This is a genomic window from Turicimonas muris (assembly GCF_002221595.1).
GTDB classification, from domain to species: domain Bacteria; phylum Pseudomonadota; class Gammaproteobacteria; order Burkholderiales; family Burkholderiaceae_F; genus Turicimonas; species Turicimonas muris.
The window spans coordinates 1-86772 of record NZ_NHMP01000010.1 but is presented as its reverse complement, the minus strand read 5'-3'; the positions used below and the strand labels follow the sequence as shown (position 1 = coordinate 86772).

The following is an 86772-nucleotide window of genomic DNA, read 5'->3' as shown; positions in this document are numbered from 1 at the left end:
TTTTGCTATCTGCTTCTTTCAGCCTGTACATCACTGCACACACCTTGCAGATTCGCTAGCTCTTCCCACTAGCGGGCGAGCTCGGGACTTTCACCCTTTAGATTGCACTCATGCCGAGCACACAAAAGAGGGGTTCCGGCTGATAGCTGGAACCCGAAGTTTTATCTTACAGGAGGAATTTGATAGAGAATCATCTCTCTTCACGCTTTCATCATATAGGCAAGACACTTCAATGTGTTTTTCGAACTATTAAAAGTACGAACTAATGTAAAGGAGAGAAGGAAAAATAATTGCCGGTTACAAACCTCTCATTCCAATCAGCAAGACATTGAAAATTTCTTTCCTAATTGCTAATGTTTCCAAAGTCAAAAAATCTCTAAAGAATCAGCGAAATGCAAGATAATTTATTCGAGTTTGAAAGTGCAGGATCTTCTTCCGAACCGACAAAAACAAAGAAAAACAATGTAGAAGATAAAGCCTCTCCTTTGGCTGAACGCATGCGGCCTAAAACAATTAATGAGGTAGTCGGTCAAAAACAAATTCTTGGGGAGGGCAAAGCTCTGAGAAGTGCTTTTGAAAGCGGGCATCCCCACTCGATGATTCTTTGGGGTCCTCCGGGAGTTGGCAAAACCACACTTGCCAGATTAATGGCCGATGCTTTTCATTTGCCGTTTATCTCTATCTCCGCAGTGCTCGGAGGAGTAAAAGATATCAGAGACGCCGTTGAAAAGGCTACAAAATACAGAGAAGCCACCGGCAAATCTACCGTGGTTTTTGTCGATGAAGTACATAGATTCTCTAAGAGCCAGCAGGACGCCTTTCTTCCTCATGTGGAAAGCGGTCTTTTTACTTTTATCGGCGCCACCACTGAAAATCCGAGCTTTGAAGTTATCTCAGCATTGCTTTCACGCTCAAATGTCTATGTTCTTGAATCCCTTTCTAAAGCAGATTTGAATGAACTGTTAGAGAGAGCAAACAAACAAGAATTTCCTGATATTTCCTTTGAAGAAAAATCCAAAGACATCCTATTTAATCTCGCGGACGGTGATGCGAGACGCTTCCTAAATGCCGTTGATGTTATTACGACCGTGGCCCGTGATAATGGCATTCATGTCATCACTGAAGATTTCGTTAGAAAGACACTTCCTTCAACTATTCGCCGGTTCGACAAAGGAGGAGAGAATTTTTACGACCAGATTTCCGCTCTCCATAAATCCGTCAGAGGCTCTGATCCGGATGCAGCGCTTTACTGGATGTGCAGAATGCTTGACGGCGGTGTTGACCCTCTTTATCTCGGCAGAAGATTGGTACGGATGTCTATTGAGGACATCAGTCTCGCCGACCCAAGAGCCATTACCTTAGCTAGTGAAGCCGTCCGGATCTACGAGCGCCTTGGCTCTCCTGAAGGTGAGTTGGCTTTGGCAAACGCCGTGATTTATTTAGCGATGGCTCCGAAATCTAATGCTGTCTACAAGGCATATAACCAAATGAAGGCTTTTGTTAAAAAGGACTCCACAAGAGCTGTCCCCTTAAAGCTGAGGAACGCGCCGACTAAACTGATGGGGGATTTAGGCTACGGAACTCATTATCGCTACGCCCACGATGAAGAGGGCGCGTTTGCAGCAGGAGAAAAGTATTTCCCGGATGATTTGGAAGAACTTCGCTTTTATCATCCTGTTCCAAGAGGGTTAGAAATCAAAATTGGAGAAAGACTGAAAGAACTCCAACGTCTTAATCAAGAAGCAAGAGTGGCACAATCGGCTCCGGAAGGTTTGAAAACCGGGAATAAATATAACGAGCCTGAACACGTCAATCCTAAATAACAGAACCTAGAGAATTGCAGCCTTAAGTATTACTATCTTATGGCGTACAATCATTACTTATGTTTATAAAAATTGTGAGACATTAATAAAAATGCTTGACCAGAACCTCCTTCGCAAAAACTTAGATGAAGTTGTCGCCAGATTGGCAACGAGAAAGTTTGAATTTCCAGTTGAAAAATACAACGCTCTTGAGTCCGAAAGAAAGGCTGTTCAATCTGAAACAGAACAGCTACAGGCCCAAAGAAACGCTGTAGCCAAACAGATTGGCGCAGCTAAAAAGTCCGGTCAAGACGCCACTGAGCTTTTGAAGAAAGGAAGTGAAATTGCTTCCAAATTAAGCGACTTAGAAAAGAGAACCGAAGAGCTTAAGACAGCTTTGACAGATCTTCTTTTAACTATTCCAAATCTTCCGCACGAATCCGTTCCAGTCGGTAAAGACGAAACTGAAAACGTTGAAGTCCGCCGCTGGGGTACACCGCGTAATTTTGATTTTGAAATCAAAGACCACGTTGATGTCGGTGCTCCTTTAGGTTTGGATTTTGAAACCGGGACAAAACTTGCTGGCACACGCTTTGCTTTCATGAAAGGACCCGTTGCACGTCTTCATCGCGCCCTAGCTCAGTTCATGCTGGACACTCACACAACAGAACACGGCTACACAGAATGCTATACACCTTATATCGCTAACCAAGAAACCTTAATCGGTACCGGTCAGCTTCCTAAGTTTGAAGAAGACTTGTTTGCCGCCAAGAAGGGCGGTCAAGAAGGTGAGGGTGAGATTTTCTATTTGATTCCGACTTCTGAAGTTACTTTAACTAACTCCGTCAGAGGCCTGATGCTCAAAGAATCTGACTTACCAATTAAGATTACCGCTCAGACTCCTTGCTTCCGTTCCGAAGCCGGTTCTTATGGCAAAGACACACGCGGTATGATTCGCCAGCACCAGTTCGAAAAAGTCGAAATGGTCCGCATTACTAAACCGGAAGACAGTTACCAGCATCTTGAAGAAATGGTTGTATGCGCCGAGAAGATTCTTCAGAAACTCGGTTTACCGTATCGTGTTATTACACTCTGCACAGGCGACATGGGTTTCGGTTCAGCTAAGACATACGACTTGGAAGTTTGGATTCCTGCCCAGAACACTTATCGCGAAATCAGCTCTGTTTCTAACTGCGAAGCTTTCCAAGCCCGCAGAATGCAGACTCGCTTTAAGAATGCACAAAACAAACCGGAATATGTACATACATTGAACGGCTCCGGATTGGCGGTCGGAAGAACTTTAGTTGCTGTTCTGGAAAACTATCAGAATGCAGACGGCAGTGTTACCGTTCCTGAAGTTTTAAGACCTTACATGGGTGGTCTTGAAGTTTTAAAGCCATAACAGTTTAATTATTCTCTTGAAGGCGTTGTTTTCCTAGCAACGCCTTTTTAGTATCACGTTTTAAAAACTTTTTCACGGAGTTGAAAGTGACGAATCCGAAACTACCTAAAGTTGCAATTCTTGCCACCGGCGGAACCATTGCAGGAAAAGCTGCTTCTTCCACTGCAACAACAGGATATGTTCCTGGTTCTGCAACTGTCGCGGACATTGTAGATTCTGTTCCTGCATTAGCAGAGATTGCTGAGATTGTTACAGAGCAGGTAAGCAATATCGGCAGCGAAGACATGACTGATGATATCTGGGAAAAACTTACCGAGATTTCTCAAAAATATTTAGATGACGACTCAATTGCAGGCGTTGTCATCACTCACGGTACCGACACTCTGGAAGAAACAGGCTTCTTATTGAATTTAGTATTGTCTTCCGATAAACCCGTTATCTTGGTTGGTTCAATGAGACCGGCAACTGCAATCAGTGCGGACGGCCCCATGAATATTATTGAAGCAGTCAAAGTTGCGGTTTGTCCTGAAGCAAAAGGAAAAGGAGTTCTCGCCGTCATGAATGATGAGATTCATGGACTTAGAGATGTCACCAAAACAAATACCACCAATGTGGACACTTTTCAGTCCAGACTGTTCGGTGCTTTGGGGATGATTACGGGAGGCACTCCTTATTTCTTCAAACAAAGCGTTAAGCCCCATACTACTCAAACAGAGTTTTCTCTCCAAGATGTTAAAGATTTACCGCGAGTCGACATCATCTATGCACATGCTAATCAGGATTCCACACTTATCGATGCAGCAGTGGCAGCCGGAGCAAAAGGTATTGTCTATGCAGGGATGGGCAATGGGAGCATTCACAAAAATGCATTCTCCGGACTTGAGAGTGCTGCAAACAAAGGTGTTTTAGTAGTACGTTCCAGCAGAACAGGAAGCGGTCTGGTAGTTGACTCAAACTCTGAATGGCAAAACTTTATTAATGCTGGTTCTTTAAATCCGCAAAAGGCCCGTGTTCTTCTCCAGCTGGCTTTAAAGAAAACTTCAGATCTAGAAGAAGCAAGAAGAATTTTCGAAACTTACTAGGATTTTGGGAAGAAGAACATCTTTCTAATATCAAGACGGAATAGTCCGATAGTTTCCTTTAGAACTTCAGGCTATACCGTCTTTTTTCTGCGACTTCTTCGGAAATCAAGAAAAGCATACTTTGATGCTGCTGTTTTTGTATGAAATGGCTGAAGGCATTTTTCGTTCCAAAAGTGCCTTTTTTCGTTCCAATTTGGAACGAAAAAAACGTTAAAATGAAACGAAAAAGAGATAAAAAACGATGAAGGAAAAACACTCAGCTCTTCTAAATTTACTTTTGACCGGAGACCTTAGCTTTAAGCAAAATTGCAGAAAAACTGGGCTCTAACATTTCAAAGACGTCTGCGTACCGCCTCGTCAAAGAGCTCGTTCAGAAACAACGAATTGAATTAAAAGGAGCAGGACGGAACTCGGTTTATTCCTTGTCTGATTATGGACGCTTGTTCGGACGATTTGATGTAGAGAGCTATTTTGAAAATGAAAACAGAAAAGTTCTCAACACCTTTAATTTCAGAATCTTTGAACTCTTGGAACAAAATCAGGTCTTTCGCGATGAAGAAATAAGAAAATTGTATGACCGAGAAAGAGAATTTGAACTTAGAATGAAGTCTCTTCCAAAGATTGCCAGACAAAAAGAGATGGAAAGGCTCGTCATTGACCTTTCTTGGAAGTCCTCTCAAATCGAAGGAAATACTTACAGTTTGTTAGAAACAGAAGCACTTCTCAAAGACGCCAGAGAAGCAAAAGGAAAATCCAAAACCGAAGCTTTAATGATTTTGAATCATAAAAAGGCTTTGTCTTACATCCTTGAAAATCCTGACTTTTTCGATAAATTAACCGTCTCTAAGATTGAAGATATTCACTATCTTCTAACCAAAAATATGGGAGTAACAAGAAATGTACGCTCTTTCAGGGTTGGAATTACAGGTACTTCTTACACTCCGTTAGATAATTCTTTTCAAATTTCTGAGGCCTTAGAGCAAACTTGCCGATTAATTAACGATAAGAAGAATATCTTGGAAAAGGCATTTTTGGCTCTAGTTTTAATCTCCTACATCCAACCATTTGAGGATGGAAATAAAAGAACTTCACGCATTATTTCCAACGCTGTATTATTGGCAAATAGTTACTGTCCCATTTCCTTTCGAACAGTTGAGCCCATAGATTACAGGTACGCAACTCTTCTGTTTTATGAACAGAACAATCTATCCGAACTTAAACAAATGTTCATCGAGCAATTTGAGTTCTCAACTTCCAATTATTTTTAACCGAAGCGATGACCATAAAGGCCTCAGTCTTCGACTAACTTCTTGAACTTAGTTGACAGCATTGTCCAATAGGCACAAATTCGCCAATGCCTTTCTTCCATTGTGCACGAATAAATTCGGCTAACAGTTCCACCCTCAAAGGCATTGAAGACCTATAAGGCGTGACCATCCAAAAACGAAGAGACATAGTCTCTTTGGGAGCATAAAGTCTGACAAGATTCCCTCTTTTCTCTTCTGGATCAAACAAATATTTAGGCAGCCCTAGCACTATTCCGACCTCTCCAATGGCAGCATCTCTGAGTGCTTCCATTTCATCGACACGAAAGCGTAAACCCGTTGGATGAGCTTGCGCTTCAAGAGTATTTGGGTCATAAATCAAAGAAGGACACATCCAAGCAGAATTGATTACTATTCTGTGCATACTCAAGTCTTCAATTTTTTTCGGCGTTCCGAATTTCTTAAGATATTTTGGCGAGGCACAGATATAAGTAGGAACACGTCCCAGCTCTTTTGCACCGTAGCAGACAGATTCTGTATCACTGACTAATATAGCGAGATCATCACTTGTAGTAATTCTTTCGCTAGGATCGGATGGAGTGGAGTGAAGCTCTATAGTGACCTCAGGATAGAGCTCTTGAAATTGAGATGTCCACGATACAACCATAGGCGCCAAACCTGCCGTGACACCAAAAGTGATTTTTCCTTGAATCGAGTTTTGTTTCTCAGTGAGACCCTGTATTGTTGTCGAAAATTGCAAAAGTAAGGGTGCAATTGCTTTTAAGGCAATCTGACCTTCAGCCGTTAAAACGCAACACTTAGATTTTCTGATTAACAGGGAGTAACCAAGTGCATTTTCTAATGCTTCAATCCTTCTGCTAATAGTTGATACGTCCGAACCTAATTCTACAGACGCTTTATTCATCGATCCTTCCATGGCTGCATGGTAAAAAGCTTTCCAGCTCTCAAGATTAAAAAGTTTTCCAGTGCGAGACATTCAGCTTCCCTTGAATTAAAGATTCAACAAGTATATTACCAAGTATTTTCTAATTTGCTTTGCAATAATACAATGAACAATTGCTGAATTGCATTGCACAAATCCGCCAATAATCGGAAGATGTATCCATAAAACCTCATAACCTTAGGAGAGCTTTTATGGAAGTTTTAATGATTTTACTTTTCTTGGCCTGCTTAGCGGTTTTGTACTTCAAACCTCAAAAAGAAGGCTTGGCATTTTTACTGTTCTGGTGCGCCACAGGCCTCTGCTTCTTTATGTACATGGTAGGAAGCATCAATGCGATCCTGCCGAATATGACTTACTAAAGGAGCGATCATGAAATTGAATATCAGATGTTTAGGAGAAAAAGAATTTAATGTGGCAATGTTGATTGCCGTCTTATTAATTTTGGTTGTTCCTGTAGGACTTGCCAATTTTTATCTGGGCTATTACAAGGGTGAAAGCCCATGCACTCTATGTTGGTTTGAAAGATTCGGAATGATTTCCGTTGGTTTCCTCGGGCTATTTATGGTGGCCTATGGTCCCAAACTTCGCTACATTTCTTCAGTCTTCATCTGTGCCGCATATGGAATCTACATGACTTTGCGTCATTTCTTTCTCTACGTTCCGGGGGACATCGGCAGCGGGCAGGCAGGAGCAATGTTTGGGGCTCATACCTATACTTGGGGCATTTTCGTATACTGGGCAGTAGTGGTGGTGATGGCTTGCTTACTCTTATTTGTAAGAAAAGACAGTCCCATTATGGCCGATATTGCTGAAACTAGAAACGTAATTAAACCTTTCACTCCATTTGGCAAAATCGTTGTTCTTCTAACCTTTATTGTTACTTTCTCTAACGGCGTGCAGGCTCTGTTTACCAACGGTCTTCCTCCAAATGCTGGCAAACATTTTCCGGATCGCTGGACAATGGATCTGACACATGCCAAACAAAGAATGCAAGCAAATATTTGGGGACGTTTAGCAAAACCTTGGAGCCTGACCGGCAACAACAAAGTAACTGATCCTTTACTTCCGGGAGCTTTAGAACCGAAAGAAGAGAAGTTTGATATGAATAGCGAAAACGGTGCCTTCAAAGAACTCAAAGACGGCCCGGTTCTGAAGAACAAGAAAGTATTGCCTTTTGAAGCTAAAGGAATTTATGGTGAAGGAAACGCGGCAGGCATTGCCTATAACCCAAATCTTAAAGAATTTGGAGTTTGCAATAACCGCGGCGGTATGTACTTCACTGACGACAATCTGCACAAAGTTAAATCCTTTGCGGTCCTTGACGTTGTCAATGGCAACGACATCACCTGGACAGCAGACTGCTCATATGTTGGAGATAAACTTTTCAATACGGCTTGGAACAAACAGTTATACAGCATTGAACATTCTGCTCCAGCTAAAACCGATGAAGAAAAATATCGCGAGTGGTCAACTTTCCGCAAAACCTCCGGTGATCTTAAGATGACCTGGTTCTGGGATTATCCATATATCCTTACAGATCGTGCGCGCTCAGCCTTTGTTACGAATATGGCTGCCTCAGCCAAAGCTGACGGCTACTACATGGTTTCTGTTCCGAATAAAGTTGCCAAACGCCCGGTTCTAATTAAAGTAGATGCTAAGGATAGGAAACTTTCTGAAGAAGGCTATCTGAGAGCAGCTCCTGAGCTTCTTAAAGACGGCAGAAACATCAACGATTACTACGTTACAGGATTAGTTTCTCTGCCGAATGGAAAACTTCTTGGCTATTCGATTCGTTACAACACATTGTTGTTAATCAATCCGGATACGAAAACGGTCGAAGCCGCTTATAGGATGCCGAAAGATCTGAAATTGGCTCATTCAATGACCATAAAAGGCGATTCGATTTTCATGCTCGGCAGAGAAAATGGAAAAGATATGGTTTATGAACTTTCTATGCCTCCTCTCAGTAATCAAAAATAATTAATAATATAGCTAAAAGGAAATCTTTGCCTGTCCTGCCTAATCGGGACGGGCTTTTTTACGATATTGTAGTAACGTAAGTCCATCGACCTCTCTTCTGTTTTACGCGAAGCAAAGCTGGTTCGAGGCCAAACAAATATTCATTGAGTAATTTGACTACTCAACATCCAATTATTTTTAACAAAAGAAAGGACTGGACCCTCTGTGTCACAGTCCTAACTTTAATCTATCTCAGGAAAGTTACAGGAACTGGTCCTCGAGCAGGAACATGATGGGCTTGTACCGTCTTATGTCCAAAGAAGAGGCCGATGTAAATACTTTCGTTCTCCTGAAGCTCCAGAAGTTGACGAAGAGCAGGGGAAGCCTGAGCAATATTAGTTCCTCTGCCGGCAAAACAGCAGCCAATATTTCTGGCCTCAGCAGCTAAATTAAAGTACGTGGCAGCAATGGCGCAATCAATTTCTCCCCAACGCTGATTCTTATCTCCAACTAAAAATATTGCAGCCGGAGCCCCACAGAAGAAGGGGTCTTTGCCATTTTTCAGAAGCTCAATCATCGATTCAGGGTTGTAGCGCTTAATAAAAGCAGAATCTTCGACAGCTTCATTAGCAAGCCAATTTAAAGCTGTTTGATTAAACTCTCTAATTTTTGCCGGTGTGGGTAAAACGATCCATCTTAAAAATCTGGCATTTCTACCGGACGGAGCCAAGTTAGCAACTTCAAGAATTTCTTCTATTAAACCCAGAGAGACGGGCCTTTTGGCAAATGTCCGATAGGAACGGCGGCTTTTAAGAGCTCCGTCAATGATGGCTTTATTTTTAATGTCGTAAGCCAGACTAGGTCCTAAAGTTTTGCCTTCTGAAATCTCTTGTTCAGCAGCACCCTCAGGACAAAAGGCAACACATTGACCGCACTCCGTGCATTTGTCAGCATTCTCTTCTAACATTACCGGGTGCCTATCTTCCAAGGTCAATAAATGTTTTGGGCAGACAAAAACGCATGTTCCGCATCCGGAACAAAGGTCTTCATTACAAGAAAAGGTACTCAAGATTTTCTCCAGGGGATTAGAAAGGAGGCCGAAGCCTCCCTTAGTTACTTTAGATTTTATGACAGAACAGCGCCTGAAGTTCCGGAACTGACAAGTTTGGAATATCTCGCCAAATAGCCGGTTGTAATCTTAGGCTGTCTTGGCTTCCATTTGACTTTTCTCTTTTCCAACTCTTCGTCTGAGAGTTCAACTTCAATTTTGTGTTCCGGGATATTGATGGAAATGATGTCTCCTTCTTCCAACAATCCAATCGGACCGCCGATGGCAGCTTCGGGAGAGACATGACCAATCGCCGCGCCGCGAGTAGCACCGGAGAATCTTCCGTCGGTAATAAGAGCTACGGAAGAGCCTAAGCCGCTGCCAATAATGGCAGATGTCGGAGAAAGCATTTCACGCATACCGGGGCCTCCTTTAGGACCTTCATAGCGGATGACAACAACGTCTCCGGCCTTAATCTTTTGATCCCAAATGGCTTTAATGGCATCTTCTTCAGAGTCAAATACTCTGGCCGGACCTTTATGAACCAGCATTTCAGGAGCCACTGCAGCTCTTTTTACGACACAGCCGTCCGGGGCTAAATTGCCGAACAAGGCAGCAATTCCACCGGTTTCACTGTATGGATTGTCGATAGAACGAATAATTTCAGGATCTTTAATCTCGGCATCTGCCAAATTCTCTTCAATAGTCTTGCCTGTCACGGTCATTAAATCTGTCTTCAGAAGACCTTTCTTGGCAATTTCCTTCATAACAGCAGGAATGCCTCCGGCTTCGTTGAGTTCTTCAATAAAGTGTGAGCCGACAGGAGAGAGGTGGCAAAGGTTTGGAGTTCTTTCGGAAATCTCATTGGCCAAATGCATATCCAATTTAATGCCGCATTCGTGAGCGATGGCCGGCAAATGAAGCATGGAGTTGGTGGAACAGCCGAGAGCCATATCCATTGTCATAGCATTCATGAAAGCATCTTCTTTCATGATGTCGCGGGGAAGGATATTCTTCTCAAGCAGCTCCATGATCTTCATACCGGTTTGTTTAGCCAAACGGATACGAGCACTCATGACTGCAGGGATTGTTCCGTTGCCGGGAAGTGCCATTCCGAGAACTTCTGTCAAACAGTTCATGGAGTTAGCTGTAAACATGCCGGAACAAGATCCGCATGTCGGACAAGCCTTATGTTCAATTTCTTTAAGCTTTTCTGCATCAATTTTGCCTGTTTTGAATGCGGCGACACCTTCGAAGGCAGAAACCAAAGACAATTTCTTCTTACCGATAGTCCCGGCGCTCATTGCGCCGCCTGAGACGAAAATTGTAGGGATATTAAGTCTAGCAGCAGCCATTAAAAGTCCAGGAACGTTCTTATCGCAATTAGGAACCATCACAAGGGCGTCTAAGGCGTGAGCAATTGTCATAGCTTCTGTGCTGTCAGCGATAAGTTCACGGCTGACCAAAGAATACTTCATACCTTCGTGGCCCATGGCAATGCCGTCACAGACAGCGATTGCAGGAAAAACGATTGGAATGCCTCCAGCCAAAGCAACGCCTTGTTTAACGGCATCTACGATTTTGTCCAGATTCATATGTCCCGGAACAATGTCGTTTTTAGAACTTACGATTCCAATTAATGGCTTTTTAAGTTCTTCGTCTGTTAATCCCAATGCATATAATAAAGAGCGATGAGGAGCCGCCCCAGGTCCTTTTTTGATTTTGTCACTTCTCATATTTTTTCCTTGAGTTAGGTATTCAGCTAAGTAGATCAAAAATATCAAACTAGTTATGTAAAAAAGCTAAAAATTATTATATTTTTAATAGATGATTCGGCGGAAACCAACCACCCGAGGTTTCCAGTAGACGCCGTTCATTGACTCCAAACGGACGTGAGAACCGGAAGAGGGCGCATGCAAGAAACGACCTTTATCAGCAACGAGGCCAGTATGAAGGCGTCTACCGATTTTAAAAACCACTATATCTCCCAATTTTGCGTCAGCTTTTTTTATTCTTATCCCGGCTTTTGATTGATCTTGGGTTCGTCTGGGGACAGCAATGCCGTGAGACTGATAAGCCCAGTAAATGAGGCCAGAACAGTCAAATCCTTGAGAGGGAGAAGCTTTGCCGTAAGAATATTTTTTTCCGATTTGCGACATTGCTGTCTCGAGAACATTCGATCCGGGAGTCCCATCGTACTCTACCGGTACATAACCGGAAATGGTGGAAGAATTAAAAATAGAACAGCCAGCCTGAAGCAAAAAGAGCAAGGAGAGAATAACTAACCTTGCAATACATAATACTTTCTGCTGGTAACTTTTTGACAAAACTTCATGCATTCAGAAATTATAATCGGGAGAAACAGCAGAAAAGGCCAAGCACGATGAGAAGTGATTGGCCTTTTTAAAGAAAATCTCTTAATCTGAGCAGAGATTATTTTTGTTCAGCTGCAGGAGCTTCAGATTTCTTTTCCTGAGGAGCCGGAGCTTCTGTCTTTACCAAGAAGGTAGCTAATTGGCAAAGCTTCTCGTGGAATTCTTTCTTAGCGTTCATATTGAACGGAAGGCCGGTTTCTGTAAATGTCTTCAGTACAGAATCAAAATTGGTAAAGATGTCGCCGCGGTTGAAAGCTTTTTCATGAACGACTCCTACCATATCGCACCATGCGAATGTGACTTGGAATACTCCGTTAACTCTTTCTATCGTTCTTAAAGAAACATCACCCGGCTTAAGCGCTCTGTTTTTTTGTTCTTCCGGAACTTCTACTTTGAAATAATCTGCAGAAGGTCTGCCCATTTTTAGTCTCCTATTTAATAATCAGGATTAGTGAGAACGGAGATGATAGTGCAGAGCTACCTATCTAGCAAATCACCACTTTAGATTCCGTTCTATCAATCCCAAATAAGCTCTTTCATGATAAAGGCAGAAAAAGCATCAACTTTTCTCATTATGTATGCCAAAAACTACTTTTACTATCTGAAAAATCGCAAGAAATAACCCTGATAAAGACTTCTCTAAATAGAAAGTTGCATAATTTTTTATAGGGTATTTGCTTAATACTAAGAATATATAAAACAGTATAGAAAAATTAAAATATTTTTTATCTATTTATTTTATAAAGATATTTTTATTTTGAATGATGTGTATATATCATTCAACATTTAAAATGTTATTTCTCATGCTATTAGATAAAACCTGAATAGATAATAAGTACTAAAGCTTACATAATTCACTTGTTAGCATTTTTTGCTATCGGTAAGGGGGGCTTATAGATCGCATTCTGCGGCTCTTCCATTACACATATAAATAAGTCCTTCTATTTTTCATCTCTACTTTTAACAGGAATTGATATGGCTTCAACTGCTAATACTCCAAAACCTGAAATGGACGGCTGGAGAAGTGAGAAGGTTACCATCGGTAATTACATCTCTCTTGCAATCGCTATTGTCTTCTTCTCAGGTGTTTGCGCATCTACTCACTGGTGGGGTATCTTCGACTTCACTACATTGAATGGCGGCTTTGGTAAGCTGGTATCCGGTGTTTCTCAAAACGCTGACGGTATTCACACTGCCATGGCTAACTTCCGTGGTAAAGGCGGTTCCGGTGCTATTGACGGCTTTATGTTCGCTTTAACATTGGTCCCAACAGTTATGTTCGCCCTTGCCATGATCACCATTTTCGATCACTTTGGTGCTTTGAAGGCTTGCCGTCAATTACTTACTCCGATCCTCAGACCGTTGATTGGTGTTCCGGGATCCGCTGGCTTGGCTCTTATTGCTTCTCTTCAATCTACTGACGGCGGCGCCGCTTTGACACGTCAGTTAAAAGACGACAATGTTCTTACAGATAGAGAAATCAATAACTTTGCTGCTTTCCAGATGACCGCTGATGCTTGTATTACAAACTTCTTCTCATCCGGCGCAGTTCTTTTCACATTGTTAGCCGCTGATGGCAAACCTGCAGTACCAGTAAGCTTGGGCGTTTGCTTAGGCGTTCTTCTCGTTGGTAAGGTATGTGGTGCCAACCTCATGCGTTTAATCCAATTACGTTCTAAGAAATAAGAAGGAGAGAGATAATGTCTAGTAGTCCAAACTCTAAACCAATGGTCACCGACGTTTTCGTTAACGGTGCTATTCAAGGCTGGAACATTGCCACACACTCCACAATTCCGAACGTTTTGATGGCTTTCGTTATCATTCGTATCTTGGACGTGTCCGGTCTCCTCGCTTTAATCGGTACAGGCCTCGGACCAGTCATGGGTATCTTCGGTCTTCCCGGTGAAGCCGCAACCATTTTGCTCGGTGGATGGATGTCCATGGGCGGTGGCGTTGGCGTAGCTGTTGCTTTGTTCGACAAGGGCGCTATCAACGGTCAGGAACTCGCAATCTGCATCCCAGCTATCTATTTGATGGGTTCTCAGGTTCAGTACATGGGTCGTTGCCTTGGTGTTATCGGCATCAAAGGTGCTGACATGCTCAAGATCATGGCTGTTCCTCCGATCATCGCCATTTGCTCTCTTTGGATCATGAACATTTTCGTTCTCGGTTCATAATTAGGAGTCTTGAATGCCAACCGGATATTTGTTTAGAAACGCAGAAGTTTACGCACCAGAACACTTAGGTCGTAAAGACATCTTGGTAGTAGGACAAAAGATTATCGCTATCGATAATCATATTGACGCTAAAGTACCGGGACTTGAAGAAGTTGATTTAGAAGGTGCGATTGTTACCCCAGGTTTGATTGACCAGCACATCCACGTCACCGGAGGCGGCGGGGAAGGTGGCACGGTCACTCGCGCCCCTGAACTCAATTTTTCTGAATTAGTTGAAGCGGGTATTACATCCTTTGTCGGTGTTTCTGGCACCGACAGTGAAACTCGTCCTATCGAAGCCCTTATGGCTAAAGTAAGAGCTTTAACAAAGGAAGGTGCCTCTGGCTGGATGTGGACCTCAAACTATCGCTATCCTCCGACTACCGTTACCGGTGATGTTCGTAAGGATCTTCTGACAATTCCGGAATGCTTGGGTGTGAAGATTGCAATGGGAGACCATCGCTGCTCATTCCCAACAACTCAAGAAGTTCTTCGTGTTCTTTCTGATTGCCGAGTAGGCGGCATGATTTGCGGTCACGATTCTTACTTGCATGTACACTTAGGAGATCTGCCAATCGCATTCCCTGCATTTATGGAATGCGTAAAGATGGGAATGCCTATTAAGCATATTCGTCCGACACACGTAGGTCGCCATAAGGTTGTTTTCGAACAAGCTATTGAGTTTACCAAAGCCGGCGGATATATTGATATCACAACCAGCGGCGGAAATTACATGGGCGATGCCTCTGACGCCTTTGTAATGGCTCTCGAAAACGGTGCTCCAATCGACCGAATCACTTTCTCTTCTGACGGTCATGGCTCCATGCCAAGATTTGATGAAAAGGGTGAAATGGTTGGCTTAGCAGTTTGCAAGGTATCTGACAACTTGCTTATCCTCCAGAAGTTGGCTAAGAAGATTGGTCTTGAAAAGGCCCTCCTGCCTCTCACAAGAACAATTGCTACAGCCCTTTGCTTAGAAAACAAAGGTACTTTGGAAGCAGGTAAAGATGCAGACTTGCTTGTTATGAACGCTGAACACCAACCGGTTCATCTGTTCATGAAAGGCAGACAAGTCATGAAAGACTCTAAGGTTATCGTCAAAGGTACTTTTGAAGTCTAGAACTCTTTGAGTTAATTGCTAAACGGATCCTTCGGGGTCCGTTTTTTTATAATTGCGCTAAACGTTGGGGGCAGAAGTGAATGTAAAAGAGAACTTAAAAGTTTGGCAACTGTTATCGGAAATCAATAAAACCGGTAACTTAACTGATGCCGCAAAATCTTTAGACATTCCTTTGTCCAGAGCCTCAAAACTAATAAATCAGTTAGAAGAGGAACTGGGGTATACCATCCTAGATCGCTCGAAAAAACCGGCTCTCTTAACATGGGAAGTGAAGAAGCTCATGCCCTACGTTCAACGACTTCTGTGCAATTGGAAATTTATCAGCAGTCCAGAATTTATTAAGGGAACCGGCGTTAGAAAGAATTTGGAATACTCTTTAACCGTCAGTTTTCCGGTGAATTCAGACGGCACCAAGTTTATTAATTCTTTGACTCATATTTGCAGGACAAAGTATCCAAACCTTCAGCTCCAATTTACATCGGATTGCGGGGAAACCGGGTTACTTAGCGGAGCAGCAGACATCGCTTGGTTTGGGTATCGACCAAAGCATGAAGAATTATTTTGGGTTCCGAGCGGATATCAATTTACCTTTCCAATGGCGTCAAAAAAATATAAGAAAAGATTTGGTATCCCCAAAAACATTGAAGAGCTGAAAAATCACACTATTCTCATGAGACAGATGTCCAACGGCTCCTATTATCCAATTCTAGAAAACGGCCAGCACAGCATTGATTTAAGTTCTTACTCTCAGGTATTTCTTGGCGATGCCTCTGTCTGTAAAAGAATGCTGATCCAAGGAGAGGGCATTGCAATCGACATCGGAGCAAGTTTCGTTGATGAAGAGCTTGAGTCAGAAGAAGTTTTTCCGATTTTGACGGGCTGGCACCGTCCTCCTTGGCCAATTTCTATTGCTTGCCGAAAAGAAAACAAAAACGAAAGAATTGTGCAAGATATCATAGAGATGATACGAGATTGGTATACACGTCCCGGACGAGACCACTGGATTTATTGGTATAAAAGGCTCCAGATCCCTTCTGAAAATCTTCCCGGAATTTATCTTCCGTTCGGATGGCGTAAGGAATTAAATCAATAAACATCCGATCTCAATAATCATTTGTTTTTCAGACTAATACAAGATTAATAAAAACAATATATGTCTAATTCTTTAAAAGGCGTTCTTCTTGCTTCTTTTGCCGGCTGGTGCTGGGGCTCTATGGCCGTCTGCGCTCAATACTTATTCAATTCTTGTGGTTTTGTTTCGTCAGACCTAACCACACTTAGACTTTTCGGCTCAGGCGTTTGCCTTTTATTGCTTTATGCAATTTCCACCAAAAGTAATATTTTTGCTCCTTTTAAAGATTTTAGAAACTTAAGAGATGTTGTTGTATACGGGATTGGGGTTCTTCTGATTCAGTGGACTTTCTTTAAAGCGATTTCCGTAAGTAATGCCGGAACTGCTGCCATCATGGTTGGCTTTGGGCCGTTATTCATTATTTTTTATTTCGTTCTAACAAAAGGAAGAAAACCGAGCCTCAAAGAAATTATCTGCTTAGCATTAGCGTTGGTAGGTGTTTTTCTTCTTGTTTCAAAAGGGAATTTTCAAATTTTTGACTTGTCTTGGGCAGGTGTGCTTTGGGGCTTAGCATCTGCAGCGTTCGGTGCTTTTTGTACTGTTCAGCCAAAGCAAGTTATTGAAAGAGCAGGGGTTTCTTTTGTTGTCGGCTGGGGAATGCTAATCGGTGGTTTAATTGCTATGTGTTTTACCTCTCCGTTCAATGACAATGCACAGTGGACAATTCCGGCCATTCTTGCTTATGCCCAGATCGTTCTTTTCGGCACAGTAGCGGCTTTCTGGTGTTATCTGAAAAGTACGGAATTTGTTCTTCCGTCCATTTCGGCAATCCTTGGCTCCTTTGAACCGTTCTCAGCAGTTCTCTTATCCGTTATTTTCTTGAATTCGTCTTTTAATACTTATGAACTTATCGGCGGAACTGCTATTGTCGCTAACATGATTATCCTAGCTTGGCCCCAAAAAACTCAGCCGAGAAAGACCATCTAATTAAACCAAGGAAGATAGGCAAAAAGAACGGCCACTAGAAGAACGGGAAGCATATTTGCAACTTCGAACTTTTTACCAAAAATTAGATTCACTCCAACGCAAAAAATCAAAATAGATCCGGTCATTGATAGATAATCAAGCGCCTTGGAAGTCAATACCGGTTCTATAAAAACTGCAAGAAGCGTAATAGAGCCTTGAAAAATTCCTACGGGAATTGCTGAGAAGGCACAGCCAATACCGAGAGACGCAGTCAAAATTAAAATAATGACGAAATCTAATACCGATTTCGCCAGTAAGATGGATATGTCTTGATTAATTCCGTCTTGAATTGCGCCGACAACTGCCATTGCACCAATACAAACCGTCAAAGAGGAAACGACAAAAGCAGTTATGAAGTTATTGTCGTTTTGTCTGTTAGCTTTAGCTTTCAGAAACTCTCCAAATTTCTCAATTTTTTCTTCAAGCTTGCCAATCGTTCCAATTAACGTTCCAATAGCATAACTCAGAATAATCACCATGACGCCGGAAGAGGAAAGGTGAGGTCCTTCAACCTTAAGCATTTGTTCAAGGCATCCGGCAATTCCTATAAAAAGAGTACAAAGTCCGCATGCAGAAATCAGCGCATTTTGATTTTCTTTTGATAAATGCTTCCCGAAAAACGTACCAAGTACGCCGCCACAAACAATGGCAAAAATATTAATAATAGTACCGAGTCCAAACATTTTTGTTTTGGGAATTGAGTTTTATTAATTATAGAAAATTACCTTTAAAAGTAAGATTCAATCTGATAAGTGATTACGATACGTCAATATATAGTGAATATATAAATTTAAAATAATAACAATAAGTATTTTGGCAATATATAAAATAAATATGTAATGATTTTATCTTTTGAAATTTGAAATATTATAAAAAATATGCATTCTATTTAATCTCTATTTATTCTTAATATTAATGTTATTTATAAGTTTTATTTGATTACCTAAAATACTTAATTTAAGATAAATATTTTTAACAAACAAATAGGAAAAGAATAGGGGGCAGACTAGTAATTTTCATAGATCAATTCTATTAAAATCATATATCTTAATGTTTTTAAAAGAATTATTAATTATATCCACAATTCTGCACCTTTCCTTTAGATTAATACAATAATTTATTGTTTTTAAAACATTTTCTTTTCTATAGAACAAAAACAACTCAGCCAATAGGAAATACCTAATGAAATTTTGATTTGATTCATTGTCATGACATCAATTAGAGTAAATAACAAAACATTTATTGATAATTAGATTTAATTAAAATCTTTTAAAAATTAATTAAAATGATTAGAATTACTAAAACTAGTTAAATATAAACTAATCTAATCTATAAATAATAATTTTTATTACATTAGATATACTCATTACTTAATATTTCAACAAAATCTTTAAATATAACCTAAGAATAATTTGAGTATTGAAAACAATCTTTATTAACGATTAAATAATAAATAACAGAGAAGAAACCTAAAATAAATATTGTCAAAACAATCCTCATAAATAAAGAGAAGAGATTTATAAGAGAAATAAAAATAATTCAGAACAGCTTATAAATTTATGAGAAGGAAATTAAAAGAAACAAGTATGAAGCTACTAAGAAGAAAATTTCCTCAAAATTACCATTAACTCAACATAACTATTATTATGTTGAGTTATATTTAGGCCCAAAAATGGCTTTATTTTTATCTTTTTCTTCTTTTTATAGCTTCAAAAAAAAATATAAAAATTTTTAAATATATTAAAAATATTCAACTGTTTTTTTTAAAACATCTCAAAATATAAAATTTGGTTGTATTCTCCTAGGCTGATTAGTTCTCCATTCAAATTTTTAATAACTCTCAGAATAATTGAAAACCTTTCTTGCTTTTAGCAATCTTCTTAAATTCTTTCAAAATATCGGCTAAAAATTTTCACTTCTGTTCATATCCTGCCTTTCAATTTTTACAGCAATAAAATAAAGAATTTACATGCGTTAATTAAGCCTCTTATTAAACTCTTAAGATACTTTCGTTTTATTTTTTGTCTAATTTTCTATAAAAATCAAAAAAACCTTTGGTACCCAATTGGTTTATACAAATATTTGTTCTAATTTTCATAAGCTTTTTGGCACTTTTGCATCCTATTTTCGTTGATAAAAAGCTTATTTAAGAATCAGTTTCGTTTCCAAATAGAGATAATTATTTCATGAAGTGAAATTCTTTTATCTAGTAGTAGTTTTTATACAACTGACTTTGTAGTTAATTCAAATTAATAAGAACCCTTTTGCGTTTTTCTCACCAAAAATAAGTAATCACACTGAAATAGATTTATCATAGTTACTAGTTGTAAAGAAAATTACAATTATTCGTGATAAACCCTATTGGAGAAAATTATGGCTAAGAAATCATTTTGGTTTGGTCTGCCAATGCAAATGATGTACGGTCTGGTGCTCGGTGTCATTGTGGGTACCATGGTTTCTACAGAATTTGCCACTACTTGGCTTCAACCCCTCGGTCAACTTTTCATTCGATTGATTCGAATGGTAGTAGTTCCTCTTGTTATAGCCACTTTGATCGCCGGTGCTGCCGGACTTGGTGATGCAAGTAAGATCGGATCAATTGCTGTAAAAACAATTTTAATCTTTGCTATTACAACGGCAGTGGCTGTTACTATTGGTTTGATTGTTGCAAACTTTATGGATCCGGGACTTGGTCTTTCAATTTCCGTTGAAGGACTCAAGGCAAAATCTGCAACTCCACCTCCACTTTCTAAAGTTTTGATGGAAATTGTTCCAATCAATCCTATCGATGCCTTTGGTAAAGGCAATATGCTTCAGGTAATTTTCTTCTCCATCTTTTTTGGTTTCTGTATTTCCGTTATGGGCGAACCAGCTAAGATGCTGACAGACTTTTTCCAAAAAGTCGGCGATGTCATGATCCGCATGACTAACTATGTAATGCTTTATGCTCCTATCGGTGTGTTTGGCCTTATCTCTTACACAGTTACTAAACACGGATTGGCAGTTTTGTTGCCTCTCGGAAAATTAATCCTTTGCGCATTTATCGCTACTGTAATTTTTGTCGTTATTACCTACTTGCCTTTGGTCAAGTTGATCGGCATGAGCATTTCAAAATTCTTAAAAGGGGTTTTTGAACCATGGTTAATCGCTTTTACCACCTGCTCTTCTGCCGCCGCTTTGGCTATCAACCTTGAAAGTACAAGACAATTAGGTTCTTCCAAGGCAATTGCCTCTTTCGTTATTCCTCTTGGAAACACCATCAACATGAACGGTACTTCCATTTACATGGGCGTAACCGCTGTATTCGCTGCTCAGGTTTTCGGCATCGATCTTACAATGACTCAACAGTTTGAAATTGTACTCATGGGTGTTCTTGCAGCTGTCGGTACAGCAGGTGTTCCGGGAGCCGGTTTGATCATGACAACCTTGGTCTTTACAGAAGTTGGTATTCCTCTTGAAGCCGTTGCCTTGATCGCTGGTGTTGATAGAATTCTCGATATGATCAGAACTTCTGTTAACGTCCTCGGTGATAACCTTACTGCCTTAGTAGTTTCCAAACTCGAAGGCACTCTCGGTACAGAAAAAATGGATAGCGATTCGCAGTTAGCTAGCTAATCCAAAATAAGTAAATGAGACCTCGCTTTTGCGAGGTCTTTTCTTAAGTTGAGTAAAAATTTGTTATAAGATTTCGCTTTCTTGGTATTCTAGAAGCTGAAGCAATTTTTTAAAAGACGATGGATCTACTTTCTTCATTTAACAATTGGCTCCAGACTTTTCTATATGAAATATCTAGTGGCCTTGACCTAACAGATTTCTTTGTCGGTCTACGAGATGACATGAATTTCTTTTCTTACTATCTTGATGAAATTCTTGACACAATCAAAACTCTCGCTCGTATTTTTACAAGCGGCATACTCTTTTAACTTGATTTTAGATACTAAGATCTTTAACTAGCTGATCTACATGAGTTTTTGAATTCACCTTTCTATATTCATGGGTAAGAATTCCGAGTTCATTTATTACAAAGGTTGATCTCTCGATACCAAGATATTTCTTACCATACATGTTCTTCATCTTCAGAACGCCATATTCTTTACAAACAAATTCTGTCGGATCAGACAGCAAAGTAAAAGGTAATTCTTTATTCAATTTAAATTTTGCATGGCTAGCAACAGAATCTCTTGATACTCCTAAAACCACATAACCAGAGTCAGTAAATTTTTTAAGGTTATCTTTGAAACTTAGAGCTTCAAAAGTGCAGCCGGAAGTATTATCTTTTGGATAAAAGTACAAAACTACTTTTTTTCCTAAAAGATCAGCAAGACTAAGTTCACTTCCTGTATCCGTTGATAAGGTAAAGTCAGGAGCTTTTTCACCAACAACTGCTCTATTCATTGCAGCGATTTTTTCAAGATCTACAGGATTCTCATTTTTATTTAAGTGGCACATTTCTTGTCCTTAAAACAAAGGCCTGTAAAAACAGGCCTTCTAAAAAGTTAAATTTATTTATTCAATTCGTTTTTAGGAATAATCGGTTCTGAAATCTTCTCAACTTCAGCCTGTTTGTTTGTTCCATTCTTCGTAGAAGCGTCTTCTAAAATAATAACACTATCTTCCGGTTTCTTATCTTCCTTAACAGTCTTATTATCTAATTTAACATTTTCTTTTATTTCTTTTTCTTTATTTTCTTTTAAATCATTAATTGGTTTTTCTAAAGGTTTTTCAAAAGAGTCAAAAGTTGTTTTTATATTATCCTTTTTTTCTTTTATCTCTTCTTTTACTAATTTAAATTCTGATTTTATTTCAGACTTATTTTCAGTTTTTTCCTTAGATTTAATCTCTGCCATGACATCTTTTTTTACGTCCGGCTTTACTTCTTTATCTGTTTTTTTAGTAAATCTATCGAAACCAAAACCAAAGCCCTTTTTCTCCTTTGGTTCCATAGGATTCTTTACTTCCGGAGCTGTTTTAAGGGGTGTATCGAGCTTGGAATCAACACCATTCTTACCGTCCCTGACAACTTCTTTTTTCAAAGCAGGTTCTTTGTCCCCTCCTTCGTTGCTGACTTTTTTCTTTTTGTCAATAGGTGCTCTGAAGGCATTGACGTAAAGAATAAAGCTCAATAAGGCTGCAAGCCCTGAAGCTGCTAAAACAAAATACCATTCCGGGAAGTTAAATGTCAGTCTCAGAATATTTAACGGAGTATTGGTTGGGTGGAAAAACCATACTGCACCGGACAACGTACTCCAGAAAACAAGATTAAAACCAAAGACCCATCGAGAAGCAGTTCCCCTTCCGTTAATACAACAGATAGAAAAACCTAACAAGAATAAGATGAAAGTCATTACTGCATTTTCCACCTGTAAGAAACCTGCCCATCCCGTAATAAATTCAGGATGCTTCATAGCTGGTTCGGGAGCTTGGTAAGTATCAGTTATTTGTAATGAAGGTTCACTTTTTGCCTCAATTGAAGCAGATTTTTGAAGCATTTCTACTTTTGGTACTTCAACTTTATTTTCTGTATTATTAGACGGCGAAACTTCAATAGTATCCGGAACCTTTTGAAGCAAAGCTGTAGCTGTTTTATTTAGAATTTGAATTTGTTTTTGTTCGGGATAAAAAATATTTTCTCCTTTCACATACAGAAAATATCCAAATAATGAATGGAGAAGCATTCCGATAAAACAGATTAAGGCAAGTAAAACTTTCATAGCTAGACCTGTAAGAAATATTTTCATAAGGTTAGCACACTGACTATTTCCGGAAGCTACACAAAATCCATTTTGAACCGTATTTTTGAGGCTTTCGGCTCAAATTGCTAAAATCCGTTTTGGTTTTCTTTTCAGAGAGAAAAAAATGGATATCAAAAAAGATAACGCCATGTACATGGAGATTGCTCTTCTAACTTCAAAAAGAAGTTATGCGAAGCGTCTCAAAGTTGGATGCGTGATAGTGAAAAATCATTCCATTATTTCTTTCGGTTGGAACGGAATGCCTACCGGTTACGATAATTGCTGTGAGGATGAAGTCGATGGAAAACTTATCACGAAGCCGGAAGTCCAGCATGCTGAACTAAATGCGATTGCCAAACTGGCTCAGAATGGCTATTCATCCGAAGGCGCAAAAATTTTTATTACTCACAGCCCTTGCCTCCACTGCTCTCTTCTTATTCAAAAGTGTGGGATAAAAGAAGTGTACTACCACACTACTTACCGGAGCTCAGACGGACTCGAATTCTTAAAAAAATCAGGTATTAAAGTCGAACAACTCTAAAAAAGGCTCCTTTGGAGCCTTTATGAAAAGAGAGTTTCTTACTTGGTTAGCTTATCTTTAAGAGTTTTGACTCCTTCATTGACCATATCATTGAATTGACCAAAGGTGATTCCAGAATACTTTTCTTTCGTCTTTTGGACCGCCTGATTAATCATGTCCCGGATTTCTCCTTCAGTTATTCCGCTGTATTTTTCTTTGAACTTAGCCAAAGAAGCAGCAATTAAGTCATTCAGCTCGCCTTCGGTCACATCACTTTCTTTATCCAGAGCTCTAGGATCCTGAACGAATTTACCTACTGCTGTTGCGACCAAATTTGAAAGTCCTTCGACTCCTTGTCCGCTTTCGGCTAGATATTTCATGGCGGCATCATTTAACTCTTCCGGCACTGAAACGTCCCATTTAACTAGTGACATCTTTATCTCCAAAAACCGTGAAAAAATTTCACATTAGTAACTCAATAATAAGAAGGATCCGGCGTAAATCTCTTACTTATTAACCAAAAAGAGTTATCAAGATCAATGTATAAATAAGGGTTTTCTTGAATAACCTGCTAAGTGTTTTCTTTAATATAAAAGCCACATTTCTTACGCAAGAACAGGAAAAAATATTTTAATTTGTATTATCAATTGTAAGTTTAGATTTCACAATTCATCCGTTTAGATAGGAATATCGTCCGTTCTTGAATGATCAGCAATACCCTCCTATTTTTGTAAACTCCCTGGCGTTCAATCAATCTAGACAAATTCTATAACTAATGATGTATATATTTTTATAACTCTTAATAATTGCCCATTAAGCCGAGTGGATGATTGTCTGTTTGAATATTCACTTTTATAGTTCCTTGGAATAGTTGGATCCCCCAACACTACTATCGTCTGAGGCAAATTCCACCCCCTTTTTTGGAAGCACCTCGGAAAAGGAATTCTAGGCATTATGCAAACTACACGAAGACATTTTCTAAAATCGTCTGCAGCATTTAGTCTTGCTTCTGCTGCCTTCAGCGCAAAAGCTGCCGGCAGATTTGTTCCAGGACAAGTCAAACCTTGGAAGCTGCACGATACTCAAGAGTTCTTAAATATTTGCTGCTACTGCTCCGGTGGCTGCGGCACAATTTGTTCTGTCAGAGACGGACAATTAGTTAACATTGAAGGCGACCCAGATAACCCCTGCAACTTGGGCGGCCTTTGCCCGAAAGGTTCTGCTTTAACAGGCCTTAGAGACATCGTTTCTCCGAAACAGAAACTCATTAATCACCCTTATCGTCTGACACAGCCTTTGGTTAGAAGACCGGGTTCTAAGGAATGGGAACCAATCTCTTGGAGCCAGATCATTGATGAAATCGCACGTGCAATCAAAAAGACACGTGACGAATCCTACACAGCTGTTGAAAACGGAGTTACAGTAAACCGCTGCGAAGGTATTGCCAGCTTCGGCGCTGCTCAGCTCAATAACGAAGAAGGTTACTTGGTTCAGAAATTTGCACGTTCTTTGGGTGTCGTTCAGATCGATAACCAGACTCGTGTTTGCCACTCTTCTACAGTTTCCGGCTTGGCCCCATCCTTTGGCCGTGGTTCTATGACCAGCCACTGGTGCGACTTCCAAAACTCAGACGTCATTCTTTCCATCGGTGCCAACAACGTAGAAAACCATCCATTGTCTTCCCGCTGGGTTCATAAAGCAGTAGATAAAGGCGCTAAATGGATTGTTGTTGACCCAAGATTCAACAGAACAGCTTCTCAAGCCGATATTTTTGCTCATATCCGTCCGGGCACAGATATTGCCTTCTTCGGCGGTATGATCAACTATATTCTCTCCAACAACCTTTATCAGAAAGAGTATGTCAAGGCCTATACCAACGCCACATACCTCATCAATAAAGACTTCAACTTTGACGTTGATGACGGCTTATTCACAGGGTGGGAAGATAAAGAACACGCATACGACAACAGAACATGGATGTATCAGACAGAAGAAGTCATTCCATGGGATTCTGAACCAGGTGCCAACGGCGCATGGATTAACAACCCGGGCGTTCCAAAATTTAATGCTCCTGCATTGAAAGTACCTAAGAAAGATCCGACCTTACAGGATCCACACTGCGTACTTAACTTGATGGCTAAGCATTATTCCCGTTACACCCTTGAAAAAGTTTATGAAGTTACAGGCATTGATCCGGAATTGCTTGAACTCATTTACAAGACATATGCAGCTTCCGGAGCACCAGAAAAGAGCGGCAACATTCTTTACGCCCTTGGACAGACTCAGCACTCCTACGGTTCTCAGAACTGTCGTATTATGTGCGTTGTCCAGCTTCTCCTTGGAAACGTTGGCGTTGCCGGCGGCGGCATCAACGCATTGCGCGGTGAACCAAACGTTCAGGGTTCAACCGACATTGGCGCAACAATGGACTTCACGCCTGGATACTTGGCATGGCCAATCTCCCAAAAGCATCCGACATTAAATGCCTACTTGTCCGCTGAAACATACGCAGCCGGTTACTACATGAACAAACCAAAATTCATGGTTTCCTTGCTTAAAGAATGGTTCGGTGAAAACGCTACAGCTGAGAACGATTACTGCTATGACCTTCTTCCGAAACGTTCCTTGAAGCACAACGATAGTACTATTCCTTCCTTCCAGTACATGAACGAAGGACAAGTTAAAGGCTACTTAGTCTGGGGTATGAATCCGGCTCACTCTGCTTCTAACGCCAAGTTCACAAGACATGCTATGGCTAAGCTTGACTGGCTTGTCGTTGCTGACTGGTTCGAAACAGAAACTGCTTCCTTCTGGAAAGCTCCGGACATGGATCCGACAAAAATCAATACTACCGTCTATATGTTGCCAGCAGCTTTGATTTATGAAAAAGAAGGATCCATTAATAACTCTGGCCGCTGGATGCAATGGAGACAGAAAGCCATTGAACCGCAGGGTCAGGCTAAGAGCGACTTCGAAATCCTTTCTCGTTTGTTCCTTAGAATTCGTCAGATCTATGCTAATGAAGGCGGTGTAAACCCAGAACAGATCCTTAAGGTCAACTGGAACTACAGAGACCCAATGGGCCACCTCGACGTTAAGAGCGTTTCTCACGCACTCAATGGTTACAACACCAAGACTGGCAAACTCCTTGGCGGCTATCATCAATTGACAGCCGACGGTTCAACAGCCTGCGGCGACTGGATTTTCGGCGGCTTCTACAACAATGAAGTTGCTAAGTGGGATCCGATGGAACAGCCATGTGCACGCCGTTCCTTAAATGACCCATCCGGCTTAGGCCTCTACTCCGAATGGTCCTTCTCATGGCCGGCAAACAGAAGAGTTCTCTACAACAGAGCTTCTGCTGACCCACAGGGCAAACCATGGAATCCAAACAAGATGCTTGTTTCTTGGAACGGGGAAAAATGGGTTAACAACGACGTTGGTGACTTCGTAACTTCTAAGGTTGAAAACGGTAAAGTTGTTCAAGTCCCACCAAATGACAACGCCTTCTTTATGACGTGGGAACAGCACTCCAGATTGTTTGCTTACCCGATGAAAGATGGTCCGATGCCAGAGCACTATGAACCGTATGAATCTCCTGTCAAGAACCTTCTTAACGGAAGAAATGACAGCCCAATGGTTCAGTTCACACAGTGGAAGAATGTTCAACGCGGTAACGCTGAAGAATTCCCGATTGTTGCAACAAGCTACTCCATTACAGAACACTGGCAGAGCGGTACACAAACAAGAAATATTCCTTGGCTTGTTGAGGTACAACCTCAGCCATTCGTTGAAATCTCCGAAGAATTGGCTAAAGAAAAAGGCATTAGAAACGGCGACAGAATCAGAGTCTTTAACAAACGCGGTTCTATCGTAGCCTGGGCAATGGTAACAGTACGTCTCAGACCAATGACTGTTAACAATAAACCAGTTCACACAATCGGACTTGTTCACCACTGGAGCTGGGCATCTGCCTTCTCAACCGGTGACACAATGAATGATTTGACACCAAACGTAGGCGATCCAAACTCTTATATTCCTGAATATAAGGCGTTCCTCGTTAATGTTGAGAAAGCCTAAGGAGGTAAAATAAATGACTACTAAATATATTAATCAAGAAGTAGCAATGCTTTTTGACTCCTCCAAGTGCACAGCATGTAAAGGATGTCAGATTGCTTGTAAGCAGTGGAACGTTTTGTTCTCACCACTCGGTTTGAACGAAAACAAGTTCACAGGAAGCTACCAAGCTCCTATGGACTTGAATGGAAGCAACCGTTTGATCATGACTTTCAAAGAAAAAAGAACTGAAAGCAAGGTCAGACCGGTGGAATGGGCTTTCGGAAGACGCTCCTGCTTCCACTGCACGGAAGCTGGCTGCGCCATGGTCTGCCCGACCGGTGCTCTTAAGATTCAGCCTAACGGTGTAGTTTCCGTTAACAAAGATATCTGCATTGGCTGCCAGTACTGCCAGATGGCTTGCCCGTTCGATGTTCCACGTTACTACGGCGTTGGCGATGACACAGCCAAGATCGACAAGTGCACAATGTGCTGGGATCGTCTTGAAAACGGTATGAAACCAGCTTGTGTTTCCACTTGCCAACCGGGCGCCCTCCACTTTGGTCCTCGTGATGAGATGATCAAGCTTGGTAAGGAACGTGTTGAATTCATGAAGTCCAGAGGCTATGACAAAGCTGAACTTTACGGCGAAAAAGAAATGGGCGGTTTGCACATTCTTCAAGTCTGCAAGTTTGGTCGCGAAGCTGCCGATCTTCCGGCAGATCCGAAGCTCTCTCCAATGGTCTCCATGTCTCAGCTCTCCAAACCGGCTGCCGGACTTGCTGCCATTGCAACAGCTGGCGGCTTAGCAGTCTCCTTGATTGCTGCTATCGGCTACAGACGCAAGAAACTGTCTGTTGAAGAAGCACGCAAGACATGGACAACACGTCAACGTACAGAAGGCGACAAGCTTGTTGTTGACGAACTCGACAAAATGAAAAAAGATCAAGCTGATCAAGGGTCAAAATAAGAGGTAAATCATGGTTGAAAAATATATCAAGAGACATTCTTTTCTGGCTCGTTTCACCCACGGAACAGCAGCCATCTGCTGTATTCTGTTAATTTTCAGCGGAATCTTTGTTTTCGTCCCGGCTGCTAATGCTTGGGCCGGTCCAGAGTTCACTATTGCGATGAGATGGCTGCACCGTTTGGCCGCTATTCCATTCATCCTCGTGCCGTTGTATGCCTTCTTCTTCTCCTTGAAAGGAGCAAAGCATTTGTTCTGCCAGAACATTTTTGGAAAGTGGGATGAAGACGACTACATCTTCGCTAAGAAGTTCCTTCCATACTTGTTCGCTCCTGGCAAAGTTCACATGCCACCTCAGAGAGAAGTTAAGAGTATGCAGCGCGTTGCTGACGGCACCTTGTTGTTCGCCGGTATCTTCGCAGCCATCAGCGGCATGATCATGTGGCTCAACACAGGTCTGCTCCCTGGCGGTGAATGGGCTATCCATTTCTCCCAGACAACATTGTTTGTTGCTAAGACAGTTCACATCGTCGCTTTCTTAGTATTCATCGTGTTCGGCTTGGGTCACGTTTACCTTGGCGGCGGCATCTTCCAGCCGTACCGTGGTACAGCCCGCTTGATGTTCGGCGACGGTAAAGTCAGTGAAGCTGATGCAGCTTATCACTGGGGATACTGGGCCAACGTCAAGATCGCTACTGGCGAAGGCGTCTCTGAAGAACAGAAGAACGATCCTGATCCGGTTCTGATCAAAGAAGCTCAGGCCGGTGTAAAAAAGGCCAGATAATCAAAAGTTAAATCTTTAATTTGCTAAAGATCCCGAAGTTAACCCTTCGGGATTTTTTTCGTCGGTATAGAAAAAATTTCTATTTGACTTATCTCCTTTCTTCTATCTTATAATGGTGGCTTCCGAGTGGTTTGCGCACCTTTTTCAATCGGACTCTTTCTCAAGGCAAAGGCGAAATATTCTTGAGAAGGAATCACATGCTTAACAAAAGTTCTATTCAATTACTCTCGGTTGCATACTTTTTTGCCGCTCCCGGACTTTCGTTCAGCTTACTAACATCTCGGATGCCTGCTTTATCTCAGAGACTTGGTATTGATCCTGCAATTGTGGGACTTATTTTGTTTTGTCTAGGATGCTCAAGCCTGTGTGCAATGGCCTTAACACCAAAACTTACAGCGAAATACAGCTCCAAACGCTTAATCACTATCGCAGCTTTACTTTGTCCTCTCTTCGTAATTCTTTGCGGCCTTTCTCCTAACATCTACGTTTTCTTTGTTTGTGTAGCCGCACTGGGTCTTTCTCTTGGCTTCGTCGATGTCACAATGAATGTACAAGGCGTTTTACTGGAAAAAGCAGAAAATAAATCTCGATTATCTTTTCTCCATGCGGTTTTTGCGCTTGCAGCCGCGGCTGCTTCCTTTGCAAGCGGCCTACTGACTTCTTTAGGTGCTGACCCCTATTTGAATTTTTTAATTTTGGGTGTGCCCTACGCCTGTTTCATTCCTCTCGCCTCAAAAAGACTTTTTGATGATAAAGAAAGCGATGAAGAAAAAACGGAACGAACAAAGTCCGTTAAATCTGTCCCGTTATTCATTATCTTTTGCGGAGTCTTCTGTCTTCTTGCCTCAGAAACCGAAGGTGTCGTTGTCGATTGGGGCAGCCTTTACATGGCATCACTTGACGGCGTGTCCCAAGCCATTGCAGCCCTTACCTTCGGATTCTTTTCTTTAGCCACAGCCGGCTGCAGATTATTCTGTGACAGGCTTAGAGATAATTACGGAGACAAAACGATTGCTGCGGCCGGAGGAGTTCTTAGCAGTCTTGGAGGCCTTTTAGTTGTACTTACTCCTTCTTTTCCTCTTCTGACTCTCATTGGTTTTGCGCTGTTAGGCGCCGGGCTCTCCCCTATCGTGCCCATTCTATTCAGCGCCGGAGGAAAAGTCCCGGGAGTTTCCCCCGCCATTGCAAGCTCCACAATTGCGCTTTTCAATTACGGAGGAATGCTTTTTGTCCCACCGCTTTTCGGCTACATAGTGCAGCACACCTCTCTGGCAATGCCCTTCATTTGCTCTATCTTCTCTTGTCTTGTCATTGCCGTCGGCTGCGGAGTACTTCTAAACAAAAGGCCTCATTAATCACTTAGTTACTGCCACCCAGGACTTTGGCTCAACTAAATCCTCCAGTTCTTGAATAGTTAATTTAATAGCGGTATTCGGTGTTCCGCAAGCAGGATAAACGTAATCAAAGACTTTCAAAGAATCGTCCAAATATATTTCCAAACCGTCATTTTGTTCAGTAAAAGGACACACTCCGCCGACAGGAAACCCCGTCCTGTCGGCCACCTCTTCAGCTCTAAGCATTTTTGCTTTGGTTGAAAAAGTCTCTTTGAACTTTTTGTTATCTACTTTTGCAGTACCTGCACAAACAAGCATCACGGTTTTTTCTCTAACATCAAAGCTCAAAGTTTTCGCTATTCTCGCCGGTTCACAACCAAGTGCCTGTGCAGCCAAATCCACAGTAGCCGTCGAGTCTTTCATTATAAGAATTTTGTCTGCATAGTTTCTTGCTGCCAAAAAATCTTTGGCTATTTTCTCTTCCATCTTTACAACCTTAAAAACTTTCTTAACTCTTCTGCTGAGCCGCACAGAGATAGCGGATTCATTTTCTGAAGATCTTCTTTTTTAGCCGCGCCGTAAGTCACTGCAACCGAAGATGCTCCGGCATTTTGAGCCATTTGTAGATCTAAACAAGAATCTCCGATTACCAGCATTTTCGAGCACTCGACTCCGGAATCGTCACTGATCGAATAAAGCATGGAGGGATTTGGCTTGGAAAAATTATCGTCAGCAGTTTGAACACTTTCAAACAACTCCTCCAAACCGTATTTAGTTAAAACGCGCTTCATTCCTTTATTGCTCTTTCCGGTAGCAATCCCTAAACGAAGCCCTGCGGCATGCATATCTCTTAAAAGAGTTTCCATGCCGTCTATGAGCTGCAAATTTGCTTCTCGAGGCAGATAGTGACTTGTATAAAAACCAAAATACTCCGAAAACCGTTCGGGAGGACAATCCGGACAGCAAATTCTCAGACACTTTTCCGTACTTAAACCGATCGTTGAACGAACCACATCATCGTCCGGCACCGGAAATCCCATTTCTTTGCAGGCATACTGATAGCTGCAGATGATTGAACTTATGGTGTCGAGAACAGTTCCGTCCCAGTCAAATACAAAAAAATCAAAATCTTTATAAGAAACCATTTATTTAACTAAAACGTCATACTGTTCTTGAAGGAATTCACTTTCCAATTGAAGTTTTATCGGCTTCTGTATTGAGTCGCCTAATAAAGCCAGAGCTTCGCTTTCTTCGTCTAAAAACATATCGATAACGCTCTGGTTAGCCAGAATAGTGAATTCTTTAGCGTCTTTGAACTGATGATATTCACGCAAAACTGCACGCAAGATCTCATAGCAGACTGTCCTTGCAGTTTTGATTTCGCCTCGCCCTCCACAGGTAGGACAGGTTTCGCACATTAAATGGGCCAAAGACTCTCGAGTTCTTTTACGCGTAATCTGGACCAAACCAAGCTCTGTAAAGTCGCTAATGAAGATCCGGTTTCTGTCATTCTTCACCGCATTTCTAAGCTCTGACAGGACGCCTGCCTGATGCTCGGGATTATTCATGTCGATAAAGTCCACGATAATAATGCCTCCGAGATTTCTCAGTCTCAACTGTCGTGCAATCGCATGCGTAGCTTCAAGATTTGTTTTGTAGATTGTATCTGCAAAGTCCCTTCTTCCGACAAAGCCTCCGGTATTGACGTCAATCGTCGTCATAGCTTCGGTTTGGTCAAGAATCAAATAACCTCCGGATTTCAAATTCACGCGCCGGCTCAGAGAATCTTGAATCTCGGCTTCAAGATTGTACTGATCAAACAAGGGTCTTTCGCTTTGATAAAGAGAAAGCAAGCCAAGTGAGTCGGGAACGAACTTCTCTGCAAAAGATCTGAGTTCTTCATAAACGTGAGGATTGTCCACAAGAATCTTGGATGTTTTCTCGTTTACGAGGTCTCTTAATACTTTCTGCCCAATAGAAACATCATAGTAAAGAAGTGCCGGTGCAGGTGTGACGTGAGTTTTCTTTTCAATTTCCTGCCACTGTTTAACCAAGAACTTCATGTCATTTACGAAGTCCTCCGGCTGAGCATCCTCACCGCTCGTCCGAACAATAAAGCCGCCTTTTTGCGGACCTTCAGTTTTGGTTATCAGTTCAACAGCTTCTTTTAAGCGTTCCCTTTCAGCGCTGTCTTCAATTTTTTGACTAACTCCGATATGAGAATCAAATGGCAGATATACAAGGAGACGGCCCGCTAAACTGATTTCAGTTGTCAGCCTGGCTCCTTTTGTCCCAATCGGATCTTTAGCTACTTGAACTAAAACAACTTGTCCTTCATGAAGAAGTTTTTCTATGGGTGCAGTTCCGTTTTCTTGCTGTGCTTGGCGCATATCTCCGACATGAAGAAATCCAGCCCGAGGAAGGCCGATTTCTATAAAAGCCGACTGCATTCCAGGCAGAACTTTTCCGACAATACCTAAATATATATTTCCAATCAGGGAAGCCTCTGCGAATCTTTCGATCCGTAATTCTTGAAGAGTGCCGTCTTCCAGTACAGCTACTCTTGCCTCATGAATCGAACTATTGATTAATATTTCCTGCATTTTTTATCCTAATTTTTTGGATAATTTTATCCTCATAGAAGCAGGATTTACTTCTCTACAAGAAAACACACCTTGATTCCTTAATTTGTGTGGCTCCCTGCATTTTCAATTTATCTTGCGGGATAATGCAGTATCTTTTGAAAATGCAGTGATATGTTTAACAGTAAAAGCAAAGCTAATAACACCTCATCAAAGGCAGATAAAAACAAAAAATTAAGCATTGATGATGTTAAAGAGTTGACTTGGACCCGCATCCTTGAATTATCGGCGCTCGAACAGAAAAAATTTACTGCCGAAGACAGCTCTACATGCACCTCAGAAGCAGCCTTGCAAGTGGGAGAAAGCGGTTCTCAAAAAGATTTCCTCCTGACTCGTGCGACGAAAGTTCTCGATCTTCTAAAGCAAAAAGCACCGGAACTTCTTCAGCCGGAACCCTCAGACTTACGAGTATGGACTATCGGGCTTATTTTTGTTTGTCTTGCATTTCTGCTTGGCGTCATTACTGATGAACTGGCAACGACCGGCAACAAAATCAACTTACTGTCTCCCCCTCTTCTCGGCTTGTTCTTATGGAACATCTTGATATATATATGGCTTATGGTCTCCTTCATCGTACGTTGCGTAAGAAAAGAAAAGACCTTCGGAGCAGGACCTTTGAGAGAGCTTTTAAGTTCTTCGTTCACCAAGATTCAGACGACTGCAAGTAAGAAAAGTCCTACTCTTACCCAATTCTTTAAAATTTGGATACCGGCTGAAGCTCCCTACCTACGCAGAATCGTTGCCTGTATTCTCCATTTGTCGGCAATGTGTTTTGGGTTGGGTCTTATCTTTTCAATCGGCATTAGAGGCTGGGGAACAGCCTATACGGCCGGATGGGAGAGCACCTGGCTTGCTGAGAAACCGAACGCAGTTCTGGCCTTCCTTAATTTGGTCTATAACATCCTTCCAAGCAACGACAATCTCTTTCAGACGTTAAATACTGAAGTTGTCAAAAATATGCGGTTTGATGTCACTCCCGCCGGAGTTCCCGCAACTTACTGGATGATTCGATTAATTACCGCAACGGCAATTATCGTTATCATCCCTCGCTTGTTCTTATTCCTTTATAACAAGGTGAGAGCAAATTTCATTAAAAACAACTTTCCTATTAATCTTCAAACACCTTATTATCAAAACATTATTCGACAGTGGCATGGACAATCAATGACAATCAGAGTACTACCTTTCGGAAAAGACCTTACAACGGAAGAAAAGAACAATATTGAGGATCTTTCTTTAGCGATTAATCAGTCCGGGAACAAGTTTATTTTCGAGCCGACAGCGCATGAAGATACTCCTCTTCCAACAATCGAAAACGGTAAAGCTGAAGAGCTTTGGATTGTTTTCTCGATGGCTGCCACTCCGGAAAAAGAAGTACATATTCAATTCGCCAAAGATATCCGAGATTTGTGCAATAAAAATGAGGCATCATGCAAAGTCCTTATTAATTCAGACGTCTTTATTGAAAGATTCTCCGGAACTCCTAAGAGAATCGAAGAAAGAAAGAAGAATTGGTCTACATTCTTGGACAGCACAGCCGTTCCCTATGCCTTTGCTAATTTAGATTCTTTAAACGTTAAAGAAATCTCGGAAGAATTTGATAAAACATCTAACCATCATTAGATCTAGACATGAAACAAGATCCCCAGAAAATCAATTTATCTTTAGTGAGCCACACCAACGTTGGTAAAACGACTCTGGCCAGAACTCTTCTAGGAAGAGATATCGGAGAGGTGGAGGATCGCTCACACGTCACAACCGAACCTGAAGACTATGTTTTGCTTCGTGCCCCTGATGACAGCGAACTGATTCTTTGGGATACTCCGGGATTTGGAGACAGTGTCCGCCTAGCTAAACGTCTTGCGGGAAGAAGCAATCCTATCGGGTGGTTTACCAGTGAAGTTTGGGATCGCTTAACCGACAGGACTCTCTGGCTGAATCAGCAAGCGCTGAAACATATCAAGGACATTTCTAACGTAATCTTGTATTTGGTTAATGCCAGCGAATCCCCGGACTCCGTGCCTTACGTCAAGGCCGAAATGGAAATCCTTACTTGGATTGATAAGCCGGTCATCGTCCTATTGAACCAAATGGGAGAGATTCTTCCGCGGGAAGAAGAAAACAAAGAAGTTCAGTTGTGGAAAGACTTTTTAAGCAATTACAAATTCATTGTTGCTGTTCTCCCTCTGGATGCATTTGCAAGATGCTGGGCGCAAGAATATGAACTTTGGGATGAAATCGGCAAAGCACTGCCCCCTGAACAGCAAGCGGCATTTACTTCTTTGAAGGCCACCTGGGTAAGGCAAAAACAGGCTCTTTACTCCAGCTCTATGGATGCCATGGCCGGATATTTGGTCAAACTCAGCAACGATAAAGAAATTCTTGCAGCACAGTCCTTGGTTGAAAGACTTAGAGCGATTGGCAGAACTCTTGGTTTCATCAAAAAAGATCTTCATGGTGAAATTCAGGACGCTCAAGTAGCCCTTTCTACAAGAGCTGCAGATTGGCTTTGCAACTTAACACAGAAGCTGATTTCCATTAACGGCCTTGAAGGAAAAGGCGTTAAGGGAGAAATTCTGAGAAGAATGCGTACTGACTGGGTGACGGAAGAAAAAATCGATACAACAGCCGCTACGCTATTCGGTGCTGTGGCAGGCGGTGCTGTAACCGGATTAGCTGCAGATATCGCTACGGGAGGTTTAACGTTAGGTGCCGGAACCATTGGCGGTGCTATTGCCGGTGCTTTGGGAGGCGTCGGAGCAGCTACTGCTTACAACGTAAAGAAAGGTACGAAGGAAAATCTTATCAGCTGGAGTCCATCCGCAATGGAAGGCTTCGTGGTAGAAACAGTATTGCTTTATTTAGCCGTTGCACATTTCGGCCGCGGCCGCGGCAAATGGGAACAAAGCGAATCTCCTGCCTTTTGGAAGTCCCTTGTGGAAAAGATTGTGAAAGAAGAAAATTTTGATTTCAAAGACTTCAGAAATCAAAAGATCGATGCGGATCAAAGAAAAGCCGAATTTGTGAAGCTTTTAGATTCCGTGACAAGAAAGGTTTTCAAAGAACTTTACGGCGTAACGATTTAGCACTAAGCCAAAAACAACAAAGAGGCTGTTGCAAAATTCCCTCTTCCTAAGAGGGATTTTCACAGCCCTTCTTCTATTGACAAAAAGTATTCTATATAAGAATTATCCCGTTGATTTAAAAGCAAACAGAGGGAATCGAACCCCCTGCATGCTATGGTGAAGTGTTCTATACCAAAGACACTTACCATGGCCTATTTTACCGTTTCTGAGGACTTGCTTTTTTATGCCTGTCCCCTTCCGCTATCTGAGCGTAAAAAACTTGACGCATATTTGTTACTTTTAGAGAAATCATCTGCTGGAAAATACTTAAAGCAGATAAACTTCGATTCTGAGCCTGGCAGACCAAAAATCGACCAGTGCCGACTCTTTGCTGCGGTTCTATATTGCTTTGCCCTTGGTAAAGCCTCTCTCCGAGAAATGGAGACGGCCTGCTTCACGGATCTAAGAATCATTTACTTAATCGGGGACGTCCAGCCAAGTGCAGCGAGTTTCTCTCGGTTCGTCACAAGTTTAATTCCAAATATGCCTGCTATTTTTGCGACAATAATGAAGCGCATCTTTTCCGAATGCGGGAAAGATATGGACACGCTCTATTTGGACGGAAGCAAATTTGAAGCCAACGCTAACAAGTACAAATTTGTTTGGAAACCCACGACTCTTCATCTTCGACTAAGTGAGAAAGTGGCTAACCTATTGAAATTAATGCATCTAGAGGAAGGTCTGCCCAACGAAGGAGTTATTCCGGCAAAAACTATTATGAAAAAAATAGAAGATGCAGAAAAAATATCTTCAACCCTCATAGGTGGTGGTGAAAAGGCTCTTTTAAAAATGAAATCTCAGCTTTCTCAGTACCTAATAAAATCAATTGAGTACGAAGAGAAAAAAGCTATCTGCGGAGAATCTAGGAATTCTTACTACAAAACCGACCACGATGCTACTGCCATGTGCCTGAAGGAAGATTACTACAGTGGGTTAGGTAGCCAAATGCATGCTGCGTATAACACCCAAATCTTAGTGAGTAACGGTTTTATCGTTACGTACTACGTGTCACAAGACAGAACCGATGCGCGTACTCTTGCGCCGACATTAGACCAATTCTTCCAATGGTACGGAATTTATCCCAAAAGAGTTTGCGCAGACGCAGGCTATGGAAGTGTTAACAATTATGAATATTGTGAACAGAAAGGAATCCAAGCCTTCATCAAATACACAGCCTGGAACGGTGAAAAGACTGGAAGAAATCCTGCCACTTATGAGTACATCGATACGCAAACTATCCGGTGTTTGGGAGGGCGCGTGGGAGAAAGAATACAGTGTCCCGAGGGCTATTATTCCAAGGCGGACTATGCTTTCTTCCTGGTCAAAAGCTGCGCTAAATGTGACTTTGAGGGCTATTGCAAACGCTTCTTAAAAAGCAAATCGAAAAGAAGCCGGATTTTTGAAATTCAACCACGTTGGGTCCAGTTGAAGCAACAAGCTAGAGACAGACTTCTGTCTCCCGAAGGCATAGAAATCAGAGTTAATAGGAGTTGTCAGGTTGAAGGTGCCTTCGGAGTAATTAAGCAGAATATGGACTACAAAAGGTTCAGACGACGCTCGATGGGAAGGGTAACAGTCGAGTTCGCCTTGACTTGCCTAGGGATGAATATAAGAAAATATCTTAGGTTTGCAATGTCCGGCGTGCTCCCGTTTTATTGGGTTGCTCCTGAAAATTTAAAGGCAGAAACTTTCAAAACTCCATCAGCAAAAAGAATAAAAAACCGAATGGAAAAGAAGCGAAAACTACAACCTAACGAGATAGCTAAAAAGGGGTATAGGAGAAAGGGGAAGTACTAACTCGAAAAACATCGAATTTTGCAACATCCCCTTTGTTGTTTTTGAAGAAAGAATTCCAAATTAACGGTCGTGATCCGTATAAGATTTTGGCTCCAAGTATTTGATCTTCCAGTTGAAAATTACACAGGACATTCTTAAACCAACGATAAAAATCATACCGATCCAAAGAGACCATTCTAAAGAAAGTCCAAGCTCTAGAAGCATGATATAGAACCATCCCCCTAAGAAGCCAACAGAAGCATAAGGGGAGCGGTCAGAAACAACAGCCGGCATCTTATTCAAGAATACATCACGCATAAGACCGCCGAATACGCCGGTAATACAACCAATAATGACGGAAGAAAGCCAAGGAACGTTGGCTGCGAGAGAAAGAGAAGTTCCGGAAATACAGAAGATGCCTAAACCGATAGCGTCAGCGAAAATATACCAATCCTGAGCATTTTTTCTTTTCTCAAAAAAGTTATTTATCCAAGGCGCAACTGCAACAATGAGGAAGGTAGCAAGAACATAAGCCTCGTGATCGATCCAATAGAAAGGTCGTCTATCAATAATCAAATCACGCAGCATCCCACCGCCAAAAGCCGTGGAGAAAGCCACTATAAAGACCCCCACCGGGTCAATTTTTCTTTTCATACCTTCAAAAACCCCGGATAAGGCGAAGGCAACGATTCCTACAAAGTCGAAAACAGGAATTAAAGCATTTAAAGCCGTGATATCCATTTTCTCAAGCCGTTCATATTATTAAGAAAGTGGAAACTATATAGGAGAACAACTTAAATTGGTAAGCTTTTCTTCCAATTCCTAGGTGAAAACCTTATCCAAATGACAAAGTTAACTGCAAGAGGTTATTTCTATCCGGGGGTTGTTTTGTTTTTTACTTTGAGCGATGACAAGCTATGCCATCGGAACTGCTAAAGAATAAGTTGCAAACATGGTCAAACCCATGAATACCAATACAACCAAAGAAATTAATCGAACGAGTGTCGGACTTGTCAAATTAAACTCCCACAACAATCAAGATAACGAGGATTAGTTATTTTTATGTTCGATATTGCTCGAACTCACGAGAATTCTAAGCATATTTAACAAATAAAAAAAACGGGAAAACTCTTAGCTTTTGGGGCTGACAAGTAAACAAAATTTACAGTCAGAATACTCCTTCCTTCCCTCCTCAATTAAATCATCACGTTAGAAGAACACGCAAAGGAATGTGGAAATATAGCTAGTTACAGGAAGTCACAAAGCACCGTCGAATCTAAGGACTTCTACTATTCTAGGAATTACCTATCATTTCTATAGTTCTTCCTAAAACAGTCACTCACACTCTCAATCTTCTTTGCATTCTCAAAAAGTAATGATTCTGTCATCCGAAAAAATTAGAATGGAGTCAAAAGAACTACAAAGGACATTTATGAAAATACTTCTTCCTCTGGACGGCAGTGTTTATAGCAAGAAAGCCATCAATTACCTCTCTCATTTGGAAGACATTAAAAAATTTACTAATACAGTCTTCTTAGTCAATGTTCAGAAAAAAATTCCTTCATCTATTGAAAACAAACTCAAAAACGGAGTTGTTGAAGAGCTCCAAAATGCTGAGAGCCGAGCTATATTGAAACCGGCCAAAAAGAAACTTGAAGAAGCCGGTTACAAGGTAAAAACCAAGGTGTGCTTCGGACGTGCAACAGAAAATATCGTTAAGGTCTCCAAGGAAATTAAACCTGACTTGATTATTATGGGATCGCACGGGAGAACACCTGTTAAGGGTCTTTTGTTCGGCTCTAAAACCTCCTCCGTGCTCGCTTCTACCAAAGCTCCGATGCTGGTCTTAAGGAAGGAATCTCAGTATGCTGAAGACAGAATGCGTGTTGGAATTTGCATTGACGGATCTGAATACAGCAATGCCGCAATTAAATATGCCCAGCAACATATGCAGTTATTCGGCAAAGATCCTATCTTTTATCTCATCAATGTCATTACGCCTCATAGCGGACTGATTATTCCTGAAGTCTCAGCATTCGGTGCTCCCGCCATGACAAAGGAAGAGTTCGAAAGAGAACAAAGGATACCTTTTGATGAGAAAGTCGAGCCAATTTATGAAGAATTAAGAAACAAAGATATTGAGGCAAAAGTAGTCCTCCTAAAAGGAGATCCCTCAGAAGAAATCGCTAAATATGCGGTAGAGAACAACTTATCGCTGCTGATATTAGGCACCCATAGGCGAGGGGCGTTTACTTCCATGATGATGGGGTCGACAGCGATGAGAATCGGCTCTGCCTGCCACCTGCCCTTGCTCCTTGTTCACCATGTCACTGAAGAAGTAGAGGAAAGCAAAAATAAAGACGATACGTCTTCCGAGCGTTAAGAAAAACATCCGGATCAGAAAGATCCGAGGAATCTCTCAGGAGCTGTGTAAACGTTAGCTGAGTTTTCTCTGCAAAATGCGGCTAACGTTATATTTGCCTTTCTCGCCAGTTCAATAGCAGTATTGGTCGGAGCAGAAATAGCAAAGACGATTTCAATGCCGGAAACTGCAGCTTTCTGAACCATTTCGAAAGAGGCCCGAGAACTTAAAAATAAGACTTCCTTCTTCCAATTATTTATCGCTTTTAAGCCCAAGACTTTATCGAGAGCTACGTGTCGGCCGATATCCTCAATGCCTCCTAAAAAATTGCCTTCACTGTCTAAAGCCGCAACAGCATGCATACTTCCGGTCGCGGCTCCGATTTGCTGAGCCTCTCTGATTTTCTGGAGGCCGAAATGATAATGCTTCAAATCAAAAGTATAGGTGTTAGGAAGACGAGAAACTTCTTTATAGACCTTATCTAAATTTTCCGTACCACAGATTCCGCAGCCGGTGCGGCCTGCCATGCTCCTTCTTTGATCTTTGAGATTCCAGAAACAGCGAGGAGATATCTCCATTTCTACAACAAGACCATTGTGACAGCCCGGTTTAATCTCTATATCGAAGATATGGGAATAATCAGGAACGATTCCTTCAGAAATAGAGAAACCAACAGCAAACTCTTTCAGATGCTGCGGCGAGCACATCATTACAACATGAGAAAGGCCGTTATAAACCAATGCGACAGGAACTTCTTCCGCAACAAAATCCGACTTTTTCTTCCAAGACGGAAGTTTGATTACCTCAATCTCAGACTGGACCGGCGGCAAAGAAAAAATTTCTTCCTGCAATTCTCCCTCCTATTTGGCAGGAAATTTACGCAAAAAAGCGCGTAATCCGTAAAAACAGTAATTATTTCACGAATTTTTAGACCGCCTCAAAAAATCCTCTAGGGCAAACTTTTGATAACGTATTGGATTACACCCAAAATGCAGCATTCACTGTCGGCTAAGGAGTATACGACTTCTCCAGTCGGAGTATCCATAGAGAGAGTGACTGCATTACCTTCCATTCTAAATTTTCTTAAAGAGTAAGAAGAATTGTGTCGAACAAGAACAACATTACTTTCTTTCGGAGGAACTTTTGAGTTAACTATCAACATGTCCCCGTGCTTGATGCCGGAAGAAAAAGCACTATCGTCCGGTGCGGAACAAATTAAAGAAGAGAGAGGATCATGGATTAATAATCTATTTAAATCCAATGAGGTATTTTCTGAAAAAGACGGCTGAGAATCTGGATTGGAAATTTTTTCAGTTCCGCTCTTCTGTATTTGCTCACGAACCCATTTCGAACCTCCGAGCTCACGGAGTTTTGCAATGAGATCTTCGGTAAGAACTACAGTTGTGACCTTACTGACGGAAGCGTCGGGGCCTGGTTTTCGTCCTGCTCCGGCTCTTTTTCCTCCCCATCCGGATTTTGCAGCTCGCTTATGACTAGAATTCGTCATTTTTCCCTTGTTTTGTTTTATTTAAAGATATATTTTTCTTTTTCTATAACTTTGTAATTTACCTAATTATAGGTAATTTATAAGGCATAAAGATACTGAAAAAACGCAAAAATATGAAGCAACTACAATAATTCTTACATCATAATCATTTTGCGAAAAACATTTTCATGTAATGAAAAGAAATTATAAGTTTAAATAATCAAAACTCCGGAATTACTCTTTGCTCGAATCCTCTTTTTTCGCCTTTTTGAGTACGTGTTCCCTCGGAAGCTCCCGCTTTTTTATTGGTGTAACGCTTCAATAAGACAGCAAGTTTCGCCCTTCTCTTCTCGGTGATCGTGTCCGCATTTATGGGCTAAAAATTCTAGCTCAGACTTTAATGATTCAAGCTGAGTAATCTTTTTATTAATTTCGAGAATATGATTTTCGATGATTGAATGAGCCTTACGGGCGTCACTAGCCTGAGCGCTCTTGAGATTGATTAATTCTTTTACTTCATCAATCGATAAATCCAGCGCACGGCAATGAAGGATAAACTGCAGCGCTTTTTTGTGTTCTTCTCCGTAAACCCTGTAGTTTCCTTGTGTTCTTGGCGCAGCTGGAAGAAGGCCGGAGGTCTCGTAAAAACGAATGGTCCCAACCTGACAACCTGTTATTTTTGCTAATTCACCTATCTTCATCAGAAATTACCCTAAATTAACTTGACTCTAAAGTAACTATAGGATTTTAAATTATCCCATAAACAACATATTGGGAAATAACGATGAAGGATGATATAAAACAAGCGCCCGAAAACGGAAGTCTTCAGCCACAGACACAAAAAGCTGTTTCGCACGACTCTCCCGAGAATATCAAAGGGAACTCTGAAACTAAAATGTGCAACTGCGGAAAGTATCCCGGACAGCCTTGTCGTTGCTTGGAAGATGCCTTAAAAGCAAATTCTGTTCACGCCCATTCTCAAGAACATCGCTGCTGCGGTCATCATCACGAAACCTCAGAAACAAGCAGCTCTTCCAAATCCGAAACCGAATGCTGTTCTCACGAGCATGGCACTCATTGCTGCGAGTCTCATTCGCACGAACATCAAGAGTGCTGCTCAGCTCATAACCATCATGAACATCATGAGTGTCATTCACATGAACATGCAGGATGCGGATGCGAACATCATCATGAAGAAAAACATGAGCATCATGAGAGTCACGCTTGCTGTGCAGAACACGTTCATTCTCATGATAAGCATTGTTGCTGCGGCCACGACCATTCCCACGTCGAAAACAGCATGGATACGGACTGGAATGTCTCAGAGGTTAAGCCCACTCAATATAAACTGCTTTTTGCAACTCTCGGTTCATTAGTCGGCGTTCATGATGTTAATCTAACCCCGGAAGGGCTGCGCATTATTCATACTCCGGAGTCCCTCCCGGCGATTGAAGAAGCCTTCTCAAAAAACAATCTGAAACTCAAGCGTGTTGTCGATAACAAAAAGCAAACTTCCCAGATCAGAATCCCTCAAATGGATTGCCCGACCGAAGAAGGTCTCATCCGCAAGAAACTGAACGGCATCGAAGGTGTTAGCGGACTCCAATTTAACTTGATGAACCGAATTCTTACTGTGTCTTATCTGCCGGGACAACTGCCGGTTATCTTAGCTGCAATTAAATCTCTCGAATACGATCCTGAAGTGATTGAGGGTCAGAAGACCAGTCTCTCGGAATTTAAACCGACCAAAATCAATTGGTGGAGATATATTTTCTGCTTAATTCTTGCACTTGGTTCGGAAGCATGCGAGCTGTTGAATTTAAATGAATACGTTTCAATAGCATTGGCCGTGGCAGCCATCCTCTTTGTTGGCGTAGGGACTTATAAAAAAGGCTTTATTGCCATTAAGAACCTCAACTTTAACATGAATGCCCTAATGGCCGTAGCCGTGACCGGTGCCGTATTAATCGGTTCCTGGGCAGAAGCTGCTATGGTCATGGTTCTTTTTGAAATTTCCGAGGCTATTGAGCAGCTTTCTTTGGATAAAGCACGCGGCGCGATCCGCTCTCTTCTTTCCATGACACCCCAAAAAGCTACGGTACAAAAAGACGGTAAATGGGAGGAGATTGAAGCCGATGATGTCCGCGTCGGCGACACCGTTCGTGTAGAGCCCGGCGAAAGACTAGCGGTTGACGGCAAAGTCATCTCAGGAAACTCTTCGTTGAATCAAAGTGCAATTACCGGAGAAAGTCTTCCGGTAGACAAGAAACCCGGTGATGCTGTTTTTGCGGGCTCTTTGAATGAAAATTCAGAGCTTATTTACGAAGCAACCTCAACAGCTCAGAACTCAATGCCAGCGAGAATTATCAGCGCCATTGAATCGGCTCAAAGTTCTCGTGCACCTACTCAGAGATTTGTTGACAGTTTCGCTAAGGTCTATACACCTCTGGTTTTCTTAATTGCTTTAGCCACGGCCGTTATTCCTCCCCTCGCACTCGACGGAGATTGGTACGGCTGGATCTACAAGGCCCTTACTTTGTTGGTTATTGCGTGTCCCTGTGCCTTGGTAATTTCTACTCCTGTAACTATAGTCACCGGCTTGGCTAACGCAGCAAAACGCGGAATATTAGTTAAAGGCGGAATCTACTTGGAAAAAGGGAGAAAACTTCAGCTTATTGCTTTCGACAAGACCGGCACTATTACTGAAGGCAAGCCTCAGGTTCAAGAAGTTGAGATGTTAACTGACGTAGATCCGAACACCGTATTAACTCTGGCTGCCGCTTTGGCCGACCGGAATTCTCACCCGGTAAGCAAAGCAGTCTCCGAACATGCCGCAGCTCACGGACTTCAAGGTTCTAAGCTTGCCGAGGTTAATGACTTTACCGCCCTCCCGGGCCAAGGCGTAGTAGGAACAATTGAAGGTACGGAATATTATTTGGGCAATTTAAAAGGTTTAGATCGCTATCTGCTCCAGAGCCAAACCATCCGAGATAAATTCTCTGCTTTGGCCGAAAAAGGTTGCTCTCCGTTGGTTCTAGCCAGTTCCAAGAAGGTGCTGGCTTGTTTCGGAGTAGCTGACTCCATTAAGTCTCACTCTAAAGAAGCTATCGAAAAGCTTAATTCTTTGGGTTTAAAGACCGTCCTTTTAAGCGGAGACAACTCTAAAACCGCTGAAAGAATCGGTAAAGAAGTTGGCGTTCAAATGGCTAAGGGAAATCTTCTTCCTGAAGAAAAACAGCATTTTGTTGATCGCTATGCGAAGAAAGATGTCACTGGTATGGTCGGTGACGGCATTAACGACGCCCCTGCTCTTGCTCGAGCCGATATTGGCTTTGCCATGGGTGCCGCAGGAACAGATACCGCAATTGAAACTGCCGATGTCGCGTTAATGGACGATGATTTGAGAAAGCTTCCCGCATTTATAGAACTGTCTAAGGAAACTTTCAAGATTCTTTGTCAGAACATCATTATTGCTTTATCCATTAAAGCCATTTTCTTTGCTCTGACCTTCTTAGGAATGGCCACAATGTGGATGGCGGTATTTGCAGACACAGGCACCTGCTTGATTGTTGTTGCAAATGGTTTAAGGCTTTTAACTTGGAAGCCGTCGAAATAATCCGCTTTCAAACTGAAAAAGCACTGCGAATTCCGGCAGTGCTTTTTCTTTTTTTGCGAGTGAACTTAGCCTAATTTTGCTTCGACGGCTTTTCTAATTTCCTCTTCGGAAGAAGCAAAAGAACCTTGGACAAAAGGAGGCTTGCCTCCTCCTCGGCCGTTCAGTTCCTTATTTAGTTCTCTCGATAGAGCGGCCAAATTCGGCTCTTTAGAGAAAAGTATGTAATTAAAGAGTTTCTTCTCTGCTTGTTCTGATAGAACAAGAATGGATTCGAAATTCTTTTTCTCGGCCAAACGATTGCAAAAGACCTTTATCTCAAAAGGAGTTAATTCCGGTTCAGAGACGAACAATAACTTGCCTTCAGAAGGAAGAGAATCAGAAATCAAATTCATGATCCTTTCCGATTTCTTCGAAAGTTTTTCTGCCAACTGATTCTTTTCTGAATAAAGCTGTTTTAAAGCACCGGAAATTTCTTGAGGTTTAGCTGACAACTGTTCTACACAGGATGCGCTTTCTCTTAAGAGCATATTGATGTAGTTGATCAGGCGTTTACCGGCGGCAAATTCAACCCTTGTCCCTCCTCTATGCTTAAAGGAAGAAAGTATTTTAAAAGACCCAATTTCCGCTGTATTTTTTACGTGAGTACCGCAACAGGCACAGATATCAGCCTCCGGGAATTCAACAATTCGAACTTTTCCCTTGAGTTCTTTCTTACTTCTGAAATCCAACGCTTTGAGTTCTTCTTCACTTGGGAAAAAGATATGAATGTTTTGTCCTTTTCTGAAAGCCGCATTGGTCAATTCTTCCATTTCGGCCAACTGCTCAGGGGTGAGATAACCGTCAAAATCAACGGTTAGGACATCATCTCCCATATGGAAACCGACATTGTTGAAACCATATTTTCTATTGACTAAGCCTGAAAAAATATGTTCGCATGAGTGATTCTGCATGTTGTCATATCTACGCGCCCAGTCAATTTTTCCCTTGACCGTTTCTCCGACTTTCAGATCTTTATCCGTCTGATGGACGACTTGACCATTTTGTCTTTTTACAAATAAGACTTTAGCGTCGCCTAAATTTCCCAGATCGGAGGGTTGGCCGCCTCCTTCCGGATAAAAAGCCGTATCGCTTAAAACTACATCAAAACCCTTTTTACCAACAGTACAAGAAAGGACCTCTGCTTCAAATTCTTGGCAGTAAGGATCCCGATAAAACAACTCGTTTAATTCTTCCATTTTTATAAGACCAATTGTGCCTGTAAGTTATTCTTCTGATGCTTTTGATTCGGTATAAGCCTTGCGAATTTGATCTCTTATCCACGCCGAACCACCAAGTTCTTTTAATTTTTCTTTATCTTCTTCCGTTAAAAGAATCGTAGTCCTTGCTAAAGGCTTAGATGCTACAAGAGGGCGGCCTCTCTTCTTGATAATCCAGAGATCCGAAACGTCCTGCTCGATTTCGCCGCGATTTTCACCCGATTCATCCAGAAGACCTGCAAGACATTTAAGATCTTCCTCCATAACAGCCAGAATTCTTTGGTAGTTGGCTTCTTCTTTTTTGGTTCTGGAGGAGACTTGTACAGGAATGACAAATTCGGCGGTCATCTTTGCCGAACCGACGCATTTATCTTTAGAAATAAAGTAAACGTAATATGCTCGACCTTCTCCGATAAAATCAGAAGCACCTCTCCTAAGTTCAGCTCTTATGTTTTCGGATATTTTTAAATCGTCTTGTTCTTCTGCCATTTTTTGCATCCAAAATTCTTAATCGAATTTTACTCATTTTGAAAACTTTTTAGCTTTTCGATTTTCCTGCTTAATTTCCGGCTTGATGCTTCGAGTTTCTCAGGAATCTCTTAGATTTAATACCTTGCAGACCTTCGATTGCCCAAAATTAATCGAGAAAAAATTTTTTCTTTCTAAAATTACCTACCCTTCTAGATTGTGCCAAGGCAGTTGATTTTTAAAGGTGAAAACCAAGTGAAAAAAACAATACTTTCCATTTTTCTTGCAGGACTGTTTTGTACTCAATTACAGGCAGCAGGAGCTTCACCCGCTGCTCCCGTAAATTCAGCAGAAAATAAAACTACTGAGCAGCCGAAACCAATAAGCGCAGAGGATGCAACGCCAAGTAATGTTTTGAAGTTCTTTTTAACCAAGGTGGAACTTGGAAAATCAACGCTAAAAGACCTAGATCAATTATTTTCAGCCGATGGAGCAAAGCTTAAACAACTGTTTGCCGGAGAGTATCTAGTTTTTAGTCCGACGTTTAAATCACCGATTGAACTGACACCCCCTATCGTTACCTTACTCGGCCCTAACAAAACCGCAGACAGCTTTACGCTGGAATGGGATTTCAAAAGCCGTGAGGCCTTTGACAAAGTTAGAGCGGAAGTTGAAAACGAAATCAAGAAAAGTTTAGGTTTAGGTGCCCGCTCTGAAAGCAAACAGCTTTTTACCAACCAGCAGCGGTTCCAGAACAAAGACAAGATTGCCTTTATGACTTGGTCCACCTACGCTGAATTTTTAAAGGTTGAAGTGATTCTTCAGACTCCCGGAGAAAATCCAAAAAATCTCACTAACAATGTTTCTGAAGAGATTGCTGCTCTTATCAAAGCATTTCCGAATGGCAAAGGCTCTTTTGCCGATGTTGACAAATTCGGGACGGAGTATGGATGCTTAAGAGCCGACACAACAGATCCTCAATGGCAGACACTCCGAACCAAATTGAAGAATAGCTGCGGAAGGCTACATTTTTACTTTGAAGTCGACGACAAGAACAAATCAAAATTTAAGTCCATTCGGATAACGCCGGAAGATGCGTCCGAGACTAACAATGCTACTTATTCAAAGATTTTGAACGGTTTATACGGTCAGCCAACTGAGAAAAAACTTCCGATGTTTGATCGGCCCTCTAAAGTATTTCAGGCAGAAAATGCTAATGTGACTTTGTCTGATCTAACTCTTCAAGATAAACCAAACGTAGATATTTCTATTTCCCATGCCGCTCCGTAAATGAGGTTTCTCTGTTAAATTTGCTGGATTGTTTAGATCTATCCATTAGCTGTCAAATGTCCGTTGAATTATCCGTCGCCCCAATGGAGGGGCTGACCACTAGAGTTTTTAGAAAAGTCCATTCTGAAATCTTTGGACCTGCCGACAGTTACTACATCCCTTTTGTCACGCCCACTTCTGAGCCAAAATTTACAGAAAGACAAATGAGAGAACTCAATCCGGCACTCAATTCCGGACTGAATGTTATTCCTCAGCTCTTGACCAACAAGCCTCAAGATTTTGAATGGGCTGCAAAAGCTTTATACGATCTGGGCTATTCAGAGGTTAATTTAAATCTTGGATGTCCTGCCGGAACCGTTGTGGCTAAATGCAAAGGTTCGGGACTTTTAAGAAATTTTGATGTTCTCAGACCATTACTTGACGGCATTTTTTCTCAAGAACATCAAATCAAAATTTCTATAAAAACAAGGCTTGGATGGAGCAATCCTGAAGAGTTTGAAGATTTAGCTAACCTTTACAGCCAATATCCACTCGCCAAGCTCATCATTCATCCGCGTTTAAAAACGGATCAATACAAAGGAGACTGCAGGAAAGAAATCTTTGAGGCCAATTTCAATAAGTTTTCTTTTCCTGTCGGTTATAACGGCGATATTGTTTCCACAAAGGATATTCATGAAACCTTGGGCAGGTTTCCGACGCTTTCTATGCTGATGGTTGGCCGAGGATTGGTTGCCGACCCTGCTCTTTTCAGAAAATTTAACCGCGGCTCCGCAGCCTCTAAAGCAGAAATCCGAGATTTCAGTGAAAAACTTTTTACCGGCTATACGGAAGCTTTTGGAAGTGCGAAGAATGCCGTTATGCGCATGAAAGAATATTGGTTTTTCCAGCTTAACCTGCTTTCAACTGAGGATAAGCTTGCGAAAAAGCTTTTTAAAGCCAAAGATGTTCAGCAATATGAAGATGCCGTAGAGGCTATCTATGAAAACTCTGATATTTTGCCTGAGGCTAGGTTCGGCTGGCATAAACCGCTTTAATGTTTTTTACTCTGTTTCATCAGAGCCTAGCGGCATATAAACCAGGGCAAGATTAAAGAAGCTATAGGACAAGGCTCAAAAACCCTATAAAAGATAGTTTTTGAGCCTTCAATAGAAAATTAGAGAGTGAGTGCTTTTTCAACAAAAGCTTTGAAGAGTTCTGTATTCTTTGGCTCAACCAATGTATCCAATACTTCACCGTTCTTCAAAACTAACAAAGTTGGAATATGGCGAACGCGGAATTTTGCGTTCAATCCGCTTTCTTTGTCGAAGTCGCAATAAGCAAACTGCAAGCGATCTGCATATTCTGTTGCGAATTGCATAAACATCGGTTGGATTCTTTGGCAATCAACACACCATGGTGCACCAATAGCCAAAAGAACTTTTTTAGGGCACTTTACAACGGTTTCTTCGTAATTTGCTTCAGTAACATTCAATACGTTTTCCATTGGTCATCTCCAAAAGTTACCCGCACATTATATAAGAGCAGTATCGGAAACTGAGAGCTTTTTCCATTCCTCAGGTTAAGCATCTTCATCCTCTCGCAAAGACCTTTGCTTTAAAATCCAATGTGTACTAAATAATTAAGATGAAACTACCTTAGTTACATCTAAAGAAGATGAGCATAGAACTAAAACCTGTAACTATAGATACTCTTCCTTTGCTTAAAGAGCATATCGGCTCTTTACAGGACGGAGACTGTAACTTGGCACTGGTCTCCATTATCGGAAGAAGCGCCGAATACAAGATTCAATACGCCGAAGTTGAAGACGAAATCGTTTTAAATTGGCAGCCTTATCCTGAATGTCCTGCTGCTTATGTTGTCCCCTGGAACAGTCCAAAGATCGCAAACATACTGCCGCAGTTAGAATGCCAGTGTAAAAACTGCAAAGAACCTCTTCTTCTTTTCGGCCGCTTTACGGAAATGACAGAGCATGTACAAAGGCTTTTCCGTTACCGCAACTTTATTACCGTTTCCTCGAATTCTTGGTGGGATTACCTTTACGCTAAGGAGCGTTTCCTGACCTTAGAGGGCAGACAGCTCAACGGGAAAAGGAACTTCAACAAACGTTTTAACAAAGCCTATCCGAATGCTGAATTCATTCCCTTAAATCCGTCAACGATTCCTATGGCCAGAACTTTCTTGGAGAAGTGGTACGAAAGCAGAGGAGATATGGACGAGGGCTTGATTGCAGAAAGAGATGCCATCAATCTAGCTTTTGAGCACTGGGATGATTTCGAACTCATCGGCGGTATTTTGAAAGAAGGAGATAGCGTCTTTGGATTTACATACGGTTCAGGCGTTTATGAAGATATCTTTGCCGTTCACATCGAAAAAGCAGACCGCAACATTGTAGGGGCATATCCAGCATTGGCAGTCGCTTTAGCAAAAATGCTTCCTGAGAAATATGAAGTACTAAACCGTGAGGAAGACTTAGGTGTTCCCGGCCTTCGTAAAGCCAAAGAAGACTGGTTCCCCTGCGGAGTCGTCAGAAAAACGGTTTTAAAACTTCAAAAAGATAATTCAATTCCTGATATCAAGTCATGAAGTCACGGGCCGTTCGGCCCGTTAGCTTTTATTTGAAGTAGAGGTGTTTATTTCTACCTTTTCCGGTAATTTCAGAAATTTCAATTTCCCACAAATCTATGAATTTATGGGCGGAGTCGTAGACTTCCTCAATGCTCTTTTTCTCTGCCATCGGAAATTGAGTTTCGGAAAGCTTCACTGTCAAAGTCTTCCTCCATCCGATACCAGCGAGGCCTTTCCTTTCACCATAGCCGACACATAGTTAACGGATAATTGCGGAAGATATTCCAAATCATTTTCGTTATATCCGACGTATGTGAGTATGACGTTGCCATTATTAATAAGAGAAGATTTTTTGACGCCGTCTTCCGAACTAGAGCTATGAAAGTAAATTTTCCCGTCGATGTAAGCAGGTGAAATTGGAGTGGCGTAAGGAAGTCCTTCACGAGAAATCATAGAAAGGACTGCCATTTTGGTGTTTTTAATGATTACCAATGCTTCTTCTTGGGAGAGTTCTCTGTCTTTTCTTCTCATTTTTCTTTTCAATCTAATGAGTATTGATCCAAATTTTTCACGATATCAACCCAATTCTCTGTGAGAACTGAGTCAACCTTAATATAGCAAACTGCGTTAGGCACTCTCGGTTTCTTGCATTGAATTCCTTTAGAGCATAAAGCATCGTAAAGTGATCCGACATAGGTTGGAATCTGCAGAGAGGATATCTGGTTTTGATGGGTTTGGAGTCGGCTTTTCAAATTCACAACATAAGAATTGGCAGAATTCTCGATAAAAGCAGGCAAAAGCTCCATTTCTGTCACAACAGGTTCAAAACCAAGATGCTTAATACTTTCGTGCCAGCCGACTTGGTCTCCCTGCCAACTATCTATGCAGTCAAAACCTTGGGTGAGATAGGCAAAAATTTTGTCTGTAATTTCCTCAACACAATCTTCTTTAGCTAAATCCCAGCAATGGCTCCAGGCTATTTCATCTGAGAAATCAACTTTGTGGTGAATTCTCAAAAGCAAAAAGGTTTTGTCTTTTGAGTAAAGTGAGAAGTAATCTTGAACCATGGCTTTCTTAATCTGAAAATTTTCTCAATTTTAATCAAGTTCACTGCGGTTTTTCTCTTCGGTCAAGCATGGTTTAGCAACTCTCTCATCGGTGATAAACTTTTCATCGGAAGCACAGCAAAAGACTTTGCCGGAGTCAAGAAGATGCTTCGTTGTATCGTAGCCCACCTAGACTCTCAAGCATTGACAAATAACAAAAAATTTAGACTGGGCAAAAATCTGCAACGGGTGTGCAGATTAAGCGATGAACTGAGAGAGTGTGTCAGCAAGCGTTGGCTCAGGGAGCTTCACCGGAGGGGTTGAGTGGTAAACCTCAAGCTGACTAGCGCAAGCGAAAGAAAAGCACAGAAAGGCCCTTAATTGGGCCTTTCGTTTTCTAAGACTGACTAATGAGCTTACTTATCGACGCTGCGACGTCCGCCATTCTTATCTTCGCCCTAGTTACATATACAATTGATCCGAAAAATTTCCGTAATTGTCCAAGTCGATTAGATATTTGACAGGTTCTAACGCCTTCTTGCGTCCACTTCGAAAACAAGCACCATTCCTTATATCCTTTGGTATTCAGTGGTTTAAGAAGATTTTGGCGGTTGTACACTGTCGTGTAGGTTAAGGAGAACTGGTGGAACAGAAGGGGATCGAACCCTCGACCTCAGCATTGCGAACGCTGCGCTCTCCCAACTGAGCTACTGTCCCACAAGTTTTCTAAATGTAAACGATTTTTTTTAATTTTTCAAATTTTCTTCAAAATTTAATTGAGCTGAGGATTATTTTTTGCCAAATAGTCGTTCAATGCATCCGTCGGATCTAACTCCTGAGCATCTTCAACTTGTTTCGCCGACATCCTCTCTTGTAATGCATCAAATGCCTTTTTCAATTGCTCGTTCTCAGGATGGTCGATTACGCACTGATTCAACAACGAGTAAGAAGTAACAAAATCAGCTTTCCTCCAATTTTTGGTTCCCAATTTTTCAGCAAAACCACAAAGATTGGTCCTGTCTCCTTTCTTCAGAGCGGCTAAACACAATGCGCCGCCTAAATTAAAGTTTCTGCGAACGCCATCCCCGTTCCAAAACTTTTCTCCCTGCTCATTTAATTCTTCAACTGTCGCTTCCGGAATATACCTGTCTAACCACTCTTGCCCCTTAGCCAGATTTCTAACAGCCTTAGGCCCCGTTGTCCTCATTACGACAAGACTAAAAACGTCATTTTTGTCTCCGGACGGATAAGCAATCTCCAACCACTTAACGGCCTTCCCTAAATTCTTTTCGACTCCCGGTGCTCCATCGCGATAAAGTCTTCCAGTCTGAAGCTGAGCGGCTCTCAAACCTTTTTCTGCAGCCTTCTCAAACCAGACGGATGCTTCAGCAATGTTTTTTTCTCGCCAGTAACAATCTCCCAAAAGATAAATAGAATTTACTTCTCCTTTATCCGCTCCAAGCCTTGCCCATTCCATCGCTTTCTTCAAATCTTTAGGCAAGCCAAACCCATTGGCGTAAGAATAACCAATGGAATAAATTTCCTGGGGAGAAGCTTCACTCTTAACTTCTTCAATGAAACGTTTAGCTTTTTCTAAAGAAGCAGGATTGGAAACATCTCTTTCAAGTATTGTAGAAAAAAGAACCTTTGAGCGGGTATGGCCGTTTTCGGCAGCTTTCTCCAGCCAATAATTAGCTTGTTCAATATCTTTATTGACGCCTATGCCGGTTCTGAAATAGCTGCTCAGAGCCGATTGAGCCGGAGCAAAGTCTTGATTGGCTGCTTCCATCACCAACTCAAAAGCATGGTTAAGATCTTTTTGAACACCCTGGCCTTGACGATACATAGTAGACAACCGAAGCTTTGCCTTAGGACTGCCTAAATCTCCTGCCGCATTGTATAACTCAGCGGCTTTTTGCAGATTTACCGGGACGCCGTCACCGTATAAATACACTTCAGCTTGTCTAATTAGGTCGTTGATTTTCTTTTGTTCTTCTTCGGAGATTTGGACTAGTGTGCTCTTTACGTTTTCGTCATGAGTCTGGTCTGCTTCAGTTAACTCGTGTGCTTTCTCTTCCTGGGTCTCAGCTCTCTCTGTGGCAGAGCCGTTCTCTTCAGCCGAAGACCGGGACTCAACAGAAGCCTTTTTTTCCAGAGATACCTGGGAAGATGAAGACTCATCCGATGCTGCAGCAACAACGTTTTCCTTAATTTTGTCTTCCAGCACTGAAGCCGGGGTCATGTCGGCTTGTTGTGCCGCCACAGAGAGATTCAATACTGTCAGAACAAGCGGTAAAGCAGTACGGGTTAATCGACTAAGAGTCATCCAAATTCCTCCTTTTCCGACATATTAATAAAAGAGAGACGTTAAACCGCAAAAAGACGTACTTCTTTTTCTAAGCATTTTCACCAAAATATGTGTGACTTGAAAGCGCTATACATTTGTCTCATTTTTACAACTGCAAAATATTTGTCTCTTCAATTTCTCCCAGTTTATTTTTAGATTATCTAAAGGTTTTTCTCTTCAAATATATATATTTATTCCCCCGCTGAAACAATGGCTCTCACCCCACGATTATTAGGTGGGGAAAGTTTAGGTGGGTATTTATTTTTTTCGGGAGGTTATTTTCTAAATATTTTTCATATAACTTAAAAGAAAATATTTTAATTAATAGATATAAGTAACAAATAAAAAGATTAAAAAACCTCTCAAATTAACCATGTGTATTGGGTTTTCTTAATTGCGAAAATAAGATATCTGGAATACCATTAAATTGTGATCACAAAAACTTATTACAATCAAATCTGAAGACGATTATATGAGAAATGCTCGTTGGGTAAAACTAGCTGATGATCTTACTGCTGAGATTTCCGACGGTACTTTCCCGTTAAATTCCTACCTGCCAACGGAAATGGAACTCTGCGCTAAATATAACGTCAGCCGATATACGGTAAGAATGGCTCTGGACAATCTTACTAAGTTAGGATACATTAAACGATGGCCTCGATTAGGATCAAAAGTCATCTCCCTTGGCAGCAAGCCCCTAATCTCCTCCGCTTCTCTCACACAATTCCATCATGTATCAGAAACGCATAAGCGGATTGTGCACCTTACAACTGAATGCATCGTAGATAGAACATTGGCTTTGCAGCTGGAATGTGAAGAGCAACTCAAGCTATTGAGATTTTCCAATGTATTAACTGATCCGGAAGATAAAGAACGTCCAATTGTCTGGACCACTGTATATGTAAATGCTGCTTACAGTCGCCTTCCTCAGATGGCCGAACGTCAGCCCCTTCCTCTTTTAAGTGCTCTCATTGAAAAAGAATATGGGGAAAGATGTTCTCAAATGACACAGAAAGTGACAGCGGTTGCTTTGCCGGATGAAGCTGCCAGACATTTGCTTGTCACGCCCGGCCTTCCCTCTCTTAGGATTTTGAGACACTACAAATCTAGCGATAATAAACTGCTGCAGATTACTGAGTCTTTCCATCCAGGAAATCGCTTCTCTCTAACCCTAAGTATGTCCAACTTTGGTTGAATACCATTACCGTAAAAATCAGACTTCCACTACAATGTGGGCACTAAAAAGAGAGATTTTTGAAGTGCTCACATCTTCACCAGCTTCCCAATCTGAAAAAGTAGAAAAACCTGTTAGAAAAAAACGCGCTCCTATAAAAGAACGTCTGGAGAAAATAGGTTTATCTCGTGAATGGGATTTTGTTCTTCATCTGCCCCTACGCTATGAAGACAAAACTCAAATTACTTCTATTGCAGATGCACAGCCTGAGCAGACCGTGTTAATCGAAGGTGTAGTCACAGATTCTCACGAACAAGTCTTCGCTAAACGATTTGAAGCCGTCGTTGAAGACGAGACCGGCTCAATTCAAGTTAAATTTTTTAAATATTTCCCCTCTGTCAAAGATACCTTCAAACCGGGAAACAAAATTCTTCTTTTCGGTAAGGTAAAAAGTGCCTGGAAAGGAGACGGGTTAGAAATAATCCATCCGAAATCTAAAATATCGAGACCCACTCGAGAATTGGATAAATCCTTAACGCCCGTATATCCGGCCGGAGAAGGAATCACACAGCCTTGGCTAAGAAAAAGAATTCAAACAGCACTTTTAAACGTAGATATTATTGATCTTTTAAATGCAGAAGAGCTAAGAGAATTGAATCTTCCTCCTCTGCGTAAAGCCATCGAGTCCATTCACTATCCAGCCCCGGATGCAAATTTAGAAGAACTTCAGATGAAAACGTCACCCGGTTGGAAGAGACTGAAATTTGATGAGCTGCTGGCTCAGCAAATCATGCTAACCCTTTCCCGCAAAAGACGAGAAGCTCTTAAAGCGCCGGAAATTGTCCCGCCAGAGGACAAAGAAAGATCATTGACAGGAAAACTTTACCGTTCATTGCCTTTTAAACTCACCAAAGCTCAAGTAAAGGTGTGGAAAGAGATTGTAAAGTCAATGAAAGGTCCTATTCCCATGAACCGGCTTGTTCAAGGGGATGTTGGAAGCGGTAAAACAATTATCGCCGCCATGAGCGCAGCCCTAACCATCGATAACGGATACCAGGCTGCTCTGATGGCACCGACAGAAATTTTGGCTGAACAGCATTTCAAAAAGATTTTAGAGTGGCTGAAGCCCTTTGACGTTAAAGTGGTCTGGCTAACAGGCAAACTCAAAGCAAAAGAAAAAAGAGAAGCTTTAGAGAGGATTGCGTCCGACGCAGACATTGTCGTGGGCACTCATGCGCTGATACAGGATGCAGTTCAGTATAAAAATCTTGGTTTGGCCATTGTTGACGAGCAGCATAGATTTGGAGTTGAACAACGGCTGGCTTTAAGAGCTCTGGGGGCATCGGGCTTAATGCCTCATCTTCTTATGCTGTCGGCCACTCCTATTCCCCGAACATTAGCCATGAGTTATCTTTCGGACATTGATATTTCGGTCATTGATGAGCTTCCTCCGGGGCGAACTCCTATCAATACCAAGACATTCAAATTAGAAAGAAAACAAGAAATTATTGAGAGTGTCCGTCAAGAATTAAGAAACGGGAGACAAGCTTATTGGGTTTGTCCCTTGATTGAAGAAAGCGAGAAGCTTGATCTCACGGCAGCAACAATTTCTTTTGAAGAACTAAAACAGTCTCTCACGGAATTTAAGGTTGAACTACTGCATGGCAAAATGACCTCAGAGGAAAAAAATGAGATTATGGAGCGGTTCAAATCCGGAAAAACGTCCCTGTTAGTTTCAACAACTGTCATTGAAGTTGGTGTCGATGTTCCAAATGCAACCATCATGGTCATTGAACATAGCGAAAGATTCGGGCTTTCTCAATTGCACCAGCTCAGAGGTCGAGTCGGCCGAGGAAGCAAAGCCAGTTATTGCATAGCACTTTTCGGAGATAAACTTTCTCAGGAAGGGAAACAGCGGTTAAAGATCTTTCGCGAAACTACGGATGGCTTTGTTATCGCTAAAAAAGACTTAGAACTTCGCGGACCCGGTGAGTTTCTTGGTTCTAGACAATCCGGCGTCCCTCTTCTAAGATTTGCCAACTTCGACCAAGATTCCGAATTAGTCGATAAAGCAAAAGAACTTGCAATAAAATGGATTTCGTCCAATGATGCAAGAGCAGAAACTCATGCCTCCCGATGGTTTGAAAGCAAAGAAAAGTATTTAGAAGCATGAGTAAGGAGAAATAATTGACCTTAAATGAGTTGAAATATGCCATTGCTGTTGCTCAGCTTCGGCACTTCGGCAAAGCAGCCGAGAAATGCCAGATTTCACAGCCTTCTCTTTCGGTTGCTATTAAAAAACTGGAACAAGACCTTGGCGTTCAAATTTTTGAGAGAAAAAATACTGAAATTTCTTTGACTCCTATTGGTCAAAGAATAATTGAACAAGCCAAGGTTGTTTTGGAGGAAGCTAAGAAAATCCGTCAGATTCCATTGGAAGAAAGCGATCCTTTAAACGGCCCGATCCGCATGGGAGTTATCTACACAGTAAGCCCCTATCTTCTTCCTGAACTCATTAAAAGATCCATTGAAAGAACTCCTCAGATGCCGTTGATCATCAATGAGGGTTACACAACCGATCTGATTCAGAAATTAAAGAGCGGTCTTTTAGATGTTGTAATTTGTGCTCTTCCAATTTATGACGAAACTTTGTCATGCAGTTATCTCTACGAGGAAGAGTTCGTCGCTCTTGTTCCGGCCAAGCACCCATTAGCAGCAAAAACAGAAATTGAATCCAAAGAATTAATTGAGGAAAAGATGCTGATTCTGGCCCAAGGGAACTGCTTCCGAGATCAAGTTCTTAAGGTATGCCCGGATTCTTTAAAGAATGAGCCTAATCCGAATTCACATCTCCACTTTATGGAAGGTTCAACTCTGTCTACCCTTCGATACATGGTCTCCAGCGGACTAGGCGTGTCGGTGTTCCCTGCCAGTGCTAAAAATTATGACGTAGGTGATCAACTAACCAAATATGTCGAATTTAAAAAGCCAGTCCCTACCCGACTTGTCGCTATCTTGTGGAGAAAGAGCTTCCCTCGCGTAAGAGCCGTACAGCGCATAGCAGAAACTTGCTCTCATATCAAACTCGAGGGCATCCATCATCTTCCTTTTGAACCACATTCTCTTTCTCGAGACGGTTATTAGAAAATTAACAACGTAATAATTAAGACGCTGAGATCAAGATAATCCCAGCGTCTTTTATTTTGAAAATAGGAAAAATCTCTTCTGTAGCTTATTCAGCTTTTTCTACTTTCTTACTGAATTCATCGCCAAGTTCAATAGCACGGGTACGACAAGCTTCCATAGCTCTCAGCATCATATCTGCAAAACCGCTGCCTTCGATGACCTTTGTCGCTTCTATTGTTGTTCCGCCTTTGCTTTGAACTTTCTTACAGAGGGATGTAAAAGTTTCATCGCTCTTAAGTGCTAACGTTGAAGAACCAAGGATGGTATAAACCGCCATGTCGTGAGCTTCTTGCGCAGTGAAACCGAATTCCAATGCAGCTTTCTCCAATGCAGCTAAGAAAAGGAAAACATAGGCAGGACCTGAACCGCTTACCGCTGTGAGAGAATCGATCATGGATTCTGTGGTGCACCAAATTAACAAACCTGTCGGTTTAAGAATTGCCTCAACGGTTTCTTTATCCTTTTCCTCTTTGGAAACCATAAAAATCCCGCATACACCCAATCCTTCCCTGACAGGAGTATTAGGCATCACGCGGCAGATTCTGTTCTGACCCAAAAGCTTTTCAATATCTTTGGTCTTAACGCCGGCTGCTATGGAGAGGACGAACGTATCTTTCAAGAACTCTTTGTTTTGAATCAATACCTCCGGAAGCTGCTGAGGCTTGACCGCCAAAACGACACAATCCATTTCAGAAAGCCATTCTCCGGTTTCCTGATGTGTTGTAACGTTGAACTCTTTATGTAGATTTTCAAGCTTTTCGAAATTCTTATCCGCAACATGAATGCAAGCGGGATTATCCCAAGTGGAAACCATGCGAGAAATAATGGCGGAAGCCATATTGCCTCCGCCAATAAAAGCAACTTTTCTGCCTGTCATTTTTTAACCTTGTGTTGTGTATTGTCTTGGACCGAAAATCGCGGTCCCTACTCTAACCATCGTGGATCCGGCTTGAACAGCTTCAGCCATGTCTCCTGACATGCCCATCGACAGGGTATCGAATTCGTAGCCTTCTTCCTTGAGCCTGTCGAACAGAGTTTTCATGGCTCTCAGAGGAATCAGCTTTTCTTCAGGAGTTTCGCCCGGCTCCGGAATGCACATCAAGCCTCTCAATTTCAAGTTCGGCATCTTTAAGAGTTCATCTGCCAAAGCTCTAACTTGCTCAGGAGCCACACCGCTCTTGCTCTCCTGGTTTGAAATATTGACCTCGATAAGTACATTTAAGGGACGCATCTCGGCAGGACGCTGATCTGATAATCTCTGTGCAATTTTTACACGGTCGATTGTTTGAACCCAATCAAATCTTTCTGCAACGAGCCTCGTCTTATTGGATTGAAGAGGCCCAATAAGGTGCCAGGTAAGACTATTGTTAGGAAACAAATTTCGGCAAAGATCAATTTTAGAACAGCCTTCTTGAACATAATTCTCGCCGAAAGAAGTCATTCCGCACTTTACCCCTTCGATAATAGCTTCTATCCCGAAGGTTTTGGAGACCGGAAGCAGTTCAACAGAACCCTCTTTTCTGTCGACAGATTTTTCGGCTTCTTTCAACTTGTTCTTAATTTCTGTAAAACGAGAACAAAGACCAGGTTTCAATTCAGACAAATTAAGGCTCCTTTTTTATCAGAAAGACGTTCAGATCGTACAAAATAAAAATGAAAAAAGGGGTTTTTTAGAAAAAGTTTTAAATCTAGCTACTCAAACTAGTTAACCAAAATACCCTACTCTATTTTCTTGCAACCTATTAAAGAATAAGATGTTTTTCTATAAAGATCACTCTTGTTAGGGACTTTTCATGGGGCAGTGAGGTTATAACCACTAATTAAATGCCACATGATTATTTGCTATTATTATTCAAAACGAATGTAATTATTTAGCATATTATCTATTATAATTGTTTTGAAAGACATCTGAACAAAGGGTTAAGCAAGATGGCAAACACTGAAAAAAAGGATCCGGCAGTACGTAAACAGTTACCTCGTCACTCTTTCGAGACTCGTCAAAAAGCACTTGAAATTTTCAGGAATGGCGGCAGCTATAAAAATTGCGCAAAGACTTTGAATATTCCTGTTTATACAGCTCGTGATTGGCACCGTAGCTACCTTATCGGCACATTTAGAGCCGAACGCGGCGCCAGACAACAAGTTTATACAGCAGAGCAAAAAGCCACTGTACTTCGTCTTAGAAGAGAAGAAGGTAAATCCTATAACCAGATTTCTCAACTGACGAAAGTTAATCGAGCAACAGTTCTTCAATGGATTCACCGTGCAAACAAAGAAGAATTGGAAGCCAAGGCTCAGTCCACGATTAACTAACCAGATCTTTTCAACACTTGAAAGACGATCACTCGTTGATCGTCTATTTTTTTATGCTGCTAAGTCCATCCGACAAAAGTTTAACTTTACCGAAATCCCTCTTGCTGCACAGCTGCTGCGCACCTTGTTCGTCGGCTATTTTAGAGTGGCTCAGAGAGAAGAAGGTACCGACCACTGTTTTTTTCTATAACCCTAATATTTTTCCGGATGAAGAGTATCTCAAAAGAAAAGATGAATTAGTTCGCTTTTGCCAGCAGGAAAATATTCCGTACATAGAAGGCGACTACGATCATCTTCGATGGAGAGAAGCTGTCAAGGGTTTAGAAGACGAACCTGAAAGAGGCCGGAGATGTTTAGCATGCTTCAAACATCGTTTATCAGCGACGGCTTTATGCGCTCGGGAGCATAATATTGAAGCTTTTACAACAACTCTTGCGGGCTCTCGTTGGAAACGACAAGATCAAATAGATGAAGCTGCTGCTTATGCCGTTGAAAAAGTATCCGAAGTTCAATACTTCCAAATGAACTGGCGCAAAGGAGGTCTTCAAGAAAGAAGAAATATTCTGCTGAAACAATACGATTTTTATAATCAACAGTACTGTGGCTGCGAGTTCTCGATGAGGCACTTGGCAGTCAAGAAGAGTTCCTGCTCAGAGCAGTCTTGAGGATGCCTGAGTTCAAGAAAATAGAATTTTTTTGAAAAATTCTATTTAGCTCATTCGCCGAGAAACCTTCACTCGAAAGGACTGAGGTTTCTCGACAAATAAGCTAAACACGCCTTCTAGTCTGAATGGTGAGACAATCGCTTGTTTGTTAAGCAAAAGGGAAATTGAGAGTAACTTCCTACGGGATTTTGAGAGTAGTTTCCTAGGCGATTCTGAGAGCTTATTCCAGGGCGAAATTGGGAGTTTTACCAAAGCGAAAATGGGAGTTAGGCGGTCTTTATTGACTTATTCTTGTGCTTTTTAGAGGTTTTAAATGGTCAAAAAAGAACGTTAAGCATCCCTCGATTAATGAACTGGTTGCTGTATTTACTGAGTACCGAGCCGGGCTGATCACCTGTAAGCAAGCACTGACTCAGTTAAAAATGCCTGAGTCAACCTTTTTCAGGAAGTTAAACAAGTTTTCATTACAAGGAGCCGAAGGCTTAGAACATGGTAATCGGGGGCGTTCACCTGTAAACAAACTGGACAAGGACCTAAGAGAAAGAATAGACAACTTGCTCCAAACCAAGTACGCTGGCTTCCAAGCTGCTTTGGCAAGGAAATACCTGAAGAATTGCGAACAAATTGAAGTATCCGAAGAATTTATCCGGCAACGTCTTCTTGAACTTTATCCCAGAGAAAAGAAAGCAGAGAGTAAAGGCCATCCATTACGTCGACGTCGCAGCCGGTTCGGAGAATTGATCCAAATTGATGGATCCCGACATCGTTGGTTCGGAGAGGATGAGCCTTTTTGTGTCGTTCACGCCTTTATTGATGATGCAACAGGAACCATTACTGCGGCGTGCCTGCGGCCTACAGAAGTAGGAGAGGCCTATCGAGAGCTCATTATGGGGCATGTCTTTAAATACGGCATACCAGCGGCTTTCTATAGCGATAGACACAGCATTTTTAAACCGACGACCTCGGGGCCACTAACCTCTGAAGACCAAGACGGAACTCAGTACCAACGCATCTGCAATATGCTTGGAATTGAGTACATCTATGCAAAAACTCCCGAAGCAAAAGGAAGGATTGAACGCCTAAATCAAACTTTGCAAGGACGTTGGCCTAAAGAGTTCAAGCTCCGAGGCATAAAGGATATTAACACCGCTAATTTGCACATAGAGGAGTTTGTCAACGAGTACAACGAAGAGTTTGCAATTAAGCCTTTTTACCAAGAAGATGCTCATGTACCGCTCTTGGCAACAGAAGAGGAGTTAAAGAGGATCTGTGCTACCTGGCACGAACGACATTTATCTAAAAATCTTAGTTGTAGTTTCAAAAATCAAATCATTCAGGCTCTTGGGGTTGAGAACCGTCATGGCTTGATTGGAAAGGAGGTTTCTATCGTAGAGTACCCGGATGGAAAGATCGAGATGCTATGGGGATTGAGAGTAATACCCATAAAAATTATTCCTAAGGTAGGTTGTCCTAAATTTGAAGAATACACAGAAACGGCTAAAACCATTGATGCTCGTGTCGACGAAATCATGGCGAAAGAAAATCAACGAAGACAACTGTGGCTTAATAAGCGAGCTGCCAAAGTAAGAGAAGTACTAAACATGAGAGAACTAGTGATCGAGGCTGCTGAAGAGATAATAAAGGAAGACAGCGAAAAGGATAAGCACTAAGCGCATTGCGATGAAAGGGGGTATTAACTCAGGTTCGCTACGCTTACCTGAGTTAATACCCCCTTTCATTGCAATTAAAAGCCACAGAATTTGCAAGACTTTCACTTAAAAATTGGCTCTCTCAAAATCGTGTTGTTTTCTGACTCTCAAAATCGCCTTGGCTTAACAGTGAGACAATCGCTTGTTGTCAAAGTCCCCACTTCCTCCTAGAATACACTCTGTTACAGTTTAGGTTTTTCCTAGACGACGAACAAAAAGAGCTTGCCTCATTTTAAAAAACCTAATTCCAAAGCCAAATTATGAAAGACTCAGACATCGGCGTAATCGTAGTCATATATGCGATTGCAACCTGGTTTCTAGTGATGACATTGCAGCTCCCCGAAGGCGCTCAATCTTATCCTCTAATCCTTATCTCAGCCCTTTACGTTTGCAATACACTGCTTCTTCTTCAACAGATCTGGCATTTTAAACGTCATAAACTTTTCATTAATGACTTCAGAAAAATCTTCCAAGGATTCATCCCTTCTCAGTTTTTTGGAGTTGTCATTGGATGCGTTATTTACTTAGCATTAGTCAATTATCTCGGATACTATATTTCTAGTGTTCTCTATTTGATACTTGCTCAGTTCTTTCTTAAGGTCAAACCTATTCCTGCGGTTATTTCCTGCGTTTGCGTAATGGGTGTGACCTATTTGGTCTTCTCTATGTTCCTGAAGGTACCTCTTCCTTTAGGCGTGTTGTTTGAATAAGGAGAGATCATGTTAGAAACTATCACTTTAATGGGCGAAGGTTTTATTCATGCCTTAAATCCTTTGACTCTCGTCTTAATGGTTGCCGCCACGGCTTTGGGTATTACGATTGGTTGTTTGCCCGGCCTATCTGCAGCCATGGGTGTGGCTCTTCTGCTTCCGGTTACTTTCGGTATGAATCCGGCAACCGGCCTTATCGTATTGGGCGGTATTTATTGCGGCGCAATTTTCGGCGGTTCAATTTCAGCCATTCTTATTCATACACCCGGCACTCCTGCTTCTGCAGCTACCGCTATCGAAGGATATGAATTAACTAAGAAAGGCCAAGCAGCCAAGGCCTTAGCAGTTGCATGTTTCGCTTCATTCTGCGGGGGCTTGTTAAGCTGTATCTCCCTGTACTTCTTCTCTCCGTTCCTGGCTGAACTTGCTATGCAGTTCAAGAGCCCGGAATACTTCTGGCTTTCTATTTTCGGTTTGACAATTATTGCCGGAGTTTCCTCCAAATCTTTACTTAAAGGTTTCATCTCCGGCATTCTCGGTCTCTTGATCTCCACCGTTGGTATGGACCCGATGGAAGGCGTAGAAAGATTCATGTTCGGTCAAGCAAGCCTTTATAACGGCGTCAATGTAACCTGCGCCTTGATTGGCTTGTTCTCTATGTCTCAAGTTCTTATTCTTGCCGAAAAGAAGATCAAGGAAAGAGCAAAAGCCGCAAAATTCTCCGGCAGCCTATTACTCTCCAGACAAGAAATTAAGCGTTTGATGCCAACCATTACACGCTCTTGGATGATTGGCAACATCCTTGGTATCTTGCCGGGCGCCGGAGCAACGATTGCTTGCTTCATGGGCTATAACGAAGCGCGCCGTTTTTCAAAGCATAAAGATGAATTTGGAAAAGGTTCCATTGAAGGCGTTGCCGGCTCAGAGGCTGCAAACAACGCGGTTACCGGTGGATCTTTGATTCCGACGTTGACCCTAGGCATCCCAGGCGAATCCGTAACTGCAGTTTTAATGGGCGGTTTGATCATTCACGGTCTCCAACCTGGTCCGGAGCTCTTCTCTACTTATGCCCCGATGACATATACCTTCTTTGCCGGTTTCGTTTTAGTTCAGTTTGCGATGTTGGCAGTAGGATTGTTGGGCTGCAGAATTTTTGCACAAGTTTCAAGATTGTCTGATTCTATTTTGATTCCGTCCATCTTCCTCCTTTGCGTTGTAGGTTCCTTTGCCATTCATAATAATTTCGATGAAGTCCTTCTTATGTTCCTCTTCGGTTTCATCGGGTATCTCGTCAGAAAATTCGATTTGAATGCTGCAGCTATTGTTTTAGGTTTAATTCTTGGTCCAATCGGCGAAAACGGATTGAGAAGATCCCTATACCTTAGCGATGGAGATCCTTCCATCCTCTTCAGCACTCCGCTTTGCTGGCTGCTTATTCTTCTCTGCGTTCTCGGTACGCTTTCTCCATGGCTCATGGCCAAGTGGGAAAAGCACGTAGAGCACAGAGCCAACAAATAAGTAATGGACTCCATACGGTAAAGCTGAGTAGAATATGAATTACTCGGAAACAAATATTTAAATTTTTAGACAAATCAAACCAACTTATCCCTAGGAGGATTTAGACAAATGAAAAAAGTACTTTTAGCCGTTGCCGTTGCAATGACAATGCCTGTAGCTATGGCTTGGGCTCCGACAAGCGACGTTAACGTTATCGTTGCTTATAAGGCAGGTTCCGGCACAGATACAGGTGCTCGCCTTCTCTCCACAGAAGCCGGTAAATATGTGGGCAAGACTCTTGTTATTCAGAACCTTCCTGGCGGCGACGGCAAAATTGGCTGGACACGTTTAGTTAATTCCAAACCAGACGGTCACACAATCGGTTTTATCAACCTTCCGACCTTCACAACATTAGCCGCTCAGAAAGGAGCTCCGTTCTCTGTTTCTGACGTTATTCCTATCGCCAACCATTTGACAGAATCCGGCGTTGTCGCTGTTAAGGCTGACTCTCCTTACAAGACAATCGAAGACTTGGTTGCCGCTGCAAAACAGAAACAGCTTAAGGCTTCGACAAACGGCGTTAAGGCTTCCAACCACACTGCTGCTCAGCTTCTCGCACAAAGCGGCAAGTTTGATTACAAAGCAGTTCCTTACGGCGGTACAGCTGACCAGCTCTTAGCTTTGCGTCAAGGTGAAGTTGATTTCACATGCGCTAAAGTTGCTGACGTTGCTAAGCTCGTTAAAGGAGACAAACCGGAATTGAGAGTTTTAGCAGTCTTCTCTCCGACACGTGCTCCTGAACTTCCAGACGTACCGACATTAGGTGAAAAAGGTCTTTATCCGGAATGGTACGGTTCCGCACGCGCTATCGTTGCACCTAAAGGTACATCTCCTGAAATCATCAAGTTCTACGTTGATGCTTTCAAGAAGACAATGCAGGATCCTGCGACTATCGAAGCACACAAGAAAGCCGGTCTTTCTATGGACTTCAAGGATGACAAACAGCTTGGTCAGTTATTGAAAGATCAGGAAGTTTTCGCTAAAGACGTTATTAGCAAACTCTATAAGTAAGTTATAACTAAATTTAGTTAATAGGCTCGGCTCACCGAGCCTTTTCGTTATGTCTGGAGAGAACAGAAAATTAGGACTTATCGGCGCGACCTCAGCCTATTTAGTATGGGGATTCCTGCCGATTTTTTGGAAAATGTTCGGCAAAGCCGGCGGTTGGGAAGTCGTTGCCCATCGCGTCGTTTGGTCATTGCTTGTGATGCTCCTACTACTGGTGATTTTCAAAAAGTTCCACAAGTTCAAAGAAACTTTCCATTATTTTGCTGAACAAAAACAATATGCGATTTGTCTAACACTCGCTGCTGCTTTTGCAGGAGTAAATTGGTGGATAAACATCTATGGAGTTAACAGCAACCAAGTCGTAGAACTTGGCATCGGCATGTTTCTGACTCCCTTAATTTCGGTATTTCTTGGAGTTCTTTTCTACAAAGAGAAACTTCCGCCGCTTAAGTGGGCCAGTATCCTCCTTGCCTTCTTGGGTTTGCTTATCATGGTCTTCCAGCTTGGAAGAATTCCATGGATTGCAGTGGGAGTTTCTTCTACATGGGCAATTTACGGCGCTTTAAAGAAAAAAATTAAAGTAGATCCTTGGATCAGCAACACAATTGAATCCGGACTGATGCTTCCATTGGCTTTGGTCTATATCTTTACTTTAAACCATGTCGGCACAAGTCACTTCTTCTCCGGAAATCCGGCTGAAGATCTCACCTGGGTTCTAGTTTCAACCGGCGTTATCACAACAATTCCTATGGTTGCTTTTTCTTATGCAGCCTTAAATCTGCCGTTGAACGTCCTCGGGTTCTGCATGTATATCAATCCGATACTTACTTTGTTAGTGGGAATATTTATTTTCAAAGAGCCTTTTAATACAAAACAGCTGCTCCCGCTTTCTTTTATATGGAGTTCTATCATCCTATTCCTGTTTTCGGAATCTAGAACTCTCGCTGCACGCCGATAAAAAGAAATTAGAATGATCCGATGACAACAAAAATATGGAGAATAAATTGAGCTCTTCTTCGAAGAAATTTTTAACACCAGCAGCCGTTATTATTCTTTTAGGCATTGCCGGCTATACAGGTTTTATTTACTACCAGGGACAAAAAGTTGATGAAACTATTGCAAACATTAATAAAGTCCTTGGCACCGATGAAGTAACAGTCAGCGGAGAAATCACAAAAAAATCTTTTTTTGCAAGAGAAGTCCAACTCATGCTTTACTTAAAGGACATCTCCGAAACCACTAAGCCACTTGCTGTCTCAGAAGGTGTTGTCAATCTTGGCTTTTCTCCGAAAGCAGTTCTTCATTTAACTAAGGTTGATGAATTTGACAAAGACAATCTTGTTCTTAAGTCGATGCACCCTACATTAGCGGTTGACTTTAATTACCGGTTCACTCCAAAAACAGCTACTTTCACAACACAGCCGTTTTCTGCAAACATTGACGATGTCAAGATTTCTGTTGACCGTACAGCAGGTAAAACCACTTTTTTAAGCAAGATAGAAGGTTTTTCCTCGGAAAGCCTTTCTCAATTTCAGACCAAATTTGATATCGGGACAATTAAGCTTAAACAATTAAACACAAGAAACAGTAACGGCGGAGAATTAGTTATTGGAAGTCAGACCTTCCAGTCTTATTCAGACAAGAACTCTTTGACTCCGGTTAAGTTTTCTTATGACTTGGAAAAGGTAGACCTAAATCAGAAAGACTTAAGCGGAGATATTAAATTCGCTAATTTCTCTTTCAATACCGAAGTTTCAAAAGAAAAGACCAACTTCATCCAAAACTTCAAGGTTGGTTTAGATAACTTAAATTACAAGTCCATCATTCCTGTAAATATTCCAAAGGCAGACATTAAATTAAAAATGGATTGGAACGCATCTGCTTCTCCCTACTCGGCTCTTTTCTATGACCAGTACGGGGATGACTTCTGCACTGCCAACCCTGTTGCTTGTCAAGAAAATCTTCCTTATTTCGGAAATCTAGGAGCCTCTTCGGAACAGCTTCTGACTGCCATCACCACCGGAAAAATCGGCTTAGAAGTACTTCCTTCTTATGTGGACGCTAAAAATATCAAAATTGCCTTTAATGGCAACTTTAGATTTACAAAAGACTCTAACAAGATTGGAGAACTTTCTTTCAGAGTTTCTCCGGCAGAAGGAAAATCCGTTGCTCCTTACGTTGGCTTCCTACCCAAAGGTACTTATAAGATGGAAGGAAAGGATGCTGTCTCCAACATCCTTCTCACCCATGATGACGACAATCTATTGCTCTCAATTAACGGTCAAAATATCTACTCTATACCTATGAATTAAGAGATTTCAGGACTTAATCGAGAACAGACGTTCGCTGAGTACAGGATCCAAACATTCCTGCAAGTACGCTCTGAAAAGCTCGGGATCTTCACGGCGAAGTTCCTGAGCTTTTGGTTGTGAAAGGATATACAACAAGAGCAAACGTACTTTAGCCGAGGTTGATTCTCCGCCCATGACTGCACCAAGCTGAATAGAGTCCTTCACACTGCCAGGTGTCCCATAAGAATCCAAAATTCTTCCTGCCGGTGTCCGGCTCGTAATAACCACTTCAATTCCGGAATCTATCGCTTTTTTAACCGACGGCATCATTTCCGGTGGGAGGTTTCCTCTTCCGAAGCCTTCAATGACTAAAGCGTCTATTTTTTGAGACGTAAAATAATCGATAAGTTCGCCTTTATCTCCTGTCACGGCTTTAACTATGCCAACCTTTGCCGTCAATTTTTCGGGTGTCGGAAAGTTAAATCCCATGTCTAAATCCAAAGCACCTGCTCTGAAATAGACCAGATCGTCATCCACATAACCGACAGGTCCCCAAGAAGGAGATTTGAATGCGGCAATATTATCCGAATGAACTTTCTGTACTCTGGACGCTGCATGAATCTCGTTATTCATACAGACCACCACTCTCGGGATATCTTCCTTCACGTCATGGCAAGCGACCTTAACGCTAGCCAATAAATTTGCCGGCCCGTCTGCTCCTACCGCATCTGCTCCCCTCATGGAACCGGTGAGAACTATGGGTTTGAAATATTCATTCTGAAATTCATCGGATAAAGAGATGCTAAGAAAGTAAGCGGTCTCCTCCAAAGTGTCGGTTCCGTGAGTTATCACCACTCCAGAGACATCGGGACGTTTAAGAATTTCCTGAACTTGCTTTGAAATCTCAAGCATCATCTCCGGCGTCACAGCCGTGGACTGAACACAGGAGAAATTGACAACTTCGATATTGCACAAGTCATCCAAGCCGGGGACTTTTTTGCAGAGTTCTTCACCCGAAGCAGCCGGAACAAGATAGCCCTCGCCGTCTTTTTTGGTAGCAATGGTGCCCCCCACAGCAAAGATGACTACAGTCTTATCTTCCATGACATCCAAATAACCGTCATCTAGGACTTCTTCAGTGATATCAACTTCCGGCTCGATTTGCTGCGAAATAGTTTCCTTTTCTGTTACGGTGCCTAACTTTGTCATTTCCGTACCTTCGGCTGTCAGATTAATTTACCTGGATTCATAATGCCCTCCGGATCGATGGCATTTTTAATCTTCTTCATTAGTTCCAGTTCGATGGGATCCTTAAACTCATCATTATGATGTTTTTTGAGCATCCCGATCCCATGCTCGGCTGATATTGAGCCGTTATATTCAATCACTGTGGTATATAAATTCCTTCTGATTTCTTCTTCGAATCTGTAAGTCAGTGTCGGATCCTCCGGGCTGACAAAGTTGTAGTGAAGATTTCCATCTCCAAGATGTCCGAAAATAGAATCTTCAATCCAAGGGAACTCTTCCTTTAATCTCTTCAAAGAAACTTCTAGAAATTCCGGGATGCTGGCAATCGGAAGGCTGATATCGCTGTGGATGCTGCCTCCCTCGGTTCTATCCGCCAGAGGAATAGATTCTCTGACATGCCAGAATTTATGGCTGTCTTTCAAAGAGTTAGCAATAATTGCATCTGTTATTTCTTCTGCTTCAAACGCTTGCTCAAGAATACTTTCTAGGACAGATTCTTCCTTTTTTTCAAATAAAGACAATTCGAGCAATACTTTCCAAGGAGACGGCGAGAGTTCCGGGACTTCAACATCAGGAAGATTTTTCTTGACTCGGCTGATTGGTTTTTCACTAATTAATTCAAAAGCTGTAAGCAAAGAACCGGCAGAATCTTTAACACGATTCAAAAGAGCAACAGCTTTTGCCGGAGATTCAACGCAGACTAAAGAGGTTTCTTTTTCTTTGGGTATCGGGAATAACTTCAGAACAACTTTTGTAATTACGCCTAAGGTTCCTTCTGATCCCATGAATAAATTCTTTAAGTCATAGCCGGTATTGTCTTTCCTCAACGAACGGAGGCCATTCCAAATACGACCATCAGGCAAAACTACTTCAATTCCCAGCACCAACTCTCTTGTGGTGCCGTATCTCAAAACTGCGACCCCGCCTGCATTGCATGCTAAGCAACCTCCAATAGTAGCGTTGCCCTCTGCCGCAAAGGAAAGCGGGAAAAACTTACCGTTGTCTTCCGCACATTTGTGAACATCTGCAAGAGTCATTCCCGCTTCAACAACCATGGAGTCCCCTTTGGTATCAACGGAGACTAAATTTTTCATTCTGGTTAGCGAGATAAGAACTTCTGAATCTGGAGTAGAGGTAGACGCTGATCCTGTCAAATTCGTATTGCCGCCTTGAACAACAACTCCCAAGCGATTTTCAGCACAAAGTTTAATAATTTGGCTGACTTGTTCCGTGGAGTTAGGCCTAAGAATAACCAAGGGCTGTGATTTGTAGTGGTCTGTGAAGTCATCGGTGTACGGACCGTATAGGGAGGGATCCGTTAGAACGTGATTTACTTCAACAATCTCTATGAATTTGTCTTTTAAATCGTTTGGAAGAGGCATTTTCGCACCCGTATGAAGATCTTGAAATTTTAGCTTTTCAAGTTTCTTAAATACGAAGGAAAAAAATTTTCTTTCAGTGCACTCCTCCTTCTTCAAACTACTCAGAACAAATCAAAGGTATTTTTTATGAATTCGAAGTTTCAGAAAATCTTAGAGGCCATCCTTTCCTAAGCTCATTTCTCTATTTACTCCATCTCCTCAAATTTGGTTTTAAAAATAAAAATAAACTCAGATTGAGGTGAGCTTTGAAAGCCTCTAATAAACAAGAAATTAGAATTCGAACCATGGGCGCGCGGCCAACTTCGACACCGCTTATGTATGTCCGGGCTTTCATGCCTTTTAAAGACCGGCGCCCACTCTTAATTTTTTAAATCGCAGAAGGATATTTTCCTTCCCAAACAATTTCTAAAAAGCTCTTTCTGTCGGTCACTCCTTCAGTTAAAAAACACAAGATCTTTGAAGATTTATTCAACTGTAATTTATTCTTAATCTCAGAGAGATTAGGATCAGCCAGAAGTGCGATAACTGCTCCTATCGGAGCCGCCCCGCTCTCGCCTGCCAGAATTCTTGGATCTTCTTTCAAAGGACTTGAAAGGACTCGGACACCTGTTGCTGCCACCGACTCTTGAATTCTTAGATAAGCTGATGCGCAGGCTCTGAGCTCTTTCCAACCGAGAGTACAAGGTTTTCCGCAAGCGAGTCCAGCCATGATAGTTTTTAAATCACCTTCCACGACCTTCAACTCACCGTCATCGGCTGCGGCTGTTTTATAGATACAATCCGCGGAAAACGGCTCCACAACTACAATTTTTGGAGCCCTATCCCCGTAAGCTGACTTTAGGAAACTAGCTACTGCACCTGCCATCGAGCCCACACCTGCTTGGAGGAAAACATGAGTTGGAACTTCCTCTCCTAGCTGTTCCTGAGCTTCTTTGGCCATCGTCAAATAGTCCTGCATAATGTAGGTTGGTATTTCTTCGTAACCGTCCCAAGACGTATCTTGAACGAGCGTCCAACCATTCTTTTCTGCCATGTCAGCTGCCATTGCAACGGTAGCATCATAATTGACATCGGTTATCCAAGCATCGGCCCCCAGCTTTTGGATATTCTCCAAACGCTCTGAGGAAGTTCCTCTGGGCATAAGAACAACACATTTCGCTCCAAGTTTTTTTGCACTCCAAGCGATTCCCCTGCCATGATTTCCATCAGTTGCTGTGATGAATGTCATTTTGGAGATTGATTGGGCAACCTCGGGCGCTTGAAGATCCTTAAAGAAGTGTCTGTTGGAATCCAATCTCAGTAATTCACAAATTACTTTGAAAAGGCAGAAACTTCCTCCAAGCACCTTAAAAGCATTCAGACCAAATCTGGAGGATTCGTCTTTAATCCAAAAGTTCTCGACACCTAGTTTCTTTGATAAAGCTTTTAGAACGGATAATTTTGTTGGCTCATATCCCGGAACATTCTTATGAAAATCTAAAGAATTTAAAGCCGCAGCCTTTCCGAAATTTTCAGAGCACTCTCCTTCGGGAGGAAGGACAAGACATTCGATAGTAGAAGACATTTATTTTTGCTTTTCCTCAGGCAGATTTTTAATTAAATTAGTATAGAACTCACAGGCTTGAACTACTTGGTTCGGATCACATCTTTCATCTCTCATGTGAGCCAATTTATATTCACCCGGACCAAAACCGATTGTTTTGACTCCAAGAGAAACTGGCACGACAGCGTTTGTTCCGAAATCCCAAAAATCAAATTTCTTTGGTTCATGCCCAAAAGTTTTTTCATAGGCTTCAATACTTGCCGTAGTGAGAGGATCTTCCATCGAAATTTTCCATGGATTGTGAATGGGCTTATACACCAACTTTTCTCCAGTCCATGAATTCATTACCAAAGTTCCAGGTTTCCACTTGGCATTCTTACCCTTTACCAATTCATCCAATTCCTTTTTTACGTCGTCTACTGTTTCTCCTAATCGAAGTCGACGATCGAGATAAATTTCGCATTGATCGGGAACCGCATTCAAAGAAACTGCAACTGAGCTAATCTGGGATAAGACGATCGTACCTTTCCCTGGGGTTGATTGAAGTGTCTTGTTGAGATTTTCAACCCGTTGAATAATTTCTGCCATTTCATAAACAGCATTCACTCCCTTCTCAGGAGCTGAACCATGGGCAGAGATTCCGAAAGTTTTTATTCTTGCCTGAACTTTTCCGGTGTGTCCTAAGGTGATGACATTATCGGATGGTTCACAGATTACACAATAATCCGGAACCAATTTGTGATCGGCATAGAAGTTTTCAAGGCAAACACCATCGCAATATTCTTCACAAACAGATCCTGTCACGTAAACAGTCTTGCCTTCCAACCAGCCCTGTTCCTTGGCATTTGCGGCTGCAAAAATAGATGCAGTCAGACCGCCCTTCATATCGACTGAACCGCGGCCATAAATCATCCCGTCAACTTCCTTTGCCTCGAACGGAGGAGCAGTCCATTCTTCCGCATCACTTACTGCAACTGTATCCATGTGAGAATCGAAATGGATAACCACAGGACCATTACCTACTCTTCCAACCACGTTACCGACTCGATCAATATGAACTTCATCGAAGTCCAAATCCAACATGACGGTTTGAAGAAATTTAGCCAACTTTTCTTCTTCATTTGAGTAACTTCTTGTCTGAATTGCTTTTTTATAAGTTTCCAGAAGTTGTTCCTGCCGTTTTTGAGGAAGTGTTCCTTTCATGGGATTCTCCTTGTCAATTAAATCCTAGGGAAAATTTTAGAAAGGCAAATAAATTGAAATAGAACTTTTCTCCGATAAAATATAAAAATATTGAGGTAGAGAAGATGCAAGTCACTCAGATCCCAATCGATTGTAATTTACAAGAAACTACCCATCACGTAACCGAAGGTATACCCTTAGCAATCTACCGAACTTATCTAGAAAGAAATGTCCTCGGTTACGTCGGATGGCACTGGCATAACGAACTGCAATACTGTCTGGTTACCAGCGGAGAAATTGATTTTAGGGTTGAGGATAATTATCTTCGTCTGAAAACCGGCGAAGGATTTTTCGTGAACTCCAGGGTTCTTCACATGGCCAGGCCAACTATTCCCCAAACTTCTAACTCTTATATCTGTCTAAACTTTTCACCCAAAATTTTAGTTTCTTCGGTTGGAGCTGAACTGTCTCAACGCCTGGTACATCCTTTTATCTCGGCATCAGCCTCAAAATACTTCTCAATAAAAACCGACAACTCTTCATCCAATCAATTGTTAAAAAACATCGAAGCAATAGAAGAAATTCAAAAGGAAAAGAAGATTGGAAATGAAATCAAATTGATTTCTCTGGTTCTAGAGATATGGCATCAAACCCTTCCCTTCTTAAAAACTTCTTCTAAAAATGACAGGAACGATAGAGCTTTTGCAGTCAGCCAACAGATAATCACATTTCTTGAAGTCAACATCACCGAATCTATTTCTCTGAAAGAAATATCCCTCGCAGTAAACCTTAGTCGGGAAGAGTGCTGTCGGTTATTTAAAGAAGCCCTCGGCATCACAATTTCGTCTTACATCCTGAAAAAAAGAATGGATTTAGCCGCTCAAATGCTTCTTTCTTCAAATAGAACTGTTGAGGGAGTTGGAAGAAGCTGTGGTTTTAATTCGACCAGTTACTTTATTAAAAATTTCAAAAATACTTTTGGACAAACTCCTCTTTCTTTCCTTAAACAATATCGCGGACGGTGATTCCTCTCCGTCCTTTCGGACGGAGTTTTTTAGCGAATGAACTAATTATCAAACGTGTCCTTCTTCAAGGTATTTCTCCGCTCCATTTCTCAATTTAGAAAGATGTTCAATAAAAGCTTTTCGATTGACAAGAGGATGAAGTTCACCGGCCTTTCTATTTTTAATGGAGTCAATTAATTCAGTTTGACCAGTGCTGAACGGATGAGCCGTGAGGTCAACTTCAATACCTAACAGGTCATCTGACAGTTTAGATAAAGAGTTGATATAGGCCTGAAGCTGATTTTTGTCGGCAATAGCATTCAACCCTAAACCGCCAATAGTGACGGCGGTGTATTTTTTACCATCAACATAAACTGGGTAAAGATAGGAAAAAGTGCCCATGGTATGTCCGGGAGTAGCCAGAGCTACAACAGAAGTATCTCCTAAAGTCACTTTTTCTTTGTCTTTTAGAACCTTCTCCTTTTGAATCATTGTTTTTGCCCCCGCTTTCTTGCCCTGGAAGTTAAATGCCTCTCTCCATCCCTCTTCTCCCATTGCAAACGTCGCATTTTTGAATAAAGGTTTCAAGGTGGTTGCGCCTCCGACGTGATCGAAATGTCCATGAGTCATCAGAACATATTTAATTTCAGACGGATCGACACCAAGAACTGCCAAATTATCAATAAGGTGGCCCACGAAAGGCTGATGCACAGTGTCAATAAGGATGTAGCCTTCGCTTGTTTTAATAAGATGGGCCGCAACCCAGCGAAGACCAATGTACCAAACGTTATCAAAAACTTTGTACGGAGGAATTTTTTGAATGACCGGATCATTTAACCATTTATTCAAATTCGCAGGCATTTTCTTAGTTTTCGCGAATTCTCCGAACATTGCCGAAATCTCTTTAGACTTCAAATCTGCATAAGGTACAGATTCATTCGCAAAAGTTTTTGGCATTGACAAAACGGCGGCAGAACCAATACTGACTTTAAAAAAGTTTCTTCGATTAATGTTTTTCATACTTCAACTCCAACAGGTTATTTTTCTATCCTATCTTTTTAGTTAATTTAAATAAACCGAATAATTGATAAAATATTATTTTTATTTTTGCAATAATCATATGGACAGGTTGGAAGCTTTAGAAGTTTTTGTAATTGCTGCAAAGCACAGAAGTTTTACAGCGGTTTCAAAAATAAAAAACATTTCTGCCTCTCGTGTGACTCATCTCATACAAGGACTTGAAAAAGAACTGAAAGTTTCTCTTTTTAATAGAACTACCAGATGTGTCACTCTCACCTCGGCGGGTGAAGCTTTACTCGAAAGTGTTGGACCTTCGCTTGAATCTCTCTCAGAGACTTTAGAAAACATCAAACAACTAAGTAAGGAAGAACCAAAAGGAATCTTGCGTATCAGTGCTCCGGTCGAATTTGGGAGCAATTTTCTCATGAGACCGATAACGAAATTTTTAAAAGAACATCCTGCAGTTCGAATTATTCTTAAAACTTCAAACGAACCAAAAGAGATCCTTCAGGAAGGTTCAGATATTTCCGTAGTATTAAATGATGAAATGCCATTATCCGGAGTCCGTTATAGGATAGGTACGTTTACAAGCGGCATCTATGCAAATCCGTCAATCCTAAAAATTGCTTCTTCCGTTTCGTATCCGGAACAATTAAATGATCAGCCGATAATTATTCAGCACGGAAACGCTTCTTCTTGGAAACTTATTAGCTCGGAGGGGAAGGAATACAAAGTTCGTTCAAAAAATTGGTTCTTTCAAACAGATACAACACAAGCTGCACTAAAAGCTGCTAGAGAAGGATTTGGTTTTGCGTTATTGCCAATTCCTTTGGGAGACAGTGAGCCAAATTTTATTCGGGTTTTACCTGAGTGGACTGGAATATGCAGAGAAGTCAGTGCAATTACATCTTCGCGAAACACTTCTGGGGCGGCTAAAAGTTTTATTACGTACATTAAAAGCGAATTTGCAAAAGGAAATTAATCCTGTTTTCATAGACAAGAGAGCTCCAAACTTAAAGAAAATTAAGAACGCTTAATTTGCGCTCGCTAATATTTTCCGTTTCGTCTATCCTTTTTCATATATAGAAAAAGAGGATGTTATGTCGACAAAACTCAAAATTTTTGCCGTCCTTGGTCTCGCCGCAGCTCTAGGGGCCGGAGGATATTGGTATTACGAAAACCATCAACAATCGGGAGAACTAAAGTTATATGGAAATGTCGATATACGCCAAGTGGAATTAGCCTTTCTTTGGCCGGAAAGAATTAAAGAAGTACTCGTTGAAGAAGGAGATGTTGTTAAAAAGAATCAAGTTCTAGCAACTCAAGACACTGATACCCTTCTCCTTCAGATTCAACAAGCGAAAGCAGCGGTCAATGCCAGCTACCAAACTTATTTAATTCAAAAAAATGGTTCTCGTCCCGAAGAAATTGCTCAGGCGAAAGCTAATGTCGATACGGCTCAATCTAAACTCGCCCTTTCTCAAAAGGATTTGGAAAGAGTCAAAGAAATTTTTCGTGCAACGAAGGGTCAGGGCATCAGCCAGCAAAACTTAGACCAAGCAGAAGCACAGCTTAACGTTGATAAAAGCCAATTAATTGCGGCTCAGAAAGCTTATGAACTTGTAAAGATTGGACCGCGTAAGGAAGCTATTCAGCAAGCTTACGAACAATGGCAGGCTTCCCAAGCTGAATTAAGCTTACTGGAATTAAAACTCCGGCAAAGTGAATTGACGGCCCCGTTAGATGCGGTTATTAGAAACCGATATTTGCAGCCCGGAGATATGGCCGCTTCCTCTAAGCCGGTTTTTTCTCTGGCTATCTACTCACCGAAATGGGTTCGAGCCTACGTCAATGAATCAGAACTAGGAAAAATTAAGCCCGGACAAGAGGCTTTTGTCACCATTGACTCCTTCCCCGATAAGAAAATCCCCGGCCAAGTAGGTTTTATTTCTTCTGTTGCCGAATTCACTCCCAAGACGGTCCAGACACCGGATTTAAGAACAAATCTGGTCTATGAAGTCAGAGTCAACGTGGATGATAAGGATAACGTCCTCCGCTTAGGCATGCCCGCAACCGTTTCCTTCCAAAGGTAGTCAATTGGAAGAACTTGTCTTACAGGCCCAAAAACTCTGCAAAGATTTTCCTCCGGAAGTAAAAAGAGGAGAGCCGGCGCACGCACTCATTGATCTTGACCTAACTGTCAGAAAAGGAGAAAGGGTCGCGTTAATCGGACCTGATGGTGCAGGTAAAACCACCTTCTTCCGTTTAGTAGAAAAACTTCTAAATCCGACCTCAGGACAAATTTTGCTTTTCGACAAAGATCTGAAAGATCAGTCGGATGAAATTAAAGACAAAATTGCCTACATGCCCCAGAAATTTGGTCTTTACGAAGATTTAACCATTATTGAAAATCTGAATTTATTTGCAGACCTGAAAGGAATCCCTAAGAACGAAAGAAAAGCTGTCTATGACGAGCTTCTTCAGATGACCGCTCTTGCTCCTTTTATAAACCGTCCCGCAGGAAAGCTCTCCGGGGGCATGAAACAGAAACTCGGAATTGCTTGTTCCCTGGTAAGTAAGCCGGAGCTTCTAATACTGGATGAGCCGACCGCAGGCGTTGACCCTTTATCAAGAAAAGAACTTTGGGACGTTTTAAGCAAAGTCGCGAAAGTCAGGAACACGAGTGTATTAATCAGCACAGGCTACATGGACGAAGCTGCACGTTGTGATCGAATTTACATTTTGAACGAAGGAAAAGTTCTAAGCACAGGAACTCTCTCGGAGTTGACTTCTCCTTATCAAAACCAGGTTTTCTATCTGCCTTGTGCGGAAAAAGATACAAGAAAGCTTCTTGAAAAAGTCGCTGACTCACCTGACGTTATTGATGCCATCCCGCGCGGAAACGGCGTTAAAGCCGTCTTCAAAAAAGAGTTGTCAAAGCAAGATATTAAAGAGAAATTCAATATTCTAGACATCAGACCTCTCGCGCCCGTGCTGGAAGACGCTTTTATTGCTACTCTTAAAAAGGCCAATGAGCACACCGCAGGCCATGAAAGTTTCGGCACAATTGATTTAAAAGATTTAACTATCGTTAAACCGGATCCTTCCGAAATACTTATTTGCGTTGAAGATTTGGTTAAGAAATTCGGAAATTTCACTGCAGTGGACCAAACTTCTTTCCAGGTGTCCCGAGGTGAAATATTCGGATTACTCGGCCCCAATGGAGCTGGAAAAACAACCACGTTCAAAATGCTTTGCGGATTAATTCCTGCAACAAGCGGAAAAATCAGTGTTGCCGGCTATAACCTTCGCACCGCCCGAGCAGAAGCCCGTAAAAATATCGGTTATGTGGCTCAATTCTTCTCGCTTTATCCAACTTTCACGATAAAAGAGAATCTGACATTTTTCGGAGGAGCCTACGGCCTGGACGGATCTTTTCTGGATTCTCGTGTAAATGAAATAGCCGAGCAGTTTGAACTCTCTTCTATGATGAACGTGGATTCGAACAAACTCAATGAAGGATTTAAGAAAAGACTCTCAATGGCTGCGGCCTTAATTCATGACCCTGAAATTCTTTTCTTGGATGAACCTACCAGCAGTATCGACCCTTTGGCAAGACGAGCCTTTTGGAAAACCATCAATAAATTAGCAGATATTGGAAAAACCATCATCATTACGACCCACTTTATGGAAGAAGCGGAATATTGCACCAAGATGGCAATTCAAGCTGCAGGAAGAATGCTCGCGCTTGGCTCTCCGGCCGAAATTAAGAAAATAGCGGGCCTAAACAATACCGATTCTATGGATGAAGCTTTCCTTAGAATCGTAGAGAACGATAGAAAAGGAAGTAAATCATGAACCTTACTTCCTTAAAGAACTCGTGGAGACGAACTGCCTCTCTAACAGTTAAAGAAACACGGCAGTTAATGCGGGATAAAAGCTCCATCGCCATGGGACTTCTGCTTCCCCTGCTCCTCATTTTTATTTTCGGCTACGGCATTTCGTTGGATTTAACCGATGCAAAAGTCGCCGTTTTCAATCAATCTCCCGGAAAAGTTACTAACGCTATCGTTGAAGGATTCAGAGGGTCGTCTTACATCACGCCATTCCCCGTTAAATCCATGAAGGAGGCAGAAACGCTCTTTGATGATGGGAAAGTCCGAGGGATTGTGGTCTTTCCTCAGAACTTCCAGGCCGACTTAATGAATCAAAAGGCCAAAATTCAAATTATTGTTTATGGAGTTGACACCACCTCTGCTAACAGCCTTCAAAATTATGTACAGCAATCGGTTTTAATTTCCCTAAATAAACTCGGGATGCAAAATAGTACTCCGATAGTAATGGAGCAAAGACTTTGGTATAACGCTGCCAACTCTTCCACTTGGTATTTTGTGCCGGGGATTATTGCTATTGTTCTGACACTGGTCGGAACCTTCTTGACTGCTTTGGTCATTGCCCGTGAATGGGAAAGAGGCACGATGGAAATGCTTTTCTCAACTCCGGTTACCACAACAGAAATCCTGCTTTCAAAGATCATTCCTTACTTTCTATTAGGACTTGGGGGCTTCATAATTACTTTGGGAGCGGCTTTGCTGGTGTTCAAGGTTCCAATGGAAGGCTCTTTCTTTGTGATTTTGGTGTCTTCTATTCTTTACCTCTTAACCTCTCTGGGCATAGGGCTGTTAATCTCCGGCGGATTAAAAGCTCAGTTTCTAGCCTGCCAAATCGCTTTGCTTGTAAGCTTTTTGCCTTCAGTGCTTTTAAGCGGCTTCGTCTTTGACTTAAGAAATGTGCCGGACTTTATCGCTGTGGTTGCTTATACCCTTCCTCCGACATATTTTATTGAGCTGCTCCGAGGAGCATTCCTTTCAGGAGATAACTGGACGGTGATTTGGAAAGACTGGGTTATTCTGTTTCTTTACCTCACTGTTTTCTTTTACTTAACCAATAAAACCCTTAAGAAAACTCTGGAGAAAAAATAATGATTACAAAGTTTCTTCACTGGTTAAGATGGCAGCGTTTCCTGCTTTGGAAGGAAACATCAGTTCTTCTCAAGGAAAGAAAGTCGAGATTTATTCTTATCGTCCCGTTGTTTGTTCAGGTCTTTCTATTTGCCTACGCTGCAACATTTGATTTGAAGTATGTTCCTTTTGTTCTGATTGACGAATCCAACAGCAAATATTCTCGAGAGATCGTCGCAAAAATAGAAGCGAGCCATATCTTTACTCTTTATGCCAAAGAAAATAATCCTGCAGAACTTAAAGAGTTAATTTCTCCTCGAAAAGCCATGATGGCGATCCATTTTCAAAGTGACTTCGCCTCTCAAATTGCACAGGGCACACCGGCCAAAATACAAGTAATTTTGGACGGAAGGAACTCTACAACAGCTTCTCTTGCCGCCGCAGAGCTAAGTCAAATCATCAGCTCATATGCCAAAGAGAATCTTCAAATTAAACCCGCCCTGGAATTTGAAAACAGAGCCTGGTACAACCCCAATCTTTTAACACGCTGGAACTTTGTCACAGCACTATGCGGAACTCTGAGTTTTATTCAAGTCCTAATGCTTTCCGGTCTTTCCGTTGCTCGAGAACGAGAACAAGGAAACTTTGACCAGCTTTTGGTGACTCCCTACTCTCCCGCTCAGATCCTTCTTGCCAAAGCAACTCCGCCAATTATCATCGGTTTACTGCAAGCTATATTGGTATGCATTATCGCCGTCTTATGGTTCAACATCCCGTTCAGAGGAAATTTTTTCCTCATGTTCTTAGGCTTGTTATGCTTCACGGCAAGTTCCGTCGGAATTGGGCTAGCTATCTCCTCCATGTCGAAGAATATGCAGCAAGCCATCGTGTTCTGCTTCGTATTTATTATTCCCATGGTGATCCTGTCCGGCTTAGTCTCGCCGGTCGAAAACATGCCTCCTTTCTTCCAATACATCACCTATCTGAATCCACTGAGATATGCTCTGGAAGTCGTGCATTCCGTATACCTTGCAGACGCCGGAATAGGACATATTAAAAATGAAATCATTCCGATGCTGATTATCGCCGGCATCACTATGCCTTTGGCGGCTTGGGCTTTCCGCAGACAGCTTTAGACAAAGGATTTTCGAAAAGAAGATTGCATCTGCTGCAAGCAGCATACTAAATCAAGCATCAAAAAGCTCAGGTCGTTGTTGGATAAACGTTTTAACGAAGTTGGCTGACTATAATTCCTTGACAACAAGAAAGTAAACACGAGGATAAAGATGAAATTAACACTCGCTGCAGGAAAACTCCTTAGTCAGAAAACAGACGCTCTTATAGTCGGTATTTATCGAGGAAAATTAACGAAATCTGCCGAAGCTGTGGACAAAGCTTCTAAGAATGCGCTTTCTGCCTTAATTAAAGAAGGTGACGCAACCGGTTGTCTTGGAACCGTTGGCATCTTTCCGAACTTTCCCGGAATTGCGGCTAAAAGACTTGTCGTTGTAGGTCTCGGCAAAGAAGAAGACGGTGTCTTAAATTTCCAGAAGGCTCTCTCTTCTGCTCTCAAAGCTGTTTACTTTGTTAAAACAGCTGTTATCTCCTGCACTGACTGGTTTGATCTTTCTCCTGAATGGATTGCTGAGCAAGTTTCTTGTACTGCTATTGATGTTTTAGAGAAGTCCGTCGACTACAAATCTAACCCTGACCGTCCTGCATGGAAGCAGCCTAAATCCGTTTCTTTATTCGTAGAAGAGAAGACTCCTGAATTAACAACAGCCTTTGCTGAAGGTGCTGTTATCGGAAAAGGCATCAAGCTGGCCAAAGAACTGGGAGACGCTCCGGCCAATCTTTGCACGCCTAAATATATGGCTGAACAGTGCATGAAACTGGGTTCTTCCTTGAAATTTGACGTCACCGTTTTCGAAGAAAAAGCTCTTAATAAATTGAAGATGGGCTGCTTCTTAGGCGTGGCCGCCGGATCCAAACAGCCGGCTTACATGATCGTCATGGAATACAACGGCGGACAAAAGAAAGAATCGCCTGTTGCTTTAGTAGGCAAAGGATTGACGTTCGATGCGGGCGGCATCTCTTTGAAACCGGCAAAAGGCATGGACGAAATGAAGTATGACATGTCCGGTGCTGCTTCTATTGTGGCAGCAATGGCTACCGCCGCTTCTCTTAAGCTTCCTATTAATATTGTCGGAGTAATCGGCTGTACTGAAAACCTTCCGAGCGGCTCAGCCGTTAAACCGGGAGACATCCTCTGCAGCTATTCAGGCAAGACCGTTGAAGTGCTCAATACCGATGCCGAAGGCCGCTTAGTCCTTTGCGACCTTCTCTCCTACACTATCGACAAATTTAAACCGATTTTAGTTGTGGACGCCGCTACCTTGACTGGCGCCTGCGTTGTTGCCTTAGGTCACGAATATACCGGTCTCTTCTCCAATAACGAAGAGCTGGCGTTAGAACTTCTTCAAGCCGGAGAAAATTCTTTAGATAAGTGCTGGAGACTTCCTTTAGGCCGTGCTTACACTAAAGCATTAAAGAGCCGCTTCGCAGATTTAGCAAACATCGGCGCCCCCGGAGCAGGTGCTTGTACGGCTGCCGCTTTCCTTCAGGAATTTGTCGGTAAAACTCCTTGGGCCCACTTAGATATCGCTGGAACAGCTTGGAGCAGCGGAGAAGAAAAAGGCTCTACCGGCCGTCCTGTTCCTCTCTTAATCAGTTTCCTTAAAGACCTCACCCAATAAAAATGATTAGATTTGAATGTGATTACGCTGAAGGCTGTCATCCAAAAATTTTGGAGGCCCTTCAGAAGACCAATTTTGAACAGACTTGCGGATATGGGTTAGACCCTCATTCCAAGAAAGCTGAAGAATTGATAAAGAAAGCCTGCGAAAACGAAGACGCCAGAGTTTATTTAGTCTCCGGAGGTACGCAGGCCAATAAAGTAGTCATCGCTCAGGTTCTAAGGCCTCATCAGGGGGTTGTGTCCGTTGAAGGCGGACATATCGCCCATCATGAAGCGGGAGCCATTGAATCTTCCGGCCATAAAGTGGTTACGCTTAAGCCTGAAAACGGCAAATTAAAAGCTGAAACCCTTAAAGCTTATCTAGCTGATTATTGGGCTGATGATACGCATGAACATATTGTTCAGTCGGGGATGGTTTATATCTCCTCCCCTACTGAACTTGGAACTGTTTACACAAAGGCCGAACTATCCGCTCTTCATAATGTCTGCCGTGAATACAACATCCCGCTGTATCTTGACGGTGCTCGCCTCGGCTACGGTTTTGCCAGTAAAGACAATGACTTGACATTAGCTGATTTAAGCCGTGTCACGGATATTTTCTACATTGGAGGCACTAAGGTCGGCGCTCTCTTCGGAGAGGCTATCGTCTTTAACGGCGATAAAGGACTCGATCAAGACTTCCGCAGCCTCATTAAGCAAAATGGCGCCATGTTGGCAAAAGGCCGGATCTTAGGAATTCAGTTCGAAGAGCTGTTCAAGGATAATCTTTACTTTGACATTTCCCGTAAAGCAGTCGAACAAGCGGAAAGAATCAAAAAAGCTTTCCTTTCTAAAGGATATAAGCTTTGGATCGATTCTCCTACAAATCAGCAATTTCCAATCCTTCCTAAGGATGCCATCAACAAGCTTAAAGAGAAGTTCGCATTTCTCATCTGGCCCGATACAGGCGAGCCGAAACTGATTACCCGTTTCTGCACAAGTTGGGCAACGAAAGATGAAGATGTCGATAAGCTCATCGACGAAATAAATAAACTTTAATCTTCCAGGCGCATTAAGCGCCTTTAATTTTCAGTAATTCAAAATGATCGTAGGTCTAACCTTACTTTTAGTTTTCCAAATTATCGGAAACGTATTGGAACTCATGTTCCATCTGCCCGTCCCGGGAGCAGTGGTCGGAATGTTTCTTTTACTGCTCTGTCTAATTTCTATTGATAGTCTGGCGGAGTATGTGAGACCAATTGCACTGGTATTAATTTCTTATTTAGCCGTCCTCTTTGTTCCGGCCGGTGTAGGCATTGTGCTGCACGTTGAAAGAATCAAAACAGAATGGTTGGCCATCACTGCTTCTTTGGTTACCAGCACGGCATTAGCCATCATCACCAGCAGCTTAGTCATTAAGTATTCAACCATCTGGCTCAACAAAAGAAAAGCACAAAAGGAGTTGACTCATGACTGATTATCATGAAATATGGACCTTCCTGTCGACCTCGTCCCTTTTCTGGCTAGCCCTGACTCTGGCTGCGTATGCAATAGCTCAAAGATTCTATAAATTCACGAATTGGAATTCTTTAGCCAACCCCGTCGCCGTCGCAATTTTGATTGTGATTCTGCTTATTACGGCTACAGGAACCTCATATAAAACATATTTTGACGGAGCACAGTTCATCCACTTTTTACTCGGTCCGACGACCGTTGCACTTGCCGTCCCGCTTTATGACTTAAGAGTCCAATTGGCTAAAAATTGGCTTCCCATTGTGCTTGGACTATTCAGCGGCTCTATTGTGGCCATTGTTTCAGCGGTTCTTATCGCCGGCGCTCTAGGGGCGAGTCCGGAAACGATGATTAGTTTGGCACCGAAGAGTGTAACTACTCCAATCGCAATGACGGTTGCTGAAAAAATGGGCGGTATGCCTGCTCTTGCCGCATCCTTTGTTGTTTTAACGGGTGTACTGGGAGGTGTAATCGCAGGCCCTATCTTTAAACTCTTGAAAGTTGATTCTGCTCCGGCCCGAGGCTTTTCTTTAGGTCTTGCGTCTCACGGAATCGGAACCTCTCGAGCATTCCAAATCAGTGAAGAAGCCGGCACTTATGCAAGCTTGGCAATCGGGTTAACAGGCTTGGTAACGGCGCTTATTGCACCGGTTCTTTTACCGGTACTTCTAATGCCATTTGAGTAAACACAACAAGATTCGTTTCTTAATCCGTCCCAGACATTGTTCGAATGCCTGGGATTTTGTGTGCTCGGCATGAGTGCAATCTAAAGGGTGAAAGTCCCGAGCTCGCCCGCTAGTGGGAAGAGCTAGCGAATCTGCAAGGTGTGTGCAGTGATGTACAGGCTGAAAGAAGCAGATAGCAAAA

The 86772-nt window shown here is 41.9% G+C and carries 76 protein-coding genes and 1 tRNA gene; 46 read left to right on the top strand and 31 right to left on the bottom strand.

Translation table 11 applies throughout. The features are described 5' to 3' along the window. Positions 1-497: 497 nt before the first annotated feature. The 4 genes from ADH67_RS11870 to ADH67_RS11850 all read left to right on the top strand — a co-directional run bounded on the left by ADH67_RS11870 (position 498) and on the right by ADH67_RS11850 (position 5554). Positions 498-1823: a replication-associated recombination protein A gene (locus ADH67_RS11870; protein WP_236578585.1), complete on the top strand. Its 1326-nt coding sequence runs from the start codon at positions 498-500 to the stop codon at positions 1821-1823. 91 nt (positions 1824-1914) lie between these two features. After that, positions 1915-3204, top strand: coding sequence for a serine--tRNA ligase (gene serS, locus ADH67_RS11865; protein ID WP_066592295.1), 1290 nt, complete (start codon positions 1915-1917; stop codon positions 3202-3204). Positions 3205-3290: 86 nt separating this feature from the next. After that, positions 3291-4286, top strand: coding sequence for an asparaginase (locus ADH67_RS11860; RefSeq protein WP_066592297.1), 996 nt, complete (start codon positions 3291-3293; stop codon positions 4284-4286). A gap of 422 nt (positions 4287-4708) precedes the next feature. After that, a complete protein-coding gene (locus ADH67_RS11850) occupies positions 4709-5554 on the top strand; it encodes a Fic family protein (protein WP_089275759.1) in 846 nt (281 codons plus the stop codon). A 34-nt stretch (positions 5555-5588) separates the two neighbouring features. Here the strand turns inward: ADH67_RS11850 and ADH67_RS11845 are convergent, their stop codons facing one another. Beyond that, positions 5589-6548: a LysR family transcriptional regulator gene (locus ADH67_RS11845; RefSeq protein WP_066592307.1), complete on the bottom strand. Its 960-nt coding sequence runs from the start codon at positions 6546-6548 to the stop codon at positions 5589-5591. 158 nt (positions 6549-6706) lie between these two features. Between ADH67_RS11845 and ADH67_RS13280 the strand changes: the two genes are divergently transcribed. Together ADH67_RS13280 and ADH67_RS11840 are read left to right on the top strand one after the other, a co-directional pair. After that, positions 6707-6874: a hypothetical protein gene (locus tag ADH67_RS13280; protein WP_157108099.1), complete on the top strand. Its 168-nt coding sequence runs from the start codon at positions 6707-6709 to the stop codon at positions 6872-6874. A gap of 10 nt (positions 6875-6884) precedes the next feature. Further along, entirely contained in the window at positions 6885-8495 is a 1611-nt protein-coding gene (locus ADH67_RS11840; RefSeq protein WP_066592310.1) for a disulfide bond formation protein B, read from the top strand. 226 nt (positions 8496-8721) lie between these two features. Here ADH67_RS11840 and ADH67_RS11835 read toward each other — a convergent pair whose 3' ends face one another. The 4 genes from ADH67_RS11835 to ADH67_RS11820 all read right to left on the bottom strand — a co-directional run bounded on the left by ADH67_RS11835 (position 8722) and on the right by ADH67_RS11820 (position 12318). Continuing rightward, positions 8722-9543, bottom strand: a complete 822-nt coding sequence (locus ADH67_RS11835) for a nitroreductase family protein (RefSeq protein ID WP_066592314.1) — start codon at positions 9541-9543, stop codon at positions 8722-8724. 56 nt (positions 9544-9599) lie between these two features. Next, positions 9600-11258, bottom strand: coding sequence for a dihydroxy-acid dehydratase (gene ilvD, locus ADH67_RS11830; protein WP_066592320.1), 1659 nt, complete (start codon positions 11256-11258; stop codon positions 9600-9602). A gap of 84 nt (positions 11259-11342) precedes the next feature. Next, entirely contained in the window at positions 11343-11849 is a 507-nt protein-coding gene (locus tag ADH67_RS11825; protein WP_158212644.1) for a C40 family peptidase, read from the bottom strand. A 106-nt stretch (positions 11850-11955) separates the two neighbouring features. Beyond that, positions 11956-12318 (bottom strand): hypothetical protein, encoded by a 363-nt coding sequence (locus ADH67_RS11820; RefSeq protein WP_066592328.1) that lies wholly within the window; start codon positions 12316-12318, stop codon positions 11956-11958. Positions 12319-12872: 554 nt separating this feature from the next. On the opposite strand from ADH67_RS11820, the gene ADH67_RS11815 reads away from it, so the two are divergent. The 5 genes from ADH67_RS11815 to ADH67_RS11795 all read left to right on the top strand — a co-directional run bounded on the left by ADH67_RS11815 (position 12873) and on the right by ADH67_RS11795 (position 17292). After that, positions 12873-13583: a nucleoside recognition domain-containing protein gene (locus tag ADH67_RS11815; protein WP_084081459.1), complete on the top strand. Its 711-nt coding sequence runs from the start codon at positions 12873-12875 to the stop codon at positions 13581-13583. 14 nt (positions 13584-13597) lie between these two features. After that, on the top strand, positions 13598-14074 hold the full coding sequence (locus ADH67_RS11810; protein WP_066592331.1) for a YjiG family protein: 477 nt from the start codon (positions 13598-13600) through the stop codon (positions 14072-14074). 13 nt (positions 14075-14087) lie between these two features. Further along, entirely contained in the window at positions 14088-15233 is a 1146-nt protein-coding gene (gene iadA, locus ADH67_RS11805; protein ID WP_066592334.1) for a beta-aspartyl-peptidase, read from the top strand. Between the two features lie 76 nt (positions 15234-15309). After that, positions 15310-16326 (top strand): LysR family transcriptional regulator, encoded by a 1017-nt coding sequence (locus ADH67_RS11800; protein WP_066592337.1) that lies wholly within the window; start codon positions 15310-15312, stop codon positions 16324-16326. 60 nt (positions 16327-16386) lie between these two features. Next, positions 16387-17292 carry a DMT family transporter gene (locus ADH67_RS11795; RefSeq protein ID WP_066592339.1) on the top strand — a complete coding sequence of 302 codons (906 nt, stop codon included), beginning with the start codon at positions 16387-16389 and terminating at the stop codon, positions 17290-17292. Here ADH67_RS11795 and ADH67_RS11790 read toward each other — a convergent pair. Beyond that, positions 17289-18014, bottom strand: coding sequence for a DUF554 domain-containing protein (locus ADH67_RS11790; protein WP_066592341.1), 726 nt, complete (start codon positions 18012-18014; stop codon positions 17289-17291). The genes ADH67_RS11795 and ADH67_RS11790 overlap by 4 nt on opposite strands. A 1690-nt stretch (positions 18015-19704) precedes the next feature. Between ADH67_RS11790 and ADH67_RS11785 the strand changes: the two genes are divergently transcribed. Then, positions 19705-20946: a dicarboxylate/amino acid:cation symporter gene (locus ADH67_RS11785; RefSeq protein WP_066592344.1), complete on the top strand. Its 1242-nt coding sequence runs from the start codon at positions 19705-19707 to the stop codon at positions 20944-20946. Positions 20947-21261: 315 nt separating this feature from the next. On the opposite strand, the gene ADH67_RS11775 is transcribed toward ADH67_RS11785, so the two are convergent. Next, positions 21262-21726: a peroxiredoxin gene (locus tag ADH67_RS11775; protein ID WP_066595707.1), complete on the bottom strand. Its 465-nt coding sequence runs from the start codon at positions 21724-21726 to the stop codon at positions 21262-21264. A gap of 107 nt (positions 21727-21833) precedes the next feature. After that, complete coding sequence (locus ADH67_RS11770) at positions 21834-23042, bottom strand: hypothetical protein (protein ID WP_143597749.1); 1209 nt, start codon at positions 23040-23042, stop codon at positions 21834-21836. Positions 23043-23187: 145 nt separating this feature from the next. Here ADH67_RS11770 and ADH67_RS11765 point away from each other — a divergent pair, with 145 nt between their 5' ends. Beyond that, on the top strand, positions 23188-23604 hold the full coding sequence (locus ADH67_RS11765; protein WP_066595708.1) for a deoxycytidylate deaminase: 417 nt from the start codon (positions 23188-23190) through the stop codon (positions 23602-23604). A gap of 38 nt (positions 23605-23642) precedes the next feature. On the opposite strand, the gene ADH67_RS11760 is transcribed toward ADH67_RS11765, so the two are convergent. Further along, entirely contained in the window at positions 23643-24017 is a 375-nt protein-coding gene (locus tag ADH67_RS11760) for a hypothetical protein (RefSeq protein ID WP_066592347.1), read from the bottom strand. Positions 24018-24537: 520 nt separating this feature from the next. On the opposite strand from ADH67_RS11760, the gene ADH67_RS11755 reads away from it, so the two are divergent. The 4 genes from ADH67_RS11755 (at position 24538) to ADH67_RS11740 (ending at position 30745) form a co-directional block, all read left to right on the top strand. Beyond that, on the top strand, positions 24538-27663 hold the full coding sequence (locus ADH67_RS11755) for a molybdopterin-dependent oxidoreductase (RefSeq protein ID WP_066592352.1): 3126 nt from the start codon (positions 24538-24540) through the stop codon (positions 27661-27663). 13 nt (positions 27664-27676) lie between these two features. Continuing rightward, positions 27677-28609, top strand: coding sequence for a 4Fe-4S dicluster domain-containing protein (locus ADH67_RS11750; RefSeq protein ID WP_066592355.1), 933 nt, complete (start codon positions 27677-27679; stop codon positions 28607-28609). 10 nt (positions 28610-28619) lie between these two features. Then, on the top strand, positions 28620-29390 hold the full coding sequence (locus tag ADH67_RS11745; RefSeq protein WP_066592360.1) for a cytochrome b/b6 domain-containing protein: 771 nt from the start codon (positions 28620-28622) through the stop codon (positions 29388-29390). Between the two features lie 197 nt (positions 29391-29587). Next, positions 29588-30745, top strand: a complete 1158-nt coding sequence (locus ADH67_RS11740) for an MFS transporter (RefSeq protein WP_066592362.1) — start codon at positions 29588-29590, stop codon at positions 30743-30745. Here the strand turns inward: ADH67_RS11740 and ADH67_RS11735 are convergent, their stop codons facing one another. Genes ADH67_RS11735 through ADH67_RS11725 form a run of 3 tightly spaced genes read right to left on the bottom strand, consistent with a single transcriptional unit; the run spans position 30746 to position 33327 of the window. Then, positions 30746-31210, bottom strand: coding sequence for a YbaK/EbsC family protein (locus tag ADH67_RS11735; protein ID WP_066592363.1), 465 nt, complete (start codon positions 31208-31210; stop codon positions 30746-30748). It lies immediately after the preceding gene. Between the two features lie 2 nt (positions 31211-31212). Further along, positions 31213-31869 carry an HAD family hydrolase gene (locus ADH67_RS11730; protein WP_066592366.1) on the bottom strand — a complete coding sequence of 219 codons (657 nt, stop codon included), beginning with the start codon at positions 31867-31869 and terminating at the stop codon, positions 31213-31215. Then, positions 31870-33327 carry an Rne/Rng family ribonuclease gene (locus tag ADH67_RS11725; protein WP_066592369.1) on the bottom strand — a complete coding sequence of 486 codons (1458 nt, stop codon included), beginning with the start codon at positions 33325-33327 and terminating at the stop codon, positions 31870-31872. Between the two features lie 153 nt (positions 33328-33480). On the opposite strand from ADH67_RS11725, the gene ADH67_RS11720 reads away from it, so the two are divergent. The 3 genes from ADH67_RS11720 to ADH67_RS11710 all read left to right on the top strand — a co-directional run bounded on the left by ADH67_RS11720 (position 33481) and on the right by ADH67_RS11710 (position 38288). Beyond that, entirely contained in the window at positions 33481-34989 is a 1509-nt protein-coding gene (locus tag ADH67_RS11720; protein ID WP_066592372.1) for a DUF2868 domain-containing protein, read from the top strand. 8 nt (positions 34990-34997) lie between these two features. Then, the gene (locus ADH67_RS11715) at positions 34998-36452 is read left to right on the top strand and encodes a DUF3482 domain-containing protein (RefSeq protein ID WP_066592374.1); all 1455 of its coding nucleotides are present in this window, start codon (positions 34998-35000) and stop codon (positions 36450-36452) included. Positions 36453-36638: 186 nt separating this feature from the next. Further along, positions 36639-38288, top strand: coding sequence for a transposase (locus tag ADH67_RS11710; RefSeq protein ID WP_066592376.1), 1650 nt, complete (start codon positions 36639-36641; stop codon positions 38286-38288). 60 nt (positions 38289-38348) lie between these two features. On the opposite strand, the gene ADH67_RS11705 is transcribed toward ADH67_RS11710, so the two are convergent. Beyond that, positions 38349-39008, bottom strand: coding sequence for a trimeric intracellular cation channel family protein (locus ADH67_RS11705; RefSeq protein ID WP_066592378.1), 660 nt, complete (start codon positions 39006-39008; stop codon positions 38349-38351). A 691-nt stretch (positions 39009-39699) separates the two neighbouring features. Between ADH67_RS11705 and ADH67_RS11700 the strand changes: the two genes are divergently transcribed. Then, entirely contained in the window at positions 39700-40650 is a 951-nt protein-coding gene (locus tag ADH67_RS11700) for a universal stress protein (RefSeq protein ID WP_066592386.1), read from the top strand. Positions 40651-40664: 14 nt separating this feature from the next. On the opposite strand, the gene fdhD is transcribed toward ADH67_RS11700, so the two are convergent. The 3 genes from fdhD to ADH67_RS11685 form a co-directional block, all read right to left on the bottom strand. Next, positions 40665-41480, bottom strand: a complete 816-nt coding sequence (gene fdhD, locus ADH67_RS11695) for a formate dehydrogenase accessory sulfurtransferase FdhD (protein WP_084081461.1) — start codon at positions 41478-41480, stop codon at positions 40665-40667. Positions 41481-41578: 98 nt separating this feature from the next. Further along, positions 41579-42136: a S24 family peptidase gene (locus ADH67_RS11690; protein ID WP_066592394.1), complete on the bottom strand. Its 558-nt coding sequence runs from the start codon at positions 42134-42136 to the stop codon at positions 41579-41581. Positions 42137-42417: 281 nt separating this feature from the next. Beyond that, positions 42418-42816 (bottom strand): MerR family transcriptional regulator, encoded by a 399-nt coding sequence (locus tag ADH67_RS11685; protein ID WP_066592397.1) that lies wholly within the window; start codon positions 42814-42816, stop codon positions 42418-42420. An 83-nt stretch (positions 42817-42899) separates the two neighbouring features. Between ADH67_RS11685 and ADH67_RS11680 the strand changes: the two genes are divergently transcribed. Continuing rightward, positions 42900-45731, top strand: coding sequence for a heavy metal translocating P-type ATPase (locus ADH67_RS11680; RefSeq protein ID WP_236578487.1), 2832 nt, complete (start codon positions 42900-42902; stop codon positions 45729-45731). Positions 45732-45796: 65 nt separating this feature from the next. Here ADH67_RS11680 and ADH67_RS11675 read toward each other — a convergent pair whose 3' ends face one another. Continuing rightward, positions 45797-46966, bottom strand: coding sequence for an alanyl-tRNA editing protein (locus ADH67_RS11675; RefSeq protein WP_066592400.1), 1170 nt, complete (start codon positions 46964-46966; stop codon positions 45797-45799). Between the two features lie 27 nt (positions 46967-46993). After that, entirely contained in the window at positions 46994-47476 is a 483-nt protein-coding gene (locus ADH67_RS11670; RefSeq protein ID WP_236578488.1) for a hypothetical protein, read from the bottom strand. A gap of 234 nt (positions 47477-47710) precedes the next feature. On the opposite strand from ADH67_RS11670, the gene ADH67_RS11665 reads away from it, so the two are divergent. Together ADH67_RS11665 and ADH67_RS11660 are read left to right on the top strand one after the other, a co-directional pair. Beyond that, positions 47711-48745, top strand: a complete 1035-nt coding sequence (locus tag ADH67_RS11665) for a hypothetical protein (RefSeq protein ID WP_066592403.1) — start codon at positions 47711-47713, stop codon at positions 48743-48745. Between the two features lie 56 nt (positions 48746-48801). Continuing rightward, complete coding sequence (locus tag ADH67_RS11660) at positions 48802-49779, top strand: tRNA-dihydrouridine synthase family protein (protein WP_066592404.1); 978 nt, start codon at positions 48802-48804, stop codon at positions 49777-49779. Positions 49780-49898: 119 nt separating this feature from the next. Here the strand turns inward: ADH67_RS11660 and ADH67_RS11655 are convergent, their stop codons facing one another. After that, on the bottom strand, positions 49899-50228 hold the full coding sequence (locus tag ADH67_RS11655; RefSeq protein ID WP_066592405.1) for a thioredoxin family protein: 330 nt from the start codon (positions 50226-50228) through the stop codon (positions 49899-49901). A gap of 170 nt (positions 50229-50398) precedes the next feature. Here ADH67_RS11655 and ADH67_RS11650 point away from each other — a divergent pair, with 170 nt between their 5' ends. Beyond that, positions 50399-51328 (top strand): DUF2156 domain-containing protein, encoded by a 930-nt coding sequence (locus ADH67_RS11650; RefSeq protein ID WP_066592411.1) that lies wholly within the window; start codon positions 50399-50401, stop codon positions 51326-51328. A 180-nt stretch (positions 51329-51508) separates the two neighbouring features. Here the strand turns inward: ADH67_RS11650 and ADH67_RS11645 are convergent, their stop codons facing one another. The 5 genes from ADH67_RS11645 to ADH67_RS11630 all read right to left on the bottom strand — a co-directional run bounded on the left by ADH67_RS11645 (position 51509) and on the right by ADH67_RS11630 (position 54682). Beyond that, positions 51509-51841 (bottom strand): pyridoxamine 5'-phosphate oxidase family protein, encoded by a 333-nt coding sequence (locus ADH67_RS11645; RefSeq protein ID WP_066592412.1) that lies wholly within the window; start codon positions 51839-51841, stop codon positions 51509-51511. A gap of 8 nt (positions 51842-51849) precedes the next feature. Beyond that, positions 51850-52377, bottom strand: a complete 528-nt coding sequence (locus ADH67_RS11640; protein WP_066592413.1) for a hypothetical protein — start codon at positions 52375-52377, stop codon at positions 51850-51852. A 30-nt stretch (positions 52378-52407) separates the two neighbouring features. After that, positions 52408-52545, bottom strand: coding sequence for a hypothetical protein (locus ADH67_RS13275; RefSeq protein ID WP_157108100.1), 138 nt, complete (start codon positions 52543-52545; stop codon positions 52408-52410). Positions 52546-52997: 452 nt separating this feature from the next. Then, a tRNA-Ala gene (locus ADH67_RS11635) sits at positions 52998-53073 on the bottom strand. Between the two features lie 55 nt (positions 53074-53128). Next, positions 53129-54682: a tetratricopeptide repeat protein gene (locus tag ADH67_RS11630; RefSeq protein ID WP_066592418.1), complete on the bottom strand. Its 1554-nt coding sequence runs from the start codon at positions 54680-54682 to the stop codon at positions 53129-53131. 493 nt (positions 54683-55175) lie between these two features. Between ADH67_RS11630 and ADH67_RS11625 the strand changes: the two genes are divergently transcribed. The 3 genes from ADH67_RS11625 to ADH67_RS11615 all read left to right on the top strand — a co-directional run bounded on the left by ADH67_RS11625 (position 55176) and on the right by ADH67_RS11615 (position 59021). After that, complete coding sequence (locus tag ADH67_RS11625; protein ID WP_066592420.1) at positions 55176-55898, top strand: GntR family transcriptional regulator; 723 nt, start codon at positions 55176-55178, stop codon at positions 55896-55898. A 64-nt stretch (positions 55899-55962) separates the two neighbouring features. Next, the gene (gene recG / locus ADH67_RS11620) at positions 55963-58050 is read left to right on the top strand and encodes an ATP-dependent DNA helicase RecG (protein ID WP_236578489.1); all 2088 of its coding nucleotides are present in this window, start codon (positions 55963-55965) and stop codon (positions 58048-58050) included. A gap of 14 nt (positions 58051-58064) precedes the next feature. Then, a complete protein-coding gene (locus ADH67_RS11615) occupies positions 58065-59021 on the top strand; it encodes a hydrogen peroxide-inducible genes activator (protein WP_066592427.1) in 957 nt (318 codons plus the stop codon). 88 nt (positions 59022-59109) lie between these two features. On the opposite strand, the gene proC is transcribed toward ADH67_RS11615, so the two are convergent. Continuing rightward, positions 59110-59940, bottom strand: coding sequence for a pyrroline-5-carboxylate reductase (proC, locus tag ADH67_RS11610; protein WP_066592431.1), 831 nt, complete (start codon positions 59938-59940; stop codon positions 59110-59112). Between the two features lie 3 nt (positions 59941-59943). Further along, positions 59944-60666: a YggS family pyridoxal phosphate-dependent enzyme gene (locus ADH67_RS11605; protein WP_066592433.1), complete on the bottom strand. Its 723-nt coding sequence runs from the start codon at positions 60664-60666 to the stop codon at positions 59944-59946. A gap of 326 nt (positions 60667-60992) precedes the next feature. Here ADH67_RS11605 and ADH67_RS11600 point away from each other — a divergent pair, with 326 nt between their 5' ends. The 8 genes from ADH67_RS11600 (at position 60993) to ADH67_RS11565 (ending at position 69337) form a co-directional block, all read left to right on the top strand. Then, positions 60993-61376 carry a helix-turn-helix domain-containing protein gene (locus ADH67_RS11600; protein ID WP_236578490.1) on the top strand — a complete coding sequence of 128 codons (384 nt, stop codon included), beginning with the start codon at positions 60993-60995 and terminating at the stop codon, positions 61374-61376. 101 nt (positions 61377-61477) lie between these two features. After that, positions 61478-62041: an epoxyqueuosine reductase QueH gene (locus ADH67_RS11595; RefSeq protein ID WP_236578491.1), complete on the top strand. Its 564-nt coding sequence runs from the start codon at positions 61478-61480 to the stop codon at positions 62039-62041. 293 nt (positions 62042-62334) lie between these two features. Further along, entirely contained in the window at positions 62335-63711 is a 1377-nt protein-coding gene (locus ADH67_RS11590; RefSeq protein WP_066592095.1) for an ISNCY family transposase, read from the top strand. 299 nt (positions 63712-64010) lie between these two features. After that, complete coding sequence (locus ADH67_RS11585; protein ID WP_066592438.1) at positions 64011-64460, top strand: tripartite tricarboxylate transporter TctB family protein; 450 nt, start codon at positions 64011-64013, stop codon at positions 64458-64460. A 9-nt stretch (positions 64461-64469) separates the two neighbouring features. Continuing rightward, positions 64470-65978, top strand: coding sequence for a tripartite tricarboxylate transporter permease (locus tag ADH67_RS11580; protein ID WP_066592440.1), 1509 nt, complete (start codon positions 64470-64472; stop codon positions 65976-65978). A 108-nt stretch (positions 65979-66086) separates the two neighbouring features. Next, on the top strand, positions 66087-67028 hold the full coding sequence (locus tag ADH67_RS11575) for a tripartite tricarboxylate transporter substrate binding protein (protein WP_066592442.1): 942 nt from the start codon (positions 66087-66089) through the stop codon (positions 67026-67028). 49 nt (positions 67029-67077) lie between these two features. Next, positions 67078-67983 carry an EamA family transporter RarD gene (gene rarD, locus ADH67_RS11570; protein ID WP_066592443.1) on the top strand — a complete coding sequence of 302 codons (906 nt, stop codon included), beginning with the start codon at positions 67078-67080 and terminating at the stop codon, positions 67981-67983. A 46-nt stretch (positions 67984-68029) separates the two neighbouring features. Further along, positions 68030-69337: a hypothetical protein gene (locus ADH67_RS11565; RefSeq protein WP_143597748.1), complete on the top strand. Its 1308-nt coding sequence runs from the start codon at positions 68030-68032 to the stop codon at positions 69335-69337. Positions 69338-69343: 6 nt separating this feature from the next. On the opposite strand, the gene ADH67_RS11560 is transcribed toward ADH67_RS11565, so the two are convergent. From ADH67_RS11560 to ADH67_RS11545, 4 genes are all read right to left on the bottom strand, one after another. After that, positions 69344-70525: an asparaginase gene (locus tag ADH67_RS11560; RefSeq protein ID WP_084081462.1), complete on the bottom strand. Its 1182-nt coding sequence runs from the start codon at positions 70523-70525 to the stop codon at positions 69344-69346. A 17-nt stretch (positions 70526-70542) separates the two neighbouring features. Next, a complete protein-coding gene (locus tag ADH67_RS11555) occupies positions 70543-71946 on the bottom strand; it encodes an FAD-binding oxidoreductase (RefSeq protein WP_066595722.1) in 1404 nt (467 codons plus the stop codon). A 367-nt stretch (positions 71947-72313) separates the two neighbouring features. After that, the gene (locus tag ADH67_RS11550) at positions 72314-73510 is read right to left on the bottom strand and encodes a diaminopropionate ammonia-lyase (RefSeq protein WP_066592448.1); all 1197 of its coding nucleotides are present in this window, start codon (positions 73508-73510) and stop codon (positions 72314-72316) included. Next, a complete protein-coding gene (locus ADH67_RS11545) occupies positions 73511-74692 on the bottom strand; it encodes a YgeY family selenium metabolism-linked hydrolase (RefSeq protein WP_066592449.1) in 1182 nt (393 codons plus the stop codon). It abuts the gene before it with no gap. A 104-nt stretch (positions 74693-74796) separates the two neighbouring features. Here ADH67_RS11545 and ADH67_RS11540 point away from each other — a divergent pair, with 104 nt between their 5' ends. Beyond that, positions 74797-75696, top strand: a complete 900-nt coding sequence (locus ADH67_RS11540) for an AraC family transcriptional regulator (protein ID WP_066592450.1) — start codon at positions 74797-74799, stop codon at positions 75694-75696. Positions 75697-75744: 48 nt separating this feature from the next. Here ADH67_RS11540 and ADH67_RS11535 read toward each other — a convergent pair whose 3' ends face one another. Next, positions 75745-76695 carry an MBL fold metallo-hydrolase gene (locus tag ADH67_RS11535; RefSeq protein ID WP_066592456.1) on the bottom strand — a complete coding sequence of 317 codons (951 nt, stop codon included), beginning with the start codon at positions 76693-76695 and terminating at the stop codon, positions 75745-75747. Positions 76696-76795: 100 nt separating this feature from the next. Here ADH67_RS11535 and ADH67_RS11530 point away from each other — a divergent pair, with 100 nt between their 5' ends. From ADH67_RS11530 to ADH67_RS11490, 9 genes are all read left to right on the top strand, one after another. Then, entirely contained in the window at positions 76796-77677 is an 882-nt protein-coding gene (locus ADH67_RS11530; RefSeq protein WP_066592458.1) for a LysR family transcriptional regulator, read from the top strand. Between the two features lie 118 nt (positions 77678-77795). Continuing rightward, complete coding sequence (locus tag ADH67_RS11525) at positions 77796-78788, top strand: HlyD family secretion protein (RefSeq protein ID WP_066592462.1); 993 nt, start codon at positions 77796-77798, stop codon at positions 78786-78788. A 4-nt stretch (positions 78789-78792) separates the two neighbouring features. Further along, on the top strand, positions 78793-80553 hold the full coding sequence (locus ADH67_RS11520; protein WP_066592464.1) for an ATP-binding cassette domain-containing protein: 1761 nt from the start codon (positions 78793-78795) through the stop codon (positions 80551-80553). After that, a complete protein-coding gene (locus tag ADH67_RS11515) occupies positions 80550-81677 on the top strand; it encodes an ABC transporter permease (RefSeq protein WP_066592465.1) in 1128 nt (375 codons plus the stop codon). Before ADH67_RS11520 ends, ADH67_RS11515 begins: the two co-directional genes overlap by 4 nt. Further along, on the top strand, positions 81677-82792 hold the full coding sequence (locus ADH67_RS11510) for an ABC transporter permease (RefSeq protein ID WP_066592467.1): 1116 nt from the start codon (positions 81677-81679) through the stop codon (positions 82790-82792). Before ADH67_RS11515 ends, ADH67_RS11510 begins: the two co-directional genes overlap by 1 nt. Positions 82793-82942: 150 nt before the next feature. Next, on the top strand, positions 82943-84412 hold the full coding sequence (locus ADH67_RS11505; RefSeq protein ID WP_066592470.1) for a leucyl aminopeptidase: 1470 nt from the start codon (positions 82943-82945) through the stop codon (positions 84410-84412). Positions 84413-84414: 2 nt separating this feature from the next. Beyond that, positions 84415-85452 carry a threonine aldolase family protein gene (locus ADH67_RS11500; protein ID WP_066592472.1) on the top strand — a complete coding sequence of 346 codons (1038 nt, stop codon included), beginning with the start codon at positions 84415-84417 and terminating at the stop codon, positions 85450-85452. A 43-nt stretch (positions 85453-85495) separates the two neighbouring features. Continuing rightward, positions 85496-85870 (top strand): CidA/LrgA family protein, encoded by a 375-nt coding sequence (locus ADH67_RS11495; RefSeq protein WP_066592475.1) that lies wholly within the window; start codon positions 85496-85498, stop codon positions 85868-85870. After that, positions 85863-86591, top strand: coding sequence for an LrgB family protein (locus ADH67_RS11490; RefSeq protein ID WP_066592478.1), 729 nt, complete (start codon positions 85863-85865; stop codon positions 86589-86591). The genes ADH67_RS11495 and ADH67_RS11490 overlap by 8 nt, the downstream gene beginning before the upstream one ends. Positions 86592-86772: the final 181 nt, after the last annotated feature.

What these genes read in the sequence shown, in the direction of transcription:
- ADH67_RS11870 (WP_236578585.1), top strand. Translation starts at nt 498, where the DNA reads ATGCGGCCTAAAACAATTAATGAGGTAGTCGGTCAAAAACAAATTCTT.
- serS (WP_066592295.1), top strand. Translation starts at nt 1,915, where the DNA reads ATGCTTGACCAGAACCTCCTTCGCAAAAACTTAGATGAAGTTGTCGCC.
- ADH67_RS11845 (WP_066592307.1), bottom strand. Translation starts at nt 6,548, where the DNA reads ATGTCTCGCACTGGAAAACTTTTTAATCTTGAGAGCTGGAAAGCTTTT.
- ADH67_RS13280 (WP_157108099.1), top strand. Translation starts at nt 6,707, where the DNA reads ATGGAAGTTTTAATGATTTTACTTTTCTTGGCCTGCTTAGCGGTTTTG.
- ADH67_RS11840 (WP_066592310.1), top strand. Translation starts at nt 6,885, where the DNA reads ATGAAATTGAATATCAGATGTTTAGGAGAAAAAGAATTTAATGTGGCA.
- ilvD (WP_066592320.1), bottom strand. Translation starts at nt 11,258, where the DNA reads ATGAGAAGTGACAAAATCAAAAAAGGACCTGGGGCGGCTCCTCATCGC.
- ADH67_RS11820 (WP_066592328.1), bottom strand. Translation starts at nt 12,318, where the DNA reads ATGGGCAGACCTTCTGCAGATTATTTCAAAGTAGAAGTTCCGGAAGAA.
- ADH67_RS11815 (WP_084081459.1), top strand. Translation starts at nt 12,873, where the DNA reads ATGGCTTCAACTGCTAATACTCCAAAACCTGAAATGGACGGCTGGAGA.
- ADH67_RS11810 (WP_066592331.1), top strand. Translation starts at nt 13,598, where the DNA reads ATGTCTAGTAGTCCAAACTCTAAACCAATGGTCACCGACGTTTTCGTT.
- iadA (WP_066592334.1), top strand. Translation starts at nt 14,088, where the DNA reads ATGCCAACCGGATATTTGTTTAGAAACGCAGAAGTTTACGCACCAGAA.
- ADH67_RS11795 (WP_066592339.1), top strand. Translation starts at nt 16,387, where the DNA reads ATGTCTAATTCTTTAAAAGGCGTTCTTCTTGCTTCTTTTGCCGGCTGG.
- ADH67_RS11790 (WP_066592341.1), bottom strand. Translation starts at nt 18,014, where the DNA reads ATGTTTGGACTCGGTACTATTATTAATATTTTTGCCATTGTTTGTGGC.
- ADH67_RS11785 (WP_066592344.1), top strand. Translation starts at nt 19,705, where the DNA reads ATGGCTAAGAAATCATTTTGGTTTGGTCTGCCAATGCAAATGATGTAC.
- ADH67_RS11775 (WP_066595707.1), bottom strand. Translation starts at nt 21,726, where the DNA reads ATGAATAGAGCAGTTGTTGGTGAAAAAGCTCCTGACTTTACCTTATCA.
- ADH67_RS11770 (WP_143597749.1), bottom strand. Translation starts at nt 23,042, where the DNA reads ATGAAAGTTTTACTTGCCTTAATCTGTTTTATCGGAATGCTTCTCCAT.
- ADH67_RS11765 (WP_066595708.1), top strand. Translation starts at nt 23,188, where the DNA reads ATGGATATCAAAAAAGATAACGCCATGTACATGGAGATTGCTCTTCTA.
- ADH67_RS11760 (WP_066592347.1), bottom strand. Translation starts at nt 24,017, where the DNA reads ATGTCACTAGTTAAATGGGACGTTTCAGTGCCGGAAGAGTTAAATGAT.
- ADH67_RS11755 (WP_066592352.1), top strand. Translation starts at nt 24,538, where the DNA reads ATGCAAACTACACGAAGACATTTTCTAAAATCGTCTGCAGCATTTAGT.
- ADH67_RS11750 (WP_066592355.1), top strand. Translation starts at nt 27,677, where the DNA reads ATGACTACTAAATATATTAATCAAGAAGTAGCAATGCTTTTTGACTCC.
- ADH67_RS11745 (WP_066592360.1), top strand. Translation starts at nt 28,620, where the DNA reads ATGGTTGAAAAATATATCAAGAGACATTCTTTTCTGGCTCGTTTCACC.
- ADH67_RS11740 (WP_066592362.1), top strand. Translation starts at nt 29,588, where the DNA reads ATGCTTAACAAAAGTTCTATTCAATTACTCTCGGTTGCATACTTTTTT.
- ADH67_RS11735 (WP_066592363.1), bottom strand. Translation starts at nt 31,210, where the DNA reads ATGGAAGAGAAAATAGCCAAAGATTTTTTGGCAGCAAGAAACTATGCA.
- ADH67_RS11730 (WP_066592366.1), bottom strand. Translation starts at nt 31,869, where the DNA reads ATGGTTTCTTATAAAGATTTTGATTTTTTTGTATTTGACTGGGACGGA.
- ADH67_RS11725 (WP_066592369.1), bottom strand. Translation starts at nt 33,327, where the DNA reads ATGCAGGAAATATTAATCAATAGTTCGATTCATGAGGCAAGAGTAGCT.
- ADH67_RS11720 (WP_066592372.1), top strand. Translation starts at nt 33,481, where the DNA reads ATGTTTAACAGTAAAAGCAAAGCTAATAACACCTCATCAAAGGCAGAT.
- ADH67_RS11715 (WP_066592374.1), top strand. Translation starts at nt 34,998, where the DNA reads ATGAAACAAGATCCCCAGAAAATCAATTTATCTTTAGTGAGCCACACC.
- ADH67_RS11710 (WP_066592376.1), top strand. Translation starts at nt 36,639, where the DNA reads ATGGCCTATTTTACCGTTTCTGAGGACTTGCTTTTTTATGCCTGTCCC.
- ADH67_RS11705 (WP_066592378.1), bottom strand. Translation starts at nt 39,008, where the DNA reads ATGGATATCACGGCTTTAAATGCTTTAATTCCTGTTTTCGACTTTGTA.
- ADH67_RS11700 (WP_066592386.1), top strand. Translation starts at nt 39,700, where the DNA reads ATGAAAATACTTCTTCCTCTGGACGGCAGTGTTTATAGCAAGAAAGCC.
- ADH67_RS11690 (WP_066592394.1), bottom strand. Translation starts at nt 42,136, where the DNA reads ATGACGAATTCTAGTCATAAGCGAGCTGCAAAATCCGGATGGGGAGGA.
- ADH67_RS11685 (WP_066592397.1), bottom strand. Translation starts at nt 42,816, where the DNA reads ATGAAGATAGGTGAATTAGCAAAAATAACAGGTTGTCAGGTTGGGACC.
- ADH67_RS11680 (WP_236578487.1), top strand. Translation starts at nt 42,900, where the DNA reads ATGAAGGATGATATAAAACAAGCGCCCGAAAACGGAAGTCTTCAGCCA.
- ADH67_RS11675 (WP_066592400.1), bottom strand. Translation starts at nt 46,966, where the DNA reads ATGGAAGAATTAAACGAGTTGTTTTATCGGGATCCTTACTGCCAAGAA.
- ADH67_RS11670 (WP_236578488.1), bottom strand. Translation starts at nt 47,476, where the DNA reads ATGGCAGAAGAACAAGACGATTTAAAAATATCCGAAAACATAAGAGCT.
- ADH67_RS11660 (WP_066592404.1), top strand. Translation starts at nt 48,802, where the DNA reads ATGTCCGTTGAATTATCCGTCGCCCCAATGGAGGGGCTGACCACTAGA.
- ADH67_RS11655 (WP_066592405.1), bottom strand. Translation starts at nt 50,228, where the DNA reads ATGGAAAACGTATTGAATGTTACTGAAGCAAATTACGAAGAAACCGTT.
- ADH67_RS11650 (WP_066592411.1), top strand. Translation starts at nt 50,399, where the DNA reads ATGAGCATAGAACTAAAACCTGTAACTATAGATACTCTTCCTTTGCTT.
- ADH67_RS11645 (WP_066592412.1), bottom strand. Translation starts at nt 51,841, where the DNA reads ATGAGAAGAAAAGACAGAGAACTCTCCCAAGAAGAAGCATTGGTAATC.
- ADH67_RS11640 (WP_066592413.1), bottom strand. Translation starts at nt 52,377, where the DNA reads ATGGTTCAAGATTACTTCTCACTTTACTCAAAAGACAAAACCTTTTTG.
- ADH67_RS11630 (WP_066592418.1), bottom strand. Translation starts at nt 54,682, where the DNA reads ATGACTCTTAGTCGATTAACCCGTACTGCTTTACCGCTTGTTCTGACA.
- ADH67_RS11625 (WP_066592420.1), top strand. Translation starts at nt 55,176, where the DNA reads ATGAGAAATGCTCGTTGGGTAAAACTAGCTGATGATCTTACTGCTGAG.
- proC (WP_066592431.1), bottom strand. Translation starts at nt 59,940, where the DNA reads ATGACAGGCAGAAAAGTTGCTTTTATTGGCGGAGGCAATATGGCTTCC.
- ADH67_RS11600 (WP_236578490.1), top strand. Translation starts at nt 60,993, where the DNA reads ATGGCAAACACTGAAAAAAAGGATCCGGCAGTACGTAAACAGTTACCT.
- ADH67_RS11585 (WP_066592438.1), top strand. Translation starts at nt 64,011, where the DNA reads ATGAAAGACTCAGACATCGGCGTAATCGTAGTCATATATGCGATTGCA.
- ADH67_RS11580 (WP_066592440.1), top strand. Translation starts at nt 64,470, where the DNA reads ATGTTAGAAACTATCACTTTAATGGGCGAAGGTTTTATTCATGCCTTA.
- ADH67_RS11575 (WP_066592442.1), top strand. Translation starts at nt 66,087, where the DNA reads ATGAAAAAAGTACTTTTAGCCGTTGCCGTTGCAATGACAATGCCTGTA.
- rarD (WP_066592443.1), top strand. Translation starts at nt 67,078, where the DNA reads ATGTCTGGAGAGAACAGAAAATTAGGACTTATCGGCGCGACCTCAGCC.
- ADH67_RS11560 (WP_084081462.1), bottom strand. Translation starts at nt 70,525, where the DNA reads ATGACAAAGTTAGGCACCGTAACAGAAAAGGAAACTATTTCGCAGCAA.
- ADH67_RS11555 (WP_066595722.1), bottom strand. Translation starts at nt 71,946, where the DNA reads ATGCCTCTTCCAAACGATTTAAAAGACAAATTCATAGAGATTGTTGAA.
- ADH67_RS11550 (WP_066592448.1), bottom strand. Translation starts at nt 73,510, where the DNA reads ATGTCTTCTACTATCGAATGTCTTGTCCTTCCTCCCGAAGGAGAGTGC.
- ADH67_RS11545 (WP_066592449.1), bottom strand. Translation starts at nt 74,692, where the DNA reads ATGAAAGGAACACTTCCTCAAAAACGGCAGGAACAACTTCTGGAAACT.
- ADH67_RS11540 (WP_066592450.1), top strand. Translation starts at nt 74,797, where the DNA reads ATGCAAGTCACTCAGATCCCAATCGATTGTAATTTACAAGAAACTACC.
- ADH67_RS11535 (WP_066592456.1), bottom strand. Translation starts at nt 76,695, where the DNA reads ATGAAAAACATTAATCGAAGAAACTTTTTTAAAGTCAGTATTGGTTCT.
- ADH67_RS11530 (WP_066592458.1), top strand. Translation starts at nt 76,796, where the DNA reads ATGGACAGGTTGGAAGCTTTAGAAGTTTTTGTAATTGCTGCAAAGCAC.
- ADH67_RS11525 (WP_066592462.1), top strand. Translation starts at nt 77,796, where the DNA reads ATGTCGACAAAACTCAAAATTTTTGCCGTCCTTGGTCTCGCCGCAGCT.
- ADH67_RS11515 (WP_066592465.1), top strand. Translation starts at nt 80,550, where the DNA reads ATGAACCTTACTTCCTTAAAGAACTCGTGGAGACGAACTGCCTCTCTA.
- ADH67_RS11510 (WP_066592467.1), top strand. Translation starts at nt 81,677, where the DNA reads ATGATTACAAAGTTTCTTCACTGGTTAAGATGGCAGCGTTTCCTGCTT.
- ADH67_RS11505 (WP_066592470.1), top strand. Translation starts at nt 82,943, where the DNA reads ATGAAATTAACACTCGCTGCAGGAAAACTCCTTAGTCAGAAAACAGAC.
- ADH67_RS11500 (WP_066592472.1), top strand. Translation starts at nt 84,415, where the DNA reads ATGATTAGATTTGAATGTGATTACGCTGAAGGCTGTCATCCAAAAATT.
- ADH67_RS11495 (WP_066592475.1), top strand. Translation starts at nt 85,496, where the DNA reads ATGATCGTAGGTCTAACCTTACTTTTAGTTTTCCAAATTATCGGAAAC.
- ADH67_RS11490 (WP_066592478.1), top strand. Translation starts at nt 85,863, where the DNA reads ATGACTGATTATCATGAAATATGGACCTTCCTGTCGACCTCGTCCCTT.